Genomic DNA, 113545 nt, shown 5'->3' with positions numbered 1-113545 from the left:
TGATCCGCGCCATCGCCCGCCAGGCGGAGGCCGAGCGGGAGCGGCGGGCGAAGGTTATCAATGCGGAGGGCGAGCAGCAGGCGGCAGCAAAGCTTCTCGAGGCCGCGGAGATCCTGGCCCGCAAGCCGCAGGCCATGCAGCTTCGCTATCTGAGTACGTTGAACGTTCTCGCGAGCGAAAAGAGTTCGACGATCATATTCCCGTTCCCGATGGAAATAGGCAACCTGATCTCGCCTCAGGCGGGAAGACCACGAGAATAACCGTACGAGAAGTTCAATCTGATGCCGTTATTCATACGCACCGCTGGAGCCTCTGTTCTGGCCGCAAGACCGCCGCCTCAGCCCGTTCAGGGCTTATCTCAATCGTAGTGCGACCGGTGGTCCTTTTACCTGACGCCATAACGAGCCGCGCATGGCCGAGCCGTCTCGCTGCAACTCGGGCTGTCAACCCTGCAAATGCGGCTGTTCCGGCAGCAGATCGATCTTTCCGTCGACGATATGGATGCGGCGATCCATGCGCGCCGCCATGTCGAGATCGTGAGTTACCGCCACTACCGTCTTCCCGCGTTCGCGCACCAGATTCTCGAGGGTCGCGAAGACCTGTTCGGAACTGCTGCTATCGAGACTTCCGGTCGGCTCGTCGGCGAGTATAAGCGGTGGATCGTTGGCGAGTGCGCGTGCCACTGCGACGCGCTGACGCTGACCGCCCGAGAGCTGATCGGGCCGCTTGTCGAGATGCTCGCCCAGCCCCAGGGATGTGAGCAACTCGCCGGCCCGCTCGCGCATCTTAGTCCGTGCCAATCGGCCGAGCCTCCGCATCGGAATCTCGACATTCTCCCGCGCGGTGAATTCCGGCAGCAGAAAGTGAAATTGGAACACGAAGCCGATCATCGAAAGCCGCGTCGCCGCCCGCTCCCGCTCTGTCATCGGCCCGGTGTCGCGGCCGCCGATACTGAGCTTTCCATCGGTTGGCCTGTCGAGCAGCCCGAGAAGGTAAAGCAACGACGACTTGCCGGATCCGGACGGGCCGGTGACGGCGACGAACTCCGTCTCGCCTATGGAAAGCGTCACGTCCTTGACGAGCGTGACAGGTACCGTCTCCGGCAAAATGCGCGTCAGTTTCTCCGTCTCGACGAGAGCCCTCATGTCGCCCCTCTGATGATCTCGACGGGGTTCAAGTGCGCCGCACGGCGCGCCGGCAGATATCCCGCCACCGCCGCCGAGCCGAGCGCAAAAGCCGAGGCCATGACATAGTGGAGCGCGCTCCAGGCAATCGGCAGCCGCGTTATCTCCTGTCCGGTTGCTGCGATTTCGAACCGGATAAGGGACAGCGCATAGATCATCGAAAGGCCGAACGCACAGCCGATTGCCGAACCCGCGGCCCCGATCGCCATGCCCTCAAGCAGGAACATCCGCCGCATATCCGACTCAGGGAAGCCAAGCGATTTCATGATGGCGATGTCGCGTGCCTTCTCATGCGTGATGGTGGAGATGATGTTGTAGATGCCGAAACCCGCAACCAGCATGATCGCGCCGACCACCGTATACATGATGACGTTGCGCACCACGAGCGCTTCGAGGATGGATTCGTTTGCCTCCTGCCAGGCAACGGCCTTGTAGCCAAGCTCCGCCTCGGCACGACGCGCGACGTCGGGCGCGTGGTTCGGATCGTCGAGCTTGATGCGGATCTCGTTGATGGCGTTCGGCCGGGCAGACAGGATCTGGGCATTCTTCAGGAGAAGATAGGCTTCCCCTTCATCCCGCGCCGTGGTGCCGGTGTGGAACAGGCCGACGATCTTGAAGTCGCGGGTCAGGCCTTCGGAGGAGACTGCCGTGATCGTGTCGCCAAGCCCGGCGCCGAGCCGGCCCGCCATTGTGTCGCCTATGACAACGTTGTTGCCGCCTGCGGTCAATGCCGCAAAGCTGCCTTTCACGAAGTCCTCGACGATCGGTGACACGCCTGGTTCGCGTTCGGGGTCGATGCCGATGATCGCAGCCCCGACCTCGCGGCTGGAATAGCGGATCACGCCCTGCGCCTTGAGGCTCTCCGCAAAGCGGCCGGGGACCCAACTCTCAAGCCTGGCCGTCGCGGCGGTCGGGTTGATGATGCCACGGCGGTCGTCGCGTGGTCTCAGCCCCGAAATGGCAACGCTCGTAAAGACGTCCTCCGCTGGCTGGCGGCGGGGCGTTCGATGTTCGTCGGTGATGTCGACATGCGGCATCGTGTCGACGAGCCGCCTGATAAAGTCGTCTTGTCCGCCTTGCATCAGCGCTGCCATCGCGATGGAGAATCCGACGCCGACCGCAACCCCGAGCACGGCAACGATCGTCTGGCGGCCGCGGCCGACGATATGCGTAACGGCGATGTCGAGGATAAGCGGCATATGGGCTTACTCCTCTGGCGCGGCAATCGCCACCCGCGCGCCATCGGCCAGGTTGGTCGGATAGGGCGAGATGATCCGGGCCTTCTCGTCAAGACCGGAAAGTACCTCGATGCCATTGATACCACGAATACCCGTCTGGATTTGGCGCAGTCGCGCCATGCCACCTTCGACGACGAAGAGCTTGTTCCCTTCAATCGACACGGACGGGACCAGAAGCGTATTTTTGGACACGCGAATGACGATATTGACGTCCGTCGACATGCCGATGTGAAGCGGCGTGTCATCCGGCAGGCGAAAACGGACGCGGTAGGTCTTCGTCAGGGGATCGCCCTTCGGCGTGATGCTGTCAACCACCGCCTCGAGATTTTGTCCGGGGAATGCATCGGCCCTGAGAAGCGCGCGCTGCCCCACCGCCACCCGCGGAATGTCCTCCTCGTTGACCTCCGCGACCACGAGCAGCGGTCGTGGCTCGCCAACCCAGAACAGCACGCTGCCGAGTTCGGCCACCTCGCCGACCTCACCATCCTGCCTCAAGACCACGCCGGGGCTGGGTGCACGCAATATATGGGATTCGAGTCGAGCCTTTTGGGCGACAAGCAACGCCTGGACCTGAGACAGTTCGCTGCGGGCGCGGTCGACCTCCTGTTGGCTCGCCGCATATTTTTCCGCAAGCGCGGTCTGGCGCTGAAACTCCTGCTGCGCGAGAACCTGCCGCGCCTCGAGCTCGCCGAGAGTAGCCCTCGCTTCACTGTCATCGAGTCGGGCCAGCACGTCGCCTTTGGCGACCCTCGATCCTTCGCAATTGCATTGCTCGATGATCCTCTCGCGAACCACCGGCGCTACTTTGGCCCAGATGCGCGGCTCAACGACACCGCTCGCATAGACGATCTCCGCTGCGTCGCCGCGCATGGGCGTGGCGATGGAAATAGCTGCCGGCCGCAAGACATACCAGGCGACGGCGCCAGCCGCTGCGACAACCATCGCAATGCCGGCGATCCAGCGCAAATGCCTCACGAAACGCTCCATTCGGTTTTGCATTGCCAAAAGCCTATCATTAGACCGACCGTCGGTCTGGCTTTCTATCACTATTTCGTATCGAAGGAGGCCTTGCTGGAGGCTTTGGCGGCACGCCTTGCCCGCGACAGTATCGGCGAACTGCGGCCCCTGCTCGAAGACCCGTCGCTCGACGCAATCGGCGGGATCAATGCGATTTTTCCGGGGCGCGACAGTTGAACATCGAGCTTGCTCCGCGACTCAGAAAGACGTTCTCGGTGCTCTTCCGGCCAGAGAATATCGCGCTCTTCCATCGTGTCGACCAGGCGGGCCGCGAACTTGCCATGCCGATGTTCACCGGTCTTCTCAAGAAAGGGAGCGAAGAGGGGTGCTCGACGTGCCTGATCCGGAGGCTTTCGCCGAAATGCTGCTACAGCTCAGGCTGATCTTCCGGGACGTGATGTATCAGGCCACACGCATGGCCGAACGAGGAAATGTCGACGAAGCCGTATGGATGCTCGAGGAGCGGCTGCGGCTCTACGTGATTGCCTTCGAACGACTCCTAGAATTGCCCGACGGGACAATTGATTCCGCGCAGCCCGGCTTTGCCCGAGTCTTTCTGGAGGCGGCTCCTTAGGTCGTCGCTGCAAAGAGGCCGGTGTTATCGGATGCCGCTTCCCGATGTGCGGCTCGCTTCGAGAGTGGAAAATATAAAGTGACGATCCGCCTCGACGGACACAGTTCCGATCGGCAACGAATGGACGGAGACCTTAGGATCCGAACGCCTGACCGGCGCTCTGCTGGACCGCATCACTACCACTTCGACATGTCAGAGATGAACGGCGACAGCTATCGCCTCGCGCAAGACCGCGCCCGAAAGGTCGGCTGACATTTGTCGCAAAAGCGCAGCAAGCGGATGGGGATCCCGCTCGGCCCAAAGCCCACAGCGGGTTCATCCATGCGCCGAGTAGCTGGCTTTTACGTCGCCGCGCGGCTGGTTTTTATGCCGCCGCCGTCATATTTCCGTGTTGTCGGCACGATTGTTGCGGCGATCGGACGACCGCCGCAACGATTATGGTTACAGGAGAAAATCGCCTGACCCCAGGTGGACGAGGCCCTGCAGTTGAATCTCGAAGTCATGAACACCATCGCCGTTCAGGTCGCCCTGGATAACGGTCGTATCGTTCGAGGATCCGGCGTGGTCTTCATAGTGCCAGGCGAGCGCGCCGGCCTTTTTGTCGAAGAGGGCATTTTCCTGCGCCTGGAAATGGAAGGTTCCATTGCCTGCCGCAGAGCCATTCGCATCGATCGCCGAGAGGTCGATCTTATCGACGCCGTGCTGGAAGTCGGTGATGAAGTCGCGGGTCGAGCCGGACCCGGCATGCGCCGCTGTCTTGAAGATAAACGTATCCGCGTCGGCACCACCGGTCATCATGTCCTTTCCGGCGCCACCGATGAGGACGTCCTTTCCGGCGCCACCGTCCAGCTTGTCCGCACCCGCCCCGCCATTGAGAACGTTGCTGCCGCTATTGCCTCTCAGCACGTCGTTGTAGCTGGAGCCAGTCACGTTTTCGATGCTGACGAACTTGTCACCAGTGGCATGCCCGCCCGATGCGGCCCCGGTCGCCAGGTTGACGTTGACCGCGCTGGAGCCCGCATAGCTGGCCGTGTCACTGCCAGTACCGCCGTCGAGCACGTCCGCGCCGGCGCCGCCCTTCAACACGTCATTACCGCCGAGACCCTTGAAGGTTTCGTTGCCGCCGTTGGCCTGGCCGCTATGTGGCATGGTGTCGTTGCCGTCGGTGCCGGTATAGACCTTCGTCCCCGTGGTTGGAGTCGACGGTTGCGTCGGCGTGGTTGGCGTTCCCGATGTCGGAGGTGTGGTTGGCTCCCCCGAAGTCGGCGGCGTGGTTGGCTCACCCGAAGTCGGCGGCGTGGTTGGCGTCGACGGTGCCGCGCTGGAGCCCGATTCGTAGGCGCCCATATCGACAGTTCCAACGACGCGATGGTCGCCGTCCAGATCGGTCGCGCTGACGCCGTACTTGCTGGTTCCGTGGTCGATCGCCGCTGAGCCGGAGGCGAGGTGGAAGTCGCCGTTCGCTGCGGCTACGAATTTCGGGTCAACGCCGAGCTGGTTGCCGTTCGCCGTGCTTGGCATCGCGTTGCCGCCGTCGGTCTTGACAGAGGCCTGGCCGGCGGTGCCGTTGTAGGTGGTGTTGTTGGCCCAGACGACGTTGCTGTTGACGTAGCCGTTGGTCGACGTGTTATCGATCGCCGTGTTGTTCTTGTTCACCGATGGGTCGGCTACGGCGATGTTGTTAACCCAGGTGTTGTTGCTCGATGCCGAGTTACTGAGCTCACCGCGCCAGGTGCCGGTGTTCAGCGGGTCCTGATTGTTGTGGTATGCGGTGTTGTTCGACACAGTGACGGAGTCGCTCCAGGTGACCTGGATGCCTTTGCCGCCGTTCCCGTAGACGAGGTTGTTGTCGACCAGGGTCTTGTATGTGTAGTTCGGATGGCCGTCCGCCTGTGTGCTCTGGAAATCGTCGATGATGATGCCGTTGCCATCGGTGTGCTCACCCGACTTCGTAACGTTGTCGTGGGAGATGTTGTTGCGCACGATGTTCCGGTAGCCGTCCGTCGAGGTGTCGCCGGTGATGTTCCGGTTCTCGTAGATCGAGATGCCCGAGAACCAGCCCGACGACGCGTTGTGGTAGGTCTCGTTCCCCTCGATCCTGATGTAGTCCGACCAGTTGAACTGAATGCCCGACTCGCCTGCGTCGTGAACCTTGTTGTTGAGAACCGAGACGTGATGGACGTTGTTTGCTTCGATACCGTCGCCGGGGCCGCCCTTGATGTCGAAGCCGTCGATCGTCACGTAATTGGCATTGACGCTGATTGCGTTCCACGAGCCTGCGGGCGGCCGGATCAGCGCCCCACCGGGCACTTCCGAGCGCAGCGTGATGTCGCCTGCCGCCGAGCCGCTCTTACTGATGTTGATACTCTCGTTGTATGTCCCCGCCTTCACCACGACCTCATCGCCGGGCTTCAGGTTAGCCGACATCGCCTCGCTGATAGTGCGGAAGGGAGACGAGGTACTGCCGTTACCGCCGCTAGTGCCGGTCGTCGCTACGTAGTATGTCGTCATGATCTTGTTCCTCAACCTTAGCGTTGTGTGTGCCGGTTACTATTTGTAGTTAACCAGTCGTTACGGCGGCAGGTTATAGGGCGACATTCTGGAGGGTGCAACAGCAACGTGTCCGTAAGTGCTTGAGAAGCATAGCCTTATTGCTGCCACAATATACGAATCGATCCGAAGTTACATTTTGAAATACTTGGTGAAATTCGAGTGCCCAAATTGGGACAATATTTATGTCTCGCTCACCGCGAATAATTCTTTCCGCAACCATAGCGATATGCGCGCACTGAAAACATTAGAAAAATATGATGGACGTGCCCGGATTCCTCTTGCCAGAGGCGGAATCGACATTTTTTGCTAAATTTAACAATTTTTGGCAGCGTCGGCTTACCAATTGGCCCTAATCGAGAGGGCAATGGGAGGGCATGATCGTAGCCGATTCGAGTAAATCCATTGCACGGCATTTCAAGCGCCACCGCTTTTTGCACCGAGATCATCGGGCATGCGGTGTGACTATACTTTCGGTTTCCGCTGAGCCTGCGGCATGCCGAGAATCTGCTTGCCAAGCGTGGTATCGATGTCTCGTCTCGGCCGCGAATTTGCCCCGACGCCTATTTCAGAAATGACTTCTGGCTTGGTGCTTGGCGGAGCCGCGGTATTCCAAATCGCAGAATTGTAAGGTGGTGGTGCGGATTTCTACGCTTCTTTCGTACCTTACCAGCTATAGCATAGCGGGCAGCGAGAAATATCATATTCTAGAGTGCCGATCATTGCGTCAACCAGACTCTTAGAGGCAGATTGCGAGTAGTCCAAGAACCACTGCTGACCGGGTTAGGGCCTGCAATGTCGGCCACTGAGGTAGTGCGCGACGCGGACCTAACAGGACGGGTGGCGGTAGTGACTGGCGGTTCGTCGGGCCTCGGGCTTGAGACGGCCCGCGCGCTTGCATCGTCCGGGGCAAGCGTACATGTTCCCGCTGTCGACCCTGTCGCTGCCCGCGCGGCGTTGAGCGGAATCGACAAGGTCGATGTGCGGCCCATTGATCTTGCGGACGAGGCATCAGTTAAAGCTTTCGCGAACACTTTCCTCGACCGCCGGGCTCGGCTCGACATTCTCGTTCTCAACGCGGGCATAATGGCTAAGCCGCTTTTCCGTGACACGCATGGCCATGAGGGTCATTTCTCAACCAATTTCCTGGGACACTATCAGCTTACGGCGCTGCTGTGGCCAGCATTGCTGGCCGCCCGCACATCGCGAGTGATCATCATGTCGTCCCGCGCCCACCAGATGTCTGATGTCGATTTCGAGGATATCGACTTCGTTCGCCGTCCCTACGATAAGTGGATGGCTTACGGCCAATCCAAGACAGCGAACGCCCTCTACGCGGTGGCGCTTGACAGGCGTGGCCGCGCGAATGGAGTTCGCGCATTTTCTGTTCATCCGGGGATGATCGTCACACCAGGAATCCGGCATCTATCCCTATCCGAGTTCGACGCTGTCGGCGCGCTCGAGCCAGACGGGTCTCCGGTGATCAATCCGGCGGCGGACAAGAAAACACCCGGGCAAGGAGCAGCTACAACGGTCTGGTGCGCAACCTCCCCACTTTTGAATTCTCTGGGAGGAGTATACTGCGAGAACTGTGACATCGCTTCCGTCGAAACCGAAAGCCCCTTCGGGGTGCGCCCTTACGCGATTGATCCGGAGAGGGCCGAAAGGTTGTGGCGTTGGAGCGCCATGATGACGGGCTTGGATATTGAAATAACCTGAAGCACTCCTGGTGCCTTTCGGCGACGGCACGACACGGACTTAGCTCTCCAGGAGAAGATGGTCGGCCTGCAACTGCTGCTATACGTTCTTGAGTCAGGATTCTATTGCGTTGTTATTCTCCGACCCGACAGGATCGGCTATGATTCATCGAGTTATTGGCTGCGAGCTGACACCGCTTATCTATCAGGTCCGATCAGGATGGAAGGGCATGCATTACCAAACGCAGCGGCGGGGCCGGATGTTGCGACATCATTCGGCGATTTGGGGCTGTACCCGGGACGTCACCTACTAGTCAGAAACCAAAAGCCGGTACCAATCGGATCGCGAGCGCTCGACATCCTCATCGCGCTGACGGAACGGCCTGGCGAGCTCCTGACGAAAGACGAACTGATCGCGCGCGCCTGGCCGAACACGATAGTCGAGGAATCGAACCTCAGAGCGCAGATCGCGGTGCTTCGCAAGGCGCTTGGCGAGGATCAATCCGCGGCGAGCTATATCGCCGCCGTTCCTTCGCGGGGCTATCGGTTCGTTGCGCCACTTTCCCGCTCGGAACTCCCGCAAGGGGCTGCCGCGGATGCAGCGTCGAATAATCTTCCAAGGCAACTGACGCGACCGATCGGAAGGGAGGAGGCAATCGAAATCCTTGAAGGACGGGTTCAAAGGTCTCGTCTGGTCTCCATTGTCGGTCCTGGCGGCATCGGAAAGACAACGGTCGGCATCCGTGTGGCGGAAGAGCGATCTTCATCGTATGAGCATGGCGTGTGCTTTCTGGATCTGGCACCGCTCCGGGATCCTTCGGCGCTTCCGTCCGTCCTGGCATCACAGCTTAGGCTCCCGGAGATCACGGGCGATACTGTTTCCCTGTTGACCGCGCACCTTCGTGACAAGCGTATGCTTCTGGTGTTCGACAGTTGCGAACTCGTTCTCGACGCCGTTGCAGGATTGGTGGAGATCCTGCTCCGGGAGGCTCCGGGTATCGGCATTCTGGCTACCAGCCGAGAGGCATTGCGGGTGGAGGGTGAAAGCGTCTACAGGCTTCCCGCCCTCGATATGCCCCCGCTTGGTTCGGGCCTAACGGCGGCCGATGCTTTGGCGTTTCCCGCCATCCGCCTTTTTGTAGACCGGGCAACTTCGTCCGGAGGTGAGTTCACGTTCGATGACTACGAAGCTCCGATCGTCACCCACATATGCCGTCAGCTCGACGGAATTGCCCTGGCAATCGAGCTCGCTGCCGGTCGGGTCGAGGCGTTTGGCACCCGAGGAATAGCGGAGCTTTTGAACGACCGGCTACGATTGCTGACGGGTGGCAGGCGCACCGCTCTTCCACGTCACCAGACGCTGGCTGCCATGATCGACTGGAGCTACGGTGCGCTTTCGCGCGAGGAGCAGGCGGTGTTGCGAGGGCTCGCCGTGTTCGCTGGTGAATTCGGGCGCGAGGCAGCGACAGCCGTTGCTTTCGATGCGCTCGCAAACGAATGCGATGTACCGGGGCAACTTGCGCAACTTGTGGCGAAGTCCCTTTTAGCTGTCGATACGCACGGCAAGGCGGCACGATACCGATTGCTCGATACGACACGTGCCTTCGCTATAAGCAAATTGCAGGAAGAAGGGGAGGTAAGCCTCGTCGTCCAGCGCCTAGCAAGATATCTGTGCGAGACCCTCGAGTATTCGGCGGAGGAAGTGGAAACACTGTCAAGCGACGATTGGCTGCTCAAGTACGGGTCACAAATCAACAACGTCCGCTACGTCCTCGACTGGGCGTTCTCTGACAACGGCGACGCCGATATAGGGGTTGCTGTAACTGTTTCGGCCATCCCGCTCTGGTATCAATTGTCGCTGGTCGATGAGTGCCTGACGTGTGTGCGCCGCGCACTGCTTGCCATCGATCCAGGGGAAAAGCGGGATGGACGCGCCCGTCAGGTCATGCAGCTTTATAGGGCGCTCGGTCTCTCGCAGGCCTTCAAGGTCGGGTTTGCGCCACAGGCTCCTGCCGCGTTCGCAAAGGCACTGGAGATAGCCGAAGAGCTAGGCGACGTCGACGCGAAGGCAGAAGCCCTATGGGGCTTGTGGATCGCGCAGGTGGGTATGGGCGAGTATCGGGCATCGCGCGACAATGCCGATCGCTTCGTGAGGCTTGCTCGCAACAGCCTCGACAGGTTCATCGGCGACCGCATGCTGAGCATGACGCTCTTCTGCATGGGAGATTTCCGGGGTGCCCGTCGCCACGCCGATCTCATGCTGGAGCACGACGTCTCAACCGAGCTTCCCCCTGGCGGGTTCGTGCGGTTCAGATTTGGTCAGTCCGTTTCGGCGCGAATTCAGCCCGCTCAGCTCCTGTGGATGCAAGGCTTCCCGGATCAGGCCATGCGCGCCGCCGATGCCGCGGTCGAGGCGGCACGCACCTCCGGCCACACAATTTCGCTCTGCGAAGCATTGGCCCGGTGGTCATGCCCAATCCTGGTTCATGTCGGGGACCTCGCGGCGGCTGATTGCGCGATCACGGAACTGCTTGATTTGGCCAAACTGAACAGCCTTGGTCCGTGGGAGGTATTCGGCCGCTGCTGGAAAGCGGCCCTGCTGATCCAGCAGGGCCATCCCGAAAGAGGCGTTCCGCTTCTCCGCAGCGGACTGTTGGAACTGCGACAGGTCAAGCTTTTCAACCTCTACAACGTCAGATTTGTCTGCTTCCTGGCCGAGGGTCTCGCCTTGCTCGGCGAGCACGCCGAAGCGCGTGCCCTAGTGGAGGCAGCCATTGCCGTAAGCGAGGATAAGGACGAACTCTGGTACATTACGGAGCTCTATCGTCTGAAAGGTGAAATCCTTGCGCAATGCGGACATGGCGACGAAGCCGAGCAATGCTATCTCCATTCCTTGGAACTGGCACGGCATCAGGACGCACTTTCCTTGGAATTGAGAGCGGCCCTAAGCCTTTCTCAATTGGCCGTGGGGCGCGGCGACAGAGCTGGAGCGCGCGAGCTTCTGGCCACGGTCTATGAACGTTTCAGCGAAGGTCTCGATACCGCAGACCTGCGCGCGGCGAAGGCGATACTGGCCGAACTGTCCTGATCCAGAGTTCCGCGGACGCCCGCTTGACCGTCACACAAGAATTCACTGCGATTCACTGGCTGGTGACCGTCGTGTTCTGCCATCGTGTGGCCATCGCCGGATGGTCGGCAGCGCATGAAGGGCAGACCGATGATGACCACGACGCCGACAGAAATGGATGCACTCGTCCTTACCGAGACGAATACTGATCTTGTCCGTACCCGCATGGTCTGCCCGGCTCCTGCGGCGGGGGAGGTTCTCGTCCGCGTCAAGGCGAGCAGCGTCAACCCGCTCGATCTCAAGATCAAGAGCGGACAGGCCCCGCACGCCCGCCATCCGTTGCCCGCAATCCTCGGAATGGACTTGGCCGGAGTCGTCGAGGCAGTCGGCCCGGGCGTAACGTCCTTCAGACCTCAGGACGAGGTCTTCGGCTTGACCGGCGGCGTTGGCGGCCTCCAGGGCTCACTGGCGACCTTCGTTTCTGTCGATGCCGACCTGCTGGCGCCTAAGCCAACCAACCTCACCATGCGCGAGGCCGCCGCACTGCCGCTGGTGTTCATTACGGCCTGGGAAGGGCTGGTGGATCGCGCTACCGTCCAGGCACGGCAAAAGGTGCTCGTACTCGGTGCTGGCGGGGTCGGGCATGTAGCAATCCAAATCGCACGTGCCTTCGGAGCTCAGGTCTTCGCCGTGGACAAGGCGTCGAAGCAGAAGCAGATCGAAGAGCTGTGCGCGACGGCGGTCGATCGCCATCAGACTACCGTCGAGGAATACGTGAAAGACCACACGGGCGGACACGGCTTCGATGTGGTCTATGATACCGTCGGCGGCGCAGGGATAGATGCGGCGTTCAACGCCGTGCGCAGGTTCGGCCACGTCGTCAGTTGCCTTGGATGGGGCACGCATTCGCTCGGGCCGCTCTCCTTCCGCGCTGCAAGCTACTCAGGCGTGTTCACGCTCCTGCCGATCCTGACCGGAGAAGGCCGCGCCCACCACGGCGCTATACTGCGCGAGGCAAAACGCCTTGCCGAAGCCGGAAAGATCACCCCTCTCCTCGACCCACGCCGATTCAGCTTCGAGAGCGTTTCGGCCGCCTATGCGGCAGTTGAAAATCGCACTGCCAGCGGAAAGATCGTCATCGACGTCGCCGACTAGGTGGACCGTCTCACTACAGCCAAGGAGAAGACAATGCCATTCGTGAACGTAAAGCTCGTCGACGGCGTCTTCACGCCAGAGGAAAAGCACGCCATGGCCAAGGCGCTGACCGATGTCATGGTCAAGTTCGAAGGCTCTGAAGCCTTCCGCGAGGTCGTCTGGGTCTTGATCGAGGAACTACACACGGATGGCTGGCACATCGGTGGCAGACCGTTCGAGGGGCCGAAGTCCTTGATGACCACGCTTTCGAAATCGAAGGACATCGTTGAGACCATCGACGGCAATCCGACCACGCGCAAAGAATGGGCCGCGGCCGCGCCAGTCATTGGCTGACCGTGCCGCGATCGCAGCCGAGCGAATACCGAAGGCGACCCGCGAAACCTCCGACCGTGAAGAGCCATCCGGCCGACAAAGGGACAGGACCATGACTTCGAAGGAATATTTGCCGATACCCGCCGTCACGAGACGGGAAGTCTTGATCGGGACGGCCACCACAGCAGTTGCCGCCCTGCCGATGCAGGCGCTGGCGGCGACGATGTCTTCAAATCCAACCAGAGCAGATTTCGAAACCGGGAGTGAGATCATGAGCAGCATCACGACGAAAGACGGCGCGCAGATTTTCTACAAGGACTGGGGTTCCGGTCAGCCGATCGTATTCCACCACGGCTGGCCTCTCAGTGCCGACGACTGGGACAACCAGATGCTGTTTTTCTTAAGCAAGGGGTTCCGCGTCATCGCCCACGACCGTAGAGGCCATGGCCGCTCGAGCCAGACATCAGGTGGCAACGACATGGATACGTACGCAGCCGACGTCGCGGCCCTGGCCGAGGCTCTCGACCTCCGCGACGCTGTTCACATCAGCCATTCGACCGGCGGCGGCGAAGTCACCAGGTATGTGGCCAAACATGGGAAGGGCCGGGTCGCGAAAGCGGTTCTCATTTCCGCAATCCCCCCGGTCATGGTCAAGTCCGACAAGAATCCGGGCGGGCTTCCGATCGAGGTGTTCGACGGCTACCGGGCGGCGTTGGCCGCCAACCGCGCGCAGCTCTACCTCGATATCGCAAGCGGGCCGTTCTATGGCTTCAACCGCCCCGGGGCGAGCGTTTCGGAAGGTACGATCCGCAACTGGTGGCGACAGGGCATGATGGGCGGTGCGAATGCACACTACGAATGCATCAAGGTATTCTCGGAGACCGACTTCACGGAGGACCTCAAGGTCATCGATGTCCCCGTGCTCGTGATGCACGGCAGCGACGATCAGGTGGTTCCGATCGCCGACTCTGCGGAGCTGTCGGTGAAGTTGCTCAAGAACGGGAAGCTAAAGGTCTACGATGGCTACCCCCATGGGATGTTCACGAGGAACGCCGACGTGATCAACGCCGATCTCTTGGCCTTCATCAAGGCTTGACGGCCGGACAGGCCGCAAGGCCCGCCTCAACCTCTCCAACTCCAGTTCGAAAGCCGTCGGCTCGCTCGAGTCCGGCTGCGGAAAGGTATGTCATGAAATCCGAACACATGCTCTCGCGCCGTGGATTTTGCCTCTGCTGCATCAGTGCGGCGGGATTTGCCGCCACGGGAGGATGGTTGAGCCCCCGCGCGGCTTATGCGGAGGCGCGCGGCCTGGTAAGCCTCATAAAGGACAGCGCCGCGAAGTCCGCCATCTCCACCCACAAGCTGAGGAATGGCATCACCATCCTCGAAGGGTCGGGTGGCAACATCGCGGTGTTGGGCGGCAAGGACGGCCTCGTCATGGTGGACGCCGGAATCAGTGTCTCGCGGAAACAGATGACCAAGGCGCTATCCGACATCTCGCCGGACCCCGTGTCCCACTTGATCAACACCCATTGGCATTTCGACCACGCGGATGGAAACCCCTGGATCGGCTCCGACGGCGCAAAGATCATCGCGCACGAGAACACCCGCAAGTACCTTTTGCAGGTCCAACGGGTAGAGGACTGGGATTACAATTTTCTACCGCTGGCGCGGAGCGGCGTCCCCGAGCATGTGTTCTCGAAGGAGCATACGCTCAAACTCAACGGTAACACACTCGATCTGAAATATTACGGTCCGGCCCACACGGACGGCGACATCTACGTGATGTTCGGCGAGGCGGATGTCCTGCATGCGGGCGATACATACTGGAACGGCATTTATCCGTTCATCGATCACTCGACAGGCGGAAGCATCGACGGAATGATCGCGGCCTCTGAAGCAAACCTTGCCGCGTCCACAGACGAGACCATCATCATTCCGGGACATGGAAACCCGGTGAGCAACCGCGCCGAGTTGCGTGACTTCCGCGACATGCTCGTCGCCATCCGCGAGAACGTGGCCAAACTCAAACGCCAGGGACGCTCCCTCGACGAGGTGGTCGAGGCAAAGCCCACGGCTGCGTTCGACGAGAAGTGGGGCCAGTTCGTGATCGATCCCGCCTTCTTCACGAGGCTCGTCTACGCCGGCCTCTAGGGTGGACCGATCTCACGAAACCCTTTCGGCGCGCTCCTCCCACCGCCTCCCTTGCGCGCCTCCGGGACGCCGCGCATTGGCGTCCCGGATCTATCGCAACAGCAATCTCGAAGGAACGAACATGTCTGATACGAAAAGCGCGCTGTTCATCGATATCCCGGTCGAACTGCGAGAAGTGAAGTCAGTCCACAGCATCGGAGGGCTGGAGTTCGAGGGCGACTTGCCCGCGGCTCTATTCCATCTCCAGTTGATCACGACGGACATCGCGAATTGGAAAGCGGCTTCCGAAGTGATCGTGGTGTTCCACACCAACGCCGGCCACGTCACGCTTGGCGATGAGGCCTACAATGCGTCGCGGAACATCGCCACCGGCAACCCCTACAAAAAGCTGGTCGCGGACCTCATCGACATCGGCGTCAAGGTCGAGCTTTGCGGAGCGACTGCGAAGGTAAACGGATGGGGCAACGCCGATCTTCTGCCCCGCATCAAGATCAATCTCGACGCCATGGCGCGGACGATCCAGCTCGTCCAGCAAGGATTCGTCAAGATCACCGAGTGACCTTCTGGTTCCCAGTCCTGCCAAGAATCGAACGCCCAACGAGAGTGCCATGCTTCAACTGCAATTTGGGTTCCATTCAACGGCCTCGGATGTCTTGAAGGGCATTGATCTCCATTGAGAGACAATGATCGTGACCGGAGGCGCAAGCGGCATCGGCACCGAGACGACGGCAGCTCTTGCCGCCGCCGGTGCGTCCGTTGTCATCGCCGCGCGTCGTCCGGAAGTGTGAATCAGCACCGAAGGTTGACCCTCTGCCGCTTTTACGTAAGGCATCGATTTACAAATACGAAATGGAAATCGAGAGCGGGTCACGATCAGCACCGATGATGACTCCGCCCGGATCGAGATTTGCCCGCAAATTCATGCACGTGCTGCCTTTTAGCAGAGAGTCAACCTTCGGTGCTGATTCACAGACAGGCTAAACCTTTCTGCACGCAGGGGTAAAACTGGACGGACAGAACCCAGCTCAATGCGAAGGCATCCGCCTTTCCAGACTCGAGCTGGCCAGACGGCAGCCTTGACCGGCCTTGGAGCAACCCATGCTGCCGAGAGTTCAACTAACGCGTGTTTTGGTAGTGCATGATCTCCGCCGTCTTCACTCCCGTGCCGTCTCAGGCAGCCATGAGTGATAAAGCGGGTGATTGACGGAAATTGGCATGGCGGTCGGCTTGCTGGTGCGGTGTGAGTGATAGGCGGCTGTTACGAGTTCGAGCGAGCGGCGGGCATCCTCAAGCGTTACTGGCGGTTTAGTATCATCCATGATTGCCTTGTGGAAAAGCTGGAATTGGCGGGTATAACCGTCCTCCTCGTCCTTATATTCGGCGAGTGCATCATCCACGCGGGCCTGATGCTCTTCTGTGCCCGCGACGAAGCTCCATGGATCACGGCCCATCGTGTAAGGATCCAGGACGCTTTCCGCCACCAGATCGGAAAAGCAGAAGCGCAGGCGCGAGATTTCCTTGCGGGAACCGAGCGTCATGGACAGAGCCGCTAGCGAACCATTTTCCATCTTCACCGAAAGCGTCGCTGTGTCCTCGACCTCAATTGGGTTCACCAGCGTCGTACCATGGCTGAACACTTCGGCGCAGGCGCCATGGACGTAGTTCAGCATGTCATGGGCGTGGATGGCATGACCGAGTAGCCCGCCGCCTAGTTCGCTCTTCCATTTGCCGCGCCACGGAACGGCATAGTAGTCCGGCCCGCGCCACCAGTGGGTCTCGATGGTAGTGAGAAACGGGCGCCCGGTCAGGCCGCGTTCGATAAGATATTTCAACTTCTGCAATCCGGTACCGTAGCGGTACTGGAAGATCGGCATCAGAAAACGGTCGGTGCTGCCCACGATCTTGATCATTGCATCGACATCGGCGATCGAGCCATAAAGTGGCTTCTCACAGATGATATGCTTGCCGGCCTCAATGCCGCGCTTGGAGAGTTCGAAATGTGAATCCGGCGGCGTGCAGATGTCGATGATGTCGAGATCATCGCGTGCAAACAGAGTGTCCACATCCTGAGTATATTCGGCGATCTTGTATTCTTCGCAAAGCGCGCGCCCGCGGTCCCCGTCAAGCGAGCAAAGGACCGCGACCTCGAACAGCTCAGGGTTCCAGCCAAAGCCGGACAGATGCCTCGCGGCAATGCCGGCCCCAATGACGCCGACGCGTAATCTCTTGGTCATCTCAATATTCTCCCTGGACGCCAATACGGGCGGCATTGGTCTGTGCCTCAAGCGAAAGGCGACAGACTTCAAAGACATGGGCCTGCGACATCGCGGTTTCGGTGCGATTGGCGACGTCATCGACAAAGGCGCGGAAATATATGAGCTCCTCGTCGCTGCAATCGATGTAGCGGTTTTCCGTACCATTGATGAGGAAGAGGTGATCCTTGCCCGGTCGGCCGGAAATGTCGATATACTTGCGCAGCTCGATATAGCCCTCGGTACCGAGGATGATCAGCCGTCCGTCGCCCCACGTACCGAGCCCTTCCGGGGTGAGCCAATCGACTCGGACATAGCCGGTTGCCTTGTCGGAACGCAAAAGAATGTCGCCAAAATCCTGGAAGGCCGGCTTTCCCGGCATCGTGAAATTGCCGATGCTGCTGGCAACGATCTCGCCCGCTTTCGAGCCGGTGTAGAACAGAAACTGGTCGATCTGGTGGGAAGCGATATCCACGATGATGCCGCCGAAGCGTTTGGGGTCGAAAAACCAATCCGGTCGTGAGGCAAGCTGAAGCTTATGGGGGCCGGTGCCGATAGTCTGGATGACCCGGCCAACCGCGCCCTCCTGCACCAGTTTGCCCGCCTTCACCGCCGAGCGAACGCTGTGACGTTCGGTGAAGCATATGGAAAAGATCTTTCCGGTTTCCTCTACCGTCTTGCGGACCTCTGCGAGCTGCTCAAAGCTTGTAACTCCTGGCTTGTCCAGCATCACATCCTTCCCGGCCTTCATTGCACGGACGGCCAGGCCCGCGCGGTCCGCCGGTACGGCGGAGATGCAGACGACGTCGATCTTCGGATCATCAAAGATCCGGTCGCGGTCGATCTTCGGTACGTCGGGATAATTCTTCTCCATCGCCTCGAGAACAGCGGGGGCAGTGGTTTCGGGGCAATAGCCGACAAATTCAGCGCCCGTCGCCAAAAGCCCCTTCACATGATCGAAAATATGGCCGTGGTCGAGACCGACGGCTGCAAACCTCAACATTGCTCGCTCCTTATTGCTAGCCGGCCAGAACCGGCCGTCGTCATGCTTGTCTCACCGGCGATCATGCCTCCTGGACATGCTTCGGCAGCGTCTTGCGCCCAGCCTGGTCGAAGAAATGCGCCTTCTCGAGATGGAAGAACACGTCCACGCTGTCGGTGACCGCCGGCTGCCCTTCAAGCAGAATCGTCAGCGGCTGCCCATCGCCGAGGCTGGCGTACACAACACTCTGCCCGCCGAGGCTCTCCACCAGATCCACCGCAGCGGTGCCAAGTTTGATCCTGCTGGTGCCGGCAACTATCGAGAGGTGCTCGGGTCGGATGCCAAAGGTAACCGGCAACCTTTCGAAATTCAGATGAGGTAACGAGACCTCGTTAATCCTGATGCCGTTCGAGGAAGCCGCGGCCGGTAGGAAATTCATCTTTGGTGAGCCAATAAAACCAGCAACGAACCGATTGCCGGGCGCGTTGTAGAGATCGAGCGGAGAGCCAACCTGCTCAATGCGCCCGTTGTTGAGCACCACGATCTTGTGCGCCATGGTCATCGCCTCGACCTGATCGTGGGTCACGTAGATCGTCGTATTGCCGAGCCGCTTGTGCAGCTTGGCAATCTCGACGCGCATTTGGACACGCAGCTCGGCGTCCAGGTTGGAGAGCGGCTCATCGAACAGGAAGAGTTTCGGCTCGCGCACGATCGCCCTGCCAATTGCCACGCGCTGGCGTTGACCACCGGAAAGCTGTCGTGGTTTGCGAGCGAGGAGCGGCTCGATCTGAAGGATTTCCGCCGCCTCCTGGACACGTCGCTTGATCTCCTCCTTCGACATCTTCGCGGTCTCCAGCCCGAAGGCGAGGTTCTTATGGACCGTCATGTGCGGATAGAGCGCATAGGACTGGAAAACCATGGCGATACCGCGCTCGTAAGGCGCGATATGATTGACCGTTCGGCCGTCGATCATGAGGTCGCCGCCAGTGATCTCCTCGAGTCCGGCGACCATTCTCAAAAGAGTCGATTTGCCAGAGCCTGACGGGCCAACAAAGACAACGAACTCTCCGGGGTCGATTTGAAGATCGACGCCGTGAACCACCTGTAGTTCGCCATAGGATTTAGTAACGTTTCGCAACTCAACGGTGGATGACATGGATCGCCTCCCGGCTGTGCTGGAGTTCAATTTTCGCGCGTGAAAGAAGTCCCATCATCGCTTCATCCCCGTGGTTGCGATCCCCTCGATAAGCAGCCGCTGGAACAGCAGGAAGAAGCCGAAGACCGGCATCAGGGACAGCACGGACATGGCGAACAGTCCGCCGAAATTCGACACGCCGCTCGAATCCACGAAGGTCCTGAGTCCGAGCATTGCCGTGTATTGCGGCATGTCGCTCAGATAGATGAGCGGTCCCAAAAAATCGTCCCAGGTCCAGATAAAGGTGAAGATCGAGGCGGTGGCCAGCACCGGCAGCGACAGCGGCATGATCACCCTCCAGTAAACCCGCCAAGGCGAGCAGCCGTCGATCATCGCAGCCTCATCGAGCTCCTTAGGAAGGCCGCGAAAGAACTGCACCATCAGGAAGATGAAGAAGGCATCGACGGCGAGGAACTTCGGAACAACCAGCGGCAGAAAGGTGTTGACCCAGCCAAGCTCGCGAAACAGCACATATTGCGGGATCAGGGTGACGTGATAGGGGAGCATCAGCGTCATCAGCATCAGCGCGAAGCAGATCCGGCGCCCCCGAAATTCCAGCCGCGAGAACGCGAAGGCGGCAAGCGAACAGCTAAATACATTGCCAACGACGCAAAGTATCGCGATCAAGAACGAATTGCTGAAGAACCGGCCAAAGCTCACCGGCAGCCCGTTCCAGCCTTCGACATAAGAGGTAAGGCTAAAGCTCGACGGAGTGAGGCTCGTCGAGGTGAAGATTTCGTTTTCAGGTCTGAATGAGGCCGACAGCATCCACAACAGCGGATAGATCATAGCGATCGAGGCGCCGATGAGCAGCGCGTGAGTGACCATGCCGGCAACACGCGAACGCATCGTGGCTTCGGAGAGCGAGAGCTTATTCATCGTAGTGCACCCAATAGCGGCTGGTGAGGAAGGCGAAGGCCGTAAACAGCGCGATGATGACCAGCAGCACCCAAGCGAGTGCCGAGGCATAGCCCATGCGGAAATAGCCGAAGGCTTCCTGATAGAGATAAAGCGTATAGAACAGCAGCGAATTGACCGGATTGCCCGATCCGTTCGAGATGATAAAGGCAGGTGTAAATGTCTTGAACGCATCGATCGTCTGGATGATGGCGTTGAAGAAGATCACGGGAGTTAGCAGAGGTACGGTAATGCGCCTGAACTGCCGCCAGCGCCCGGCGCCGTCGACCCGCGCCGCCTCGTAAACATCGGCCGGTATCTGCCGAAGGCCGGCGAGGAAGACGATCATCGGCGAACCGAACTGCCAGACCGCCAGGACAATTAGCGTCCACAGCGAGTAGTTGGGGTTCGAGATCCAACTCGGACCTTCGATGCCGAACTGAGCGAGGAGGTGGTTTACCAGCCCGTTGCCAGCGAAAAGCTGTCGCCAGAGAACGGCAATCGCAACGCTCGCGCCGAGAAGCGAGGGCAGGTAAAACAGCGCCCGGTAAAGCGGCAGACCGCGGATGCCGCGATTGAGCAGCATGGCCACGGCGAGCGCAAAAGCGAGTTTCAGCGGCACGGAGAACAGGACATAGACAAAGGTTATCCTGATGGAAATCATGAACTTGGGGTCTGCGGTAAACATGCGCAAGTAGTTGGCAGGGCCCACCCAATCGGGCGCGGTCAGAAGGTCGAAATCCGTAAAGGACAGGTAAAGCGACCACAGGATCGGGCCGAGCGACAGGCAAAGAAAGCCTATCGCCCAGGGCAACAAGAAGAGGTAGGCCGCGCGCTGCGTAGAGGAATAGCGCTTAGGCCCTTTTGCCCGCACCATTCCCCCGCGTGACGCGGCCGCTTCGGGCGACTTGATAACCGTCATGATCAGCGCCGGCTCAAAAGTTCGGTCGCCTGCTCGACAAGCATCGGCCCGGCGTTCTCCGGCTTTTCCATTCCGAAGGCGACTTGCTGACTGATATTGGCAAGCACCGATTGACTAACCTCGCCGGCGGCCGTCGGCGGAGAAGGGGGGATCGGGCCAAGGATATCGCCGAGCCCCGACACGTATTCCAACCCCGCACGTTCGAGCGGCGACAGTGTTGGGGCAAGGGCTTCGCGCACGGGCTCCGAACAGGGAATGCCACGTTCGGTGCCGAGAAGCTTTGCAGCTTCTAGGTCGTTTGCAAAGAAGCTGAGAAACTGGGCGGCTTGGCTTTTCGCGGCCGACGAGTTCGCAATCGAGAAAAACATTGACGGTTTGCGGTACTGGCCGCCCGTTGCGCCAGTAGGGATTAACGGGTAGGGAGCGAGCGCCAGCGGATCCTGCATCAGGGACTGATAGGCAACCAGAAGATTTGAATTGTCTGGTTGAAGCGCGGCCTTACCCGACACAATCATGGTCGATTCCATCGGGCCTGTTGCCAGCGCATTATCTTCGGCCGTAACGCAAACGCCGGCCTCACGCAGCTTCGACCACAAGATAAACCATTCCGTGGCATCGTCGGCACCGAAGGCAAGTTGACCATCGGCGGTGTAAAGCGCCTTCTTGCGTTGGCGCAGCCAGTTTTCGAGCATCTGCTCATTACCCGAAGCGTCCATGATGACGCGGATCCCATTTGGCAGGCCCGACTGCTTGAAGACGTCGGCATATTCAAAGAGCTGGTCATAGGTGAAACCACCCACGGGCAGTTTAATGCCGGCTCTATCGAAAGCTGCGGTGTTGACGATGGTCGCGACGGAGTTTGCTCCGAGGCTGATACCATAGAGCTTTCCGCTAACTTTGCCCCCCTCAATTTGATCTTTATCGAAGCCGGCGAGGTTCAATTCCTTGCCGATAAATTCGTCAAGCGGCGCGATTGCGTTACGGGCGGCATATTCGGCGATATAACGGTAGTCCATTTGCACGACGTCGGGCGCGTTGCCACCGGCGATCTGTGTTGCGAGTTTCGTCCAGTAGTCGTTCCAGGCGAGAAACTCGTTTTGGACCGTGATGCCATTTTGATTGGCAAAAAGCTCGCTTGCCTTTCCGGTCTTATCCGCGCGAGCTTGCCCGCCCCAGAAGATTAGACGAAGCCTTTCTGCGGCGGCGTAAGCGCTGGTACCGTTAAGGGTGGCGGCAAGGGCTCCCAGGCCCGCGATCTCCAAGAAGCTGCGACGACCGATAAGATTATTCATATGCTCCTCCTTTAAGGCCGAACTCTCCTCAGTCGGCGTTTAAAGAGTATCAATCCCCAAGACATATGAAAATTACGATTTATCCGGAGTAATATAGATTTTCTCTATATCTCCGATTCATCTAGCGCCATTGCCGCGAGCTTCGAGGCACCGAGAGCCCGGATTTCCTCTAGGAGGTCGGCAAGCCGAGGGTCGTGTTCGGTACTATGGGTGGCGTAGATGCCGACCCTTGCCGACCGCTCCGGCTGATCATCCCGCAACGTGACCTGATGGAGCCCTTTCTCCGCCAGTTCTTTCGCGACAACGGAGGTGAACCGAAGGACCCCCTCGCTCTTCAAAATATACTCTACGCAGACCGACATGGAATTTGATGAGAAGCTATTTGGCTCCATGCGAAAATGAGGACTGCTTATCGTGTCTCGATCCCGCAGGAACAATCGCTCGTAGCGTTCTTCGGGCGAACCAACGACCACCATGGGGTAGGCTCGGATGTCCTCAAAGCCTTTAGGCTCATTGAGCAACGGATGCCCTTTTCGCACGAAATAACCCTGCCTGGCGTTGCCGAACGGCACGAAACGGGTGTTGAACTCCGCGGCCATGCCAGGTGTCTCATGTCCGAGGAACATTGAAATTTCGCCAGCGAGGAGCTGATCCATGCAACGCAGCTGATTACCCACGCTCACATGCACAGGCGCATCGGGATAACTACGGCGGCGCTCAAATACCCAGTCGCGGAGGAAGAGGATCCACCAAGTATAACCGACGCCGATACTGATTGTTAGTTCGGACTGTATGCGCTGCCGATCGATCTGGTCGATTGTGTTGTCATAGAGCTTGCGCATCACGCGCGCATTTTGGAAGAGGGTCACGCCGTAAGGTGTAAGGACCGCGCCGCGTGCCGTGCGCTTGAAGAGCGTAACACCAAGACTCTCTTCAAGCTTCCTGATATTGAAAGTAAGAGTTGGTTGCGTCACGCTTAGCAATTGCGCCGCGCGACTGAATGAGCCAGATTCTGCTATTGCTAAAAACTGCTGCAATATCTTGTCCATTAAGCCTCCGCCGCTGGAGCTCGCAATAACGCTCCTCCTCGTCCCACCCATAATTCCACGAATGATTTAGCTAGTGCCCGTCCATAAACGCCTGTTTTTCTCCGATTTTGAAAGGGTGTTTGCCGGCTACCATCGTTTCTTGGGACGAGTGATGGCAGAAGACCGCGCAGATTATGGCCCGAAGAGCGATCTGGTGGCAATGGGGTCATGGGATATCGGCCGACGCTCGCTGAGCTGCTTTGAACGCTAACGGATCAGGAGCGTAAGGTCGGCCCGAAGCGGGCAGGAGGACGAGATTGTAAGCGACCACCGAGGACCAGACACGTGCGGCCTCGTTCCATTTGCCTGTCTGGCGTGTGGGGTGCGGGTGGCTTTGAGGTGACCTTAAGCCATGACTGTGGCGTGCTATGTCCTACCGCTTATGCAATAGGCAGGTGGCATTCGTAGATGCTTATGATTGTAAGCCTGCGTTTTCCACGGCGCTGGCTCGTTTAGGCGGATACAGCAGCAGAGCAGCTGTTGGTCGACTTCTCTTCAAGATCGCTGAGATCAGAATACTCGCCGTGGCATGGTCGCTACGCTCGATTCTGTTCATTCAATAGCCTCGGGATCGGTATCGGGACCTCTTCCGAAAGAGGATTTGAGGTACAAAAACTGTCCTCTCTGATCTCCATGGTCGATAGGCCTCTGATGCGACCACGTTGTTGCTGTCAGAAGCTCCCTAGCAATTCACTTTGGGACGACTACTCGTGTGATGACAGGCACCTCAAATATCTTGACAAAGGAAATCATATTTACGAATTGATGTGCGTCACTAAATTTTTTGAGGGTTTTTTATGCTTTTCAGACGGAACGAGCTCGCGATCACAGTTGCATTGGTTTTCACTCAGCCACTCGCCGCAACCGCCGATCCGATCACCATCATCGATCATGAAAAGCGCACCGTCACACTGCCAAAACCGGTCGAGCGGATCGCCTCGATCCCAATTCCGATGGCCTCGACCATCATCGCCATGGACGGCGGAACGTCAAAGCTGGTCGGCATGAACCCAACCGCCAAGTCGGCGATCGTCGAGGGCGTGCTCGGCAAGATCTTCCCCGAGGCGAAGGACATTCCCTCCGACATTACCGCGCCGAACTTCATTCCGAACGTCGAGGAACTGGCGGCCACCAATCCCGAACTGGTAATCCAGTGGGCCGATCGCGGCCCGGACCTGGTCGACCCGATCGTCAATGCCGGCCTGACCGCGCTTTTGATCTCCTACGGCTCGGAAGAGAAGACCAAGCAGTACCAGGCGATGGTGGCGACCGCGATGGGCAAGCCCGAGCGCGCGCAGATGATCAACGGCTGGCGCGACCAGGTGGCCGCCGAAATGGCCGCCAAGTCGAAGGACATTCCGGCCGAGAAGAAGCCGCGCATCCTCTATCTTGGCCGCGCGCTGGAAAGCCTGACCGCCTCCGGCGACAAGGGGAACTACGCCGCCTTCTACGTCAATCTGGCCGGCGCCATCTCCGTCTCGGCCAATCTCGAGGGCCAGGGCACGACGATCAGCCCCGAACAGGTCGCCGAATGGAACCCCGACGTCATTCTCCTCAACAGTTTCGAGGCCAAGCTCGGCCTTGAGCGGATCTATGACGACCCGATCCTGTCGCTGACCAAGGCCGCCCAGGACAAGCGCGTCTACAAGATGCCGCTCGGCGGCTATCGCTGGGACCCGCCGAACCAGGAGAGCCCGCTGACCTGGATGTGGCTTGCCAATCTCATGCATCCCGACATCTTTCAGTACGACCTGCGCGGCGAGATGAAAAAGGCCTACAAGACGCTCTACGACTACGACCTGACCGACGAGGACATCGACGGCATCCTGTGGGTCGGCATGCAGGGCGATGCCACCGACTACGCCCAGTTCAAGGCGAAGTAAGATGGCGATGGCGGCGATGGAAAGCGGGCGCCGAAGCCTGATCGGCCTCAGGATCGGCGCGTTCGGGCTGATGGCGCTGGCGCTGATCGCCGCCATGCTGTTTTCAATAGGTGCCGGGCGCTTTTCCGTCGACGTGCCACGGATCGGCGAGATCCTGCTGGCGGCGGTCCTCAACCCGGATGCCGCGCCGACCCAGATGGACGAGCGCATCGTGCTGCTGGTGCGTCTGCCGCGCGTGCTTCTGGCGGCGCTGTCGGGTGCAGCGCTCGCCGTCGGCGGCGCGGCGCTGCAGGGCGTGTTCCGCAATCCGCTGGTCTCGCCGCAGGTGCTCGGCATCAGCCAGGGTGCCGCCTTCGGCGGTGCGCTCGCCATCCTGTTCGGCTATTCCGGCTTCGTCCTGCTCGGCATGGCCTTCCTGCTCGGCCTGTCGGCGCTGTTCCTGGTCGGGCTCCTCGCCCGCATCAACGGCCGCACTGAGGTGATCACGGTGATCCTCGCCGGCATGATCGTGGGCGCGTTGTTCGCGGCCCTGGTGTCCGTCGTGCAGTTCGTCGCCGACCCCAACACCTCTCTTCCCGCCATCGTCTACTGGCTGATGGGCTCGTTTTCGACCGCCACCTGGCCACGCCTGTGGCTCGCCGTGCCGGGCATGGGCCTTGGCCTCCTCGCCGTCTGGCTGTTGCGCTACCGGCTCAACCTGCTGGCGCTCGAGGAGCAGGAGGCGCGGTCGCTCGGCGTCAATCCGGATCGCGAGCGCTGGTATATCTTCGTCGCCATTTCGCTGATGACCGGAACCTCGGTGGCGGTAGCCGGCATCATCGGCTGGATCGGGCTCGTCGTGCCGCATGCCGCGCGCATCCTGGTCGGCGAGGACCACCGCGCGCTGATCCCGGCCTCGGCCCTGCTCGGCGCCGCCTATCTGACGCTGATCGACACCATGGCGCGCACCCTGACGGCGGCCGAAATCCCGCTCGGCGTGCTGACGGCGCTGGTCGGCGCGCCGGTGTTCGGTTACCTGCTGCGCCGCCATTTCAAGGAGACCAACCGCACATGATCGGTCTTGAAGACGCCTCCGTCTCCTTCGGCGCCCGCACGCTGTTTTCCGGCATCAGCTTCACCGTGCCGGTCGACCGTTCGATGGCGGTGCTCGGCCCCAATGGTCGCGGCAAGACCACGCTTCTGCGCGCCCTGCTCGGTTTCCAGCCGCTGGCCAAGGGTCGTCGAAGCGCGCCGAAAATCTCCGGCTATGTGCCGCAGCACGGTGCCTCGCAGGCCAAGCTGTCCGGGCTCGACGTCGTCGTCATGGGTCGGGCGGCCAGGCTTGGCCTGTTCGGCCAGCCCTCGGCGGACGACCGCGCGGCGGCCGAGGAGGCGCTGGTCGAGGTCGGCGCCTGCCATCTCGCCGAGCTTCGCTACGACCGCATGTCCGGCGGCCAGAGGCAGATGGTGCTGATCGCCCGCGCCATCGCCACCGGTTCGCCGGCTCTGATCTTCGACGAGCCGACCTCGGCGCTCGATCTCGGCAACCAGTCACGCACGCTGGAACTCCTCAATTCGCTCCGGCTTCGCCGCGACAAGGCGATCCTGTTCACCACCCACGACCCAAACCATGCGCTGGCGGCGGCCGACGACGTGCTGCTGATGATGCCGGGCGGGCGCGAAATCCACGGCACCGTCGCCGATATGATCGAGCCCGACAAACTCTCCGAGCTCTACGGCGTGGCGATGCGCTGGGTGGAGGTAACCGGACCGACGGGCGAGACGCGCCGGGCAATCCTGCCGGCTTTCGCCGGAATGGAGGCAGCATGAGCGCGATCTATCTGAAATCGACCTATGAGGCCCCGTCCGAGGCCGTGAAGGCGGCCGCGGCAGAGGGTCTGGTGACGATCGTCGAGCAGCCGGCGCTGACCGCCGACATGCTTCTGGCCCACAAGGGCCTGATCACCGGCAACCAGTTCGACCAGAACGCCATGCTGCTGATGCGCGAGGCGCTCGCCGCATTCCTCGATGCCGACGGCCGCTGGTTCTTCAATGGCCACATGGTGCGGCCGCTGGTCGACGGCATGAGCCAGTACCGGCCGATCGAGGCGCCGAAGCGCGCCGATTTCGACCTTTCCTCGGTCAACGCCCATCCGCTGTTTTCCGGCATCGAGCTTGCGAAGATCGAGACCAACAAGGGTGTAGCGGGCTTTTACGGCCGGGGCTGCAATCCGCCGCCCGAAGGTGCGGTGGCGGTCAACGGTCTCGGCGCGGCGCAGGTGCCGGTCGACTGGATCTGGGCGCGACCAAGGGGCGGCCGGATCTTTTCCCATGCCGGCAACGATCTCGGCTCGATGGGGCTCGAATGGAACCTGTCGGGCGAGCTGACGCGGCGGATGATCGACTGGACGCTTGGCGGCCCCTGCCTTGACCCCTGGCCCTCGGCACCCTCGTCGCCGGCGGCCGAGCTGCCGCTTGCCGCGCCCGAAACCTATGGCGGCATGCGCATGTCGAGCCGAACGGGACGGCGCGTCGTCGCGCCATCGTCCGGCACCTATTACAACATCCGCAGCCTTGAAGGACCGCGCTACACCGAGATCTTCGACATCATCTGCGCGCCCGAGCAACTCGCCGACATCCTGCGTCCCGACGACATTCTCTGGGTTCCGTGCCGCACACCGGCGCAGCGCATGATCGCCCAGAAATCCGTGCTCGCGCGCCATCTGGCCGCCGGCGGCACGGTGGTGGCGCTCGGCGAGAGCCGTTCCGATCTTTGGCTGCCGCATGTCGACTTCACCGGCACGCCGACGAATTGGTGGTGGTGGCTCGATCCGGCCGCCGATCTCGGCGTGCGCGTCAGCGAGGCCGCGGCCAGCCATCCGCTGATGGCCGGCATCGGCGACAGGCAGGCGACCTGGCACCTGCATGGCTGGTTTGTCCCGCCGGACGGCGCCACGGTGCTGGCCCGCGACGGTGAAGGCCGGGCGATCCTCTACGAGGACAAGGTCTCGACCAAGGGAACGATGATCCTCTCCTCGCTCGACCCGATGTTCCATCACGGCTCGCATTTCATGCCGGCCACGACCCTTTTCCTCGACAGCTTCGTTCCCAACCTGAAGGCCTTCGCAGATGTCTAATGCCATTACCGTGCTCGACAACGGCCACCCGATCAGCTTCACCTTCGACGGCATCAACGCCTATCACGGCGGCGGTTTTCCCGGCGGCGTGGCGCATGCGCTGAAGGCGATGCAGGCGGCGTTTCCGCTACTGTCCGACACGCCGCTGGAACGGCGCGAAGTGACAATTGTCACCGCGTTTTCCGGTCCCGGCGGACGCGACGCGCTGGAAATGGTGACCCGGGCGCTGACCGAGGGACGGCTGACCGTCGACAAGTCGATCGGCGGCAAGGACATCATCACCGATCCGCCCGGACCTTACGTGTTCCGCTTCAGCTATCGCGGTCGCACCGCTGAAGCCGTAATCAAGCCAGGGCACGTGAAGGAAGAGTTCGTCACGCTGGGCGCTAAGAAGGACAAGACGCCCGACGAGGTCGCCCGCCACGAGGAGTTGAAGGCGGAAATGGCTTATCGTCTGCTGCCTATCCCTGCACACGAGGTGTATGGCGTCAGGACCTTTTGATCCGGACCGGACTGAGGATCCAACGTATCGTGTGTGAATAACTGCGGTCAGAGTCTGTAAGCTTTTCCTGCATGCTGTTCCACGTTGTCCGCGAGCAGCGGGCTTCCGTCAGGGCGTTGATCAATCGGTCGAAGGGCATAGCTACTCGACCACGGCCTTGGCGCAGTTGGGGCTTCCTCGTACTGAGCATTCTATGAAGGCGACTCTTCTGAGGCATGCAATCTGAGACTGAGGCAGGTTTCGAGAAACACGTTAGCATACAGGCGCTTTGCTTGCCTCAGATCCACTTCGGGGACCCTCGAACTCCGCGAGGAGTTTATTGTCCGCGCAAGTCCGTAGTGACTGGCCCCGCGCTGCTGCGAGAAAGTCCGCCTATCATGCCTCTTGAAAGTTGGTATCACTTTGCCTACTTTGATATCAAAGAAGTCATTTCTATGAGCGTGATATCAATGCCTGCGGTTACCGTTCGAAATCTTTCTGACGAAACACATCGGGCTCTCCGGCTACGAGCGGCTCATCATGGCCGAAGCACCGAGGCCGAGATCCGTGACATTCTTGAGACCGCTGTTCGTCCACCTGAACGTATTAAGCTCGGCTCCTTACTGGCGGCTATTGGTCGCGACGCTGAGCTTTCCGACAGCGACGTTGAAGCCCTGCAGAAAAGTCGCGACAAGACGCCTGCTGAACCGATGACCTTCGAATGATCCTGCTGGACACCAATGTCATATCCGAGCCGTGGAAACCGGCTCCTCATGAGGCGGTGGTGGCCTGGTTGGACGCCCAAGCCATCGAAACGCTGTTTCTTTCCGCAATAACGGTCGCTGAACTTCGCTTCGGGATCGCTGCTATGCCTACCGGGAAACGGCAAACTATCCTGCGCGACCGTCTTGAGGGCGAAGTGCTGTCTCACTTTTCCGAGCGCGTCCTGCCCTTCGATTTCGCGAGTTCACAGTTTTACTCGGAACTGATGGCTCGCGCACGTGTGTCCGGGAAAGCAATCGGCGCGGCTGTTGGCTACATTGCCGCCACAGCAGCTTCGAACGGCCTCGCAATCGCAACTCGTGACACAAGCCCGTTCGAAGCTGCCGGGCTGGAAGTGATCAATCCCTGGTCCCGATAACGACAGAGTGGATCAAGGTGTCGTAGGTTTGTATCGGTTCAAGACGATAAGCTGGCACCCTATCCTCTCGATCATTATACTGTTTTGAAAAAACGGTATAACACCGAAGTCGAGTTTTTGAAGTCCATCGACCCCATATCGGGCGATGCTCGCCGAGATGGGGCAGCGCTCGCTCGACGCCGCTTGGCTTCGTTATCCAGCACCATGCGAATGGCTCGCTTGTCTTTAAGCCTGCAATGTTGCCCCTCTGTGGAGTGCGCGCCTGAGGACGGACAATGATCACGCCGCTGTCTTGCCAATCGTCCGGATGTGTTGATCCTCGGATTGCGGCGGGTCCAGATAATGAAGCGCCGAATAAAGGCTGCGTTTGTTGTAGATCATCCTTGATGAAGTATGGAAGGTGTTCGTCAGCGGCCGTTTCCCGACAAGACGTTCTGGATGAAGTCGGCGGCCTGAGCGTCACCATCGAACGCGCCTTACTCCCTTCTGTCGCGCCAATCTTATAATTAAATATGCGTTAATGATCATGTGTGAATATTGATAGCGTGAGTGGAACGGCAGCAGTGAAACCTGTGGAGGATTGCGGGTGAGTATTCTTGATCGTGGTGGAAATGCTGTCGCGGTGCTTGCCGCTCTGTCGAATTCTCAAGCCATGATCGAGTTTGACTTGTCGGGCAAGATCCTGACGGCCAACGAAAACTTTTGCAGGGCGCTTGGCTACGAGTTGAGGGAGATCGTCGGAAAACATCACAGCATGTTTGTCGAGCCAGCCTATGCATCCTCGGCAGAATACAAGGCTTTCTGGGCAAAGCTGTCGGCCGGGAAATTCGATCAACAGCAATACAAGCGGATTGGAAAAGGCGGGCGCGAGGTCTGGATCGAGGCCTCCTACAATCCCGTGTTCCGACGTGGAAAGCCAGTCAAAGTCATCAAGATTGCAACAGACATCACGACGCAGAAGCTGAAGTCTGCCGAGGATGCGGGCAAGATCGACGCGTTGTCGCGCGCACAGGCGATCATCGAATTCACGCCCGCGGGCGAAGTGCTGACCGCGAACGACAATTTCCTCGGCGCCCTTGGGTATTCGCTTGCCGAGATCCAGGGCAAGCATCATTCGATGTTCTGTGAGAAAGACTACACAAGGTCGGACGCTTACAAGGAATTCTGGCGCAAGCTTTCAAGTGGCCAGTTCGTCGCCGACGAATTCATGCGTGTCGGCAAGGGTGGCCGGAAGGTTTTCATCCAGGCTTCCTACAACCCGATCTTCGACCTGAACGGCAGGGTGTTCAAGGTCGTGAAGTTTGCGACCGATGTCACGGGGCGCGTCGAGAATGTCGAACAACTTGCCCGTTGCCTGACCAATTTTGCCGACGGGGACCTGTCGCAGACGATCGAAAAGCCCTTCATTCCTTCGCTGGAACGGCTGCGGACCGACTTCAACAGCGCCTCGGAGAAGCTGAAGGGCGCAATGGCGGCGGTGGCTGAAAACGCCAAGGCGATTTCAGCCGGCTCCAAGGAAATTCGCACCGCAGCCGACGATCTGGCAAAGCGCACCGAGCAGCAAGCTGCATCCGTCGAAGAGACGGCGGCGGCCCTCGAGGAGATCACAACGACGGTCAAAGATTCGAGCCGGCGTGCCGAGGAGGCCGGGCGGCTGGTGGCGCGCGCCAGAGACCACGCTGAGCATTCCGGCCAGGTCGTGCGTGACGCGATTGGAGCCATGGACCAGATCGAAACCTCGTCGCGCGAAATTTCCAATATCATCGGTGTCATCGATGAAATTGCCTTCCAGACAAACCTTTTGGCACTCAATGCCGGCGTAGAGGCGGCACGGGCAGGGGAGGCCGGCAAGGGTTTTGCCGTTGTTGCCCAAGAGGTTCGGGAACTGGCTCAGCGGTCCGCGAAAGCTGCCAAAGAGATCAAGAGCTTGATTACGGCCTCCGGTTCCCAGGTCGCAAACGGCGTCGGCCTTGTCACGAATGCCGGATCCGCGCTTCAGGAAATCGCCAGTCAGGTTCACGAAATCAACACCAACGTGGCTGCGATCGTGGAGGCGGCGCGCGAACAATCGACTGCGCTTAGCGAGATCAACCAGGCCATCAACACCGTCGATCAGGGAACGCAGCAGAATGCCGCGATGGTCGAGGAGCAGACCGCGGCCAGCCATGGCCTCGCACGAGAGGCTGCAGCCCTCTTCGAGCTTCTTGGACAGTTCCGTTTTGACGGTACCCCGAGATCGAGGCCTTCGTCCACGCAGGGCGATCGCCACCCTGTTCCACCGACGGCTTTGAAAGTCGTTCGTCGCTCGTCCCCCACATCCACCAAACACGGCTCGGCAGCCGTCGCGCTGACATCTGATTGGGAAGAATTCTGATCATCGCAGGAAATTGGATCGGTATGAAAGCTCCTGGCAAGACGCCTACGAACGTCCCGGTGCGGTATTCGGCCATGAGATAATGCAATTTTACACCCCGTCAGCGGCAAGTTCGTCCGCTTCTACGATCCATGAAGGGTCCCACTCACTCGGCACTGCGAGGAGTAAGGTCACATGTCACTTGCAGAAGACGAGAGGCTGAACCTTCTTTACGAAGCAAGCATTCTCGATACGCCGCCGACGACTGAATTCGACGCTATCGTACGTCTTGCCTGCAGCATGTTCGATATGCCGATGGCGTTGGTTTCGTTTGTCGATGAGCACCGGCAATGGTTCAAGGCCCGGCAGGGCTTTCCTTTGAAAGAGGCGCCGCGCGAGCATTCCTTTTGCGGCTACGTCGTGGAAACAGGTTCTTCGCTCGTCGTTGAAGATGCCAGCAGAGACTCCCGTTTTTGCGGAAACACTTTCGTCAGAGACTATTCCGTCCAGTTCTATGCGGGGGTTCCGCTTTCGGAAGGGGAGACGTGTTACGGCGGCTTTTGTGTCCTCGACACCAAGATCCGCCGCTTCAGCGATCGGGATCTCGAACAACTCCATAGTTTGGCGAGCGTCGTCATGGGCCTTGTCCGGGAGCATCGCCAGCAAAGCCTGCTGAAGGAGCAGCAACGTGAACTGGAGTTGAAGCAGGCGCGGTTTGAACAAACCGAGCGCTCTGCCAAGGTCGGTGGTTTCGAGATGGACCTTGGCACCGGTGCGATCGTCTGGTCTGATCAGATATACCGCACCGTGGGATTGCCGATCGGCAAACGCATGACTTCGGAGGAGGTGATCGGCTGCTATGCTCCCGAAGAACGTGACAGCGTCAGGCGCAGGATCCGCGACGTTCTGAATGGGACAGGCGCCGGTATTGACAGAGAATATCGCATTGTCACGCCAGAAGGCGAGGAACGATGGATTCGCGTCGTGAGCGATATCGAACACCTGCATGGTGAGCCAAGACGTCTGTTCGGCATCGTTCAGGATGTTTCCGAAAAAGTGCGCTATGAGCAACGTCTGCTCCGGGCGGCAAACGCCGATCCCCTTACCGGCCTTGCAAACCGGGCGGCCTACAATGCGCATATGCAGAGACTCGCAGCGGCGGACGCTTCTTCGATCGGTTTGTTGTTGATCGACGTCGATCGTTTGAAGCAAATCAACGACACCCTCGGTCATGCAACCGGTGACCTGCTGTTGAAAGGCGTGGCGTCACGTCTGGACGAGCGCCTCGGGGAGCGTGGAAAGGTATTTCGCCTCGGCGGTGATGAATTCTGCGTTATCCTGGAAGCACCCGCAAACGCGCGGGGCATGCGTTCACTGGCGCGACATCTGATCGAATATATAGGCCGCCCGCTGGAGGTCGGTGGGTCGACGATAAATCCGGTGATAACCTTGGGCGGTGCGATTTCAGAAGATGAAATGGATGCGGCGACACTGTCGCAAAACGCGGACTTTGCGCTCTACCACGCCAAGGAAACACGGCGCGGCAGCTACGTCCACTATCACCCCAGCCTGCGTTCGACGATCGCCCACCGCATTCAGATCGTCCGGGAGGTGGAACAGGCACTCACGGAACATCGGATGGTGCCGCACTATCAACCGCTCGTTGCTTGTGCTGACGGTCAGGTATGGGCGTTTGAAGCGCTTGTGAGAATGCAGCGCCCGGACGGCTCAGTCGTGTCGGCGGCGCAATTTCATGAGGCATTCACGGACTCGAGCGTGTCTCATCACATCACGACGCAAATGCTGGAGCATGTTGCGACCGATATCCGTAACTGGATGGACCGCGGGCTGGATTTCGGGCGGGTCGGGCTGAATGTCAGCGCCTCGGACTTCATGAGGGGCGATCTGGAAATGAGGATTGTTGCCGCGTTTGCGTCGCGAGGCATCCCGCTGGACAAACTGGTACTTGAAGTGACCGAAACTGTGTTCCTGCAGGGCTTGGAAGACACCGTTGCAACAACGCTGCAGCGTTTGCGGAAAAAAGGTCTGGCTGTAGCGCTCGATGACTTTGGGACGGGCTATGCGTCATTGACGCATTTGCGAAGCCTGCCCGTCGATATCATCAAGATCGACAAAAGCTTTATCGACACCATGCTTGACGATGAATCGAGCCTCGCAATCGTTGAACTGGTGCTCAATCTGGCCCAGAAGCTTAAAATGAAGGTCACCGCGGAAGGTGTGGAGACCCACCGGCAGGCAATATGCTTGCTGGAAATGGGCTGTACCACCCTTCAAGGTTATTTGTTCAGCAAGCCGATGGGCCGCGAAGACGTCGGCAGATACCTATCTGCATTGAAACCACATCTCATCGGGAACTCCGAACGGACGCAGGAGGGCCTTTGCCTTCTCGGATAGAAGGTCAACCGTGGCTGTCGCGAGCGCATGCTTAAGTCGACCCGTGCATATCCGGTGGACATGCGGCGAACGCTCCGAGGATGAGAGCAGGTCGCAACGGCTGCTCATTGTCGGCACGACATCTGGGAATGGCGACTTGGGGTAGGGCAGATTGCGCGCTGGAGCAGCCTTACGGTGCGATTTTGACTACGACACGCCCCCTGATTTTGCCCTCCACGATATCCTGAGCGAGGCTCGTAAGCTCGGAGAAGGGCTCGATCCTCGCCAATGTCCCGATCCTTTCTGTTTTCAGGTGTTGGGCCAGGGTCTGCCATGCACGGATCCGTTTGGGCATCGGTGCCATAACGGAATCAATGCCAAGCAGTGCCACGCCGCGCAGGATATGCGGGAGAACCGTTGCCGGCAGGTCTGCGCCTGCCGCAAGGCCGCAGGCAGCAACCGCCCCGCCGTAGACGGTCTGTGAAAGTGCGTTTGCGAGCGTCGTCGAGCCAACGGAATCAACCACGCCGGCCCAGCGCTCCTTTTGTAGAGGGCCGCCCTTTTCTGAAAGCGATGCCCGGTCAACGAAAGCGCTCGCGCCGAGCGATCCGAGATAGTCCCGCGTTTCCGGGCGGCCGGTCGATGCGGTTACTTTGTAACCCTTGTCCGCAAGCAGGCTGATCGCGACCGAGCCGACACCGCCCGCCGCGCCGGTCACGAGAATTTCGCGATCATCCTCGGCGATCGTGCCCCAATCCTCAAGTGCATTGACACAAAGCGCCGCCGTGTAGCCGGCAGTTCCAATTGCCATTGCCTGCGAAAGGCTGAAGGTTTCGGGCAACGCGATCAACCATTCCGCTTTCAGGCGCTGAAATCGCGAATATCCTCCCCATTCCGTTTCAGACAGACCCCAGCCGTTGACAATGACCTTGTCGCCGGGCGCCCATTTGTCCGATCGGGATTCAACCACGATTCCGGCAAGGTCGATACCTCCGACCATGGGAGTACGCCGGGCTATCCGTCCTTTGCCGGTTAGGGCCAGACCATCCTTGTAATTGACGGTCGAATAATGAACCTCGACGAGAACATCATGATCCGGCAGATCGGACAGTGAAAGCTGGCTGAAGCCGGCCTGCGGCTTGCCATCGGCCATGTCGATGACCATTGCCTGGAATGTATCGGACATGCGTCCCCCTTCTTACACTTGAAATCGGCCGTTCGCCTTGTCAGGTCTGCGACGCGGCCTTCATCCTGTCGCGTGCGTCCATCGCGGTTGCGTAGCTGTTGCGAATGTAGGCCAGCAGGTCCGCCAATGCCCTTGTCGCCGTCTCGGTGTCGCGCTTGGCGACGGCCTCCATGATCTGCCGGTGAAAGCCAGCGACCTTGCGGCGCTCGCGAACCCGGAACACGATCATGTTGGTGATGGGGATGAAGGACTCGATCACCGTGTACATCATCAGCTTCAGCGGGCCATTGCAGGTGGAGTCCACCAGCGCGCGATGAAAGCGCACGTCGGATGCACAGAAGTCCTCGTCACTGATCGTCTCGTCGCGCTGGATCTCGATCTCCGCCGCCATTCGCTCCAGATCGACAGCGCCGTGATTTTCGCAGGCGAGCTTGCAGCAGATCGTCTCCGTCTCAAGGCGGGCCGTAATGATCTCGTCGATATCGAAGGCGCCGATGCCGACAAGAAGGGTTGCTGCTGCGGTGATCGCCTTGGAAAGCCCTTCCGGATCCGGGCGCTTGACGAAGTTCCCGCCGAGCGGGCCGCGCCTTGAATGGATGAGGTTTTGCGCTGCCAGACGTTTCAGCGCCTCGCGCACGGTCGGCCGCGATATGCCGAAGCTTCTCGCGAGATCCTCTTCCGTGGGAAGCCGCTCGTCGATCTTCAGGCGGCCATCCATGATCGCGGACTTTATGTTCTCCGCAACCTGCTTGGCGATGCCAGCCCTCACGACCTCATCAAATTTCAACGTCATCGATTGTTGTCCTTGCCTCGATTTCATAGATGCCATGGTCGTTTCGAAAACGCCACTGAAAATTGAATATAGGTTTGACAAATATCGGATAGACGATAACCTGCCCTCGATCCAGATAACCAAGGGGAACGAAATTGGGCGGATCGACTGGTCGGGCGGAGATCGCCCGAGATGCCTGTGCGTCTGTCGGCCGGCATGCAGAATTGCTGCGCCGTCTGAACGGGAGGATCGGTAGTAAGGCCGTTCTCGCTGGCGACGACGTCGGCGACGGCTATCGTGGTGACGCAACCGACGAGCGCGGTGAGCGCCCGATCATTGTTTTCCGGCCCGCCGCTACGGCGGAAGTGTCCGCTATACTTGCAGAATGCAATCGTCTGGGTCAGCCCGTCGTCGTCCAAGGCGGCAGGACGGGCCTTGCTGGCGGGGCGAGGCCTCATGTCGGCGAAGTGTCGCTTTCGCTTGAGCGAATGGTGAACCTGTCGCCGGTGGATGAGAATGCCGCCACCATCATCGCAGAGGCCGGTGTTACGCTTCAGTCGGTACAGGAGGCTGCGGCAGGTTACGGGCTGTTTTTCGGCGTCGATATCGGCGCGCGCGGCACGTCCACGGTTGGCGGTAATGTTGCCACCAATGCGGGCGGTATTCGTGTCCTGCGCTATGGTATGTACCGGTCCCAGGTTCTGGGGCTTGAGGTTGTGCTGGCCGATGGCTCCGTGCTGACCAGCTTGAAGGGATTGCCCAAGGACAATTCAGGCTTCGATCTCAATCAACTCTTCGTCGGAAGCGAAGGTGTGCTTGGCGTGGTCACGCGGGCCTGTTTGCGGCTGCATCCTGAGCCGCGGTCGCAAGCGAATGCCTTTTGCGGATTGCCGTCGTTAGGTGCCGCTATTGCCCTTTTGAAGCATTTACGTTCTGCGCTCGGCCCGTGGCTGTCGGCCTTCGAAGTGATTTTTCCGAGTGTTTATGAGGGGGTTCTGTCGCTGACCGGTGCTCAGCCTCCTGTTGCGGCAGGTGCCGGGATGTACGCCCTTGTGGAGATGCAGGGGCAGGACGAGGCCGGCGATCAGGAGCGTTTTTCCGAAGCGCTTATGGCTTGCTACGAAAGCGGAACCGTGATGGACGTGGCTGTTTCGGGATCGCTGCGCGAGTATCACGCAATCTGGAAACTTCGCGAGGCTGCCAGCGACTTCATCTTCTCGATGGACCACGTCTCCGGCTTCGATGTCAGCCTGCCTTTGTCCAAGGTACAGGCGTTCCTTGATGCTTCCAGCGACGAGATCGCGGCCGCCGATCCGAATGCCGAGATCTATGTTTTCGGCCATCTCGGCGATGGCAATTTGCATTTTCTTGTCCGCACGCATCATCATGAGCGGATCGCCGACATAACTCTTTCTGCCGTGATCCGTGCCGATGGCGCGATTTCCGCCGAGCACGGAATTGGCCTTGAGAAGAAGAAGTGGTTGCCTCTGGCGCGAAGTGCCGCCGAGATGAATGCCATGCGCCGCCTGAAGGCCGCCTTCGACCCCAACAGTATTCTCAATCCCGGCCGGGTCTTCGACATGCCCGCGCCGGGCGTGCCGGAGCGTGCATAGATGCAGAACCTGCCCGCCCGAGCACTGCCCAGTGAAAAAGGCCCGAGCCTTGATGACCGCTATACGGTCGATCATGGAAAAATCCTCGTGTCTGGCACACAGGCGCTCGTGCGTCTTCCGATGATCCAGCGACAGCGCGATCTGGCAAGAGGCCTCAACACTGCCGGTTACGTCTCCGGTTATCGCGGTTCGCCGCTCGCAAGCTTCGACCGCGAGATGGCGCGCGCCAAGACCTATCTCGACCAGAACCATATCCGCTTTCAGCCCGGCCTCAATGAGGACATGGCGGCGACGGCTGTATGGGGAACGCAGCAAACGGCGATGTTCTCTGGCGTCCGCTATGACGGTGTCTTCTCGATGTGGTACGGCAAGGGGCCGGGCGTCGATCGCACCATGGATGTGATCCGGCATGCCAATGCAGTCGGCACCAACCCGAATGGTGGCGTGCTGCTGCTCGTCGGCGACGATCATGGCGCCGTCTCATCGACCTTGCCGCATCAGAGCGAGCACAACCTGATATCGGCCATGGTGCCCTTGCTGTCGCCCGCCGGCATCGCCGAATATATCGACTACGGTTTACTGGGATTTGCGCTTAGCCGCTATTCGGGTGCGTGGATCGGCTTCAAGTGCCAGACAGAGATTGTCGAATGCACGGCAACTGTCGATCTCGATCCGGCTCATCCCGCGATCGTCTATCCGGATGCGCAAGGCAATCTGTCGCTTCGCTGGCCAGACGGGCCGCATGCGATGGAGCGCCGGCTGGAAGACAAGCTTTTTGCGGTCCATAGATTTGCCCGTCACAACGGGCTCGACCGCAGCATCTGGCAGGGGCAGCGCACCAAGGCGCGTCTCGGCATCGTCTCGACCGGCAAGTCCTGGCTCGATCTGATGGGCGCGCTTTCGCGCCTCGGCATAGACGAGCGGCGTGCAGGCGAGCTGGGCATCCGGCTCTACAAGGTGGGCCTTGTCTGGCCAATCGAGCCGGAGGGGATCGTACGGTTTGCCGCCGACGTCGAAACGCTGCTGGTCATCGAAGAAAAGCGTCCGGTCATGGAAGACCAGATCAAAGCTCTGCTCTTCAACATGCCATCCTATGACAGGCCGAGAGTGTTCGGCAAACTCGGGCCGGCGGGCACGCCGCTTCTGTCCGCCGTCGGCGAGATCGATGCGGTGGCCGTCGGGAGGGCCATCCTTGCGGTGCTCGGGCCGCAGGCCGATGATCTCGATAGCCGGTCGCGGGAGATGGAGGCAATTGCTGCAGCCAGCGTGACGGAAAGTCCGGCACTCAGGCGCGATCCGTATTTTTGCTCCGGCTGTCCGCACAGTGTCTCGACCAGACTGCCCGAAGGAAGCCGTGCCTCGACCGGTATCGGATGCCACATGATGGTCATCGGGCTTGAGGATCGGAACACCTCGACCTTTACCCAGATGGGAGGTGAGGGCGGTGCATGGATCGGGCTTTCTCAGTTCACCGATGAAAAGCATATCTTCGTCAATATGGGCGACGGCACCTATTTTCATTCGGGCCTGCTTGCGATCCGTGCAGCGATCGCCGCGAAGGTCAACGCCACATACAAGATCCTCTATAACGATGCGGTCGCCATGACCGGTGGTCAAAAGCACGACGGTGAGGTCTCTGTTCCCGGTATCGTCGGCCAGATGCTGGCCGAAGGGGCTGCAAGAGTGGCCGTCGTCGCCGAGCGGCCGGAGGTCTGGCAGGGCCGCCTGCCACGCAATGTCACGGTCAACCATCGCGACGAACTCGATCAGGTGCAGCGTGAACTGCGCGAGATCAACGGGGTGACGGTGCTGGTCTACGATCAGGTCTGTGCGGCAGAGAAGCGCCGGCGTCGCAAGCGCGGGGCGCTGGCGGTCTCGGACAAGCGAGCCTTCATCAACGAACTGGTCTGCGAAGGATGCGGCGATTGCTCGGCCGTTTCCAACTGCATCTCGATCGAGCCGCAGGAAACGGAGTTTGGCCGTAAGCGCAAGATCAACCAGTCGAGTTGCAATACCGACCTTTCCTGCATCAAGGGCTTCTGTCCGAGCTTCGTGACAGTGGAGGGCGGAAAGATCAGAAAGCCGGCTGCGAAAGCTCAGCAAGCGACATTCGATGATATGCCGCTACCTGTTCTGACGGATATCGGAGTGCAGCCGTATAACATGCTGTTGGCCGGTATCGGCGGGACGGGGGTGATTACCGTCAGCGCTGTCCTCTCCATGGCGGCGCATCTCGATGGCCTTTTTGTGCAGACGCTGGATCAGACGGGGCTTGCGCAGAAGAACGGGGCTGTCATTTCGCATCTTCGCGTGGCGCGGATGGCTGGTGCTTTGTCGTCGGTCCGGATCGGCGTTGGCGAAAGCGATCTTGTGCTCGGCTTCGACGTCGTGGTGTCGGCCGGTCGCAATGCGCTATCGACCTTTGGAGTTGGCCGCACGCGCGCCGTTCTCGACAATCACTTCGCGCCGACGGCTTCTTTCGTCCAGAACACGGCGATCGATTTCCAGCAGGAAGCGACGCTGAAAACGCTACGCCGCGCAGCCGGCGAGGATGCTGTTCACCTCGTCTCGGCGACCAAGCTTGGCGCGGCGCTGATGGGCGATGCGATTGCAGCCAACATGTTCCTGCTTGGTCATGCTTGGCAGCGCGGCCTGGTGCCGATCAGCCTTGCCTCCATCGATCAGGCGATTGCCCTCAATGGAACCGGCGTTACGATGAACCGTGCCGCCTTCGGCTGGGGCCGTCGCTCGGCGGTCTCCCCCGATATCGTCGCCAGCGCCGCCGGAGCTGATCTAGCCGAGGTCAAGCCCGTCGAGACACTCGACACGATCGTTAAGAGCCGTGAGGCTTTTCTCGCCGCGTATCAGAGCACCGCCTATGCGCGCCGGTACCGGGCACTGGTCGATGCTGCGCGGCAGGTCGAAAACAGGCTCATGGCCGGCGAGGAGTTTGCAATGGCCGTCGCCAAAAACGCCTTCAGGCTGATGGCCTACAAGGACGAATACGAGGTGGCGCGTCTGCACCGCGACCGGAGCTTCAAGGCTGCGATCGAAGCGCAGTTCGAAGGCGACTTCAGCATCAAGCATCATCTGGCGCCACCAATCCTGTCAAGGCGGATCGACAAACGCACCGGAAACCCCGCGAAGATCGCCATCCCCCAGAAAATGATCGGACCGGCCTTCGCGCTTCTGGAAAAGCTGCGCTTCCTGCGCGGCACGGCGCTCGATCCCTTCGGCTATACCGAAGAGCGCCGGATGGAGCGGCGTCTGATCGCTGATTATCAGGCGATGATCGAGGGTCTCACGAGACAGCTTTCCCTCGAAACGCACGGCCATGCCGTAGCACTTGCCCGGCTGCCGGAAGAGATCAAGGGGTTCGGCCCCGTCAAGATGGCGTCGATCGGGCGCTTCGAAAAGAAGATGGCTGCCTTGCTTGCAGCGCCGGCAAATGACGAGAAACGAACAACGACGCCGGACCAGGACGCGGCTAAGAGGAAAAGCATATGAGCACTTCCGAGACCTTCGAGACGATCCTTTACGAGAAGGACGGCCAGGATAAATTCGCGACGATCACCATCAATCGTCCGGAAAAGCTCAATGCGATGAACAAGACGACGGTGCGCGAAATCGACCGCGCCGTCGCCATGGCTGTCGCCGACAAGGAGGTCAACGCGCTCATCATCACGGGGGCGGGCCGCGCATTCTCGTCCGGCTATGATCTTCAGGGTGCCGATTACGATGTCGATATCGAGGACTGGCATGCGGATATGTCGGAGAACGCCCAGGCGCTCCTCAACATCTGGAAGGCACCGATCCCGGTCATCGCTTCCGTGAACGGTTATGCGCTTGCGGGTGCGCTTGAGCTGATGATGGCCTGCGATCTGGCCATTGCCGGCGACAATGCGAAGTTTGGTGAGCCGGAGGTGCGGCACAATTCCGGCCCGCCGGCACTGTTCATGCCCTGGCTCTTGGCCACCCGTGACGTGCGCTGGCTGATGTATACAGGTGATGTGGTCGATGCCGAGGAAGCCTTGCGCATGCACCTCATCAACAAGATCGTGCCCGCGGATCAACTGAGGGAAAAGACTGAGAACCTGGCACGCAAGCTGGCCCGCATGCCCGTGCCGGCAATCAAGTTCGCCAAGTCCTCCATCAACAACCAGCAGATGGCCGCTGGCCTGATGACATCCTTCGAATTCAACGTCCACGCCATCGCCGCCCTGCATGTCAGTCGCGACGGGCAGGCGTGGATGCGCAATCTGCAGAAGATGTCGCTGAAGGAATATCTCGAGTTCCGCGATGCCCCGTTCAAGGGGCTAGACTGACCCCGTTTTACGATATCGGCCCGGCGGCACTCATTCAGTACTACCGCCACTGCCGATCAAGGAAGGAGGCTCCAGGATGCAGACGACCACAGCGCCGGATGAGGTGCAGGACAGCATACCGGTCATCGATATCGCACCATTCGTCGCAGGCGCGGAAGCGGGCGGGAAGGTCGTCACTGCCATCGAGGATGCCTGTCGCCGAACCGGCTTCTTCCTCGTTACGGGGCACGGCGTCAGCCCTGAAGTGACAACCCGTCTCTATAACCTCGCTCGCGATTTCTTCGATGAGCCGCAGGAGTGGAAGATCGGGCAGGGAAGGGGGACCTCGATAGAGGGTGGTGTTGCCTTCTCGCCGCTCGCCGACGAGGCGCTTGCAGCGACGCTCGGCATCAAGACCCCGGGCGATTACAAGGAAAGCCTGAACTTTGGCCCGCGCCTGCCCGGCGATCTATGGCCAACCAGGCCGGAAGGGCTGGAACAGGCCTTTGCCGACTATTTCACAGAGATGGAAAAGCTTGCAGGCCATTTACGCCGGGCATTCTGCGAAGCGATGGGCCTCGCCCCGGACTATTTCGAGCCGGCGTTTGAAAACCACCTCTCGGCGCTACGGGTGATCAATTATCCGGAGCAGAAGGAGAGCCCGCTTCCCGGGCAACTCCGCGCCGGCGTTCACACCGATTACGGCTTCATGACTATCCTGCGTTCGGAAGCTTCTCCGGGCGGACTGCAGGTGAAAAACCGGGCCGGTGACTGGCTGGATGCGCCGAATGTCGAGGGCGCCTACGTCATCAATATCGGCGATGCCTTCATGCGCTGGTCCAACGATGAATGGCTGTCCACGCCGCACAGGGTCGCCAATCCGCCTGGTGCTTTCAAGGGGACGACGCGTCGCCAGTCCATCCCGTTCTTCCTCAACCCGTCCAGGGACACCGTGATTGAATGCCTCGCGCCTTTTGCAGCAAAGGGCGCCGCCAAATACGAGCCGATCACCTACGGAGACTACATTTTACTGAAGACCAGCCAGGCCTTCGGCAAAACCTGACGGCAAGAAGCGGAATACCGCCTGCCCGCAATGCATGATCAAGTCAGAACCAGTTTGAGGGAACGTCAATGATGAAGATGAACAGGCGGCAGGTTCTTGCCGGAATGGGTGGAGTAACAGCGGCGGCCATGGTTGGCCTGCCGGCATGGGCGCAATCCAAGACACTTGTCGTGCCGACGCTCGGCGGCGCATGGGAACAGTTCTGGCGCCAGACGCTGGCACCGGCCTTCACTGAAAAAAGCGGCGCGCAGGTGACGCTGGATGCGGGCAACGGGCGTGTCTGGAGCGCCAACCTGCGGGCGGCAGGGCCGCAGAAGCCGCCATATTCGATCCTGATGACCAATGAGGCGTTCGCATCGAGCCTGCGCAAGGAAGGCTTCTTCGAAAAGCTCGATCTGGCGAAATTGCCAAACTATGCCGACCTCTATCCGCTTGCCAAGAAGACCGACGGCTGGGGTGCCGTGGCCATGGTGTCGCCGATCGGCCTCGCCTATCGCACGGACATGGTCCAGACGCCGCCGAAAGGCTGGAAGGACCTCTGGGACAACCCGGAGTTCAAGGGGCGCATTGGCCTCTACAATTTTGCCAATACGGCCGGCAAGATGGAACTGATGCTGGCATCCAAGATCTTCGGCAAGGATCAATACGATATCGATGCCGGCTTCAAGGCGCTGGAAAAGCTTGGCCCAGTCATCCAGGCCGATTTCAACCTTTCCACCGGCATCGCATCCGGCGAATTCGTCGTCGCTCCCTTCGATTTCGGCGAGGTGGCGCGTCTGCGCAGCCAGGGCCTTCCGATTGACGTCATCGTCCCGGAAGAGGGGCTTTTGATGTTCGATCAGACCCTCAACATTCTTGCAAACGGCCCCGAGAAGGATCTGGCCTACCAATATGCCAACTTCCTTCTGTCCCCTGAAGGCCAGGTGCCGCTGATGAAGCAGTTCTTCGTCTCGCCAACCAATGCCAAGGTTGTCGTCCCTGACGATCTGAAGAAGGACGTGCCGATTTCCGGCGAAGTGATGGAGAAGATCCTCACCTGGGACTGGGACTTCATGAACGAGAAGCAGGCAGGCTTTGCCGAGACCTGGGCCAAGATCATGAAATGATCTCTGCCTTCTCTATGAGGTAGCAACAACCGGATCGCCTTGCTGGGGCGGTCCGGCATTCTCCCCTGACGCAGTGAGATTTGCGGATACGCCGCACAGACAATCTGGAAGATCGATCATGACCGAGGTGAGCATCGAAGGGCTGACCAAGCATTATGGCGCCTCGCGCGCCGTCAACGGCATTTCCGTCAAGATAGAGCAGGGCGAGTTCATCTCGCTGCTCGGGCCATCGGGATGCGGCAAGACGACAACGCTGAAGATGATTGCCGGTTTCGAGGACGTCACATTCGGCGCCATTCGCTTCGACGGGCAGGATGTCTCGCATGTGCCGGCGGAAAAGCGCGATATCGGCATGGTGTTCCAGAACTATGCGCTCTTCCCGCATATGACCGTGGCGCAGAACCTCGCCTTCGGGCTGGAAATGCGCAGGATTTCGCGGCCAGAAATCACGATCCGCACCGCCAGGGTTCTGGATATGGTGCAGCTATCCGGATATGCCGACCGCTATCCGCGCCAATTGTCCGGCGGGCAGCAGCAGCGCGTGGCGCTTGCTCGCGCGCTGGTCATCGAACCGCGTATCCTGTTGCTTGATGAGCCGCTTGCCAATCTCGATGCCAAGCTTCGTGACGAAATGCGTGTCTTCATACGCGACCTGCAGAAGCGCGTGGGCATTACCACGGTCTATGTGACCCACGATCAGGCCGAAGCAATGACGATGTCGGACAGGATCGTCGTGATGTTCGGCGGGCAGATTGCGCAGTATGGCGCCCCGTCTGATGTTTATGATCGCCCGGCAAGCCTGGAAGTCGCGCAGTTCGTCGGGCAGGTGAATACGTTGCCCGGTCGCCTGAAGGGCCGGAACGATGACGGAACGTCGGTCGTGGAAACCGTGCTTGGAACGGCGAAGGTCAAAGGTACCCTGCCGTCAAGCGACGGCTCCATCCCCGTCTTGCTGCGGCCGGAGGCCATCGAACTTGCGGCCGCGGGGGATGAGGGCGCGGGTATTATCGCAACTGTTTTGCAGAGCTATTATTCCGGCAGTCTGATCGACTATCGGCTGGTGCTCGAAAGCGGCGAAACGCTGAACGTCCAGACCTTTCCGCGAAGCCGCTTCCAGCCGGGTGATCGCGTGAGGGTGAAGGTCGACAGCGAGCGTTTCTGGGTGGCGGGAACGATCGCATGACAGGCCGCGCCAGATCCACCTATCCGCTTCTCCTCATCGCGCCCTCGGCATTGCTCCTCGGGCTGTTTCTTGTTCTGCCCTATCTCAATATTGTGGTGATGAGCCTGCGCAACCCGGCCAACGGCTCGCCCTATGCGCCCGGATTTACGATCGGCAATTACCTGAGGCTGGCGACCGATACGTTCTACATGCAGCAGGTGGCAAACACGCTCTTGATCGGTCTGGTCACGACTCTTGTTTGCCTCATTCTCGGTTTTCCGGTTGCCTGGCAGCTGTCGCGCGAGAAGATGCGGTTTCGCGGCCTTGCCTATGGGCTGGTGCTGTCGCCGCTTCTCGTCGGCATTGTCATCCGCAGTTATGGGTGGACGATTCTTCTTGGGAATAACGGCATCATCAACAAGACGCTGATGAATTTGGGTTTGATCGATCGTCCGATCGGGCTGATGTACAACGCCCTCGGTATCGTCATTGCGCTCGTCCACGTCTTCCTGCCCTTCATGATCCTGCCGTTGATGAGCGCGCTGCAGGGGATCGATCCGTCGTTGAAGTCGGCCGCACGCTCGCTTGGTGCGGGAAAGCTGACGGTCTTCAGGCGCGTAATCCTGCCGCTGGCCATGCCGGGTATCCAGGCAGGCTGCATTTTGGTGTTCGTGCTTTCATTAAGCGCCTACGTGACCCCCGCCCTGATCGGTGGCCTGAGGGTGAAGACGATGGCAGTCAGCGTCGTTGACGCGCTGATCGACACATTCCAGTGGCCGTTCGGCTCCGCCATGGCACTGATGCTTTCCCTCACCGGAGCGGTGGTCGTCGTGATCTTCGCGCGGCTTACCCGGATGAAATGGAAGATGAGCTGATGTCCAAGCATATGTTGAATGGCTATTGCCTCATCATCTATGGCTTTCTGCTGCTCCCCATTCTCGTGGTCGTCGGTGCCTCCTTCAACGCGGGGGCATTTTTGACCTTTCCGCCGCAGGGCCTCTCATTTCGGTGGTATGTCGTCTTCTTCCATAACGATGTCTTCTGGCGTGCCATCCGAACCTCGCTTTGGGTCGCGGCCGTCTCGACCCTGATTTCCGGTATCATCGGTACGATGGCTGCAATGTTCTACGTGCAGCATGCGGGGCGATGGAAGGAGAGTGTCCGGCTTGCGATGCTTTTGCCGCTGCTCTTGCCGGAAGTTCTGACAGCGATCTCGCTTCTGTTCTTTGTCTATGCGATCGGCATCGGCACGACGACGATGGCTGGCATGCTGATCGGGCATGTGCTCATGACGCTGCCCTTCGTCTTCATCAACGTGTCTGCGGCCATGGAAGCCTATGAACCGTCGTGGAGCCTTGCCGCCCGCAGTCTTGGTGCCGGACCGTTCACACGCTTCAGACGCATCATGCTGCCGTTGATCAAGCCCGGCGTCATCGGCGGCTGCCTGTTCGCGTTCATCATCTCGTTCGACCTCTTCACTATATCGTTCATGTTGAAGAATGTCGGAACGGCCACGCTTCCGATCCAGATCTACGATTATCTCAGAACGAACTTCACCCCTGAGGCAGCGGCAGTATCGACCTTGTCCATAGTGATGACGGTTGTCGTGGTCGTGGTCTCCGAAAAACTGTTCGGCCTGCGGATACACCGTTTTTGAACGGTCTTTCGGTCATGCGAAATGGCATTGACGCAGGGCCGACGTTATCTGGAATGAGAATGTTCGCCCATGCTTCGTCCGCATTGGCAATTGCAGGCACAGGCCACGACCAGATGAGTTCCTTGCGCGGACCTCGGCAGTCACCGGTCACACCGTCATCGTGGCGCTGATTATGTCAACCGCACGCGTCCTATCGCGACGGAGCCGATTTCAATTTCTGCCTAGCGTAGCTTCTCAACGGCGACGGCGAGACACGTCTTGAACGCGGCAAGGTCCGTATAGAGCGCATCCGGCGCCGCGTCTCCGATGATGAGGACGCCACCGCGCCGCTCAATCCCGGCATGCAGCATGAGATTGTCGGCCAGGCCAAAATCCTCGACCGCAATCCCGTTCGGGTCTCGCAGTCGACCTTCAGCATCATACGCGACGGCCCCGCCGTAGAGATCGCTCACTCGTCCGCCGTGATCGCGGGCCACATTCGTGTAGGCGAATACAGGCTTGCCGCTTGCGCACATAAAGCCGAGTTCGAAGGCCGTCCCCGTATCGGCGGCGATGCCACGAAAAGGCGTCAGATTGGCGATGATCGCGTCAGCCTCGATCATCATCTTCTCGTCCACCGCGTTTATCGCCGCGGCCCGCTCGCGCTTCGAGTTCGTGTGGGGGATTTCCAGATCACCTGGGGAAAGCGGGAGAAGTCCCGCCTCACGGGCAAGTGCTGCTTTCCGGTCGAGCATTTCACGGGCGTTGGGAAGGAAGACCTCGGGACCGGCCAGATAAACTTTTCTTGTCATAAACTGCACCTAAACGGAATGGGCTCGACAACCAAAATACCTTCCTCGCTGTACAGCGAAGAAGGATCACAATCCAGTGGGTGAAAACGCCCACCGAGCAAGGCCGCGCATTAGCGTGCATTCAGATCGCGCAACGGCGCCGCGGTCCCATGATGCGGAGTAGACAGCGCGTTCGTGACGTTAAGATTGCGCTGACGTCTTCAGGTCAACGCGTTGTGAAACTGAACACCTCTGGCGCCTTGCAGCGGTTCAGGGCATCCTATGAGGGCTGAGAATTGTGTTTATGGCAGTTGGAGGAATGCCGATGCGCTGCTTTACCGTGCTTGGACCCTCGCAGACCGGAAAATCAACAGTCGTGGAAAAGCTCGGCTCCCTGGAGGGGGCGCCGAGAAAATCCAGGTCCCCTTATGGATTGAACCTCACAGAATTCACCTTTGGAAACGAGGCGTGGTGTGCGCTGGATGCGCCAGGACCGAACGAAGCGCTGGCTCATGCACAGCACGCGCTTCTTGCCAGCGATGCCTGCATCCTGTGCGTTTCGTCGGCCGCCGAGGAGGCTGTGCTCGCCGCGCCCTATCTGCGGATAGTCGAAGCCTCGGGGACGCCGTGCATCCTCTTCGTCAACCGAATGGACGAACCGAGAGGGCGGCTGAGGGACGTGATCGCCGCGCTTCAAGACTACGCCAACCACACGCTTCTGCTTCGCCAGATCCCGATCCGCGAGGGGGACAGGATCGTAGGCAGTTGCGATCTGATTTCGGAACGGGCGTGGCGCTACCGGGAAGGGCAGACTTCGGCGCTGATCGCAATCCCCGAAAGCGCCGCCGACCGCGAGCACGAAGCGCGCAGCGAACTCCTGGAACACCTGTCCGAATTCGATGACTGGCTTCTCGAGGAACTGATCGAAGATCGCGAGCCGCCCAGCGACGCGCTCTATGCCATTTCGTCGCGGGTTCTCAGGGAAAACAGGATTATTCCAGTCCTGATCGGTGCCGCAAGTCACGGCAACGGCATGATGAGGCTGATGAAGGCGCTGCGCCACGAGGCGCCGCCGGTAGGAGTTCTTCGACAGCGCCTGGCCCGTGCGGGCAATGTCGATGAAAACAAGCTGACCGCCGTGAGCTTCCATGCTTATCATCGCCAGAATATCGGCAAGACGGTGCTGGTGCGTGCGTTTGGTGAGGGACTGCGGCAAGGCGCATTACTAGGTGGCTCCAGCCTCGGCGCCGTGCAGGATCCCGCAAACGGACGGTCGAACTCGGCGATCGTGCCTGCATCGGGGGATGTCTTCGCAACGGTCAAGTCCGACCACTTGCCCGTCCCGTCGCTGTTGACATCAGACGCGACGGTCGCCCCACCCGAATGGACCGAGCCACCTACGCCGATGCTTGAACGGATCCTGGTCCCGGGCAGCGAACGCGATGAAAACAAGCTCTCCGAAACGCTGGCAAAACTCTCCGAGACGGATCGCGGTCTTGTCGTTTTGCAGGAGGAAGGCACTGGCGCCCAGCTCGTCCGCGCCCAGGGCCCGGTCCATCTGCGCGATCTCTGCCGAACCCTGTCGGACGTCTTCCACATCGACGTAACCGATCGAACGCCCAGCCCGATCTACCGCGAGACGATCGCAAAGCCGTCCGAGGTTCACTACCGGCATCGCAAACAGACCGGCGGTGCCGGGCAATTCGCGGATGTGAAGCTGAGCATTCGCCCCAACGAGCGCGGCCGGGGCTTCACCTTCAGCGAAACCGTCAAGGGTGGCGTCGTTCCGCGCAACTACATCCCTGCCGTCGAAGCAGGCGCGCGCGAAGCGATGGAGAAAGGGCCGCTCGGCTTCCAGGTCATCGACGTCGGCGTAACGCTGTTCGATGGTCAGCACCATGCCGTCGACAGTTCGGAACACGCCTTCAGGACTGCATCGAAAATGGGAGTGCGACAGGCGCTTGCGGAAGCGTCGGCCGTTTTGATGCAACCAGTGTTTCGCATTGAAATTCGCATTCCGTCGACCTATTCCGGCAGCCTTGTCCAGATCGTTTCCACTCTCAAGGGTCAGGTTCTCGGCTTCGACCGGGATGAAACCGCCAAGGGATGGGACATCTTCCGGGCACTTATTCCGGGCGGCGCACTTGACGATCTGGCGCGCGCGCTGCGCTCGGCGACGCAGGGCATCGGTTACTTTTCCAAGACCTTCGATCACTTCGAGGAGCTATACGGCAAGGAAGCGGACGCCATCGTGAGGGCACACGAGGAACCAGGCGTCGCACACTGAAACGTTCGCGCCACTTCATGCTCGTTCGCAGAATGGGGCTCATGTCGTTTGGCGGTTACCGGGTTCTTCCTCACTTTGTGTGGAGCGGTGGCAGCATTCGTGCCCTCAGCAGTTCGGGACCTGCCCGACCGTACATTGCGCGCTTGAGGGTCTTGAGGCGGTTGATCTGGCCTTCGGCCTGCCCGTTGCTCCAGGGCACCTCGATGGTGTTGCTGACGGCGCCGATGTCGCCTCAACTCGTAGATTTCGCGGAAGCAGCGACTCGCTTCTTCAGATCGCTGGTTCGAGGCCTCTCAAGAGCGAACATCTGACCTTACGGCAGCTGAGAGCCGGACACGGCGACGTAGAGCGAATAGAGCGAGCGCGTTGCCGCGATGAACAGCCGATTGCGTTTGGGTCCGCCGAAGGTGAGGTTCGCAACGGTTTGCGGTACACGGATCTTGCCGATCAGTCTGCCCGTCGGGTCGAAGCAATGCACGCCATCGCCGGCGCTCGACCAGAGGTTACCGTTCGCGTCTGTACGGATGCCGTCGGGAATGCCTGTGTCGACGAGACAGAAGACGCGGCCGTTTGCGAGCCGTCTGCCGTCCTCCACGTAAAACGCCCGGATGTGGCGTGGCAGGCTTTCGTCATGGCTTGCTGCCGAATCCGCAACGTAGAGGATCGTTTCGTCTGGCGAGAAGGCAAGGCCGTTCGGCTGGATGAAATCCGTGGCGACAGCCGCAAGTTCCCCGGTCGTGGGATCGAGCCGGTAGACGTTGCGGCTCGCCTGCTCCGGCTCGGCCTGATAGCCTTCGTAATCCGACATGATGCCGTAGGTGGGATCGGTGAACCAGATGGTGCCGTCCGATTTCACCACCACGTCGTTCGGCGAATTGAGCGGCGCACCCTCAAAACGGTCGGCGAGCACGGTGATCGATCCATCGATCTCGGTGCGCGTGACGCGGCGTCCGCCATGCTCGCAGGAGATGAGCCGGCCCTGCCGGTCGCGCGTGTGGCCGTTTGCGAAGTTGGAGGGTTGCCGATAGACGGAGACGCCGCCTTCGGGCGTCCATCGCAGCACCCGCTGGTTTGGAATGTCGCTCCAGAGTAGCTGGTTGGCGTCGTTGAACCAGACGGGACCCTCCGCCCAGCGGCAGCCGGAATAGAGTTCGTCAAGGCCGGCGCTCGTCACGATCAACTGCCGGAAGCGCGGATCATGGATTTCGTAGATGCTGGCCTCGGCCATTGCGGTCTTCCCTTTATCGCATGCCGGCCCGACGGCCGCCGGCGAGCATGATGACGCTGATGATGATGAGACCGGTCATGATGAGGCGGACCCCCGCACCGACCCCGTAGGTGTTAAGCATGGAAACAACAAGGAACATGAAGAGCGATGCGCCCCAGATGCCCGGCACGTTGGAATCGCCGCCGGCGACCGCCGTGCCGCCGATCACGACGACGGCGATCGACATCAAGAGATATTCCGAGCCCATGTTGAGCGCCGCGCCGCCGGAGAAGCACGCGAGCAGATAGCCCGCGACCGATGCGAGCACGGCGCAGAAGAGATAGGTGACGAAGCGCGTCCCATCGACCGGTATCCCGGCCATGCGCGCGGCCGGCATGCTCTGGCCGATCGCTGAAATCCAGCGTCCATAAATCGTCTTCTCGAGCAGGAACCAGGCAAAGAGCGAGACCAGGAGAGCAACGATCGCGACGTTGGGTACGCCGAGCGTGTTCGACGTGGTGAATTCCGCCAGCACGCTCGGAGGCTTGATGCGCAAGCCCCGGTTCGTCCAGATCGCGGCGGACTGCACGATGAAGCTCGTCGAAAGTGTCGCGATGATTGGCGGAATGCGCAGCGCCTTGATGAGCGCATAGTTGCAGAGGCCGACGACGAGGCCGACGACGACGGCGACGAGAAGCCCGGGCAGGATCATGCCGTTTTCAACATTCATCAGCTTCAGCGCCACGGTGCCGGCAAGCGTCATTGTAGCCGGAACCGAGAGGTCGATATTGCCGGGGCCGAGCGTGATGACGAACATCTGTCCGATGCCGACGATGACGGAGAAGGCGGCGAAGGTGAGTGCTGCCTGCGACAGACCAAGTGTGCTGGCGCCGAGCGTCACCATGATCGTCAGGAACCAGACGATGAAAGCGGCAAGCCACGACCAGATCCAGGGCTTGGCGAACAGGCGGAGCAGCGGGGTCATCGGCGCTTCTCCTGCTTCTCCAGGCGGTTCAGCATCAGGCGGAGCGCCAGCACGATAATCAGGATCGCGCCCTGAGCCCCGATCTGCCAGTCGGGCGAAATGCGTAGGAAGGACAGGAACGAGCCGGCAAGTGTCAGCGTCAGCGCGCCGATGACGGCGCCGATCGGCGAGACGCGGCCACCGATGAACTCGCCGCCGCCAAGGATCACGCCGGCAATCGACAAAAGCGTATAACGCAGCGCGATATTGGCATCGGCCGAAGTGGTCAGGCCGACGAGGGCGATGCCGGCGAGCACAGCAAAGAGTCCGGCAAGACCATAGGCGCCAGCGCGCGCCGCCACGATCGACCAGCCGGCGCGCTCGACCGATCGCTGATTGCCGCCGATGCCGCGGATCAGGACGCCGAGCGAGGAGCGAATGACGAGAAGATGGGCGACGGCGGCGATGGCGATGCTCGCGACGATCGCCATCGGCGCCAGAGGCGGCCTGACGGTCATCAGCCAGCGCACCCAGTCCGGCGCCTGCCCGCCAGGTGCCGGCAGCAGCAGCACGGCGAGGCCGCCCCAGACGAAACTCATGCCGAGTGTCACGACGATGGACGGCAGGTTGCGCAAATGGATAACGACGCCGAGCGCGGCATAGGTTGCGATTGCGCCGGCAAGGATCAGGACGCCGATCACCGGGGCATCGCGCAGAAAGGTTGCCGTTACGCAGGCGACGAAGCTGACGAAGGCGCCCATGGAGAGATCGAGATCGTTCACCGCCATGACAAGCATCTGGGCGATCGTGGCGAGCGCGATGGGTACGGCCAGGTTGAACAGCAGGTTGAGCCCGACATAGCTCACGGCGCGCGGCTGCATCCAGAAAACGGCGGCGAGCAGCAGCGTCAGCGACAAGGCGGGAATGGCAAGACGCATGGCGTCGGACGAGAGCCGGGACGTCATGCGGCGACCCCTTCGAAGGAGGCCGCGATGATATTCGTCTCGTTGACGGTATCGCCGGCGAGTTCGGCCTTGATGCGGCCTTCGCGGAAGACATAAACGCGGTCGCAGAGGCGGATCTCGTCCATTTCGGTCGAATACCAGATGAAGGTGCGGCCGCGCGCGGCTTCCTCACGGATGATGGCGTAGACTTCCTGCTTCGTCCCGACGTCGACGCCGCGCATCGGATCGTCCATCAGGACAACGGGCGCGCGTGTCGCGAGTGCGCGTGCAAAGAGCACCTTCTGCTGGTTGCCGCCGGAAAGCGACAATATGCGGTTTGCCATATCAGGCGTGCGGATCTCGATCCGCCGCTTCCAGTCGGCGCCTTTCCTCTCCTCTTCAGCTGCGAGGATGAGGCCGCGCCGCGACAGGTCACCGAGCGAGGCGATGGAAAAATTGCGCAGGATGCTCCACAGTTCGAAAACGCCGTTGAGGCGGCGGTCGCCGGCGACGAAGGTGACGAGCGGATCGCGCTCGGGAAGCCATTGGCCGGATCGGGCGGCATGGAGAGCGAGCAACAGCTCGGTCTGCCCGTGGCCAGCCAGTCCCGCCAGTCCGATGATCTCGCCCTGACGCGCCGCAAAGGCAAGGCCCGCCGCCTGATGGGACAGAATGACCGGTGCAGTGGATTGTTCGCGCGCCGAGCGCTGGCCGGCCTCCTCCTTCGCAACGGTGCCCATGGCTTCCACCAGGCCGTGGTGATCGAACCCGTTCGCCGGACGTTCGGTGACGACGCGGCCGTCCTTCATGACAACGATGCGGTCGGAGGTTTCGAGGATCTCGTGCAGAATGTGCGAGATGAAGATGACAGAGCCGCCGCCAGCGACGAAGCGGCGGACATGACCGAGCATCTGGCGTGCAAGGCTTGCATCGAGCGACGAGGTCGGTTCGTCGAGGATCACCAGCCGCGGCGCAATGCCGGCGTCGGAAAACGCCATGGCGATCTCCACCATCTGCCGTTCGGCGATCGAAAGATCTCCGACGACCCGGCCGCTGGCGATACCGTGGCCGGGAAAGACCATGTCGAGGCTCTTCTCGATAATTTTCGCGGCACGCTTGCGCCAGCCGAAGCCGCCGAGATCGCGGTGCATGATGCGCGTATTCTCGATGATGGAGAGGTTGGGGCAGAGCGAAAGTTCCTGGAAGACGCAGCGCACGCCGCGAGCGCGCGCCGCGTTGATGCCGTAACGTTCCAGCCGCTCGCCGTCGCTCGCAATGCTTCCCTCGTGGGGCGTGAGACCGCCGTTGATAACGCTGACGATCGTGGATTTGCCGGCGCCATTATGGCCGACAAGCCCGACGCATTCGCCCGGCATGACGCGAAGCGTCACGCCGTCGAGCGCCCTGACCGCACCGAAGCTCACCTTCGCGCCATCGACGGCGATCACCGCCTGCAAAACCTCATTCATGCTGCCTGCCACATCTGCTTTGCAAAGGATGGCGCGCAGCCATTTGCGGCCGCGCGCCAGTCACCGGGAAATTTACTTTGCCGACTCGATGACCTTGATAGCGTCGGCCTGCGTGTATTCCACGTTGGCGACGCCGCCGGCCTGGGTGTTGGCGAGGTTTGTTTCGAGATTGTCCTGGTCGATGCGCAGGAAGGGCACGACGAGGTCCTTCTTGACTTGTTTGCCGTCGAGGATCTGCTGGGCGACCCAGAAGGCGAGCGTAGAGACACCGGGCGCAATGGACACGGACATGGTCTCATAGCCCTTCGCGTCCTTCTGCTCCTTCCACCATTTCAGTTCGTCTTCGCGGTTGCCCATAATGATGACCGGCATCTTCCGATTGGTCGCGGCAATCGCCTGCGCGGCGCCGTAACCGTCGCCGCCCTGGGTCACGACCCCGACAATGTCGGGCAAGCTCGGAAGAATGCCGGCAACAGCCTTCTGCGCCACGTCCTGCGCCCAGTCGCCGTGAACGGAGCCGACAATCTTGAACTGCGGGAACTGCTTGACGCCCTCGTGGATGCCGGCCGAGATCTCATCATCGACGAAGACGCCGGCAAGACCCCGGATCTCGAGCAGGTTGCCGCCCTGGGGGAGCTTTTTGGAGAGGTACTCCACCTCGCTGCGGCCCATTTCCTTGAAGTTGACCGCGATGCGCCAGGCGCAGGGTTCGGTCACGATGCCGTCGAAGGAGACGACGGTGATACCTGCGTCGCAGGCTTCCTTGACCGCGCCGTTCAATGCTGTCGGCGAAGCGGCATTCAGCACGATCGCGTCATAGCCCTGCAGGATCATGTTCTGGATCTGTGCGGCCTGTTCTGTCGCCTGGTTCTCAGCGGTCGTGAACGGGTCGGCTGCCGCGACGACGCCTGATTTCACGGCTTCGCCCGTCACCTTGCCCCAGCTCGTCAGCATGGCCTGGCGCCACGAATTGCCGGCATAGTTGTTGGAAAGGGCGATTTTCTTGGCCGAAGTATCGGCAAAAGCGGAAACGGGCATCGCGCCGCAAGCAATAGCGGCCGACGCCAGAAGCATCTTACGGATTGTCATGTCTTCCTCCCTCATGATCGCCGGTTGGCGGATCGCTTCACTCCTGCCTGTCCCACTTGGGGTCGAGTGAAAATTGTTCTTGCACTGAGCTTCCTCCTCTCAGTAAGGGCAGGATGCGGGAGATCTCGGGGCCTGTACAGGGGCAAGGCGGCAAGTCGTTTGCGGGTTTTGCGCAACAAGCTGCGGGTTTACGCAAGACGGCGGCGCTTCCGCGGCGCTTACTGGGAAAGGATCGCGGCGGGTTGAGGAGCCCGCTGCCGTCACGGGGAGGAATTGACGATGCTGCATCTCGCACCCGCAGCCATGTTCGACCACTATCTCGGCATTTCCCGGCTGCTCGCGGGCCAGCTCGATTTCCGCTCGGCCATCCGCTCCGTCGCCGCCGAAGTTGCCCATATTATCCCCCACGACCATCTCGATGTCTGCGTGCTGCTCGAAGGCGGCAACTACCACACGGCTTACGAGACAGGCATCGAGACTGCCTGGGGTGAACTTGCCGGTGCGCCTGTCGTCAACAGCCCCATCCGCTCGCTGCTTTGGGGCGAAGTGGATTTTCTGCTGGCGGACGACGCCATGACGGACCCGCGTTTCCACTTCGAGGGCGCGTTCAAACGGCCGATCGTCGAACAATCGCTGAGGAGCCGCTTGCATGTGCCGATGAAGGTGCAGGGCACGATCATCGCCGCACTCTCCTGTTCCTCGCAAAAGGCCGGCATTTACACGATGGAGGATATCGAACGCGCCCGTATCATCGCCGACCTGTTGACGCCCTATTTCTTCGCGCTCCGGGCAGCCGAGCACGCGCAACGCTCGGCCATCGTGGAGGCAGAGGCCCGCGCCCGCGAGGAGGGGTTGCGGCAAGGCGCGCTGAAGTTGACCGAAGCGCTGGAGCAGGAACGCCAGCGGATCGGCATGGACCTCCACGACCAGACGCTGGCCGACCTGACGCGGCTCGCCCGCCGGATCGAACGGCTGTCGCGCAACGGTGAGGTCGCGCCCGAGGCGCTGGAGCCGGTCTCCCGTTCCTTGCAGCATTGCATGCAGGATCTGCGACAGATCATCGAGCAGGCAAAACCCTCCGTGCTCCAGCTCTTCGGCCTCGCACAGGCGATCGAACATCATCTCGACCGATCGACCCGCGATGCCGGATCGGCCATCGAATGGGGTCTCGTCGACGAGACGCACGGCGCACTGGAGCAGCTGGAGCCGACCGTCAGCGTCGCGCTGTTCCGCATCGCCCAGGAGGCGATCAACAATGCGGTGCGCCATGCCGCCCCGCTCACCATCATGGTGCGGCTCGAGGCCGACGACGAGCGTCTGTCGATCGAAATCTCCGACGACGGCACCGGGCTCGCCAAGGCGCGGGGACGGATCGGCGGCGGCATCGACAATATGAAGACCCGTGCGCGGCTGATCTCGGCGCGCTTCACGACCGGGTCCGGCCACAACAATCGCGGAACTGCGGTGCGGGTCGTGCTGCCGCTTGGCCCGCACGACCCGGCGAGCAAGCCAAACTGAGGAGAACGGGGTGATGAAGGTTCTGATCGTCGAGGACGACCCACTGCACCGGTCCTATCTGCACGAGGCTGTCAACGCGGCCCTGCCGGAATGCGACACGGTGATCGAGGCGGAGAACGGTACCGTCGGCGAGAAACTCGCCCGCGACCACAAGTCGGCGCATATCGTCATGGACCTGCAGATGGCCAACCGCAATGGCATCGAGGCGGCGCGCACGATCTGGAAGGAGCGGCCGGAGACCCGCATCCTGTTCTGGTCGAACTATTCGGACGAAGCCTATGTGCGCGGCGTCTCGCGCATCGTCCCGGATGGCGCCGCCTATGGCTACGTCCTGAAATCCGCCTCAGACGAACGGCTAAAGCTTGCATTGCGCTCGATCTTCATCGAGAGCCAGTGCGTCATCGACCGCGAGGTGCGCGGTCTGCAGCAGAAGAGCCTCGGCCAGACGAACGGTTTTACCGATTCCGAATACGAGATCCTTGTCGATATCGCGCTGGGCCTCACGGACCGGGCCATCGCTAAACGTCGGAACCTCTCGCTGCGCAGCGTACAGAACCGCCTGCAGCAACTCTACGACAAGCTCGACGTCTACCAGAGCGCCGGCGACGACCACGAGGAAGGCCGTTTCAATCTCCGCGCCCGCGCCGTGACCGTCGCTTTCCTGCGCAAACTCCTGAACTACAGCGCTCTGGAGCGGGCTGAGGCGGAACTGCAGGAGTGGCTTGATGGAAAGTAGTTTGCGTGGCGTTGTCACGTTTGTCGGCGAAAGTCAAAGATAACGCGGCAACGCAGTGGCCTTTTCATCGATAAAGCTATCCCACAAAAATCGTCAAGACCTAGTGGTCCGAATTCGAAATGCCGCTCGGTTGGGCAAGCGGCAGCATGCCGCGATAGATGCCCGGGTCCGAGCCTTCGATCGGGATTGCCCCGACGCTTCGACGGTAGAATTCCATTGGACCGGCACCCCCGATCACCCCGTAGGCATAGCCCTGCGCGTACATATCGAGGAGCGTGGTCAACAGCAGAGCGTGGCCAACACCTTTGCCGCGAGCGGCCGTGTCGACTCCGGTCGGCCCGAAGAAGCCCTTGGCGGTTGCGTCGTGGCAGGCAAAGCCGATGAGTTCGTCGTTCCGGATTGCAATGAAGCAAGTGGGCGGCTGGCGCATGGTGGCAACCGTCGCTTCCGCGACCCAGCCAGATCCGAAGCGCGGCTCGATCCAGGCCGTCAGAGCGCTCAACTCCGGCGCAAGGACACGCCGGATGGTGATGCCCTGTTCGGCGATGCGTTTATTGAGCGCAGAATCGGCCTTCAGTTCGTAGAGTTTTACGAGCATGTCCATGGTTTAGTCCTTTGTCAGCCTTTGATGGCGCCTGCCGTCAGGCCGGCTACGATACGCCTCTGGAAGATCAATACGACGATGATCAGCGGCAGCGTCACGGTAACGGATGCGGCCATGATCTGACCGAACGGATATTCGTACCGGGTGTTACCTGCGATCAGGCCGATCGCGACCGGCACGGTTCGGTTCTCGTCCGTCAGGGTGAAGGTCAGCGCGAAGAGAAACTCGTTCCACGCCAGAATGAAGGCAAGAATGCCGGTGCTGGCGAGCGAAGGTCCCATGAGCGGCAGCAGGATCTTCGTCAGAATTCTAAAATGCGAGCAGCCGTCGATGATCGCGGCCTCCTCCAGCTCCCGCGGAAATTCGCGAATGAAGGTGGTCAGGATCCAGGTCGTGAACGGCACGGTCGACAGAAGATAGGTGAGGACGAGCGCGCTTGGCCGGTTGAACAGACCCATCCAGTTGATCAGCTCGAACATGCCGGAGAGAACGACGACCTGCGGGAAGATCGAGATCATCAGCACGATCATGAGGATACTGCGCCGTTGCGGAAAGTCGATGCGCCCCAGCGCATAAGCGGCGCTGAGCCCGATGACGAGCGACAGGAACGTGGTTGAGACCGCGACATAGGCCGAGTTCAGAAGCGAGCCCATGAAAACAGGATTGTCGAGCAACTGGCGATAGTAGGTGAAGTCGAACGCCGGCATCAGCGCCGATTGATAGAGCGCCGAACCCTGCTTGGTCGAGGAAACGAAGGCCCAGTAATAGGGAAACAGCGTGTAGAACAGGACGAGCAGAAGAGCCAGGATCTGGAGGCTTCGCACGGCGCGCCGCCGCATCCTGAAATAGGAGGCAGGCTTGCGGACGGTCTTCGGGATGATCGCATCGGCCATGTCGCTCAGGTCCCCGCGGCTCTGTCGAGGCGAAGGACCCCGATGATGATGATGGCGACAAGCGCGACGAGCAGGAAGACCCAGGTCGATGCCGCCGAGCCGATGCCGAGCTCCTGGAAGCTGATCAGCCGGTCGCGCGCGTAGATGGAGACGGTCATGACGCTCTCGTTGCTCGCCGCCATCACATAGGCAAGGTCGAACATCCTGAGCGCATCGAGAACGCGGAAGAGGACCGCTACGCCGATTGCCGGGCGCAGCATCGGCAGGGTGATCGACCAGAAACGCTTCCATGCCGGAATGCCATCCACCTCCGCTGCCTCGAATATCTCCGAGGATATCAGTTGAAGGCCCGCCAGGATGAGCAGAACCATGAACGGGGTCGTCATCCACACGTCGACGAAGATCACGACACCCATCAGCAGCGATCCGCTCGCCGTCCAAGGAATGCCATGATCGATGAGGCCAAGCCCGATGAGGAGCTTATTGATGACGCCGAACTGGTCGTTGAGCATCCATTCCCAGATCTTCGTCGAGACGACGACCGGGATCGCCCAGGGCACGAGTATGGCGGCGCGCGCCAGCCCGCGGCCCGGAATGGCTTCATTGACGAGAAGGGCTATCGCCAGGCCGAGAACTGTCTCGATCGCGACGGAAATGACCGTGAAGATCAGCGTATTCTTGACCGCAATCCACCAGCTGCGGTCGTTGATGACCTCAAGGAAGTTGTCGATCCCCGTCATTGAATAGACGGAGGGATCGTCAAGATAGGCATCGGTGAAGGCGAAGAAGAAGGTGCGACCGAGCGGCCAGAGGGCGACGACCAGCATGACCATGATGACCGGCAGCAGAAACAGCCAGGCCGCACGATGGTCGCGGCGGGCGAGCCGGGCACTCATTGCCGCGCTCCTGCGATCACGCCGGCCTGGCGGTTGAGAATGAGGCGTTTTCCATCGGCCGCGAAGGCAAACATCGAGGCATCCCGGAAATTCAGGCCGACCTCCTTGCCGATCAGCTCCTTCGGTGGTTCGACATTGACGCGGACGACCCAGATGGCGTCCCCGTTGATGCGGCAATAGGCAAAATGCTCATGGCCAAGATCCTCGATACGTTCGAGCACACAGGTCATTCGTCCGTCCCCAGCCGCCACCAACTGGATCGCTTCCGACCGTATGCCGATCTCGGAGACGGCCTGGCCCTCGGTGTCCGCGTCGATGACGAGGCCGCCCGGTCCGCTCACTTTGGCTGATGTTGTCTGCACAGGCAGGAAGTTCATGCGGGGACTACCGATGAAGCCTGCGACAAACCGGTTGTCAGGGGTATGGTAGAGTTCCTTCGGCGTGCCGACCTGCTCAATGCGTCCGTGATTGAGAACGACGATCCGGTCGGCGAGCGTCATCGCCTCCGATTGATCATGGGTCACATAGATCATCGTCGTTTTCAGATCGTCGTGGAGCTTGGCGATCTCCATGCGCATCTCCATTCGCAGATCCGAGTCGAGATTGGAAAGCGGCTCATCGAAGAGGAAGATTTCGGGCTGGCGCACCAGGGCGCGGCCGATCGCCACGCGCTGGCGCTGTCCGCCGGACAGCTCGCGGGGCCGGCGTTCGAGCAGATGATCGACCTTCAGCATCCGTGCGACCGACCGCACTTTCTCGCTGATAGCGGCCCTGTTCATGCCGAGGGTCTCAAGCGCGAAGCCGATATTGCGCGCAACGTTCATATGCGGATAGAGCGCGTAAGATTGGAAGACGAAGGCGACGCCTCTCTGGGAGGCAGGCACATCAGTCACGTCGTCTCCGCCGATCCTCACCACGCCCTTGGATGCGGAGATCAGGCCGGCGACGATGCGCAAAAGCGTTGACTTGCCGCAACCGGAGGGACCGACGAAAACGACAAACTCGCCGTCGATGATCTGCAGGTCGACATTCTGGATAACAGTGTGCGTACCAAAATTCTTCGAAACGGATTCGAGCGAAACCGATGCCATTGTTCACCTGAGGTTATGAGACGGCAGAGGGCTCGCCACCTTATTCGATGGCGAGGCAGTGACGTATTCCGGCAGCGGATCGTCCCGCCACCAGACATCCGGAGAGGGTCAGCGGCTTTCCTTCAGTTTCTCGAGCCGAGCGGCCAGCGATGTCAGGCTGGACTTGACCTCGGCACCGCCGGAAAGCATGTCATGAACCGAACGGTAGAAAGCCTGTGAAACGCGGTTGTAGCTGGTGCCGGTGTAGCCAGACGGGCGCACGGCGCTGTCGGCAAAGGCCTGCTGATTATCCTTGAGGAAGGGTATCTTTTCAAGAACTTCCGGATCGCTATAGAGCGCCTGGATCGACGGGTTGAGAGCCGCCTTCAGCGCACGCATCTTCTGCATGTCTGGGCCGGTGATGAAGTTCACAAAGTCGGCCGCAACCTCAGGCTTGGCGCTGTATTTGTTGACGCCGTAATACATTGGGCCAAGGCATCCGCTCGACTTTTCGCCTTCCTTGCCGACCGGTAGAGGCATCACGCCGACCTTGTCGACGATATTACTCCCCTTTTCATGCGAGGTGCCCCAGACATAGGGCCAATTGCGGTGGAAGACCGCGTTGCCGGATTCGAAGACGGCACGCGACTGCTCCTCATCATAATTGAGGACGCCCTCGGGACTGATCGAACCGATCCAGCCCTTCGCTTTTTCGAGCGCTGCGGCAGCCTGCGGGTTGTCGATGGTCACCTTTCCGTCGTCAGAAATGATGGTGCCGCCGCCGTTGGAAGCAACAAGTTCGATCGCGTCGCAGGTCAGGCCTTCATAGCTTTTGGCCTGCCAGGCATAACCCCACATGTCGGCCGAGCCTGCAGCCCTCTCCTTGTCCTGAATTTCCTTGGCGGTGGCAGCCAGCTCGTCCCAGGTCTTCGGCGCCGCCTTGCCATATTTTTCGAGCAGGTCTTTGCGGTAGAACATGAGCCCGACGTCCATATAGGCAGGCATGGCAATAAGATTGCCGTCGAGCTTGGCCGCATTGAGTGTCGAGGCGAAATGCTTGTCCTGGTCTGCCTGCGGGATCATTGTCTTGAGGTCGAGCAGGTTGCTCTTGAACATGCCGAGCCAGATCACATCGAGGAAGAGGACGTCGATATCCTTGGATTTGGCGGCGAGCAGCTGCTGATAGATCGGAATCGCATCGTCCAGAAGCGCCGGCATTTTGTTGATCTTGGCCTCATTGCCCGTCTTTTCCTTCCAGGCATTGGCAACGTTTGTGCAGAGCTCGAATTCCGTCGGTGCGCAAAACACGGAAATGGTTTCGGCATGTGCGCTGCCACCCCACAGGGCTGCAGATATCGCCAATGCGGCAAGGCTTTTCTTCAACATCGATTGTTCCCTTCGTTGATAACGCTTCGGCATTTACGCGGAGCTCTCTGTCCCCTTGCTTCCAATAGGACTGGTTATGACCAGTCATGTCAACTGGACTTTGCCGACGGTTGCGTCGAAGATACAAAACGGCAAGAGTGGTCCGCACAGCACAGGATCGGATTTCAAAGATGCAGCAAGCTCCGGCATCATTCATCGCGCCACAGGGCGGCATCGACCGGAACGATCCCCGCCCCTTGCACAAACAGGTCTACGAAGCTCTTCTGGCGTCCATCCGCGATGGCAAGCTGCCGCTGCGCGGCAAGCTGCCGTCAGAGCGGGAACTCGTCGATCTCTACAATGTCAGCCGGATCACCGTGCGCCATGCCGTACGCGAGTTGATCCAACAGGGCGTGATACACAGCCAGCCGGGAAAGGGACTCTACGTCGCCGAGCGTGGTGGCGGCTTCGAACTGCAGGTTCTGAAAAGCTTCACAAGCATCGCGATAGCGAACGGGCGAAGTCCTGGCCATAAGCTGATTGAAGCCCGTATCGTGCAAGCGCCGCTTGAGGTGAGCCGTCCGCTTTTTCTGGCACCCGGCGCCGAGGTGGTTCTTTTGTCAAGGCTTCGCCTTCTCGACAACATACCAGCCGTCGTCCAGACCGATTGGATTCCGGCGGCTCGCGTTCCGGGCCTGCTTGATCTCGACTGGGCCGTTGCCAACCGGTCGCTCTATGCCGAACTTCGCGAGCGCTATCGCATTCATCCGAAACGCGGGCAGACAACGCTGAGCGCGCGCCTTGCGGCAGATGAGGAGGCTGCGATGCTCGAGCTGCCTTCGCCAGCTGCGGTTCTCACCGTGGATCAGATCGCTTTCGACGATCGCAATCGCCCGGTCAACCTGACGGCCCTGGTCCATCATCCTGCACGTTATCCGCTGACGCTGCTTCAGTCGGAATCGGGCGATTTCACGCAGTATTGAGCAACTCTGTCCTGCTCCGAGGATTGCCGCGCGGGTTAATTGCGCGCATTCAGTTGCCCGACACGTCAGCCAGAACTGGGGTAGATCCGATTAGCGAGCTCTTGAGCTTTTCAGCCATAAAAGTTGCTTATTGGCGATGCTGCTTTTACCGGTCAATGGCGTTCAACAGCTTCGCCTGGAGACTTGCCCGCATACCCCGCATTCGTTGAACAGAATGCTTAGTGTTTGCCGATCGATGGGCTGAACACCATCAGGCTCAGAACTTCAAAAAGCACCTGCGCCGCGGCATGCGCTGTGTTGGTCGTAGCGTCATATTGCGGGGCAACTTCGACGACGTCACCACCCACCAGGTTTACCCCTTTCAGTCCTCGTATCAGTTCAAGGACTTCACGCGTGGTCAATCCACCGATCTCGGGCGTTCCAGTGCCGGGTGCAAAGCTCGGATCGAGACTGTCGACATCGAAGGAAAGATAGGTCGGGCCGTTGCCGACGATGGATTTTGCCTTGGCGACGACCGCCGCGATCCCCATTCCGCTGATCTCCTCGGCGTGGATCACGGTCATTCCCGACTTATAGGAGAATTCCCATAAATATTCCGCCGAACCACGAATGCCGATCTGGATCGTCCTCGTCGGATCGAGCACGCCGTCCAACACGGCATTGCGGAACGGCCCGCCGTGATGAAACTTCGTCTGGTCGAACGCACCGCTTGTGTCGCAATGGGCATCGATATGGATCAGGCCAACCGGCTGCTGCCGGCCGACGGCCTTCAAAATTGGATGGGTGATGGAATGATCGCCTCCGACGGAAAGCGGTGCGACGCCGGCATCGACGATTTGGCCGATGCGCTTTTCGATGTCGTCGTGGCTGAGCTCCAGCCGGTAACGGCTCTGGAACGATACATCGCCGATGTCGGCGACCAGGAGATCAAAAACCGGGGCCGTGCCGAGAACGTGATTGTATGGGCCAATCCTTTCGATGCCGCGAAGGGCGCGCGGTCCAAAACGGGAGCCTGGACGATTGGTGACGCCAAGATCCATCGGGATTCCGGTGATTGCAACCTGGAGATTGCCGAAGTCGGGCTCTTCGGCAGCCACCTGCATATGGGGTGCGCTGAGGAAGGTTGGCACTCCAGAATATGGCGCCAGTCGCGTGCCATTTTTGGAGATGATCCTCTCTGCCACTTTCCGAAACTTCTCATCGAATATCTCGCCGCCAGTGGTGTCCGCAAACTCCGTGCGCAGCTGCTCAAGCCGCATTTTGTCCCACACCATCGGCATGCGTCTCCGCTTCAGTTTCGTTTCGCCCAACAAAGAGGTTGAGAAAGCCATTGGTATCGTTGTAGCAATCGGGATCAAAGAGAAATCGATATGACCGCCGCAAAATTCAATTCGCTCGTTTCCCGCCTTTCTGCCCCGCCCATTCCGTCCGTCGTTGCATGGGGCCGTGAATACAAAGGGTTGAAGGGGCCACTCATCGATCTGTCGCAAGCCGTGCCCGGCTATCCCGCGCATCCGGAGATGCTGCGGCTTCTCGGCGAGACGGCCGGACAACAGGCGATGACGGGATACGGGCCGATCGAGGGCGAGCCTTTATTGCGCAAGACCTACGCTGCCCATGTTGCCGAGCTTTACGGCGCCGCCATTACCGCCGGCAATATCCACATTACCGCCGGCTGCAATCAGGCGTTCATGTGTGCCGCGATCGCGCTCGCCGGCGCGGGCGATACAGTAGCGCTCACCAATCCCTTCTATTTCAATCATGACACGACACTGTCGATGCTGGGAATCGGGCGGCGATTGGTCGACTGCGATCCCGCCAATGGGTTCTTTCCCGATCCGCGTTCGGCCGAGGCGGCACTTGCTGCCGGCGCGAAGATGCTGGCGGTCGTCACGCCCAACAATCCGACGGGGGCAGTGTATCCGCCGGAGCTGCTTCATGAGCTTTTTGTTCTCTGCCGGAAATATGGCGCCTGGCTGGTCGTCGATGAGACCTATCGCGATTTCCTCTGCGCCGACTACGGACGGCCGCACTCTCTGCTGTCCGAGCCGGGTTGGGAGGACACGCTCGTTCTTCTTTACAGTTTCTCGAAATCCTTCTGCATTCCTGGCCACAGGCTAGGTGCGATCACGGCAGGACCCAAACTCGTCGCCGAAATCGCGAAAGTGATGGACAACATGCAGATCTGTGCACCGCGTTCGGCTCAGATCGCCGTTGCATCGGCCATCCCGTTGCTCGCCGACTGGCGGGCCGGCAACCGTGCCGAGATCGCTCGCCGGGCGGATGCGCTGAGGCTGGTCGTGTCCAAGCTGCCAGGCTGGGAGATTGGCGCGATCGGCGCCTATTTCGCCTTTGTTCGCCATCCTCTTACCGATCGATCGTCTTCCGAGGTGGCCGAAAAACTCGCCAGGGAATCCGGCATCGTTTGTTTACCCGGCGCCTATTTCGGGGAGGGGCAGGAGCGTTACCTCAGGCTTGCCTTTGCCAATGCGGATGTCGCATCGATAGGCCTACTGTCCGACCGGCTCATCTAGACCGCTGCACTCAGCCTCTGCCGGAAGATGATGATAACTGCCGCGCCAATAGAGAAGCGGCCCTATGCTCTCTCGGATTTGGATCGCGCAGATATGCCCGATCAAAATCGCATGGGAATGATGGTGGAAAGCGGCTTCAAGCCTGCAATCCAGCACTGCAAGAGCCTTTTCAAGGACGGCCGCGCCGGTCCTCAGGCGATACCATCCCGCATTGCCATAGCGTTCGGCGCCCTTGCGTCCATCAAGGCCGGCAAAGGATTGCGCGACAGTCTGCTGATCGGCGGCGAGCACGTTGACACAGAAGCAGCCGTGCCGTTGCAGCACTGGCCAGGAGGAAGACGCACGGCTGACGCTGACGATGACGGAGGGCCGCTCCGCCGAAAATGAAGAGACCGACGTCGCGGTGAAGCCGGTGCGGTCTTCTCCGTCGCCGACGGTGATCACGCTGACGGCACCTGCCAGATGACGCATCGAAAGCTTGAAGTCCGCTTCGCTGATCAAGGCTTCGGCACTCATCGGCCTGCTGCTTGCGTTTTGGCAAAGCGGTTCGCTGGCATTGAGAGGCCGAGGTTCTCGCGCAAGGTTCTGCCCTCGTATTCCTCGCGAAACAGTCCGCGGCGTCGAAGCTCGGGCAGGACGAGCCGCACGAAGTCGTCAAGGCTGGACGGCAAGGTCGGAAACATCAGGATGAAGCCGTCGGCGGCACGCGTCTCGAACCATTCCTCCATGAAGTCGGCAATCTGGGATGGCGTGCCTGTCATGCCATTTCCGGTATGCTTCTCGGCATAGTGCCGGATAAGTTCACCGACGGTGCGGCCACTTGTTACGAAGTCGACCAGTTCGTCGAACAGAGCGCGTGATCCCTTTGGTGCTGCCGGCAGCCGCTCCATGGGGAAAGGCTGGTCGAGGGCCACGTCATGCAGATCGGCCTCGAGGAATTCGGAGAGCATAAGCCGGCCAACATCCGGATGCATCTTGTCGATCAGATAGTCCACCTTCGCCTTTGCCTCGGCTTCGGTCTCACCGACGTTGATAACGATGCCCGGCATGATCTTCAGGTCGTCCGCATTGCGGCCATAGGTCGGCATCCGACGCTTGACGTTTTCGTAGAAGGCCCGGTTGCGCTCGATATTCGACGCGAGGCTGAAGACGATCTCGGCCGTGCGTGCCGCCATGTCCATTCCGGGTTCCGAACCGCCCGCCTGGGCGATGACGGGGCGACCCTGAGGCGTTCGCGCGATGTTGAGGGGGCCGCGGACCTGGAAGTGCTTGCCTTTATGATTGAGCGTATGGTGTTTGCTCTTATCATAGTAGACACCGGTTTCACGGTCGAGAAGCAACGCGCCTTCCTCGAAGCTGTCCCAAAGACCGAACACGACATCGACGAATTCGTTGCCGCGCTCATAGCGCAACGCATGCGGGTCGAGCCCCTCGCGGTTGAAGTTGTAGCCGGTTTCGTCGTGGTCGGAGGTGACGACGTTCCAGCAGGCGCGTCCCCTACTCAGATGGTCGATTGAGGAGAACAGACGCGCGACATTGTACGGTTCGTAATAACTCGTCGAGGCCGTCGCCACGAGGCCGAGATTATCGGTTGTGACCGCCAGAGCCGAAAGCAGCGAGAGGGGTTCGAAACGGTTCATCTTGGTCGGAATGCGGGCAAGCGCATTCGCATCACCAACGGCGGCGGCGGGAGAATCCGGAATGAACATGAAATCGAATTTGGCGGCCTCGGATCGTTTGGCGACATCGAGCAGATGAGCGAAGTCGTTGGCGCCGTTGACGGCGCTTGCTGGATGCAGCCAGGAGGCGGGATGAAAGCCGAACGTGTAGACGAAAGTTCCGAGTTTCATCTTGTCGGTTCGCGCCATCGAGCTCTCCATCGATATCGGTCGTGCCACCGCGGGAAACCGACTGCGCAAATTATCATCAGGCACAATTTTTCATCAATATTGCGTAGCTGAGTTCTGTTTTAGTTTTTCTAAAGTGTTGATCTGGGCGCGGACGCCAAAGCCTGCTGACGGGAGACGGCCACGAGCCAATCGCGGAATTCGCGCCCATGGGGCTTCTGCAACGCCGCGCGATCCCAGGCGAGATAATAGCTGTCGCGCAGTGCTACGCGTATATCGACGGGAATGACGAGCGTCTGTGCCTCAAGCTCGTCGGCAATCATAGACATCTGCGCGAGGACCACGCCGCGCTTGTTGACGGCTGCGTCAATCGCACTGCTCGACAGGGTGAAGGAAAGACCTGCTGTGCTCTCCTCGAACGTGGTGCCCGTCATATCAGCAAATTCGCGCCAGCTTGGATAGGGTGTGAAATGCCGCTCCCATTCGACATGCAGGAGTGGATATTCGAGAAGCCGTGCGACCGAGGACACGTTGCCCTTGATCAGCGCCGGCGAGCAGGCTGGCACGACCCAATCGCGAAACAGTTCGGCATAGTGTTCATGCTGCAGCACATCCGATCCATAGCTGATGCGGAAATCGACGTCGTCGAAGCCCATGCGCGGTTCCTTGTCGCGGCCGACAATCCGGATATGAGCATTCGGATGAAGGGCCTGCCAGTCGAAGATCCGGCGCCCTATCCATTTGTTGACGACGGACGACAAGGCGCTGAGAACCAGAGCATTCTCATTGCGCGCCCGTTCCAAAACCTGTTCTGCGAGCGCGAATTGCTCAAAACCCTTCGATATTTCCTGGTGATAGAGCCGCCCCCATTGGGTGAGCTCGACAGTGCGCCCGTTGCGCTCTAGCAAGGTGACACCGAGAAAGCTCTCGATCTTGCGGATCTGCTGACTTATCGCGCCGGGGGAAACCTTCAGCTCGAGGGCCGCAGCGCTTACGCCGCCACAGCGGCCGACAGCTTCGAACGCCTGCAGGCCCTTGAGCGGCACTGCCCGGATAACCTGTTTTTCCGTCAAAAGGAACCTCTCTGCGGCGGTTGATCTGGGATGCTTCTTTCCGTTGGATGGAAATCGCCGGCGAATTGGAAACGGTCGCCGGGATGGATGATTTCGACGTGAGTGACCGTGCGGCTGCTCTGCCACGTCTGGCGGATCAGGGTCAGGCAGGCCTTGCCACGCTCGGTCTCAAGCAGTCGTGCCGTGGCGGCGTCGGCCGAAACGGCGCGAATGACATGCCTTGCCTTCGACCAGGGCACCATGTCCAGCAACCACTTGCCGGGCGGAACCGACGCAAAGCTCTCGGTTCTGGCAGACGGGACCATGGCGAGCATGATGATGCGCCGCTCCAGCGCATTTGGCTTGCCGTCCACTGTGTGCAGGCAGTGAAGCCGCAGGATGTCCGCTCCTGTTGTCTCGCCGAGCTGTGCGGCGGTGGCAGCATCCAGTGTCTCGATCCTTCGCCGCAGGATCCTGTGGCTGTGGTCATGCCCCGCCAATTCGGCTTCCGTCGAAATGTCCTGGATATCCATCACGGTGCGGTCGATCTGCCGGGAGGCGACGAAGGAGCCAACCTTGCGGCGGCGTGTGATCATGCCGCGTTGCGCCAGGGCCGAAAGAGCCTTGTTCACGGTCATTCGGGAACATTGATACTCTTCTACCAACTCGTGTTCGAAGGGGATGCGGTGACCAGGTTGCCAGACGCCGCCCATGATCCTGGTTTCGATGTCTTCGAAAATTCTCTGATGAATTGAAACCAAAACTCACCTCGATCCAGCGATGACATTCAATTTCCACCAAAGCCGCCGCCGCTACCGGCACTATGCGGCTAACAGCACTATGCGGCACAAATCTTGCCTGCGTCGAGTTTAGCGTTTGACAGTGTAGGCCGGCCTGTATCTATTTGTATAGACAAAAGCGGATCAGAGAAATCCGCTCGGCGGGACAACGATTGGGGAACTTGGACCTTCCACCGGAAGGGTAAAAACTGGAGAGAAAAACATGAGGAAGAATTCGCTTCTGAAGGGGCTGGTCGGCGCTGCGTTTCTGTTCGGCGCAACGATTTCCGCCCATGCGGCCGACACGCTTGCCGCCGTGAAGGCCGCTGGCACCATGAAGGTCGGTACCGAGACGGCCTTCGCACCGTTCGATTTTATCGACGCTGGCGAACATGTGGGCTTGAACGTCGATCTTTTTAACGAGATCGGCAAGGAGCTTGGGGTGAAAATCGAATGGGTCACGCTCCCCTGGGATGGCGTCTTCCCGGCACTCGAGGCTGGCAAGTTCGACGTCGTCGCAGGCCCAGCGACGATCACCAAGAAGCGCATGGAGCGCTATCGTTTCACGCCCCCGCTTGCTGAGGCGACCATCGCGATCCTGAAGAAGGCGGGCGACCAGACGATCAGCAAGCCGGAGGATATCGCTGGCAAGAAGATTGGCGTCGGCAAGGCGACCGCCCAGCTCGATCAGCTCAAGGAGTTTTCCGAAGCCCTGCCGACAAAGGTCGATATCCGCGAATACCCGGCCTTCACTGAATCCTATGCGGATCTCGCGGCCGGCCGCATCGCCGGTGTTGCCAACTCACTGCCGAACATTGCTTTCGTCGCGAAGCAGCGCGAAGGCACGTTCGAAGTCGTGCTGCCGCCCTTTGGCAAGAAATCCTATTTCGGCTTTATCGGCCTCAAAGATGCAGATCATGCGCCGCTGATGGATGCGATCGACGCCGCCATGCTGAAGATCAAAGCTGACGGCCGGATGGCGACGCTGCAGAAGAAGTGGTTCGGCGCGAGCTTCGACACACCGGATTCCGTTAAGGACCCGGCATTCTGATCAGCCATCGGAAATCGGCCATGCCTGCGGGGATGCCGGGGCATGGCCGAGGAAAACGACCGGATCTTCCTCACCGCCAAGCGAGCGAAATCTGAACAATGTCCGTTAAACTCTTCGAGTTGCTTTTGCAGGCATCGATCTACACGGTCACCATCAGCGTTGTGTCGATCCTCATCGGCTTTGCGATTGCGATCCTTCTTTCGGGAATGCTGCTGTCGGGGCGAGGGCTTTTCGTGCGACCTGCCCAGATTTTCATCAGCTTCTTCCGCGGCGTGCCGCTGCTGGTGCAACTGCTGCTGATCTACAATCTTCTTCCGGTCATCGGCATCAATGTGCCAAGCATTGTGGCCGCGATCATCGGCCTCTCGCTCTGCACGGCAGCCTACCAGGCGGAGAACCTGCGCGGTGGCTTTGCCAGCGTGCCTCGAGGCTTGGTGGAGTCGGCGGAAATGGTCGGTCTGACGCCGCGCCAGATCTTCCGACGCGTCAAGGTTCCGATCGCCCTGCGCCTCACGTTTCCAGCTCTCGTCAACGAGGCGATCCTCATTCTCAAGGCCTCGTCGTTGGTCTCAGTCGTTGGCATCGTCGAATTGACGCGCATGGCGCAGGACCTTGCCGGCAGCACCTTCCTGCCGCTGCAGCTTTTCGCATCCGCCGGTCTCATCTATCTGGTGATCAACTGGTTGGTGACCCTTGCCGGCAGCCTGATCGAAAATAGACTCCCGGGGGCGCCGCGGTGACCTTCGACATCAATGTCCTCATCGGGCAGTGGCCCGCCATTGTCAGCGGTGCCGGCGTGACGATCATGATCTGGATCCTTGGCACCATCGCTGCGGCCGTCCTCGGCTTCCTGATGGCAGTCGCGAGGCAATATGGCGGCATGCTGATCGACAAGGCGCTAGGCGCCGTCGTCGCGGTACTGCGCGGCACGCCGTTTCTCATCCAGATATTCCTGGTCTATTACGGCGGCCCCTTTGTCGGCCTCGATCTCGATCCCTTGCCCGCCGGATTGATCGGCATATCGATCTATGGGGCGGCCTATTTCAGCGAGATCTTCCGCTCCGGCTTCCAGGCTGTGCCGAGGGGACATATCGAGGCCGGCGAATGTGTCGGCCTGACTCAGGGGCAGATCGTCAGGCGCATTCTATTGCCGGAAATGACGATGCTGGTGCTGCCGCCATCCGTGAATATGGTGGTCATCCTGATGAAGGAGACGGCGGTCTTGTCGATTATCACCGTGCCTGAGCTTACGGCGACGCTGAGCGCAATCGGCTCGCAGCAATATGCCTTCGTCGAAGCACTCTCCGCATTGGCGCTTTTCTATTGGGTGCTCGTCGAAGTCACCGGCTGGCTCGGCAACCTTGCTGAAACGAAACTATCCAGATTCAGGTTTTTCAACGCATGAGCGTCCCAGCAATAGCAGTCAGGAATCTCGTCAAGACTTTTGGAGAGACCACGGTCCTTCATGGCATCGATCTGGCTATCGAGCCCGGGCAGGTTTCCTGCCTCATCGGTCCATCCGGCTCCGGCAAGAGTACGCTTTTACGCTGCATGGCTTTTCTTGAGGAGGCAACACGCGGGACGATCTCCATCAACGGCGAGGTGCTTGGCTTTACCGAGGATTCTCAAGGGCGGCGCGAGCGCATTTCGGCTGCCGCCAACCGTGCGATCCGCGCCCAAATCGGCATGGTGTTCCAGCAGTTCAATCTCTGGCCGCATATGACGGCGCTTGGAAATGTCAGCGAGGCGCTGAAAACTGTTCACAAGATGAGCCGCAAGGATGCAGAGGAGCAGGCAATGGCCCAGCTCGTCAAGGTTGGCCTCGAGGGCCGGGCCGGGCATTATCCCTCGCAGCTATCAGGCGGGCAGCAGCAGCGCGTGGCGATCGCCCGTGCTCTGGCACTGAAGCCCAAGATCATGCTGTTTGATGAGCCGACCTCGTCGCTTGACCCGGAGTTGACGGGCGAAGTCTTGAACGTCATGCGCGATCTGGCCGCCGAGGGCATGACCATGGTTGTCGTCTCGCACGAGATAGGTTTTGCTGCGACCGTCGGCCAGCAGATCATCTTTCTCGACCACGGCAAGGTCCTCTTCAGCGGATCGTCCCAGGAGGTATTCAAAAAGCCGAGAAATCCCCGTCTCGAACAATTCCTCGATACCTATCTCGACCGTGGTGCGTCGATGTTGTTGTAGTATCCATGTCCTTCCGGATCGTCAGGCGGGCTGAGTTGAACATCTGGGATCTTCCCCCAACCTGACCTGCGTGCATACGGGGAATGCACGAAGGCAAACGGCTTATGGGTTCCGCGGCCGCCGCTTGAGCGGCATCCGAATATGACATACGTAAGAGACGAAGTTGGCCCAAGCAAACTGAGGCTACTGCTGGAGTTATCGAAAGGCGGCGCTCATGGATCTTTGACTGCAGCAGAATTCGGCATATCTGAATACTCGACCGAAAGGATACGCAGCAATGAACATTTCGCTTGCGAGAATACCGTATGACGAAGAAATCGAAGTGCAGGCGTTCGTTAGTCTATTCGATATGTCCTCTCCTGCGTTTGTCGAAGCATACAACTTCGCCTGCGTGAATATCGGCGAAGGCGGCGCGATATCAGAAGCCAAATTCGTTACCGATCCGGATTGTTTATGACGTCTGGGAGTGATGTCTGCCGACGAGGAACTAAGACAAGATGAGAGCGACCGTCGGTTCTGGAAAACTGGAAATCGTTCACCGATATCCTCTTTTATCTTATTTAATGGACGATACTTCTACATGCTATTTTTCGACGTCTGCTGTCCGTCCAGCGAGCCGGAGAAAAATCTGGTTCCGTCTCGCGTAGCAGCTTCGGACGACCGATTATTTTGAGAAGGAAATGGTTTGAAGAATACTAATAAGAGAATTCCCCGGGAAGAGTGGATCGAGGCAAAGGCTTTCATTGACCTCGCCAGGATAACGCCCCAGCCGTTTAAGGACAGCGTCGATTTCACCTGTATGACAGTCGGCGATGGCTGCGCCATTTCACTGCCCCAGGCTCCCGCCATCGGGCTTAACCGCATAGTTGGCTTGGACGACGTCAGCGGGCTCAATGCTGCATTCGATTGGATGAAGACCAAAACGGGGCGGCGCAACGTCCAGATCAGCGAGGCTTCCGCCTCAAATGATCTGCGTCAATGGGTAGCAGACAAAGGGCTGATTGAAACCGGCGCGTGGGTAAAACTGGTAAGGTCCGCGCCATCCGCTCCGCTTGCAATCGAAGGACCTGTGCGTGCCCGCTTGGCCGCTGTCGATGACGCGCCCATTTTCGGCAAGATAATGTGCACTGGCTTTGGTTTTCCGGCTGAGCTCGAGCCGCTTTGGTCGTGCCTCGTCGGCAAGGAATGCTGGAGCTGTTTCATCGCGGAGTGGGAGGGCACGCCGATTGGAACCGGGGCGATCTTCATCCAAGGCGGATACGCCTGGCTGGGTGGCGGAACGACGCTTCCTGATTACCGTGGGCGCGGCGCACAAAAGGCATTGATCAATGCACGATTGAACGAAGGGCTTGCGAAGGGTGTCTCACTCTTTGCGGTGGAGACCGTACAGCCCCAGGAAGGGCAGCCAAATTCGTCATTCGCAAACTTGACCAGAGCCGGCTTCGGCCTTTCTTATGTCCGTAAGAATTATCTCCTGCCAGACGCTGTCTGAATACCCGCCTGTGCAATATCTGCACCGGTATAATTCCTTGTTATGAGATCCAAGCGAAAGCTCTCGGCACAGCAAGTGACAAACAAGTCCATCGTCCCTCGGGGATTGGCTCGCAGTGACGTCGAAGCGGCCGTTGACTACTATGTGCTCGACGTTGGAACCGAGGTTGCCCTTGGCTTTATCGACGCTTCAAAGGCAGCTTATGACCTGACCGCAAGGCACCCGGAATCGGGATCGCTACGATATGGATACGAGTTGGGATTGCCCGACCTGCGCAGCATGTCCAGGAGTTCTTCCCCCCTAGGCGGCTCACTGAGCCGCCGCCCGCGGTTCTAGACCTTGGCAAAGGAAAAGGCGTTGATGGGCAGGTCGGTCTGACCATCAAGGGCAAGATCCGCCAGGATTTCGCCGACGACGCTGGTAAACTTGAAGCCGTGACCGGAGCAGGGGGAGGCGACGACGATATTCTTCTCGCCCGGCATATGGTCGAGAAGGAAATCCTCGCTCGGCAGCATTGTATAACGGCAGGTCGTCTCTTTCATACGAAGACCCGCTGCACCCGGAACGCGCTTCTTGATAAAACCGTCGAGCAAGGCCCTGTCGGCATCGTTCACAGGCGGGTTCGGCTTGTTAGGATCGATCGGTTCGCGGAAATGTGCGTGTTTGCCGATCTTCACGCCATCGACGCCGATGGCCGGGAAACCGAAATAGGAGCCTTCGGCACCTTCATCTCGCAAGAAGCAGGGCATGCGCTGCGGCTGCGTGGCAAAGCCATCCTGCGGCTGATACCAGGCGACGACCTGGCGGATCGGCACCGCGGCCTTTTCGAGCTGTGGCACGAGTTCGGCAATCCAGGATCCGGTCGCCACCACGATTTTTCCCGCGCGATAGCGTCCGCTCTCGGACGTAATCGTCACGCCGGCATCATCGGGCTCGATCGCCGTCACCTTCTCGCCGAAATGCAGAACCGCGCCGTCCTCGGCAGCCAGTCTCAGATAACCCATGACAGCCGCTTCCGGGCGAAGATAGCCGCCCTGCGGGTCAAGCAGGCCAATCTCATGGTCGTCAAGCTGGAAGGCGGGAAAACGGCGCGCCATCTCCGCCTTGTCGAGCACCTCGTGGGCAAGTCCGTGCAGCTCACAGGAGGAGCGCGTACCGGAGACGATTTTGCCGTCGGGCGCGCCGATCTGCAGCACGCCTGTTATCGTCAGGATATCGGTACGCAAGCGCGCCTCCAGCGACCGCCAGTTCTGATAGGCGCGCTTGAGCAGCGGAACATAGGACGGATCCTCGAAATAGCCGAGCCGGATCAGGCGGCTGTCACCATGCGAGGAACTCAGCGCGTGGGCGGGAAAATGGGCATCGAAGCCAATCGCCTTGACACCGCGGGCTGCCAGAAAGGCGAGCGCAGCACTTCCCATGGCACCGAGGCCGATAACGGCGACGTCGAAGCTGGCGGTCATGAAGTCTCCTCAGGGAATTGCTGGTGCCGCGGCCTTACGGACGAGCCCGCGTAAGGCCTCGATGTCGCGCGACGGTGGCCGATCATCGGCATAGGCAGGCACGATCGTGCGAACGGCCTTGTAGATAGCATCAGTACCCGTCGCCCTCGACGCGGTGCCTACAAGGAATTCGTGCGCCTGCGCAGCCGCCATCAATTCGATCGCCAGGATATATTCGGCATTGTCGATCAGCGCGAGAAGCTTGTTGGCGGCGGCTGTCGGATGCGCCAGGAAATCCTCCTGGAGGCCCGATGTGATACCGCCATCGGTAGAAGCCGGCGCTGCGAGCCGCCGGTTCTCATTGACGAGAGCGGCGGCCGTATATTGCGCGATCATGAAACCGGAATTGCTGCCGGCATCGCTTGCCAGGAAGGGCGGCAGTCCGCTCACCAGCGGATTGACGAGGCGGTCCGTGCGCCGTTCGCTCATGGCGGAAATCTGCGCAAGCGCCATCGCCAGACTATCGGCGGCCTGCGCGAGGGCGGGTGCGACGGCATGGGCTTCCGAGGAGACGATCGGCTCTTCCGGCGTGCCCGACACGGCGGGATTGTCGGTGACCGAGGCAAGCTCCTGATCGACGATAAGGGCGGAGGCATCAAAGACATCGCGGGCAGCGCCGTGGGCATGCGGGATGGAACGTAGGCTGAGCGCATCCTGTGTTCGTCGACCGAGCGCAGCTGCCACCAGCCCGCTGCCGGCAAGCCGGGCACGCAGCGAGGCGCCGACATGGGCGATGCCCCTGGAGGGGCGTAGCGCCAGAACGGCTTCGTCGAAGGCCGCCATCTGGCAGCCGGCAGCTTCAAGCGTCAGGGCCGCGACCGCATCGGCCCAATCGAGCAGCCGCTCGGTGCGGGCGAGCGCAACGCTTGCAAGTCCCGTCGCGCAGGCGGTGCCGTTGACAAGGCTGAGACCCTCCTTGGCGCCGAGCACCAGCGGTTCGAGGCCGGTAGCGGCAAGCGCATCCCGGCCGCTCATGCGGCTGCCATTAACGCTTGCGCTGCCTTCGCCGATCAGTACCAGCGCGTTGTGGGCATTGTGGGTGAGGTAACCTGCAGATCCCTTGGAGGGAACGTCCGGAATGCAATTCCTCTCGAGGAAAGCGGCGAGATGGCGGACGATGTCAGGGCGCACACCGGAATGCCCATGGGCAAAATTGGCGATCTGCGCAGCGATGATCGCGCGCACTTCGCGCGGCGCCAGCAGCGGGCCGACGCCGCAGGCATGGCTGAGGATGATGTTGCGCGACAGCCTGATTTGCGAGGCTCTGTCGACCACCGTATCTGACAGCGCGCCGACGCCGGTATTGATGCCATAGGCGCGCACGCCGGTCTCAACGATCCGCTCGACGATGCGGCTTGCATTCCTAATGCGATCCCAGGCCGCTTGCGACAGGGTGAGAGCCTCACCCTCGGCCACGCGTGCAATATCGCGCCAGCCTGCAACCCGATCGATGGTAATGGTCATTGGGCGCTACCGAAATGGCCGATGAATTGGCGGAAGGCCGGCGACGCGCCGCCGCCGAACATTTCGTCCGGCGTGCCGCTGCTTTCGACCAGCCCTTCGCGCATGAAGACGACGCGGTTGGAGACGTTGCGGGCAAAGCTCATTTCGTGGGTGACGACGAGCATGGTCATACCCTCCTCGGCGAGTGCGCGCATGACGCGCAGCACTTCGCCGACGAGTTCAGGATCTAGCGCCGAGGTCGGCTCGTCGAAAAGCATGACCTTCGGCTTCATGGCGAGCGAACGGGCAATCGCCGCCCGCTGCTGCTGGCCGCCGGAGAGATGCGCGGGATAGGCGTGGCGCTTGTCGGCGATCCCGACTTTTTCGAGCAGCGCCTCGGCTTCGGCAATGCATTCAGCCCGCGGCCGCTTCAGCACATGGACCGGTCCTTCGATGACATTCTGCAGGATCGTCATATGGGACCAGAGATTGAACGACTGGAAGACCATGCCGAGTTCGGAGCGGATATGGTCAACCTGCTTCTGACTGGCGGGTCTCGTCTTGCCGTTCTTGTGGGTCATTTCGATATGTTCGCCGTCGACCCAGATCTCACCGTCGCTTGCGATCTCGAGCAGGTTGATGCAGCGCAGGAAGGTGGATTTGCCGGAGCCGGAGGCGCCGAGCAGCGAAATCACGTCACCATCCTCAGCGTCGAGCGAAATGCCGCGCAGCACCTCATGGGTGCCGAAGCTCTTTCTGATATTGCGGACCGAAAGTCGGGTTACGCCGGGCATGGAGGCTCCAATCACGTTCAGTCGGTTTCATGCCTTCAGCGCCGGCGGAATGGCGCGGCGATGTCGGGATAGCCAATATTCCAGCAGGGACATGGCCTGCAGGATGATGAAGTTCAAAACGAGGTAGATGATGGCGGCGCAGAGAAAGACCTCCATCGTCCGGTAGGTCTGCGAAATCAGCCGCTGTGCCACACCGGTCACTTCCCAGACCGTAACCAGACTGGCGAGTGCCGTCGATTTCATCATCAGCACGATCTCGGTCGAATAGGCCGGCAGCGCATGGCGGAAAGCGATCGGCGCCAGGATACGGCGCACCATCAGGAAGCCGGACATGCCGATGGCGCGGGCCGCCTCGATTTCCTTTGGCGAGACGGCGCGAATGCCGCCGCGGAAGATTTCGGCGGAGTAACCGGCAGTGCAGAGAGCGAGCGAGAGAACCGCGCAGACCATAGGCTCCCGCAGGAACGGCCACAGGAAGGAATACCGGATGACACCGAATTGGCCGAGCCCGTAAAAGACCAGGAACATCTGGATCAGCAGGGGCGAGCCGCGGAAGATGAAGATATAGCCCTTGGCAAAACCCGAAAGGATGGGATTGCCGCTCACGCGCATGGAGACGATGACGAGTGCAAGCAATCCGCCGAAGAAGATCGACAGGAAGAACAGGATCAGCGTCGTCGGCACGGCTTTCAAGAGCGTGACCATGGTGCTGAAGAGGAAGGCGATATCCATCTATCCCTCCCTATGCCTGGCCCATGGCCGAAGCCGGCATGCTGCGATTGGCATTGCGCTCAGCGCCCTTAAAAACGCGGTCCGATAGGCTAGTGAGGATCAGGTAGAGCGCGCCGCCGACAATGTAGAACAGGAAATATTGCCGTGTCGAGCCGGCGGCTACCTGGCTCGAGCGCATCAGCTCGGCAAGGCCGGTAACCGAAATCAGCGCCGAATCCTTCAGGCTCAATTGCCAGACGTTGCCGAGACCGGGAATGGCAAGGCGCAGGACCTGCGGAATGATAATGCGGCGGAACCGTAGGCCGCGATGCATGCCGATTGCCGAGGCAGCCTCAAGCTCGCCCTTGGAAATGGCAAGATAGGCACCACGATAGACTTCCGCCTGATAAGCGCCGGAGATGATGCCGACGGCAAGCGCACCAGCGGCGAAGGACGGCAGGCCGAGGAAACCCTCATAACCCATCGACTGGCCGATCGCTGTCACCGCCGAAGAGCCGCCGAAATAGATCAGATAGATGATCAGCAGCTCCGGCACACCGCGGAAAACGGTGGTGTAGATGTGGCCGGTCGTGACGAGCACGACCTTGCTGGATAGCTTTGCGGCCGCGATAATCGCGCCGAGGACGGCGCCGATCGCCAGCGCTGTGGCTGTCACGCAGAGCGTCAGCAAGGCACCAAGGAGGAGAAAAGCTCCCCACCCGGTTGAGCCGAAACCAATCAGTTCGAGTGTCGCCATGGGCCTTCCCAGCGCTGTCTTCGTCGTGATGACGGGCGGTCAGAATAGCACGTGGTCTCCGATCGCAAAGCGGAGACCACGGAACGCGGCTTTTGATCGGAAGCTTAGTTCTGCGGGCTGACGTCGACCTTGAACCATTTCATCGAGAGGTTCTTGACCGTGCCATCGGCAAGTGCTGACTTGATGGCTTCGCTGAACTTGTCGCGCAGGTCGGTATCGGCCTTGCGGATGCCGAGGCCTTCGCCTTCACCCCAGATCGAGCCGGCGATTTCCGGGCCGGTGAAGGTCAGTGCGCCACCCGCGGCTTCGAAGGCGTTGTTGAAGTAGACCGCATCGTCGAATCCGAGATCGATACGGCCGTTCTGCAGGTCGAGGTCGCGGTCAGCACCCGTCTTGTATTCGCGGATTTCGGCGATGCTGCCAAAATTATCGTAGACGAACTTGGCGTAGACGGTTGCCGCCTGAATGCCGATCGTCTTGCCCTTGAAGGCTTCCTTCAGCGCTTCGATTTCCTTCACGCCGGTCTGGCCGGGTGTCATCTTGATGGTTGCGCCGGTGCCGGAAGTGTTGGCAAGCGGGCTGTCCTTAGCAGTGGCAAAGGCTGCCGGTGTTGCGGCATAGGGAACCGTGAAATCGATGACCTGCTTGCGCTCTTCCGTGATCGACAGTGCATCCATGATGACGTCGAACTTGCCGGCATTCAGCGCCGGGATCATGCCGTCCCAGTCGGATGCGACCAATGTGCATTCGATCTTGGCGCGTTCGCACAGAACCTTGGCGAGCTCCGGTTCGAAGCCGCCGAGCGAGCCGTCGGCATTGGTGAGGTTCCAGGGAGCGTAGGCGCCTTCGAGCGTGATGGTCGCCTTCGTCCAGTCCTTGGCAGAGGCAGGAGCCGCAAAGGCGGCTGCCGTCATCGCGCAGGAAAGAAGAATCGTGCTGAGCTTCATTGATGTGATCTCCTCTGAGATTGGACAGACCTTGCGGTATGAATGCCGATCTTCGCCGGCTTGCCCGTCCTGGTCCTTTGTTTCATTTTTGGATCGGCAGGTTGTATAGGGTACCATATGAGATATTTTGTGATATGCAAGTGGAAAGTCGATTTAGAGGGCAGATTCCATTCGTGCAAAGGGAATAGGCAATGAAGCGTTCCGACGAGATGAAACGCGAACTGGCGGAAAATGACGGCGGCCCGCTTTATGCCGGCGTCAAGCAGGTCATTCTCGACCGGATCCGCAGCGGCGAATGGCCGCCGCGGCACCGCGTGCCCTCCGAAAACGAGCTGGTGGTGGAGCTCGGCGTCAGCAAGATGACCGCCAATCGGGCGCTCCGGGAACTGGCGAACGAAGGCGAACTCCTCCGCATCCAGGGCGTCGGTTCCTTCGTTGCGGAACGCAAGGGCTATTCTGCGCTCTTCGAGGTGCGCAATATCGCCGACGAGATCGCCGAGCGCGGCCATGTTCACGAGGCTGATGTTATCGTTCTGGCTGAGGAGACGGCCTCTCCGGAGGTTGCCGATGCGCTGGGGTTCGACATCGGCGCGCCGGTTTTCCACTCGCTGATCGTCCACAACGAGAATGGCGTGCCTGTCCAGATCGAGGACCGTTTCGTCAATCCGGGGGCGGTCCCCGACTATCTGGCACAGGACTTTTCGACGCTGACGCCCAATGCCTATCTGACGGCGGCGGCACCGCTCAGCGCATCGGAGCATATCGTCGAGGCGGTGGTGCCGCGCGCCTGGGAATGCAAGCTGCTGACAATCCTGCAGAATGAGCCATGCCTTGCCATCCGCCGACGCACCTGGTCGGCCCGCCAAGTTGTCTCGACGGCGCGTCTCGTCTATCCCGGACATCGCTACAGGCTGGAAACGCGCAGCGGCAAGATCTTCGAGGAATAGGCCGGTTGTATATGGAACTTGCCTCAAAAAGCGATTTCCCTAGTCAGTTCCATGATCTTACGCCTTCTCGATCGAGATGGCGTAGCAGAGCGCCTGGCCCGAAAGATCGAGCCGGCCACCATCGCTCTCTTCAAGCAGCATTGCATCGCCGGCGTCGAGTTCGATGCTCTGAGCACCTGTTCGCGCCGCCAGAATTCCATTGGCGCAAAAGAGCAGGAAAATCCTTTTCGCAAACGCCAGGCTTTTCTCACCATCGATGAAATGCCGCGCGACTGCGTGCCTCACGGCACCCCGCCTGCTCATCACGTTCAGGTCGGTGATTGTGCCATCCGGCAGCGTTGCCGAGACGGTGATATCGGCGGCAAAGGCGAGGGGTTCACTCTCCCGCGTCAGGAGCACCGGCTCACGGCCCTCGATGAAGAGCCGCATACCGTTACCTTTCAGGATCGACAGCGTGCGGTCGATCCCGGGAAAGACGGAGAAAGGCCCGTCGGACGCGACGGTCGCCATGCTGACCCGCCAGTCGAAATCGGCAAGCCCCGCACCATCAGGCGAAATGGCGATCTCCACCGTTTCGCCGCCGCCGTTCTTCCACGGCATGCGCTTGTGATCGGCAGCGCGCAGGACCTTCATGGCTCAGTTTCCAAGAATGCCGGGCAGGCGAAGGCCCTTGTCCTTGGCGCAATCGATGGCGATGTCATAGCCGGCATCGGCATGGCGCATGACACCGGTCGCCGGATCGTTCCAGAGAACATTTCCGAGGCGGCGGGCCGCATCATCGGTGCCGTCGGCGCAAATGACCATGCCGGAATGCTGCGAGAATCCCATGCCGACGCCGCCGCCATGATGCAGCGAGACCCAGGTGGCGCCGGAGGCGGTGTTGAGCAGGGCGTTCAGGAGCGGCCAGTCGGACACGGCATCCGAGCCGTCCTTCATGGCTTCCGTTTCGCGGTTCGGCGAAGCGACGGAACCGGAATCGAGGTGGTCGCGGCCGATGACGACGGGGGCCTTCAGCTCGCCGTTCCTGACCATTTCGTTGAAGGCAAGGCCGAGACGATGACGATCGCCGAGACCGACCCAGCAGATGCGGGCCGGCAGGCCCTGGAAAGCAATGCGTTCCCTGGCCATGTCGAGCCAGTTGTGCAGGTGCTTGTTGTCGGGAAGCAGTTCCTTCACCTTGGCATCGGTCTTGTAGATGTCTTCCGGATCGCCGGAAAGTGCGGCCCAGCGGAACGGCCCGATGCCGCGGCAGAAGAGCGGGCGGATATAGGCCGGTACGAAGCCCGGGAAGGCGAATGCGTTTTCCAGACCCTCGTCCTTGGCGACCTGGCGAATATTGTTGCCATAGTCGAGCGTGGGAACGCCGGCATCCCAGAAGGCGACCATGGCTTCGACATGCGCTTTCATCGAGGCGCGGGCGGCCGCTTCAACGGCCTTCGGATCGCTTTCGCGCTTGGCCCTGGCTTCGGCAACGGTCCAGCCGACCGGCAGGTAGCCGTTGCGTGGATCATGCGCCGAGGTCTGGTCGGTGACGATATCGGGGCGCGGGCCGCCCGCCTTCATGCGGGCCACCAGTTCCGGGAAGATTTCGGCGGCATTGCCGACGAGGCCGACAGATTTTGCTTCGCCGGCTTTGGTCCAGCGCTCGATCTTTTCCAGCGCCTCGTCCAGCGTGTGGGCCTTTTCATCGACATAGCGGGTGCGCAGGCGGAAATCGATGCGGGTTTCGTCGCATTCGACGGCAAGGCAGCAGGCGCCGGCCATGACGGCGGCCAGTGGCTGGGCGCCACCCATGCCGCCGAGACCGCCGGTCAGGATCCACTTACCCCTAAGATTACCATTGTAGTGCTGGCGTCCGGCCTCGACGAAGGTTTCGTAAGTGCCCTGCACGATGCCCTGCGTACCGATATAGATCCACGAACCGGCCGTCATCTGGCCGTACATGGCAAGGCCCTTCTTGTCGAGTTCGTTGAAATGGTCCCAGGTCGCCCAGTGCGGCACGAGATTGGAATTGGCGATCAGCACGCGCGGCGCATCCTTGTGGGTGCGGAAGACGCCGACCGGCTTACCGGACTGCACGAGCAGCGTCTCGTCTTCGTTCAGCGTCTTCAGTGTCGCAGCGATGCGGTCGAAATCGTCCCAGGTGCGCGCGGCGCGGCCGATGCCGCCATAGACGACGAGCTCATGCGGGTTTTCGGCCACATCCGGGTCGAGATTGTTCATAAGCATACGCAGCGGCGCTTCGGTCATCCAGCTTTTGGCGTTCAGCTCATTACCGCGGGGAGCGCGGATTTCGCGGATATTGTGGCGCGGGTTTACGGTCATGATGATGTTCCCTTTTAGTGTTTCAGACCGAGCGCGATCTCCTCGATCCGCGTCAGAATGGATTTGAGGTGAATGCGCAGCTTGTCGGCTTCTTCGCCGTCATAGGCGAAGGGCGGCGCCTCGGTTGCGAGATGCGTGGATTGTGCGAGTTCCATCTGGATGGCATGCACGCCGGTTTCCGGCTTGCCGTAATGGCGCGTCGTCCAGCCGCCTTTGAAGCGACCGTTCAGGATGCTGTCGTAACCTGCGGCAGCCGATGCAATGGCGATGGTCGCCTGCTCGATCGCCGGATCGCAGGTCTTGCCCATATCCGTGCCGATATTGAAATCCGGCAGCTTGCCCTCGAAGAGGAAGGGGATGTGCGAACGGATGGAGTGGCAGTCATAGAGGACGACAATGCCGTGGATGGTTTTCACCCGCTCGATCTCGGCCAGAAGTGCGGCGTGGTAGGGCGCATGAAAATCACGCAGCCGCTGGGCGATATCGGCCTCGGTGGGGGCGGCGCCGTCCTTCCAGATCGCCTTGCCGTCGAAATCGGTCTCGGGAATCAGCCCGGTCGTATTCTGGCCGGGATAGAGGCTCGTGCCGGACGGATCTCTGTTGGCGTCGATCACATAGCGATGGAACGTGGCGCGCACCGTGGTCGGACTGTCGAGCAGGCCGTCATAAAGCTGATGGATATGCCAGTCGGTATCGGCAAGCAGCCGGCCGTTGTCGTTCAGCCGCTCCCAGATATCGGCGGGAACATCGGTACCCGTATGAGGGAAACCGAGGATGACGGGCGAGGTGCCTTGCTTGACTTCGAAAACGGACATGTCAGACCTCCAGAGCGGGCAGGATGCCGCTTGAAACGGATGCGTTGAGGCTACCGCTGGCAATAAGCGTGGCAGCCGCCTTCAGGTCGTTCGCCATATAGCGATCCTCCTCCAGCGAGGGCACGGCAGCACGGATGGCGGAAATCGCCCTCTTGAGTTCGGGGCTGGTCGCGAGTGGTGCGCGAAGCTCCACCCCTTGCGCGGCGCTCAGTGCCTCGATGCCGATGATCGCAAAGAGATTTTCGGTCATCGGCAGGAGGCGGCGCGCGCCATGGCAGGCCATGGAGACATGGTCTTCCTGATTGGCCGAGGTTGGTGTCGAGTCGACGGAGGCCGGATGCGACATCTGCTTGTTCTCGCTCATCAGCGCGGCAGACGTGACCTCGGCGATCATCAGGCCGGAATTCAGACCCGGCTTCTTCGCAAGAAAGGCCGGCAGACCATAGGAGAGGGCGGGATCGACGAGCAGCGCGATGCGGCGCTGGGCGATTGCGCCGATCTCGCAGATCGCAAGCGCGATCTGGTCGGCAGCGAAGGCAACGGGCTCGGCGTGGAAATTGCCGCCTGACACGACGGAATTGTCCGACAGGACCAGCGGATTGTCGGTCACGGCATTGGCTTCGATCTCCAGCGTGCGGGCAACCGAGCGCAACAGATCCAGGCAGGCGCCATCGACCTGCGGCTGGCAGCGGATGCAATAGGGGTCCTGAACGCGCTCGTCACCCTCGATATGGCTCTGGCGGATCGGCGAGTTGTCAAGCAGGGCGCGTAGGGCTGTTGCCGTATCGATCTGGCCGCGATGGCCGCGCAGCGTATGGATATCGGGATGGAACGGGGCGGATGAGCCCATGGCCGCATCTGTGGACATGGCGCCGGTGATCAGCGCCGATTGTGCCGCCCGGTGGGCGCGGAACAGGCCGGCCAGCGCCAACGCCGTCGAGGTCTGCGTGCCGTTGATGAGCGCCAGCCCTTCCTTGGCGGCGAGCACGACGGGTTGCAGCCCGGCTTTGACAAGCGCCGTTGCGCCATGCAGCCGTTCACCGCCAAAGAAGGCTTCGCCATGGCCCATCATCACGGCTGTCATATGGGCAAGCGGTGCAAGATCGCCAGAGGCGCCGACAGAGCCCTTTTCCGGGATGACCGGGATGACGCCGCGCGCCATCATCGCCTCGATCAGCCGCACCAGTTCCAGCCGTACGCCGGAGGCGCCGCGGCCGAGCGAAACGAGCTTCAGCGCCATGATGAGACGCACGACATTTTCCGGCAGGGGATCGCCGACGCCGCAGCAATGAGAGAGGATGAGATTGCGCTGCAGCGTTGCCACATCAGCGCTGTCGATCTTGATCGAGGCGAGTTTGCCGAAGCCGGTATTGATGCCGTAGACCGGCGCATTGCCGGCGGCGATCTCGGCGATGCGGTTGGCCGCCTTGATGATGCCGGCGTCGAAGGACGGGTCGAGCTTGGCCGGAACGCCCGTCCAGTAGATGGTTGCGAGGTCCTGAAGCGAAACGGAACCTGGATGGAGGGTGATGGTCATCGGTCGATCCTCTGGCCCTTGAAAGTATGAGCGTGAAGCGGGTTGAAGCCGATGCGGTAGACGAGCTCGGCAGGGCTCTCGATGTCCCAGATCGCCAGATCAGCGGACTTGCCGGCTTCGATCGTGCCGGTCTCAGTAAGCAGGCCGAGGGCGCGGGCACCTTCGCGGGTCGCGCCGGCGATGCATTCTTCCACCGTCAGTTTGAACAGCGTCGCCGACATGTTCATGGTGAGCAGCAGAGAGGTGAGCGGTGACGTGCCGGGGTTGCAGTCAGTGGCAACAGCGATAGGCACGCCGGCCTGCCGCAGGGCCTGGACCGGCGGCTTCTGCTTTTCGTTGATCGCGTAGAAGGCGCCTGGGAGCAGAACGGCAACCGTGCCGGCTGCCGCCATTGCCCGCGCGCCATCCTCATCCAGATATTCCAGATGATCGGCCGAAAGGGCGCCGTAGGAGGCTGCGAGTTTCGCGCCGCCAAGATTGGAGAGCTGCTCGGCATGAAGCTTGACGGGAATCCCGAGCGCACGGGCCTTGTCGAAGACCCGTGCGATATCATCGACCGAGAATGCGATGCCTTCGCAGAAACCGTCGACAGCATCGACAAGGCCTTCAGCGCGTGCTCGCTCGAGACCCGGCAGGACGACATCGGAAATGTAATCCTGGTTCCGTCCCTTGTATTCGACGGACGTTGCGTGGGCGCCGAGATAGGAGGTGATGACCCGCACCGGCCGGTGGTCTGCGAGTGCGCGGGCGGCGCGCAGCATCTTCAGTTCTGCCTCGATATTGAGCCCGTATCCGGACTTGATCTCGATGGTGGTCAAACCCTCGGAGATCAGCGTGTCGAGCCGCGGGAGCGCAGCCTCGACGAGCCCTTCGACGGACAGTGCGTTGGTCGCCTTCACGGAGGAGACGATGCCGCCTCCGGCACGTGCAATCTCTTCATAGGTCGCGCCTTCGAGCCGCATTTCGAATTCCCGGGCGCGGTTGCCGCCATAGACGATATGGGTGTGACAATCGATGAGGCCGGGCGTGACCCAGCGACCTTCGAGATCGGTAATCTCGGCCGTCTCGATCAGCCAGGACGGCAGCTCGCCTTCCGGCCCGGCAAAAAGGATGCGCCCGCCTTCGTAAACGACGGCGCCTTTTTCGATAATGCCAAGGCCCGGCAGATTCTCCCGCAACGTCGCCAGGCGTGCATTGCGCCAAAGCGAGCGGGCACTGGAATTGCGGCCCGATCCGGAAAATTTGTTCCCACTCATCAGCTTTACGCCTTTCTTTATGGCAGAATATGTATATACATAATCGAAAGGGTGACAAGTAGAAATTTATGGCCTTTCGCATAAAGACAAGCGGACGGATCAACGACGAAACGGGAGAGCGATCATGACGAGACTTCATGCAGCGACGGCTTTGCTGGCCGAGGGCTGGCGCAAGAATGTGCGCCTGACGCTCGCAGACGGCCGGATTGCCGCGATCGAGACCGATGTCGCGCCTGATGCCAGTGACGATCGCCATGCCGTCCTTCTGCCGGCGATGCCGAACCTCCACAGCCATGCCTTTCAGCGGGCGATGGCGGGGCTTGCCGAAGTCCGCGGCCCGGCCAATGACAGCTTCTGGAGCTGGCGCACCGTCATGTACAGGTTCGCCCTGTCGATGACGCCCGATCACGTCGAGGCGGTGGCCGCCAAGCTCTATATGGAAATGCTGGAAGCCGGCTTTTGCCGCGTCGGCGAGTTCCACTATCTGCATCACGATAAGGACGGCAGCCCCTATGCCAATATCGCCGAGATGGCGGAGCGGATCGGTGCGGCGAGTGCTGAAACCGGCATTGGATTGACGCTGCTTCCGGTGCTCTACGCCCATTCCGGTTTCGGCGGGGCAGATCCCATCGAGGGACAGCGCCGCTTTATCAATTCCACCGAAAGTTTTGCGCGGCTGATGGATGGATGCCGGCAGGTCACGGGCAGGCTTTCCGGCGCAGAGATCGGTGTTGCGCCGCACAGCCTGCGAGCCGTCACGCCGGACGAATTGTCCGTCGCAATCGCGCTCGCCGGCAATGGCCCGATCCACATTCATGTCGCCGAACAGGTCAAGGAAGTCGAGGATTGCCTTGCCTGGTCCGGCGCAAGGCCTGTCCAATGGCTGCTTGACCACACGCCGGTCGATCAGCGCTGGTGCCTGATCCACGCAACCCATATGACCGAGAACGAAACGCGCCGTATGGCTAAGAGCGGTGCCATTGCCGGCCTCTGCCCGATTACCGAAGCCAATCTCGGCGATGGGACATTTTCGGCGCCCCTGTTCCTGACGGAGGGTGGGCGCTTCGGCATCGGCTCGGATTCCAACATCCTGATTTCCGTTGCAGAAGAACTTCGCCAGCTCGAATATTCCGAGCGTCTGGCGCTGCGTGCGCGCAATGTCATCGCATCGACGGGTGGCTCCACCGGCCAGGCCCTCTTTGAGCAGGCACTTGCAGGCGGCGGTGAGGCGCTGAAAGCGCCATCGGGCCTTGTCGCCGGGAACTATGCCGACATCGTTTCGCTCGATACCCGCGCCGTTTCCTACCTTTCCGAGGATCGGCTGCTCGATCACTGGATCTTTGCCGGTGGTGTGGCGGTCGACAGCGTCTGGGCGCTCGGCCGAAAGCAGGTCGAAAACGGACGCCATCTGCGACGCGACCTGATCGATCGCCGCTTCGTTGCCGCCATGAACGAGCTGTTGGCGGCATGACGATCTTTCCTCGGCGCTTCCCAGGCGGTACAGCGGGAGAGGAGCCGGAGCGCGACGGATGAATGAACCCAAGGAAACGACCTTACACCAGCGTATCCTCAGCGATATCGAGGGCCGTATCGTCTCGGGCGAATGGCCGCCGGGCTACCGCATTCCGTTCGAAGTGGAATTGACGAAGCAATACGACTGTTCCCGTATGACGGTGAACAAGGCCCTGACCCAGCTGGTGAAGGCGGGTCTCATCGAACGCCGCAAGAAATCCGGCAGTTTCGTCATGCAGCCGCAGGCCCAGGCTGCAGTGCTTGAGATCCACGATATCAAGGCGGAGGTCCAGTCCCTCAATCTCGCCTATTCCTACAAGGTCGCAAAGCGCGTTCGCAGAAAAGCGCAGGCGCAGGACCGCCAGATGCTGGACCTGCAGCAAAATTCGAGCCTCATTGAGGTCATCTGTACGCATTACGCCGGATCGAAGCCATTTTGCCTGGAAAAGAGGTTGATCAACCTTCAAACCGTGCCAGAAGCAGCGGATGAGGAGTTCGAGCATACGGCGCCCGGCCCGTGGCTTCTGAGCCAGGTTCCCTGGAGTGCCGCCGAGCATAAGATCTTCGCCATTGGTATTGATGAAGACGAAGGAGCCATGCTTTCCATCCCCGAGGCAACGGCCTGTCTCGTCGTCGAACGACGCACCTGGAACAAGTCCGGGCCGGTGACGCATGTGCGCTTCGTCTATCCCGGAAATCGACATGCGCTCTACGCGCGCTTTACCCCAGAAACAGTGAAATAGATTTGATTTTCAATTGAAAAAGCGTCCGGTCACCTCGTATGACCGAACGCCTGTTGTTGCCGCCGCAATGGGTCGACGGTTTCCAATAGAAGGCGATTTTCCTGACGTCAACATCTCTAGAACAGGGGTATTGCGAAAGTCGATGCCTACAAGCAAATGATGGATGATCACGGTCCGGCTGTTTCGATATGTTTGAAGATTATCTCTGCTTCTTGCTGAATTGCGTTCAGCAAGAGCCAAGCCGCGATTGGTCCGGTCGACAGAAGCAAGAATCGAAAAAAGCGGCTGTGCCAGCGCAAGGCGTTTAAGCTTCTTGGGCTTCCGGAATGAGCGGCGGCACCTGGATGACGACAGGTTTATTCGCCCCGGATTCGATGAGCTCGAACACTTTCGTCAGCATGCCCGGTACATCCTGGCGCACCATCTCGATGCCATTGCCGAGCAGGGTGACGAAAGGGTCCCAGTCGAAGCAGCCGAGGACCAGGGTGCGGTCGTCGAGGTGACCGGAGCGGCGGATCCAGCGCATGACGCCTTCGAGGGAGATCGTCGAGTTGACGAACATGCCTTTCGGCAGGGCATCGCCGCCAAGGGCACGCTCGTCCAGCGCCTTTTCGGCTTTTTCCGGCGCGTAACCACAGGCGAGGATATTCTCCTCGTGAACGGCAACGCCGAGATCCGCATGTGCCTCTCGGAATCCGCGGATACGTTCGGCCGTGTTGTGATCGCTGCCGCGGCCACCGATGAAGAGCAGAGGTTCCATCTTGCCCAGCCGCTGCTCGCTGTTTTTCAAAATACGGCGCGTCAGCTCCCGCGCGCCGGCAAAATTGTCCGAGATGACCGAGGGGGCGAGCGTCCCGGGCAGGTCGAGATTGAGGCTGCGCACACCGGCCGCCGCACACATTTCAGTGATCCGGTCGGGATCGGTCGCGCCTGTCGCGATCAGGCATTCGACCTGATAGGAGAGCATGGTGCGCGCCGCCTCGACCTCCAGCTGAGGATCGCGCCGCGTGCAGGTGATGATCGGGAAGAGGCCGCGCGCACGCGCCATGTCTTCGAAGGTTTCGACGATCGAGCCGAAATAGCGATTATCGTATTTCGGCACGATCATGCCGATGATGTGGGATTTTTCACGCCGCAGCAGGCTCGCCTGCATGTTCAGCGCATAACCCTGCTCCTCGGCGATCCGCATGATCTTTTCGGCGAGCTGAACACTGATCCTGCGCTTCTTCCAGTTGCCGTTGAGCACGGCGCTGACGGCGCTCGCCGATGTGCCGGCAAGCTCCGCCAGGTCGTAAATCGTCGTGCGCTTCGTCTGCTTCACCTGATTCAAAATGTCCCTCTCCGTTTGGGCTAACTTGACATCAAACGATAGAAGTGGCAATTCTTGCTTCATCGATTGAGCAAGCTTGCGCAATCGATGATACAAGCCGGCAGTGAAAAGTTGGCGCAGGGAGGTATTTCTAAGAAGCTGCGGAGAGACTGTGCTTTTGCAGGGCGCTTTGCTCGTCGTTTTCATGGCAGCGAAGGCGGCGGCGAGCGGGCGAACCGTGGTGACTTCCAGCAATGCCTGGGCCTGTCTTTTAATCACACCAAGGAGGAGAAAATGAATTATCGCAATTTGCTTATGGCCTCAGTGACCGTTTTCATGGGTCTTGCCGGTGCCGCCTCGGCTCAGGAAGCTGCGACCGTCGCTTTCCTGATGCCCGACCAGGCATCCACCCGCTATGAGCAGCACGACTTTCCCGGCTTCAAGGCCGAGATGGAAAAGCTGTGCCCGAAGTGCACCGTGATCTATCAGAACGCCAACGCTGATGCCTCTCTGCAGCAGCAGCAGTTCAACTCGGTGATCGCCCAGGGCGCCAAGGTCGTCGTTCTCGACCCCGTCGATTCGGCCGCTGCCGCCGGTCTCGTCGAGATCGCCCAATCCCAGGACGTGAAGGTCATCGCCTATGACCGCCCGATCCCGGACAAGCCGGCCGATTATTACGTTTCTTTCGACAATGAAGGCATCGGCTATGCGATTGCCAAGTCGCTCGTCGAGCATCTGAAGGCTTCGGGCGTTGCCGATGGCGCGGGTGTGCTCGAAATCAACGGCTCGCCGACCGATGCGGCCGCCGGCCTGATCCGCGACGGTATCCATCGCGGCCTCAAGGAATCGGCCTATAAGACGCTTGCCGAATATGACACGCCGGAATGGGCGCCGCCGAAGGCACAGGAATGGGCTGCCGGCCAGATCACCCGCTTCGGCGCCGACATCAAGGGTGTCGTCGCTGCCAATGACGGCACTGCCGGTGGTGCGATTGCCGCCTTCAAGGCCGCCGGCGTGAAGCCGGTTCCGCCGGTCACCGGCAATGATGCGACGATCGCGGCCCTTCAGCTCATTATTTCCGGCGACCAGTACAACACGATTTCGAAACCATCCGAAATCGTCGCGGCAGCCGCCGCTAATGTTGCTGTGCAAATGATCAAGGGCGAAAAGCCGGAAGCCAAGACGACGCTCTACAATACGCCGTCGCAGCTCTTCATCCCCGCCGTCGTGACCGCCGAGAACATCAAGGCCGAAATCTTCGACAAGAAGATCCAGACGCCTGAGCAGATCTGCACCGGCGAATATGCCGAAGGCTGCAAGAAGCTTGGCATCACCAACTAAACGCGCTTGAGTGAGCTCCGGCCGCGCCTGTTGCGGCCGGATGCCCCCATGGCAAGAAGGACTGCCCCCATGAGCAGGGACGTGAAGGATATGCCGGAGAAGAGTCAGACGATCCTCCGGTTGAGCAATATTTCCAAGAATTTCGGCGCGGTGTCGGCGCTGACCGATATCGAGCTCGAAGTGAAAGCTGGCGAAGTCGTGGCGCTGGTCGGCGATAACGGTGCCGGCAAGTCGACGCTGATCAAGGTTCTGGCCGGCGTGCATCAACCTTCTTCAGGAACGATCGAATTTTGCGGCCAGAACGTCACGCTGGATAGTCCGGGCAGAGCGTTGGAACTCGGCATTGCCACCGTCTTCCAGGATTTGGCACTCTGCGAAAACCTTGATGTCGTGGCCAACCTCTTCCTCGGCCATGAAATCTCTCCCTGGGGCCTCGATGAGGTCGCCATGGAAGTGCGCGCCTGGACGCTGCTGAGGGAACTTGCCGCCCGCATCCCCTCGGTGCGCGAGCCGATCGCCTCGCTCTCGGGCGGCCAGCGCCAGACAGTCGCCATCGCCCGCTCACTGCTGCTCGATCCGAAGATCATCATGCTCGACGAACCGACCGCAGCTCTCGGCGTCGCCCAGACTGCCGAAGTATTGAACCTCATCGAGCGGGTACGCGAACGCGGCCTCGGGGTCATCATCATCAGCCATAATATGGAAGACGTGCGTGCCGTTGCCGACCGCATCGTCGTGCTGCGCCTCGGGCGCAACAACGGCGTCTTCACGCCCGATTCGTCCAATCAGGAACTCGTCGCGGCCATTACCGGCGCCACCGAAAACGCGGTCTCCCGGCGGATCGAGCGCAAGACGGGCGCTGCCCACGAAACCAGCGGGAGGCCCGCATGAGCCAGAAGATGTCAGAGACTATCCGCCAGCCGGCCGCCCTCGACCGCAGTGATGAGCGCGTACGCCATGACGACAACATTATGGGCATGACCAAGGCCTTCTTCGACCGCGTACGCTCGGGCGATCTCGGCATGCTGCCGGTTTTCGTCGGTTTGATCGTCATTTCGACGGTCTTTTCGCTGCTCAATCCGGTATTTCTCGCGCCGAACAATCTCGTCAACCTGCTGTTTGATTGTGCCACCGTCGGGGTGATCTCGCTCGGCATCGTCTGCGTGCTGATGCTCGGCGAAATCGACCTCTCGGTCGGCTCTATGAGCGGGCTTTCCTCCGCCATTCTCGGCGTACTCTGGGTTAATATGGGCTGGCCGATTCCGCTCGCGATCCTGGTTGCGATTGCTGCCGGCATCGTCGTCGGCTCGCTCTATGCGGTGCTTTATAACAGGCTCGGCATGCCGAGTTTCGTCGCCACGCTTGCCGGCCTGCTCGCGCTGCTCGGCATGCAGCTCTATATCCTTGGACCGACAGGCAGCATCAATCTGCCCTATGCCTCGCCACTCGTCCGCTTCGGACAGATCCTGGTCATGCCCGACTGGCTGTCCTATCTGCTGGCCCTGTTGCCGGGTATCACCCTTGTCGTCAACGAATTGCGCAAGCGCCGCCAGCGCCAAGCTTCGAATCTCTCTTCGCCACCGGTCGGTGCGCTCGCGATCAAGGCAATCGTGCTGACAGCAGCTCTCGAATTTGCCGTCTATTATCTCAATCTCGGCCGAGGCGTGCCGTGGATGTTCGGCCTCTTCGTCGCCATCGCCGTGATCCTGAATTATGCGCTGACCCGCACCAAATGGGGCCGCTCGATGTTTGCCGTCGGCGGCAATCGCGAAGCGGCGCGCCGCGCCGGCATTAATGTGCGCCGCATCTATTTGAGCGCCTTCGTCCTCTGCTCGACGCTTGCCACGATCGGCGGCATTCTATCGGCCTCGCGGCTTGCCTCCTCCAGCCAGCAGGCCGGCACGGGTGATGTGAACCTCAACGCAATCGCGGCAGCGGTCATTGGCGGCACCAGCCTCTTCGGCGGCCGTGGCAGCGCCTATTCGGCCCTGCTCGGCATCATCGTCATCCAGGCGATTTCCAACGGGCTGACGCTTCTCAATCTGAGCTCGTCGCTTCGTTACATGATCACAGGCGCGGTTTTGGCGATCGCCGTCATCGTCGATTCGCTTGCCCGCCGGTCCCGCGTCAGCCACGGCCGCGCCTGATTAGACATTCTCAAGGAGTATTCGCATGACTGATCTCATGAAAGGCAAGGTTGCCGCCATCACCGGTGCAGCGTCGGGTATCGGCCTGGAATGCGCCCGTACGCTTCATGCCGAAGGCGCAACTGTCGTGCTCGTCGATCGTGCCAAGGACAAGCTTGAGGCGCTTTGCAAGGAGATCGGCGAGGGTGCCCTGCCGCTCGTCGTCGATCTTCTCGACGGTCCACAGGTCTCCGGCATGCTGCCGCGCATTCTGGAATTGGCCGGCCGTCTCGATATTTTCCACGCCAATGCCGGTGCCTATATCGGCGGCCCGGTCGCTGAAGGCGATCCGGATGCCTGGGACCGGATGCTCAACCTTAACATCAATGCGGCCTTCCGCTCGGTCCATGCGGTGCTGCCGCACATGATCGCGCAGAAGTCCGGCGACATTCTCTTCACGAGTTCGATCGCTGGCGTCGTGCCCGTCGTCTGGGAGCCGATCTATACGGCGTCGAAATTTGCCGTTCAGGCTTTCGTGCACTCCACCCGCCGCCAGGTCGCCCAGCATGGCGTGCGTGTCGGCGCGGTGCTGCCGGGTCCGGTCGTCACAGCCCTGCTCGACGATTGGCCGAAGGCCAAAATGGAAGAGGCGCTTGCCAATGGCAGCCTGATGCAGCCAAAGGAGGTGGCCGATGCCGTGCTGTTCATGTTGTCGCGGCCGCGCAATGTGACGGTCCGCGATCTGGTCATCCTGCCGAACAGCGTCGACCTCTGAGGTTGACAGGTTCGGTTCCGGATTGCTCCAGAGCAATTCCAGCAAAAGTGTGTAGCGGTCTTGCGTCCGGAATTGCGTGAAAACAAAGAGAGCATTTCCGTTATCGGAAGAAAACGGAAATGCTCTAGAAACCTGATATTGCCGATTTGAATCGAGAGATCATGAGCGACACTTCACACACGTCAGGAGCGGGTGCCAAACATGTCATCGGCGTCGATGTCGGCACCGGCAGCGCCCGTGCGGGCCTGTTCGACCTCAATGGCCGGATGCTTGCCTCCGCCAAGCGGGATATCACGCTCTTTCATGAGGCCGGCTCGATCGTCGAGCAGTCGAGCACCGAGATCTGGGCGGCCGTCTGTGCTGCCGTCCGCGAGGTCGTTGCCGCAAGCGGCATCGATCCGGCATCCGTGGCGGGTCTCGGTTTTGACGCGACCTGCTCGCTTGTCGTGCTGGGCGAGGGGGGCAGGCCGCTTCCCGTCGGTCCGTCCGAAGATCCGGACCGCAACATCATCGTCTGGATGGACCATCGTGCCGTTCCTCAGGCGGAGCGTATCAACGCGCTCGGCCATGACGTACTGCGTTATGTCGGCGGCCGCATCTCGCCTGAGATGGAAACGCCGAAGATTCTGTGGCTCAAGGAAAATCGCCCACAGATCTTCGATACCACCTGGCAGTTTTTCGATCTCGCGGACTTTCTCACCTGGCGGGCGACAGGCGATCTGTCGCGCTCCACATGCACGGTCACCTGCAAATGGACCTATCTTGCCCATGAGAAGCGGTGGGATGCGTCCTATTTCCACCAGATCGGTCTCGGCGTGCTGGCCGACGAGGGCTTCGCCCGCATCGGCCAGGCGATCGTCGAGCCAGGTTCTGCAGTCGGCCAGGGCCTGACTGCAGCTGCAGCCGAGGAACTTGGCCTTACTGCGGGAACGGCGGTTGCTGCCGGCCTGATCGATGCCCATGCGGGCGGGATCGGAACCGTTGGTATTGGCGCCGGCCCACAGGCCAATCTCGGCTATGTCTTCGGCACCTCCTCCTGCACCATGACCTCGACATCAGAGCCTGCCTTCGTGCCCGGCGTCTGGGGTCCCTATTATTCGGCCATGGTGCCGGGCATGTGGTTGAACGAAGGCGGCCAGAGCGCAGCAGGTGCGGCGATCGACCACCTGCTTTCCTTCCATCCGGCTGCCGCCGAGGCGCGGGAACTGTCGAAGCGTAATGGTGTTCCCCTGCCGGTGCTGCTGGCGGATAGGGCGGCGCAAAAGGCGGGTCAGCCCTCGGATGCCGTCAAGCTTGTCGCTGGTCTGCATGTCGTTCCGGAATTCCTTGGTAATCGCGCCCCCTTTGCCGATCCGCATGCCCGTGCCGTCATCGCCGGCCTTGATATGGAAAGAGATATCGACAGCCTTGTTTCGCTTTATGTCGCCGGTCTCTGCGGCATCGGCTATGGCCTGAGGCAGATCATCGACACGCAGGCCGATGCCGGCGTGAGCGTCGAAAACATCGTCATCAGCGGCGGCGCCGGCCAGCATGATTTCGTTCGGCAGCTCCTTGCCGACGCCAGCGGCAAGCCTGTTATCGCGACAACGGCCGAGGAGCCCGTTCTGCTGGGCGCTGCTATCCTCGGCGCTGTTGCCGGCGGTCTGTTTACGGATATGCGTGCGGCGATGACGAAACTCTCGGCAGCCGAGGTCACCTATCAACCGACGCAAGATGTGGTCGCCGATCTTCATGCCAAGCGCTACGAGGGCTTCAAGCAACTTCAGGCGCTGACGCGCACCTTGCGGCAATTCTGACACGGTGACTGCCGCCGGCCGCCGATGGTTCACGGCCAGGCGGCAAAGGATGGCGCGACACCTTTTTCCGATTGAGCAGCGATCCTGCGACGGTAGGCGCCCGGCGGTTCGCCGGTGCGGCTTTTGAAGAACCGGTTGAAATAGCCGGGATCGCGAAAGCCGAGCCCGAAGCCGATCTGTTCGACCGATTGTTCCGATTGCCCGAGCCGCAGCTTGGCTTCGGCAATCAGTCGTCCATGGATCAGTTCCATCGGGCTTCGCCCGGTTCCGGCGATGCAGGCCCGGTGGAGAGTGTCGTAGGTAATGCCCAAGGCGTGGGCGATATCGGTAATCGCCGGCTGCTCGCGATAGCGCAGTTCGACGATCTGCCTGAAGCGTTGCAGCGTGGTTGCGCCGGTGCCTGACGTCGTCATCGGAGCCAACGCGCCGGAGGCTCGCCACATCAGCAGCAACAGCACTGAGAAGTAGGCGCCGACAACGGCCGCCCCTCCCGGAAGATGGTGCAGCCCCTCTTCGCTCATCATCTCGAAGGCGCGGCCGATATCGCCAGCATGGTCAGCAAGATTTTCGCTTCGAGCCACGACAACCCGCTCGATCATGTCGTGCAGCTGTACGGCAGCCGGGCTATCGCCCACCATTCTCCAGACAAAGTCTTCGGCAGCCGACAGCATCGCCCCCTCGCTGCCGGCAGCCAGAACGAATGTTCCCGAGACCCGTCGCGGCAGCCAGAGCGCGGCGGGTGCGGGAAGCTCGAGCTCCTCCTGGCCGTTGATGGACAACGTCGCCCGGCCGCGCGAGACGAAGAAGGCTTGATAGAAGGGGCGGCTGCCGCTGGCGCCGAGGCTCCAGGTCTGACTGCCGAGGCCGGCGGCAATCATTGAAGCCGTGACCGAAAGCGCCGGCGCATCGAGCAGTTTTTCAGCCATGACGAACCTCAGCATTAGATCCGGTCGCGCAGTGCTATTCTTGCGCCGGAAATCATGGAAAAGTGCAACAAACTGCCAGAAAAATCCATTCAATTTCCCGGGCGATTGGTTCCTATTGAATGCTGAGGAGAGCCTGACATTCAGGCGATAGGGGCGAGGAACTTCCAATGAAAAACGTCGATCTCTTGGCGTGAACGCTGGATTCGCATGAGTCCCGGCGATTGCCGGAAACCAGCAGACATCATCGCGCCGATCCCCTTTGCGAGGGCAAGCGGGCGCATATCTGAAAGGGAACGAGATGGTTGACCTGATGCTTCTCATTGGCGGCCGTGCCATGCCGGCTTCGAACGGCGCAACTTTCGAACGGTTGAACCCGATTACCGGGCAGCCGGCAACTACGGCTGCAGCGGCAACACAGGAAGATGCACATGCAGTTGCTGCGGCTGCAGCCGCAGCCTTTCCGGCCTGGTCGGCGCTTGCCCCGACCGAACGCCGCAAGCGCCTTTCGAAAGCCGCCGACATCATGGATTCCCGTACCGGCGAATTCATCGCCGCCATGGCGGAGGAGACCGGCGCCACTGCCGGCTGGGCGGGCTTCAACGTTTATCTCGCCGCCAATATGCTGCGCGAAGCCGCCGCCATGTGCACCCAGATCACGGGCGAGGTCATCCCATCGGACAAGCCCGGCCTGTTGGCTATGGGCGTGCGGCAGCCGGCTGGCGTCGTTCTCGGCATTGCGCCCTGGAATGCCCCCGTCATTCTCGGCGTACGCGCTGTCGCTCTGCCGCTCGCCTGCGGCAATACCGTCATCCTCAAGGCCTCGGAGCTTTGTCCAAAGACGCATCACCTGATCGGCGAGACATTGCAGGAGGCGGGTCTTGGCGAGGGTGTCGTCAATGTGCTCACCAATGCACCTGCCGACGCCGCGACGATCGTTGAAAAGATCATCGCCCATCCGGCGGTGCGCCGCGTCAATTTCACTGGATCAACCCGCGTCGGTCGGATTATCGCCGAGGTCTGCGCCCGCCACCTGAAGCCCGCCCTGCTGGAACTCGGCGGCAAGGCGCCCCTCGTCGTTCTCGACGACGCCGATATCGGCGAAGCTGTGAAAGCTGCCGCATTCGGTGCCTTCATGAACCAGGGCCAGATCTGCATGTCGACCGAAAGGATCGTGGTCGACGAGGCGGTGGCCGACAGCTTTGCCGATCAGTTCGCCCGCAAGGCCTCGACGCTCGTTGCCGGTGATCCGCGTCAGAGCAATTCGCCGCTCGGCTCGATGATCGGTCTTGAAGCGGTCAATCGGGTCAATGGCCTGATCGAGGATGCCGTCTCCAAGGGTGCCCGCCTGCTTGCCGGTGGGCGGGCGGTCGGGACGCTCATGGATGCGACTGTGCTCGACCACGTCACGCCGTCAATGCGGATCTACAGCGAGGAAAGTTTTGGCCCGGTTGCCTGCATGGTGCGCGTGCGCGGGCTTGATGAGGCGGTCCGTGTCGCCAACGATACCGAATATGGCCTGTCCGCTGCCGTCTTTGGCCGGGACGCTACCCGCGCGATGGAGGTCGCCCGGCGGATCGAAAGCGGCATCTGCCATGTCAACGGCCCGACAGTGCACGATGAAGCGCAGATGCCCTTTGGCGGCGTTAAGGCGTCTGGCTATGGCCGCTTCGGCGGCAAGGCCGGCATCAACGAATTCACCGATTTGCGGTGGATCACGGTGGCGTCGCAGCCCGGACATTATCCGATCTGAGGATCGGATTTTTCGGGGAGCGGCTTGGAGGGCATAACATAAGGGTTCGCCTCACAGGCGGTGGCATACGGTCACGACCTCGGTACGCGGTATGTAGCGATATTCGACAATCATATCGCTGCAATCGAGACGCCGGCGCTCGACATAGTGCGCGCGAACGATGGGCCTCGAACGGTGCTTGACGACAGGCGACCGCTCATAACCTTGAATCATGTCGGCCGACATGGCCGGGACGGTGGCAGCCGCCATCATGGCCAGGGATAAGAGCGATATCATAAAGGCGCGCATGCCGTCTTCCTCCGTTAAGAAGGAGCAGACGCGGCCTGCGCGTCCGCTCGAAAGCTTCAGTGCTTGGTCAGTTTTGCCTCTTCCGCAGCGGCGAGGAAATCTGCCCTTGCCGTTTCCATGCTGACGCGTCCTTCGACGGCGCCCTTGCAGGCATTGCTTGCCTTGACGAATTTTGCTCCCGTTCTCTGCGGCCACATGTCGTGAAGACAAATGAGTGCGTCGAATGGACCCCTGACGGATCGCGATCCCGCGTGAGCGAACTCGATTTCGATTGGTTCACTCCATTGTTTATTGGACATTTTTTTCTTCTCCTGTCCCGGGCGCCACAACGTCGCAGATGAGAAATTTGTTCCCGCCCCTCGTTAACGGCGGCTTTTGCCGACCCCGCAGCAAGTTGCAGTTGCTCCGAAATGCCATGTTTTTTTGGCAGAAATCGCCAGGCGGAGGCCGCCCGCTTTCAGCGCGGTACCGTCAGGATCGTTTCTTGAACGTATGCTCCGGCGCCGGAAACCGCCTGGCGCGCACGTCTGCGGCGTAGTCTGCCGCTGCGGCAGAAACGCGTTTTCCCAGTTCGTCGTAACGTTTGACGAAGCGTGGCGTAAAATCGTTGAAGAGCCCGAGCATATCGTCGGAAACCAGGATTTGGCCGTCGCAGGCGGATGAGGCTCCGATGCCGATCGTCGGCACAGGGGTGGCCGCAGTCACTTCGCGTGCCAGGGGTTCGACCGTTCCTTCGACGACGAAGGCAAACGCCCCGGATCCGCCGATGGCATGGGCGTCGCGCCGGATTTTCGCGGCTTCGTGTTCGCTGTGGCCTACCGAACGATAGCCGCCTGCGGTATGGACCAGTTGTGGCATCAGGCCGATATGGCCAAGGACAGGAATGCCGCGCGCCGTCAGAAAGCCGATCGTCGCAACCATTTCTTCGCCGCCCTCCAGCTTGACGGCATCGCAGCCCGTTTCCTGCAGGATACGAACCGCATTGCGAAACGCGACTTCCTTCGATTCCTGATAGGTTCCGAAAGGCATGTCGACGACGACGCAGGCCTTGCTGACGCCGCGCATGACCGCCTTGCCGTGAGCGATCATCATGTCGAGCGTGACGCCGGTCGTGGTCTCCATGCCATAGAGCACCATCCCGAGAGAGTCGCCGACCAGAAGCAGATCGCAATGGTCGTCGAGGAGGCGGGCGACCGGCGTCGTATAGGCCGTGAGGCAGACGATCGGTGCCGTTCCCTTCATCGCGGTGATGCGCGACGGGGTAAGGCGTTTCTGAAATCCGGGCGTACTCATCGCTCCGCTCCAATTCTTGTCAAGCCTTGCCCGCCGATCACTCGATTGTCCAGAAGCCGCGTCGTTCCGATCCGCACGAAGAGCACAACGACGACTGGATCCTTGATGTCGGCGACCGGCTGCAAGTTCAATGCATCCCTGACAGCAACAATCTCTGGATTGGCCAAGGGTTCCTGACCGAGAAACGCCGTCAGACGATCTTCGAGTTCCCCAGGGTCTCTGATGCCATCAGCAATCAGCCGCTCGGCCTCATCAAGCGTTTTCGGGACAATGACCGCAGCCTTTCGCTCCGCCTCGCTGAGATAGACATTGCGCGACGACAGGGCGAGGCCGTCCTTGTCCCTTATTGTCGGAATCGCGATGATCTCCACCGGCAATGCCAGGTCGGCGACCATGCGCTTGATGACAACGACCTGCTGATAGTCCTTTTCGCCGAAATAGGCCCTATGCGGCTGTACGATGTTGAACAGCTTGCAGACGACGGTCGCCACGCCGGCAAAATGCCCGGGGCGCACAGCGCCCTCCAACTGGTTACCGATCTGAGGCACATCGACCGTCGTCAGCATCGGTTGCGGATACATATCGTCGACAGAAGGTGCGAAAAGCATATTGACCCCGGCCTGCTTTAGCATCTGCGCGTCACGTTCGAGATCACGCGGATATTTGCTGAGATCTTCCGACGGCCCAAACTGCAGCGGGTTGACGAAAATCGATGCCACCAGAATGTCGTTGTGGACCCGCGCGCGCGAAACCAGTTCCATGTGGCCGGCGTGCAGGTAGCCCATGGTGGGCACAAAGCCGACAGTCCGGTCATGTCGTCGCAACGCCTCAAGTGCTGAGCGCAACTCGCTGATTTTGGAAAATATTCGCACCGCTTCCTCCACTTTGCGATCATGCAGACTGCAATTGTCGTCCCAGGTCAACGGCGCGGCTATGCAATTGGTGTCGGTTCATCCTCTGCGCCGCGGGTAAACATAGGTCCGCTTATCGGCCATCTCTTTGACGGCTTCAAGCGCTCTTGTGCCGGTTTGCGCCAGGTCAATGCGCGGCGCGGTCGATGCGACATCATCGTTTGAAATCGAAATTGGCCAGACAAGGTAGCGTCCAGTGCAACAGCATTTCTTCCTGCCGCTTCTCACATATCCTGACGATACCTCGGAATTCATGATCGCCAATGGTGTGGCGCTCGCTCGGCACATGAAGGCGAGCCTGACTGCGTGTACCGTCGAGATCGCAATCCCCCATGTTTCTCCTGCGCTCGGCTCGCTGATCTTGGATACGGTCAAGCTCACCCAGGAGGCCGAGGCGTTGAGCCGGCAGCGCGGCTCATTTCTAGCCAGGAAGACGCTCGAAGAAGCAAAGGCTGCGTCCGTCGAGGTCCGGATGCGAAATATGACGGCCGGAGAACCATTCGTCGCAGACATGCTTGCGGAAGCTGCCCGCGCCTATGACCTCGTTCTGCTCGAGGCGGCTGGCCTGTATCGCCCCGTCGTCGAGGCGGTCCTGTTCGAATCAGGCCGGCCGCTGGTGCTCTATCCTCGTCAGAGCTTCGGCGGCAGAATAGACCATGTGGCTATCGCCTGGGACGGCAGCGCGGCTGCTGCGAGCGCGGTGCACAACGCTGCGCCGTTTATCGAGCATGCCTCCAAAGTCCACCTGGTTTGCGTCACCGACGAAAAGATCGTCAACGACGAGGCCGGCGACCATCTGATTGAAAACTTCCGCAGGAGCGGTGTCGCCGCAGAGATGGTCCGCGTCCACGCCGCCGATAGACCGATCGGCGATGTGTTGCAGACGCAGGCCTTCGAACTGCGGGCGGATCTTCTCGTCATGGGCGGGTTCGGCCATTCGCGGCTGCGCGAATTCGTCCTTGGCGGCGCCACGAAATCGGTGCTGACCAACGTCCTCCTGCCCGTCCTGCTATCTCACTAAGGGTACACGCATGTTCAAGGATCGCCTGCGGAGCGCCAAGCTCCGGGACCGTATCGTAGACGCCGAAGACGCCGCCGCGCTGATACGCGACGGCATGACGGTGGGGATGAGTGGTTTCACGCGGGCGGGAGAGGCGAAGGCCGTTCCTCTGGCACTGGCCGAGCGCGCGCGTCGCGAGCCGTTAAAGATCACGCTGATGACCGGTGCCTCGCTCGGCAACAATCTCGACAAGACGCTTGCCGAGGCCCATGCAGTCGCGCGCAGGATGCCGTTTCAGTCGGACACCGTCATGCGCAAGGCGATCAACTCCGGCGAGGTCATGTTCATCGATCAGCATCTGTCGGAGACTGTCGAGTTTCTGCGCAGTGGTCAGCTTCCTCCCGTCGACATTGCAGTCGTCGAGGCGACTGCCATTACCGAGGAAGGTGGTATCGTGCCGACGACATCGGTCGGCAATTCGGCCAGTTTCGCCATCCTGGCGCCGAAGGTAATCGTCGAAATCAACCTGTTACAGCCGGAAGCCCTCGAAGGGTTGCACGACATCTACATCCCGACGAAAAGGCCGACCCGCGAAGCGATCCCGGTCGTCGCTCCCGACAGCCGGATCGGCTCGCCGTTTATCCCCATCCCTCCGGAGAAGATCGCGGCGATCGTCGTAACGCAAAGCAGCGACAGTCCTTCTGCCGTTGAGCCGGCTGACGCGGAGACGAATGCGATCGCCGGACACCTCACAGAGTTCCTTATGAACGAGGTACGGCGTGGACGTCTCACGGAGAAGCTGCTGCCCCTGCAGGCCGGTATAGGGACGATCGCGAACGCGGTACTACAGGGATTCGCCGAGACACCCTTCCACGACCTCACCATGTATTCCGAGGTGTTGCAGGATTCGACATTTGATCTCATGGATGCCGGAAAGCTGAACTTCGCCTCCGGGTCGTCCATGACATTGTCGACGGAGAAGCATCGTCGGGTTCTGGCCGATATCGAACGATATAAGACCCGGCTGCTGCTAAGGCCGCAGGAGATCAGCAATCATCCCGAGGTCATCCGGCGTCTCGGCATCATCGCCATCAACACGGCATTGGAGCTCGACATCTACGGCAACGTGAATTCTACCCATGTCGGTGGCACACACATGATGAACGGCATAGGCGGATCCGGCGATTTTGCGCGCAACGCCTACATGTCGATCTTCGTCACGAAGTCGCTTGCGAAACAGGGCGCAATCTCACGCGTCGTTCCAATGGTGAGCCATGTCGACCACACCGAACACGACGTCGACATCCTCGTCACCGAGATCGGGCTTGCAGACTTGCGCGGCCTTGCCCCGCGGGAGAGGGCACGTGTCATCATCGACAACTGCGTTCATCCCAAATACAGGGACGTTCTGGCGGATTACTACAGGCGCGCCGTCCTCCGCGGCGGCCATACGCCACATCTGATCGAGGAAGCGTTAGCGTGGCACGACAATCTTCGTCTGACCGGACGAATGTTGCCGGAAACGGGCGACGCCTAGATCGTCGCCTCAGGCACCGTAACAGAACATTGCTGTGCAGTGTCCTACCTGTGCTTGCGAAGCCAACGAGGCTGATGCATCAGAATATTGATTTTAGACATCAATAGGCACATCATAAGTGTCAATTGTCAGAGTCTGTGCAAGATAAGCGATGTTTCAATCGTGATCACTGCAGCTCAGATGCGGGCCGCCCGGGCTCTTCTTGGTATCGACCAGCGCCAGCTGGCCGAACTGGCGGGAATTTCTGTTCCGACAATTCAGCGCATGGAGGCGAGCCTTGATGTGGTGCGGGGCAATGTCGACTCCCTGATGCGTCTGCTGGCTGCGTTGGAAAGCGCCGGTGTCGAGGTAATCAACGAGGGGGCCGTCAGCACGAATGGTGGGCGGGGCGTAAGGCTGAGGGCGAAACTCAAGCCATCGGAGAGCGGAGCGGCGGAACCATCGAGATCCTTTCCAGCGGTGAGGGATGAAACATGACATCGGTTTCCGTCCTGTTGTCATGTGTGGCCGCGCTGCTTGGAACGGCTGTGCTCGCGGTGCCGATCGGCCGGTCGGCCTCGTCCACATTTGTCGTCTATGGCGCAAGCCTGGTTTTCTGCGCTGTCGCTTTCGTTTTTACGCTCGCTTATCTTGCCTCGGCTCTCCCGGCGGCCGAGGCGCCGACGATTGTCCTTCCTTTAGGTCTGCCATGGCTTGGGAGCCATTTCCGGATCGATGCGCTTGCAGCCTTCTTCTTGATGGTCGTCAATCTCGGTGGTGTGCTTTCGGCTCTCTACGCCCTTGGGTACGGCCGTCACGAACACGCGCCTGGTCGCGTGCTGCCGTTCTTTCCGGCCTTTCTTGCCGGTATGAACCTGGTGGTTCTGGCTGATGATGCCTTTACCTTCCTCATTTCCTGGGAGTTCATGTCGCTTGCTTCCTGGGCGCTGGTGATGGCCCACCATCGCGATGCCGATAATCGGAAGGCCGGCTACGTCTATATCGTCATGGCAAGCTTCGGCACGCTTGCCCTGCTGCTCGCTTTCGGCCTGCTTGCAGGATCTGCCGGCGATTATGGCTTCGCAGCCATACGGGGATCCGCGCATACGCCGTTTACGGTCGGCCTTGTGCTTATCCTGCTGCTGCTCGGCGCCGGTTCCAAGGCTGGTCTCGTGCCGTTGCATGCCTGGTTGCCACTGGCCCATCCCGCAGCCCCAAGCCATGTCTCCGCCTTGATGAGCGGCGTCATGACCAAGGTCGCGGTCTATGGTTTCATCCGGGTGGTCTTCGACCTGCTCGGCATGCCGACCTGGTGGTCGGGTATCGTCGTGCTGATCATCGGCAGCGGGAGCGCCGTGCTCGGCATCCTGCAGGCGCTGATGGAGAGCGACATGAAGCGGTTGCTCGCCTACAGCACCATCGAAAATATCGGGATGATCTTCGTCAGCCTCGGGCTGGCGCTTGCCTTCAAGGCGAATGGTATGGGGCTGGCGGCAGCATTGGCACTGACTGCCGCGCTGTTCCATGTCCTCAACCATTCCTTTTTCAAGAGCCTGCTCTTCTTCGGCGCCGGCGCGTTGCTGACGGCGACGGGCGAAAGGAACATGGACAAGCTCGGTGGCCTCATCCATCGCATGCCGGTCACCAGCGTCGTCTTTCTCGTCGGCTGCGTCGCGATCTCGGCCTTGCCGCCATTCAACGGCTTCGTTTCCGAGTGGCTGGCGTTCCAGGCCATCCTGCAAAGCCCCGCCGTACCACAATGGGGCTTGAAGATTCTGGTGCCGGCGGTGGGCGGAATGCTAGCCTTATCAGCAGCGCTCGCGGCTGCCTGTTTCGTCAAGGCATTCGGCGTGACCTTTCTCGGTCGCCCTCGTACCGCTGTGGCCGAGCAGGCGGTGGAGGTCGATCGCTTCTCGCTCACGGCGATGTCTGTACTCGCCACCCTGTGTCTTCTGGCAGGCATCCTGCCGGGGACCGTCATCGACGGGCTTGCACCTGTGACATTGTCGCTGATCGGAGACCGGATGCCCGTACAGACCGATATTCCGTGGTTGTCGATCGTGCCGGTCGTGGAAAGCCGCAGCTCCTATAATGGTCTTCTAGTCTTCCTGTTCACGCTGTTCTCGGCGTCGCTGACAGCCTATCTCATACACCGCTTCGCCTCGCGGGGGCTGCGCCGGGCACCTGCATGGGATTGCGGCTTTCCGGAGACCAGCCCGTCAACGCAATATACCGCAAGCAGTTTCGCCCAGCCCGTACGGCGGGTTTTCGGAACGCTGGTTTTTCGAGCCCGTGAGAAGGTAGACATGCCGGCGCCCGGTGATCTCCGTCCGGCGCGTTTTGCCGTCGAGACCCATGATCTCATCTGGGAGGCGCTCTATCTGCCGATCATCGGCGCCGTCGGCTTTGCTGCCGAAAAGCTCAACCATCTGCAATTCCTGACGATCCGTCGCTATCTGAGCCTGGTTTTCCTGGCGCTCGTTTTCCTGTTGCTGATGCTGGCGCTATGGTCGTGATCTCCGCTCTTCTCATCCAGATCTTCCAGATGGCGCTCGTCGTGGCGCTTGCGCCGCTGCTGACCGGTTTCATCCGTCTGATCAAAGCGCGATTGCTGCGCCGGCGCGGGCCATCCATCATCCAGCCGTATCGCGACATCCTGCGGCTCCTGCGCAAGGATGTGGTGCTTGCCGAGAACGCATCATGGCTGTTCAGGGTAACGCCCTATCTGATCTTCGCCGTCACCTGGGTCGCAGCCGCCATCATCCCGACGTTTGCGACCGGCCTCATCTTCAGCTGGACGGCGGATCTGATCGCCATCATCGCGCTGCTCGGCAGTGCACGTTTCTTTCTGGCGCTCGCCGGTATGGACGTCGGCACCAGCTTCGGCGGTATCGGTTCGAGCCGAGAAGCGATGATTGCAACGCTGGCGGAGCCATCGATGCTACTGATCATCTTCACGCTTGCCCTGATCGCAGGCTCGACCCAGCTTTCGACCATCGCCGCCTTCATGACCTCCCCGCAGGTGGGCCTGCGCGTCTCACTGGCGATCGCCCTGATCGCCCTCGTGATGGTCGCGATTGCCGAAAACGCCCGTATTCCGGTCGATAATCCGGCTACCCATTTGGAGTTGACCATGGTGCACGAAGCCATGGTGCTCGAATATTCCGGACGGCACCTCGCGATGATCGAGCTGGCTGCGTCCCTGAAGCTCCTGCTCTATATGACCCTGATCGCCTGCATGTTCGTGCCGTGGAAACTCGCCGTGGTGGGAGAGGGGCCCGTTGCCTATCTGGTGGGCATAGTTGCCTATCTCGCTAAGCTTGCGGTCGGCGGCGCTCTCCTTGCCCTGTTCGAGACCGCGACCGCCAAGATGCGGGTCTTCCGGGTGCCCGAATTCCTGGGCGCAGCACTCATGCTCGGCCTGCTCGCAACCCTCTTGCGGTTTGTTTCGAGGAGCCTGTGATGAACGGTCCGGTCTTCGACATTGCCCATATGCTCGCCGGCGGTCTGGTCCTGGTCAGCATGATGATGCTCTATCAGGACCGTCTTTACGCACTGCTCAACGTCTTTGCGCTGCACTCGTTGATATTGACCCTGTCGGTCGCCTGGCAGGCTTTCGTCCAGGATGCCCCGCATCTCTATGTCACGGCGGCGATCGCTCTCGTGTTCAAGGCCATCGTCATCCCCGTGGTGCTCCATCGCATGATCCGCCAGCTCGGCATCCATCGCGAGATAGAGACCGTTGTCGGCATCGGCCCCACGATGCTTGCCGGCATCGGCCTTGTCGCTTTGGCGACGGTGGTGATGCTTCGGGTGACGCCGGAGGCTGATCCATTGGCACGGGAGGACCTCGCCTTCGCATTGTCGGTCCTGCTGTTGGGGCTCTTGATCATGGTCACGCGCCGCAACGCGGTGAGTCAGGTCGTGGGCTTCATGTCGCTCGAGAATGGGCTGGTGCTTGCCGCGACCGGCGCCAAGGGCATGCCGCTGGTCGTCGAGATCAGTGTCGCCTTCTCGATCCTGATCGCCTTTATCGTGATCGGCGTCTTTCTGTTTCGCATTCGTGAACGCTTCGATACGGTCGATGTCCGCGCGCTTGATGATTTCAAGGGGAGACGGCGGAAATGAACGCGTTCTCCTCCGTCCTGGCCTTCGACACATTGACCGCCGTCCTTGTGATACCGATTGCTGCGGCCGCGCTCCTGGCGCTCTTGCCCGGCTATCGGATGACGGCCCGGCTGAATGTGCTCGCAAGCCTGCTGACCTTGCTTGCTGCTCTTTCCCTGTTCGTGACCGTGCGGCCGGTGCCGGGACAATATCTGCTTGTCGACGATCTCAATATCGTCTTCATAGTCCTCAACAGCTTCGTGGGCTTTACCACCAGTATATTCGGTGCCAGCTACATCGCGCATGAATTGGAGATCGGCCGGCTGACGCCGGCGAACCTTCGTTTCTATCATGCCATGTATCAGATCATGATGTTCGGCATGAATCTCGCATTCGTGTCGAACAATATCGGGCTGATGTGGGTTGCTGTCGAGCTTGCGACGCTCACCACGGTATTGATGGTTGGCATCTACCGCACGCACGAAGCGCTGGAAGCAGCCTGGAAATACTTCATTCTGGGAAGCGTCGGCATCGCGTTTGCGCTCTTTGGCACCATCCTCATCTACCTGGCGGCGCAGCCGGTCGTCGGGGAAGGCTATGATGCGATGGTCTGGACGATTTTGATCGATCACGCCCCTGCCTTCGATCCGGCGCTTCTCAATGTCGCTTTCGTCTTTCTGCTGCTTGGCTATGGCACCAAGGTCGGTCTCGCGCCCCTGCATGCCTGGCTGCCGGACGCGCATGCCGAGGGACCGACACCGATCTCGGCGGTTTTGTCCGGCTTGCTCCTGAATGTCGCGCTCTATGCGGTCCTGCGCTTCAAGATGCTGCTGTCGGCCAATCCCGAGGCTCTCGCGCCTGGACCGCTGATGATGACGATGGGGCTGGCCTCGCTGATCTTCGCGGCCTTCATGCTCTACCGCCGCCGCGATATCAAACGTTTGTTTGCCTATTCTTCGATCGAGCATATGGGCATCATCGTCTTTGCCTTCGGCCTCGGAGGACCGATCGCCAATTTCGCCGGTCTCTTGCATATGGTCATGCATTCGCTGACAAAATCGGCGATCTTCTTCGCCGTCGGCCATATTGCTCAGGTCAAGGGAACGCAAAGGCTCTCCGCTATCCGCGGCTTGACGGAAACGCATCCGCGGCTCGGCTGGGGTCTGCTGATCGGCGTCATCGCTATCGCTGGCCTGCCTCCGGCGGGAATATTCATGAGCGAGTTCCTGATCGTCAGTTCGGCTTTTGCCAGGCAGCCGCTGCTTGCCATTCCACTCGTCTTCGGGCTGCTGGTCGCTTTCGGCGCATTGCTGTTGCGTCTGACGGGCGCGGTGTTCGGGAAGCCGCGGGGCAGCATGGCTCATGTCCAAGCATCCTATGTGCCGATGTATGCTCATCTCGTGCTGGTGCTTATCGCCGGGGTCTATCTGCCGTCAGAGCTGGTGGCGTGGTTCCAGCATATTGCCAACCTTCTTCGATGATGAGGGGGAGATGTCGACGCTCAGTGATATCCTCGAGAAAGGCCGTTCCGTTCCGCACCATGTTCCGTGGCCGCGTGCTGTCGCCGATGCGGATCTATGGACATCGGCGACACGGGCGCTGTCCGAAGGACGTCTGATCCTGCTCGGCCTCTGGGGCGAGGAAAGCTCGGTTCATATGGCCTTGCTCGATGAGACGGTCAGCGCGATCGGCGTCCTCAGCCTGGAAGGGCTGGAGGGCTCCGGCTATCCTTCCGTCGCGCGATTGCATCGACCGGCATTGCGGCTGGAGCGGGCAATCCGTGACCTGATCGGCCTCAAACCGCAGGGTTTGCCGGACAGCCGGCCGTGGCTCGATCACGGCCGGTGGGATCGGCGCTACCCGCTTGGAGAGCGCGAAGTCGTGTTGCCGGAGGTTAGTCCCTACGCTTTTTTGCGGGCCGAAGGCGAGGGCCTGCACCAGATTCCGGTCGGCCCGGTGCATGCCGGCATCATCGAGCCGGGACATTTCCGCTTTACAGCCAACGGCGAGACGGTTGTCCGCCTCGAGGAACGGCTCGGCTATGTCCACAAGGGGATCGAGGCGTTGATGGCAGGCGCGGATCCGATCCGCGCAGCGAAGCTCGCCGGAAGAGTGTCCGGCGACAGCACGGTCGCCTACGCCTATGCCTTTTCGCAGGCTGTCGAGGCCGCACTCGGGCTCGTCATTCCGCTCCGGGCGAGCTGGCTGCGCGCTCTGATGGCGGAATTGGAACGGCTCGCCAACCATCTTGGCGATATCGGCGCCATATGCAACGACGCAGCGTTTCCATTGATGCTGGCGCATTGCGGGATGCTGCGCGAGCGTGTGTTGCGCGCAGCCGATGCCGCCTTCGGTCATCGCCTCATGCGCGACCGCATCGTGCCCGGCGGTATCACCAGCGATCTGAATGGCGACGGAGCAGCCGTCTTGCGAGATCTGCTTGCAGACATTCGCCGTCGATTTCCGGCCCTGGTCGAGCTCTACGACAACACTACCTCGCTACAGGACAGGACGGTCGGCACAGGCAGGCTGCGCGCCGAGCTCGCACGCGAATACGGTGCGGGCGGTTATGTCGGGCGGGCCTCCGGACGCGGTTTTGACGCCCGGCAGGCCACTCGCTACCCGCCTTATGATAGTCTAGCCTTCGATGTTCCGGTGCTGAACGACGGTGATGTCAACGCTCGAGTCTGGATCCGTATTCGCGAGGTCGAACGAAGCCTGTCGCTCATCGAGCAGATCCTCGACCGGCTTCCGGTGGGACCGATCCTCGAGGCGATCCCTTCCGTCAGTGAACGTCGGGAAGGTATGGCGCTCATCGAGGGTTTTCGCGGGGACATACTCGTCTGGCTGCGACTTGCACCCGGGGGCAGGATCGAACGCTGCCATCTGCGCGATCCATCCTGGTTTCAGTGGCCGCTGCTGGAGGCGGCGATCGAAGGCAATATCGTTGCGGACTTCCCGCTCTGCAACAAGTCGTTCAATTGTTCCTACTCCGGTCATGATCTCTAAAGGCAGGGTGGCATGCGAAAACTCCTCCTCGAAAGTCTCATCCGGCGGCCGCTGACGGAGCCAAGACCGCCGGTTTCCGACGCCGCGATGGCAGAGCTCGCCACCGCCATCGAAAGGAGCGCGCGCCGAAGCCTTGGACGCAGCCTGTCGATCCGCGCCGTCGATGCCGGGTCCTGCAATGGCTGCGAGCTGGAAATGCATGCCCTGAGCAATGTCTTCTACGATATCGAGCGCTTCGGTCTTCGTTTCGTCGCCTCGCCGCGGCATGCCGATGTGCTGCTGGTTACCGGGCCGGTGACCAGGAACATGGCACAGGCGCTCGAACGGACCTACATTGCCACGCCCGATCCCAAATGGGTCGTTACCCTCGGCGACTGCGGCCGTGATGGAGGGTGTTTTGCGGGCAGCTATGCCGTCCTCGGCGGGGTTTCAAAGATCGTGCCCGTCGATCTGCATATTCCAGGATGTCCCCCATCGCCGATGGATATCCTCAAGGGTCTGCTTGCGCTGCTTGACGATGTGAACGGGGAGGGCCGCGTTTCGTGACGGGCAGTTTCGA

General features: G+C 60.4%; 104 protein-coding genes and 4 pseudogenes (2 of these 108 only partly in view). 61 read left to right on the top strand and 47 right to left on the bottom strand.

Features of this window, described 5'->3' with window-relative positions; all coding sequences use genetic code 11:
* Positions 1 to 260, top strand: partial view of a slipin family protein gene (locus tag ACK9YZ_RS29405; RefSeq protein WP_216760172.1) — the final stretch only. The gene continues 514 nt to the left of window position 1, outside the view; only the last 260 of its 774 coding nucleotides appear in the window; its start codon lies off the left edge, out of view; it ends in the stop codon at positions 258 to 260.
* Positions 261 to 443: 183 nt separating this feature from the next.
* On the opposite strand, the gene ACK9YZ_RS29400 is transcribed toward ACK9YZ_RS29405, so the two are convergent.
* Genes ACK9YZ_RS29400 through ACK9YZ_RS29390 form a run of 3 tightly spaced genes read right to left on the bottom strand, consistent with a single transcriptional unit; the run spans position 444 to position 3409 of the window.
* Positions 444 to 1145: an ABC transporter ATP-binding protein gene (locus ACK9YZ_RS29400; protein WP_416067090.1), complete on the bottom strand. Its 702-nt coding sequence runs from the start codon at positions 1143 to 1145 to the stop codon at positions 444 to 446.
* Entirely contained in the window at positions 1142 to 2383 is a 1242-nt protein-coding gene (locus ACK9YZ_RS29395) for an ABC transporter permease (RefSeq protein WP_416067089.1), read from the bottom strand. The genes ACK9YZ_RS29400 and ACK9YZ_RS29395 overlap by 4 nt, the downstream gene beginning before the upstream one ends.
* 6 nt (positions 2384 to 2389) lie before the next feature.
* Positions 2390 to 3409 (bottom strand): efflux RND transporter periplasmic adaptor subunit, encoded by a 1020-nt coding sequence (locus ACK9YZ_RS29390; RefSeq protein ID WP_416067088.1) that lies wholly within the window; start codon positions 3407 to 3409, stop codon positions 2390 to 2392.
* A gap of 81 nt (positions 3410 to 3490) precedes the next feature.
* On the opposite strand from ACK9YZ_RS29390, the gene ACK9YZ_RS29385 reads away from it, so the two are divergent.
* The 3 genes and pseudogenes from ACK9YZ_RS29385 to ACK9YZ_RS29375 form a co-directional block, all read left to right on the top strand.
* Positions 3491 to 3616 carry a hypothetical protein gene (locus ACK9YZ_RS29385; RefSeq protein ID WP_301925089.1) on the top strand — a complete coding sequence of 42 codons (126 nt, stop codon included), beginning with the start codon at positions 3491 to 3493 and terminating at the stop codon, positions 3614 to 3616.
* Positions 3617 to 3764: 148 nt separating this feature from the next.
* On the top strand, positions 3765 to 4013 hold the full coding sequence (locus tag ACK9YZ_RS29380; RefSeq protein ID WP_416067087.1) for a hypothetical protein: 249 nt from the start codon (positions 3765 to 3767) through the stop codon (positions 4011 to 4013).
* A gap of 115 nt (positions 4014 to 4128) precedes the next feature.
* Positions 4129 to 4265 (top strand): annotated as a pseudogene (locus ACK9YZ_RS29375) (ATP-binding protein); the annotation flags it as partial.
* A 189-nt stretch (positions 4266 to 4454) separates the two neighbouring features.
* On the opposite strand, the gene ACK9YZ_RS29370 reads toward ACK9YZ_RS29375, so the two are convergent.
* Positions 4455 to 6524 carry a right-handed parallel beta-helix repeat-containing protein gene (locus ACK9YZ_RS29370; protein ID WP_416067086.1) on the bottom strand — a complete coding sequence of 690 codons (2070 nt, stop codon included), beginning with the start codon at positions 6522 to 6524 and terminating at the stop codon, positions 4455 to 4457.
* A gap of 416 nt (positions 6525 to 6940) precedes the next feature.
* Here ACK9YZ_RS29370 and ACK9YZ_RS29365 point away from each other — a divergent pair.
* The 9 genes and pseudogenes from ACK9YZ_RS29365 to ACK9YZ_RS29325 form a co-directional block, all read left to right on the top strand.
* A pseudogene (locus ACK9YZ_RS29365) lies at positions 6941 to 7100 on the top strand (IS6 family transposase); the annotation flags it as partial.
* 258 nt (positions 7101 to 7358) lie between these two features.
* The gene (locus ACK9YZ_RS29360) at positions 7359 to 8282 is read left to right on the top strand and encodes an SDR family NAD(P)-dependent oxidoreductase (protein ID WP_416067085.1); all 924 of its coding nucleotides are present in this window, start codon (positions 7359 to 7361) and stop codon (positions 8280 to 8282) included.
* Positions 8283 to 8339: 57 nt separating this feature from the next.
* A complete protein-coding gene (locus ACK9YZ_RS29355; protein ID WP_416067084.1) occupies positions 8340 to 11348 on the top strand; it encodes an ATP-binding protein in 3009 nt (1002 codons plus the stop codon).
* A gap of 129 nt (positions 11349 to 11477) precedes the next feature.
* The gene (locus ACK9YZ_RS29350; RefSeq protein ID WP_416068453.1) at positions 11478 to 12482 is read left to right on the top strand and encodes a zinc-dependent alcohol dehydrogenase family protein; all 1005 of its coding nucleotides are present in this window, start codon (positions 11478 to 11480) and stop codon (positions 12480 to 12482) included.
* Positions 12483 to 12515: 33 nt separating this feature from the next.
* Positions 12516 to 12815, top strand: a complete 300-nt coding sequence (locus tag ACK9YZ_RS29345) for a tautomerase family protein (protein ID WP_416067083.1) — start codon at positions 12516 to 12518, stop codon at positions 12813 to 12815.
* A gap of 250 nt (positions 12816 to 13065) precedes the next feature.
* Positions 13066 to 13890 (top strand): alpha/beta fold hydrolase, encoded by an 825-nt coding sequence (locus ACK9YZ_RS29340; RefSeq protein WP_416068452.1) that lies wholly within the window; start codon positions 13066 to 13068, stop codon positions 13888 to 13890.
* Between the two features lie 92 nt (positions 13891 to 13982).
* Entirely contained in the window at positions 13983 to 14948 is a 966-nt protein-coding gene (locus ACK9YZ_RS29335) for an MBL fold metallo-hydrolase (protein WP_416067082.1), read from the top strand.
* 121 nt (positions 14949 to 15069) lie between these two features.
* Positions 15070 to 15507 carry a DsrE family protein gene (locus ACK9YZ_RS29330; RefSeq protein WP_216760182.1) on the top strand — a complete coding sequence of 146 codons (438 nt, stop codon included), beginning with the start codon at positions 15070 to 15072 and terminating at the stop codon, positions 15505 to 15507.
* Positions 15508 to 15631: 124 nt separating this feature from the next.
* On the top strand, positions 15632 to 15736 hold the full coding sequence (locus ACK9YZ_RS29325) for an SDR family NAD(P)-dependent oxidoreductase (RefSeq protein ID WP_416067081.1): 105 nt from the start codon (positions 15632 to 15634) through the stop codon (positions 15734 to 15736).
* Positions 15737 to 16102: 366 nt separating this feature from the next.
* Here ACK9YZ_RS29325 and ACK9YZ_RS29320 read toward each other — a convergent pair whose 3' ends face one another.
* From ACK9YZ_RS29320 to ACK9YZ_RS29290, 7 genes are all read right to left on the bottom strand, one after another.
* Positions 16103 to 17182: a Gfo/Idh/MocA family protein gene (locus ACK9YZ_RS29320; RefSeq protein ID WP_416067080.1), complete on the bottom strand. Its 1080-nt coding sequence runs from the start codon at positions 17180 to 17182 to the stop codon at positions 16103 to 16105.
* Between the two features lies 1 nt (position 17183).
* On the bottom strand, positions 17184 to 18203 hold the full coding sequence (locus tag ACK9YZ_RS29315) for a Gfo/Idh/MocA family protein (protein WP_216760184.1): 1020 nt from the start codon (positions 18201 to 18203) through the stop codon (positions 17184 to 17186).
* A gap of 61 nt (positions 18204 to 18264) precedes the next feature.
* Positions 18265 to 19338, bottom strand: coding sequence for an ABC transporter ATP-binding protein (locus ACK9YZ_RS29310; protein ID WP_416067079.1), 1074 nt, complete (start codon positions 19336 to 19338; stop codon positions 18265 to 18267).
* 54 nt (positions 19339 to 19392) lie between these two features.
* A complete protein-coding gene (locus ACK9YZ_RS29305; RefSeq protein WP_416067078.1) occupies positions 19393 to 20256 on the bottom strand; it encodes a carbohydrate ABC transporter permease in 864 nt (287 codons plus the stop codon).
* Positions 20249 to 21151 (bottom strand): carbohydrate ABC transporter permease, encoded by a 903-nt coding sequence (locus ACK9YZ_RS29300; protein ID WP_416068451.1) that lies wholly within the window; start codon positions 21149 to 21151, stop codon positions 20249 to 20251. Before ACK9YZ_RS29300 ends, ACK9YZ_RS29305 begins: the two co-directional genes overlap by 8 nt.
* A gap of 47 nt (positions 21152 to 21198) precedes the next feature.
* Complete coding sequence (locus ACK9YZ_RS29295; RefSeq protein WP_416067077.1) at positions 21199 to 22488, bottom strand: ABC transporter substrate-binding protein; 1290 nt, start codon at positions 22486 to 22488, stop codon at positions 21199 to 21201.
* A gap of 104 nt (positions 22489 to 22592) precedes the next feature.
* Complete coding sequence (locus ACK9YZ_RS29290; protein WP_416067076.1) at positions 22593 to 23537, bottom strand: LysR family transcriptional regulator; 945 nt, start codon at positions 23535 to 23537, stop codon at positions 22593 to 22595.
* Between the two features lie 836 nt (positions 23538 to 24373).
* Between ACK9YZ_RS29290 and ACK9YZ_RS29285 the strand changes: the two genes are divergently transcribed.
* From ACK9YZ_RS29285 to ACK9YZ_RS29245, 9 genes are all read left to right on the top strand, one after another.
* On the top strand, positions 24374 to 25459 hold the full coding sequence (locus ACK9YZ_RS29285; RefSeq protein ID WP_416067075.1) for an ABC transporter substrate-binding protein: 1086 nt from the start codon (positions 24374 to 24376) through the stop codon (positions 25457 to 25459).
* Between the two features lies 1 nt (position 25460).
* Positions 25461 to 26513 (top strand): FecCD family ABC transporter permease, encoded by a 1053-nt coding sequence (locus ACK9YZ_RS29280; RefSeq protein WP_416067074.1) that lies wholly within the window; start codon positions 25461 to 25463, stop codon positions 26511 to 26513.
* Positions 26510 to 27268, top strand: coding sequence for an ABC transporter ATP-binding protein (locus tag ACK9YZ_RS29275; protein WP_416067073.1), 759 nt, complete (start codon positions 26510 to 26512; stop codon positions 27266 to 27268). The genes ACK9YZ_RS29280 and ACK9YZ_RS29275 overlap by 4 nt, the downstream gene beginning before the upstream one ends.
* Positions 27265 to 28575 (top strand): hypothetical protein, encoded by a 1311-nt coding sequence (locus ACK9YZ_RS29270; protein ID WP_416067072.1) that lies wholly within the window; start codon positions 27265 to 27267, stop codon positions 28573 to 28575. The genes ACK9YZ_RS29275 and ACK9YZ_RS29270 overlap by 4 nt, the downstream gene beginning before the upstream one ends.
* Positions 28568 to 29077, top strand: coding sequence for a hypothetical protein (locus tag ACK9YZ_RS29265; protein ID WP_416067071.1), 510 nt, complete (start codon positions 28568 to 28570; stop codon positions 29075 to 29077). The genes ACK9YZ_RS29270 and ACK9YZ_RS29265 overlap by 8 nt, the downstream gene beginning before the upstream one ends.
* A 449-nt stretch (positions 29078 to 29526) precedes the next feature.
* Positions 29527 to 29781: a FitA-like ribbon-helix-helix domain-containing protein gene (locus tag ACK9YZ_RS29260; protein ID WP_416068450.1), complete on the top strand. Its 255-nt coding sequence runs from the start codon at positions 29527 to 29529 to the stop codon at positions 29779 to 29781.
* On the top strand, positions 29778 to 30197 hold the full coding sequence (locus tag ACK9YZ_RS29255) for a type II toxin-antitoxin system VapC family toxin (protein WP_416067070.1): 420 nt from the start codon (positions 29778 to 29780) through the stop codon (positions 30195 to 30197). Before ACK9YZ_RS29260 ends, ACK9YZ_RS29255 begins: the two co-directional genes overlap by 4 nt.
* Before the next feature lie 586 nt (positions 30198 to 30783).
* A complete protein-coding gene (locus ACK9YZ_RS29250; protein ID WP_416067069.1) occupies positions 30784 to 32571 on the top strand; it encodes a methyl-accepting chemotaxis protein in 1788 nt (595 codons plus the stop codon).
* 174 nt (positions 32572 to 32745) lie between these two features.
* Positions 32746 to 34965: an EAL domain-containing protein gene (locus tag ACK9YZ_RS29245; protein ID WP_416067068.1), complete on the top strand. Its 2220-nt coding sequence runs from the start codon at positions 32746 to 32748 to the stop codon at positions 34963 to 34965.
* A gap of 169 nt (positions 34966 to 35134) precedes the next feature.
* On the opposite strand, the gene ACK9YZ_RS29240 is transcribed toward ACK9YZ_RS29245, so the two are convergent.
* Together ACK9YZ_RS29240 and ACK9YZ_RS29235 are read right to left on the bottom strand one after the other, a co-directional pair.
* Positions 35135 to 36130 (bottom strand): MDR family oxidoreductase, encoded by a 996-nt coding sequence (locus ACK9YZ_RS29240; protein WP_416067067.1) that lies wholly within the window; start codon positions 36128 to 36130, stop codon positions 35135 to 35137.
* 40 nt (positions 36131 to 36170) lie between these two features.
* Entirely contained in the window at positions 36171 to 36923 is a 753-nt protein-coding gene (locus ACK9YZ_RS29235; RefSeq protein WP_216760199.1) for a FadR/GntR family transcriptional regulator, read from the bottom strand.
* A gap of 134 nt (positions 36924 to 37057) precedes the next feature.
* Between ACK9YZ_RS29235 and ACK9YZ_RS29230 the strand changes: the two genes are divergently transcribed.
* The 8 genes from ACK9YZ_RS29230 to ACK9YZ_RS29195 all read left to right on the top strand — a co-directional run bounded on the left by ACK9YZ_RS29230 (position 37058) and on the right by ACK9YZ_RS29195 (position 47807).
* The gene (locus ACK9YZ_RS29230; RefSeq protein WP_416067066.1) at positions 37058 to 38515 is read left to right on the top strand and encodes an FAD-binding oxidoreductase; all 1458 of its coding nucleotides are present in this window, start codon (positions 37058 to 37060) and stop codon (positions 38513 to 38515) included.
* Positions 38516 to 42022: an indolepyruvate ferredoxin oxidoreductase family protein gene (locus ACK9YZ_RS29225; RefSeq protein ID WP_416067065.1), complete on the top strand. Its 3507-nt coding sequence runs from the start codon at positions 38516 to 38518 to the stop codon at positions 42020 to 42022.
* A complete protein-coding gene (locus ACK9YZ_RS29220) occupies positions 42019 to 42840 on the top strand; it encodes an enoyl-CoA hydratase/isomerase family protein (protein ID WP_416067064.1) in 822 nt (273 codons plus the stop codon). Before ACK9YZ_RS29225 ends, ACK9YZ_RS29220 begins: the two co-directional genes overlap by 4 nt.
* Before the next feature lie 76 nt (positions 42841 to 42916).
* Complete coding sequence (locus ACK9YZ_RS29215) at positions 42917 to 43882, top strand: isopenicillin N synthase family dioxygenase (protein WP_416067063.1); 966 nt, start codon at positions 42917 to 42919, stop codon at positions 43880 to 43882.
* 68 nt (positions 43883 to 43950) lie between these two features.
* Positions 43951 to 44988 carry an ABC transporter substrate-binding protein gene (locus ACK9YZ_RS29210; protein WP_416067062.1) on the top strand — a complete coding sequence of 346 codons (1038 nt, stop codon included), beginning with the start codon at positions 43951 to 43953 and terminating at the stop codon, positions 44986 to 44988.
* Positions 44989 to 45106: 118 nt separating this feature from the next.
* Positions 45107 to 46171 carry an ABC transporter ATP-binding protein gene (locus ACK9YZ_RS29205; RefSeq protein ID WP_416067061.1) on the top strand — a complete coding sequence of 355 codons (1065 nt, stop codon included), beginning with the start codon at positions 45107 to 45109 and terminating at the stop codon, positions 46169 to 46171.
* Complete coding sequence (locus ACK9YZ_RS29200; protein ID WP_416067060.1) at positions 46168 to 47025, top strand: ABC transporter permease; 858 nt, start codon at positions 46168 to 46170, stop codon at positions 47023 to 47025. The genes ACK9YZ_RS29205 and ACK9YZ_RS29200 overlap by 4 nt, the downstream gene beginning before the upstream one ends.
* Positions 47025 to 47807 (top strand): ABC transporter permease, encoded by a 783-nt coding sequence (locus ACK9YZ_RS29195; protein WP_416067059.1) that lies wholly within the window; start codon positions 47025 to 47027, stop codon positions 47805 to 47807. Before ACK9YZ_RS29200 ends, ACK9YZ_RS29195 begins: the two co-directional genes overlap by 1 nt.
* A gap of 221 nt (positions 47808 to 48028) precedes the next feature.
* Here the strand turns inward: ACK9YZ_RS29195 and ACK9YZ_RS29190 are convergent, their stop codons facing one another.
* Complete coding sequence (locus ACK9YZ_RS29190) at positions 48029 to 48598, bottom strand: nucleoside 2-deoxyribosyltransferase (RefSeq protein WP_416067058.1); 570 nt, start codon at positions 48596 to 48598, stop codon at positions 48029 to 48031.
* A 304-nt stretch (positions 48599 to 48902) separates the two neighbouring features.
* Between ACK9YZ_RS29190 and ACK9YZ_RS29185 the strand changes: the two genes are divergently transcribed.
* Positions 48903 to 50864: an elongation factor G gene (locus ACK9YZ_RS29185; protein WP_416067057.1), complete on the top strand. Its 1962-nt coding sequence runs from the start codon at positions 48903 to 48905 to the stop codon at positions 50862 to 50864.
* Between the two features lie 70 nt (positions 50865 to 50934).
* On the opposite strand, the pseudogene ACK9YZ_RS29180 reads toward ACK9YZ_RS29185, so the two are convergent.
* From ACK9YZ_RS29180 to ACK9YZ_RS29155, 6 genes and pseudogenes are all read right to left on the bottom strand, one after another.
* A pseudogene (locus ACK9YZ_RS29180) lies at positions 50935 to 51093 on the bottom strand (ISL3 family transposase); the annotation flags it as partial.
* A gap of 84 nt (positions 51094 to 51177) precedes the next feature.
* Positions 51178 to 52092, bottom strand: a complete 915-nt coding sequence (locus tag ACK9YZ_RS29175) for an SMP-30/gluconolactonase/LRE family protein (protein WP_416067056.1) — start codon at positions 52090 to 52092, stop codon at positions 51178 to 51180.
* Positions 52093 to 52105: 13 nt separating this feature from the next.
* The gene (locus ACK9YZ_RS29170; protein WP_216760210.1) at positions 52106 to 53056 is read right to left on the bottom strand and encodes an ABC transporter permease; all 951 of its coding nucleotides are present in this window, start codon (positions 53054 to 53056) and stop codon (positions 52106 to 52108) included.
* Positions 53053 to 54000: an ABC transporter permease gene (locus ACK9YZ_RS29165; protein ID WP_416067055.1), complete on the bottom strand. Its 948-nt coding sequence runs from the start codon at positions 53998 to 54000 to the stop codon at positions 53053 to 53055. The genes ACK9YZ_RS29170 and ACK9YZ_RS29165 overlap by 4 nt, the downstream gene beginning before the upstream one ends.
* Entirely contained in the window at positions 53997 to 55448 is a 1452-nt protein-coding gene (locus tag ACK9YZ_RS29160; protein ID WP_416067054.1) for a sugar ABC transporter ATP-binding protein, read from the bottom strand. Before ACK9YZ_RS29160 ends, ACK9YZ_RS29165 begins: the two co-directional genes overlap by 4 nt.
* A gap of 72 nt (positions 55449 to 55520) precedes the next feature.
* Positions 55521 to 56537, bottom strand: a complete 1017-nt coding sequence (locus tag ACK9YZ_RS29155; RefSeq protein WP_216760213.1) for an ABC transporter substrate-binding protein — start codon at positions 56535 to 56537, stop codon at positions 55521 to 55523.
* A gap of 279 nt (positions 56538 to 56816) precedes the next feature.
* Here ACK9YZ_RS29155 and ACK9YZ_RS29150 point away from each other — a divergent pair, with 279 nt between their 5' ends.
* A complete protein-coding gene (locus ACK9YZ_RS29150; protein WP_416067053.1) occupies positions 56817 to 58055 on the top strand; it encodes an ATP-binding protein in 1239 nt (412 codons plus the stop codon).
* A gap of 13 nt (positions 58056 to 58068) precedes the next feature.
* Positions 58069 to 58791 carry a response regulator gene (locus ACK9YZ_RS29145; protein ID WP_416068449.1) on the top strand — a complete coding sequence of 241 codons (723 nt, stop codon included), beginning with the start codon at positions 58069 to 58071 and terminating at the stop codon, positions 58789 to 58791.
* 100 nt (positions 58792 to 58891) lie between these two features.
* Here the strand turns inward: ACK9YZ_RS29145 and ACK9YZ_RS29140 are convergent, their stop codons facing one another.
* The 5 genes from ACK9YZ_RS29140 to ACK9YZ_RS29120 form a co-directional block, all read right to left on the bottom strand.
* On the bottom strand, positions 58892 to 59395 hold the full coding sequence (locus ACK9YZ_RS29140; RefSeq protein ID WP_416067052.1) for a GNAT family N-acetyltransferase: 504 nt from the start codon (positions 59393 to 59395) through the stop codon (positions 58892 to 58894).
* Between the two features lie 14 nt (positions 59396 to 59409).
* Positions 59410 to 60288 (bottom strand): carbohydrate ABC transporter permease, encoded by an 879-nt coding sequence (locus ACK9YZ_RS29135; protein ID WP_216760216.1) that lies wholly within the window; start codon positions 60286 to 60288, stop codon positions 59410 to 59412.
* A 5-nt stretch (positions 60289 to 60293) separates the two neighbouring features.
* Positions 60294 to 61184 carry a carbohydrate ABC transporter permease gene (locus tag ACK9YZ_RS29130; protein ID WP_416067051.1) on the bottom strand — a complete coding sequence of 297 codons (891 nt, stop codon included), beginning with the start codon at positions 61182 to 61184 and terminating at the stop codon, positions 60294 to 60296.
* Positions 61181 to 62275 (bottom strand): ABC transporter ATP-binding protein, encoded by a 1095-nt coding sequence (locus ACK9YZ_RS29125; RefSeq protein WP_416067050.1) that lies wholly within the window; start codon positions 62273 to 62275, stop codon positions 61181 to 61183. The genes ACK9YZ_RS29130 and ACK9YZ_RS29125 overlap by 4 nt, the downstream gene beginning before the upstream one ends.
* A gap of 108 nt (positions 62276 to 62383) precedes the next feature.
* Entirely contained in the window at positions 62384 to 63640 is a 1257-nt protein-coding gene (locus tag ACK9YZ_RS29120) for an ABC transporter substrate-binding protein (RefSeq protein WP_416067049.1), read from the bottom strand.
* A 170-nt stretch (positions 63641 to 63810) separates the two neighbouring features.
* Between ACK9YZ_RS29120 and ACK9YZ_RS29115 the strand changes: the two genes are divergently transcribed.
* A complete protein-coding gene (locus ACK9YZ_RS29115) occupies positions 63811 to 64602 on the top strand; it encodes a GntR family transcriptional regulator (RefSeq protein WP_416067048.1) in 792 nt (263 codons plus the stop codon).
* A gap of 218 nt (positions 64603 to 64820) precedes the next feature.
* Here ACK9YZ_RS29115 and speB read toward each other — a convergent pair whose 3' ends face one another.
* Positions 64821 to 65876, bottom strand: a complete 1056-nt coding sequence (speB, locus tag ACK9YZ_RS29110) for an agmatinase (RefSeq protein ID WP_416067047.1) — start codon at positions 65874 to 65876, stop codon at positions 64821 to 64823.
* 96 nt (positions 65877 to 65972) lie between these two features.
* Here speB and ACK9YZ_RS29105 point away from each other — a divergent pair, with 96 nt between their 5' ends.
* Entirely contained in the window at positions 65973 to 67136 is a 1164-nt protein-coding gene (locus tag ACK9YZ_RS29105; RefSeq protein WP_416067046.1) for an aminotransferase, read from the top strand.
* On the opposite strand, the gene ACK9YZ_RS29100 is transcribed toward ACK9YZ_RS29105, so the two are convergent.
* The 4 genes from ACK9YZ_RS29100 to hutC (ACK9YZ_RS29085) all read right to left on the bottom strand — a co-directional run bounded on the left by ACK9YZ_RS29100 (position 67113) and on the right by hutC (ACK9YZ_RS29085) (position 70796).
* Complete coding sequence (locus tag ACK9YZ_RS29100) at positions 67113 to 67652, bottom strand: flavin reductase family protein (protein WP_416067045.1); 540 nt, start codon at positions 67650 to 67652, stop codon at positions 67113 to 67115. The two genes, ACK9YZ_RS29105 and ACK9YZ_RS29100, sit on opposite strands and share 24 nt — an antisense overlap.
* Entirely contained in the window at positions 67649 to 69004 is a 1356-nt protein-coding gene (locus ACK9YZ_RS29095) for an LLM class flavin-dependent oxidoreductase (RefSeq protein WP_416067044.1), read from the bottom strand. The genes ACK9YZ_RS29100 and ACK9YZ_RS29095 overlap by 4 nt, the downstream gene beginning before the upstream one ends.
* A gap of 110 nt (positions 69005 to 69114) precedes the next feature.
* Complete coding sequence (locus ACK9YZ_RS29090; RefSeq protein ID WP_416067043.1) at positions 69115 to 70056, bottom strand: LysR family transcriptional regulator; 942 nt, start codon at positions 70054 to 70056, stop codon at positions 69115 to 69117.
* A complete protein-coding gene (gene hutC / locus ACK9YZ_RS29085; protein WP_416067042.1) occupies positions 70053 to 70796 on the bottom strand; it encodes a histidine utilization repressor in 744 nt (247 codons plus the stop codon). The genes ACK9YZ_RS29090 and hutC (ACK9YZ_RS29085) overlap by 4 nt, the downstream gene beginning before the upstream one ends.
* A 241-nt stretch (positions 70797 to 71037) precedes the next feature.
* Between hutC (ACK9YZ_RS29085) and ACK9YZ_RS29080 the strand changes: the two genes are divergently transcribed.
* The 7 genes and pseudogenes from ACK9YZ_RS29080 to ACK9YZ_RS29050 form a co-directional block, all read left to right on the top strand.
* The gene (locus ACK9YZ_RS29080; protein ID WP_216760227.1) at positions 71038 to 71865 is read left to right on the top strand and encodes a transporter substrate-binding domain-containing protein; all 828 of its coding nucleotides are present in this window, start codon (positions 71038 to 71040) and stop codon (positions 71863 to 71865) included.
* Between the two features lie 98 nt (positions 71866 to 71963).
* The gene (locus ACK9YZ_RS29075; RefSeq protein WP_416067041.1) at positions 71964 to 72605 is read left to right on the top strand and encodes an amino acid ABC transporter permease; all 642 of its coding nucleotides are present in this window, start codon (positions 71964 to 71966) and stop codon (positions 72603 to 72605) included.
* On the top strand, positions 72602 to 73270 hold the full coding sequence (locus ACK9YZ_RS29070; protein WP_183800017.1) for an amino acid ABC transporter permease: 669 nt from the start codon (positions 72602 to 72604) through the stop codon (positions 73268 to 73270). The genes ACK9YZ_RS29075 and ACK9YZ_RS29070 overlap by 4 nt, the downstream gene beginning before the upstream one ends.
* Positions 73267 to 74058 carry an amino acid ABC transporter ATP-binding protein gene (locus tag ACK9YZ_RS29065; protein ID WP_416067040.1) on the top strand — a complete coding sequence of 264 codons (792 nt, stop codon included), beginning with the start codon at positions 73267 to 73269 and terminating at the stop codon, positions 74056 to 74058. The genes ACK9YZ_RS29070 and ACK9YZ_RS29065 overlap by 4 nt, the downstream gene beginning before the upstream one ends.
* A gap of 277 nt (positions 74059 to 74335) precedes the next feature.
* Entirely contained in the window at positions 74336 to 74515 is a 180-nt protein-coding gene (locus tag ACK9YZ_RS29060; protein ID WP_416067039.1) for a hypothetical protein, read from the top strand.
* Positions 74516 to 74743: 228 nt separating this feature from the next.
* On the top strand, positions 74744 to 75550 hold the full coding sequence (locus ACK9YZ_RS29055) for a GNAT family N-acetyltransferase (RefSeq protein ID WP_416067038.1): 807 nt from the start codon (positions 74744 to 74746) through the stop codon (positions 75548 to 75550).
* Positions 75551 to 75592: 42 nt separating this feature from the next.
* A pseudogene (locus ACK9YZ_RS29050) lies at positions 75593 to 75850 on the top strand (type II toxin-antitoxin system RelE/ParE family toxin); the annotation flags it as partial.
* Positions 75851 to 75882: 32 nt separating this feature from the next.
* Here ACK9YZ_RS29050 and solA read toward each other — a convergent pair.
* From solA to ACK9YZ_RS29020, 6 genes are all read right to left on the bottom strand, one after another.
* Positions 75883 to 77013: an N-methyl-L-tryptophan oxidase gene (gene solA / locus ACK9YZ_RS29045; protein WP_416067037.1), complete on the bottom strand. Its 1131-nt coding sequence runs from the start codon at positions 77011 to 77013 to the stop codon at positions 75883 to 75885.
* A 9-nt stretch (positions 77014 to 77022) separates the two neighbouring features.
* The gene (locus ACK9YZ_RS29040; protein ID WP_416067036.1) at positions 77023 to 78516 is read right to left on the bottom strand and encodes an HAL/PAL/TAL family ammonia-lyase; all 1494 of its coding nucleotides are present in this window, start codon (positions 78514 to 78516) and stop codon (positions 77023 to 77025) included.
* Positions 78513 to 79289, bottom strand: a complete 777-nt coding sequence (locus ACK9YZ_RS29035) for an ABC transporter ATP-binding protein (protein ID WP_416067035.1) — start codon at positions 79287 to 79289, stop codon at positions 78513 to 78515. The genes ACK9YZ_RS29040 and ACK9YZ_RS29035 overlap by 4 nt, the downstream gene beginning before the upstream one ends.
* Positions 79290 to 79316: 27 nt before the next feature.
* Positions 79317 to 80021, bottom strand: a complete 705-nt coding sequence (locus tag ACK9YZ_RS29030) for an ABC transporter permease (protein ID WP_216760235.1) — start codon at positions 80019 to 80021, stop codon at positions 79317 to 79319.
* A gap of 10 nt (positions 80022 to 80031) precedes the next feature.
* The gene (locus ACK9YZ_RS29025) at positions 80032 to 80757 is read right to left on the bottom strand and encodes an ABC transporter permease (protein ID WP_416067034.1); all 726 of its coding nucleotides are present in this window, start codon (positions 80755 to 80757) and stop codon (positions 80032 to 80034) included.
* Positions 80758 to 80861: 104 nt separating this feature from the next.
* Positions 80862 to 81704: a transporter substrate-binding domain-containing protein gene (locus ACK9YZ_RS29020; protein ID WP_416067033.1), complete on the bottom strand. Its 843-nt coding sequence runs from the start codon at positions 81702 to 81704 to the stop codon at positions 80862 to 80864.
* 191 nt (positions 81705 to 81895) lie between these two features.
* On the opposite strand from ACK9YZ_RS29020, the gene hutC (ACK9YZ_RS29015) reads away from it, so the two are divergent.
* A complete protein-coding gene (gene hutC, locus ACK9YZ_RS29015) occupies positions 81896 to 82651 on the top strand; it encodes a histidine utilization repressor (RefSeq protein ID WP_416067032.1) in 756 nt (251 codons plus the stop codon).
* Between the two features lie 57 nt (positions 82652 to 82708).
* On the opposite strand, the gene ACK9YZ_RS29010 is transcribed toward hutC (ACK9YZ_RS29015), so the two are convergent.
* From ACK9YZ_RS29010 to hutI, 5 genes are read right to left on the bottom strand one after another with little or no spacing between them, the layout of a single operon-like run.
* A complete protein-coding gene (locus ACK9YZ_RS29010) occupies positions 82709 to 83284 on the bottom strand; it encodes a HutD family protein (RefSeq protein ID WP_216760239.1) in 576 nt (191 codons plus the stop codon).
* 3 nt (positions 83285 to 83287) lie between these two features.
* Positions 83288 to 84976: a urocanate hydratase gene (gene hutU / locus ACK9YZ_RS29005; protein ID WP_416067031.1), complete on the bottom strand. Its 1689-nt coding sequence runs from the start codon at positions 84974 to 84976 to the stop codon at positions 83288 to 83290.
* A 14-nt stretch (positions 84977 to 84990) separates the two neighbouring features.
* Positions 84991 to 85791 (bottom strand): N-formylglutamate deformylase, encoded by an 801-nt coding sequence (gene hutG / locus ACK9YZ_RS29000; protein WP_416067030.1) that lies wholly within the window; start codon positions 85789 to 85791, stop codon positions 84991 to 84993.
* A 1-nt stretch (position 85792) separates the two neighbouring features.
* A complete protein-coding gene (gene hutH, locus ACK9YZ_RS28995; protein ID WP_416067029.1) occupies positions 85793 to 87328 on the bottom strand; it encodes a histidine ammonia-lyase in 1536 nt (511 codons plus the stop codon).
* Positions 87325 to 88584, bottom strand: coding sequence for an imidazolonepropionase (hutI, locus tag ACK9YZ_RS28990; RefSeq protein WP_216760243.1), 1260 nt, complete (start codon positions 88582 to 88584; stop codon positions 87325 to 87327). Before hutI ends, hutH begins: the two co-directional genes overlap by 4 nt.
* A gap of 124 nt (positions 88585 to 88708) precedes the next feature.
* On the opposite strand from hutI, the gene ACK9YZ_RS28985 reads away from it, so the two are divergent.
* The gene (locus tag ACK9YZ_RS28985) at positions 88709 to 90055 is read left to right on the top strand and encodes a formimidoylglutamate deiminase (protein WP_416067028.1); all 1347 of its coding nucleotides are present in this window, start codon (positions 88709 to 88711) and stop codon (positions 90053 to 90055) included.
* 58 nt (positions 90056 to 90113) lie between these two features.
* Positions 90114 to 90839, top strand: a complete 726-nt coding sequence (hutC, locus tag ACK9YZ_RS28980) for a histidine utilization repressor (RefSeq protein ID WP_416067027.1) — start codon at positions 90114 to 90116, stop codon at positions 90837 to 90839.
* Between the two features lie 304 nt (positions 90840 to 91143).
* Here hutC (ACK9YZ_RS28980) and ACK9YZ_RS28975 read toward each other — a convergent pair whose 3' ends face one another.
* Positions 91144 to 92169 (bottom strand): substrate-binding domain-containing protein, encoded by a 1026-nt coding sequence (locus ACK9YZ_RS28975; RefSeq protein ID WP_216760246.1) that lies wholly within the window; start codon positions 92167 to 92169, stop codon positions 91144 to 91146.
* 273 nt (positions 92170 to 92442) lie between these two features.
* Here ACK9YZ_RS28975 and ACK9YZ_RS28970 point away from each other — a divergent pair, with 273 nt between their 5' ends.
* From ACK9YZ_RS28970 to ACK9YZ_RS28950, 5 genes are all read left to right on the top strand, one after another.
* Positions 92443 to 93489: a sugar ABC transporter substrate-binding protein gene (locus tag ACK9YZ_RS28970; RefSeq protein WP_416067026.1), complete on the top strand. Its 1047-nt coding sequence runs from the start codon at positions 92443 to 92445 to the stop codon at positions 93487 to 93489.
* 69 nt (positions 93490 to 93558) lie between these two features.
* Complete coding sequence (locus ACK9YZ_RS28965) at positions 93559 to 94380, top strand: ATP-binding cassette domain-containing protein (RefSeq protein WP_416067025.1); 822 nt, start codon at positions 93559 to 93561, stop codon at positions 94378 to 94380.
* Positions 94377 to 95636, top strand: a complete 1260-nt coding sequence (locus ACK9YZ_RS28960) for a sugar ABC transporter permease (protein WP_416067024.1) — start codon at positions 94377 to 94379, stop codon at positions 95634 to 95636. The genes ACK9YZ_RS28965 and ACK9YZ_RS28960 overlap by 4 nt, the downstream gene beginning before the upstream one ends.
* A 25-nt stretch (positions 95637 to 95661) precedes the next feature.
* Positions 95662 to 96390, top strand: coding sequence for an SDR family oxidoreductase (locus ACK9YZ_RS28955; protein ID WP_216760249.1), 729 nt, complete (start codon positions 95662 to 95664; stop codon positions 96388 to 96390).
* Positions 96391 to 96551: 161 nt separating this feature from the next.
* Positions 96552 to 98186 carry an FGGY-family carbohydrate kinase gene (locus ACK9YZ_RS28950; protein WP_216760250.1) on the top strand — a complete coding sequence of 545 codons (1635 nt, stop codon included), beginning with the start codon at positions 96552 to 96554 and terminating at the stop codon, positions 98184 to 98186.
* Between the two features lie 29 nt (positions 98187 to 98215).
* Here ACK9YZ_RS28950 and ACK9YZ_RS28945 read toward each other — a convergent pair whose 3' ends face one another.
* On the bottom strand, positions 98216 to 99112 hold the full coding sequence (locus ACK9YZ_RS28945; RefSeq protein ID WP_416067023.1) for an AraC family transcriptional regulator: 897 nt from the start codon (positions 99110 to 99112) through the stop codon (positions 98216 to 98218).
* Positions 99113 to 99410: 298 nt separating this feature from the next.
* On the opposite strand from ACK9YZ_RS28945, the gene ACK9YZ_RS28940 reads away from it, so the two are divergent.
* Positions 99411 to 100862 carry an aldehyde dehydrogenase gene (locus ACK9YZ_RS28940; protein ID WP_416067022.1) on the top strand — a complete coding sequence of 484 codons (1452 nt, stop codon included), beginning with the start codon at positions 99411 to 99413 and terminating at the stop codon, positions 100860 to 100862.
* A 51-nt stretch (positions 100863 to 100913) separates the two neighbouring features.
* Here the strand turns inward: ACK9YZ_RS28940 and ACK9YZ_RS28935 are convergent, their stop codons facing one another.
* The 4 genes from ACK9YZ_RS28935 to panC form a co-directional block, all read right to left on the bottom strand.
* On the bottom strand, positions 100914 to 101150 hold the full coding sequence (locus ACK9YZ_RS28935) for a hypothetical protein (protein ID WP_216760253.1): 237 nt from the start codon (positions 101148 to 101150) through the stop codon (positions 100914 to 100916).
* A 56-nt stretch (positions 101151 to 101206) separates the two neighbouring features.
* Entirely contained in the window at positions 101207 to 101449 is a 243-nt protein-coding gene (locus ACK9YZ_RS28930) for a DUF982 domain-containing protein (protein WP_416067021.1), read from the bottom strand.
* Between the two features lie 172 nt (positions 101450 to 101621).
* On the bottom strand, positions 101622 to 102443 hold the full coding sequence (gene panB / locus ACK9YZ_RS28925) for a 3-methyl-2-oxobutanoate hydroxymethyltransferase (RefSeq protein WP_216760255.1): 822 nt from the start codon (positions 102441 to 102443) through the stop codon (positions 101622 to 101624).
* Positions 102440 to 103315, bottom strand: coding sequence for a pantoate--beta-alanine ligase (gene panC / locus ACK9YZ_RS28920; RefSeq protein WP_416067020.1), 876 nt, complete (start codon positions 103313 to 103315; stop codon positions 102440 to 102442). Before panC ends, panB begins: the two co-directional genes overlap by 4 nt.
* Positions 103316 to 103550: 235 nt before the next feature.
* Between panC and ACK9YZ_RS28915 the strand changes: the two genes are divergently transcribed.
* From ACK9YZ_RS28915 to ACK9YZ_RS28870, 10 genes are all read left to right on the top strand, one after another.
* Complete coding sequence (locus tag ACK9YZ_RS28915) at positions 103551 to 104375, top strand: universal stress protein (protein ID WP_416067019.1); 825 nt, start codon at positions 103551 to 103553, stop codon at positions 104373 to 104375.
* Between the two features lie 10 nt (positions 104376 to 104385).
* A complete protein-coding gene (locus ACK9YZ_RS28910) occupies positions 104386 to 105891 on the top strand; it encodes an acetyl-CoA hydrolase/transferase family protein (protein WP_416067018.1) in 1506 nt (501 codons plus the stop codon).
* A gap of 162 nt (positions 105892 to 106053) precedes the next feature.
* A complete protein-coding gene (locus tag ACK9YZ_RS28905) occupies positions 106054 to 106368 on the top strand; it encodes a helix-turn-helix domain-containing protein (RefSeq protein ID WP_416067017.1) in 315 nt (104 codons plus the stop codon).
* Positions 106365 to 108386 carry a hydrogenase 4 subunit B gene (hyfB, locus tag ACK9YZ_RS28900; protein ID WP_416067016.1) on the top strand — a complete coding sequence of 674 codons (2022 nt, stop codon included), beginning with the start codon at positions 106365 to 106367 and terminating at the stop codon, positions 108384 to 108386. Before ACK9YZ_RS28905 ends, hyfB begins: the two co-directional genes overlap by 4 nt.
* Complete coding sequence (locus ACK9YZ_RS28895; RefSeq protein WP_416067015.1) at positions 108377 to 109333, top strand: respiratory chain complex I subunit 1 family protein; 957 nt, start codon at positions 108377 to 108379, stop codon at positions 109331 to 109333. The genes hyfB and ACK9YZ_RS28895 overlap by 10 nt, the downstream gene beginning before the upstream one ends.
* Positions 109333 to 109998 (top strand): hydrogenase-4 component E, encoded by a 666-nt coding sequence (locus tag ACK9YZ_RS28890; protein WP_183799952.1) that lies wholly within the window; start codon positions 109333 to 109335, stop codon positions 109996 to 109998. The genes ACK9YZ_RS28895 and ACK9YZ_RS28890 overlap by 1 nt, the downstream gene beginning before the upstream one ends.
* On the top strand, positions 109995 to 111458 hold the full coding sequence (locus ACK9YZ_RS28885) for a hydrogenase 4 subunit F (protein WP_416067014.1): 1464 nt from the start codon (positions 109995 to 109997) through the stop codon (positions 111456 to 111458). Before ACK9YZ_RS28890 ends, ACK9YZ_RS28885 begins: the two co-directional genes overlap by 4 nt.
* Positions 111459 to 111468: 10 nt before the next feature.
* Complete coding sequence (locus tag ACK9YZ_RS28880; protein ID WP_416067013.1) at positions 111469 to 112986, top strand: nickel-dependent hydrogenase large subunit; 1518 nt, start codon at positions 111469 to 111471, stop codon at positions 112984 to 112986.
* A 12-nt stretch (positions 112987 to 112998) separates the two neighbouring features.
* Complete coding sequence (locus ACK9YZ_RS28875; RefSeq protein ID WP_416067012.1) at positions 112999 to 113532, top strand: NADH-quinone oxidoreductase subunit B family protein; 534 nt, start codon at positions 112999 to 113001, stop codon at positions 113530 to 113532.
* A gap of 12 nt (positions 113533 to 113544) precedes the next feature.
* On the top strand, position 113545 holds a 1-nt sliver of the coding sequence (locus ACK9YZ_RS28870; RefSeq protein ID WP_416067011.1) for a DUF4365 domain-containing protein. The gene runs 1043 nt beyond the window's last position; only 1 of the gene's 1044 nt is visible here; the start codon is cut by the window's right edge — 1 of its three bases falls inside, at position 113545; the stop codon falls past the right edge of the window.

This window comes from Rhizobium sp. ZK1, assembly GCF_047782645.1.
Classification (GTDB): Bacteria; Pseudomonadota; Alphaproteobacteria; order Rhizobiales; family Rhizobiaceae; genus Rhizobium.
This window is presented reverse-complemented; position numbering and strand designations above follow the sequence as displayed.

Excerpts from the sequence above, each read along its gene's own strand:
- ACK9YZ_RS29400 (WP_416067090.1), bottom strand. The coding sequence starts at position 1,145 with ATGAGGGCTCTCGTCGAGACGGAGAAACTGACGCGCATTTTGCCGGAG.
- ACK9YZ_RS29395 (WP_416067089.1), bottom strand. The coding sequence starts at position 2,383 with ATGCCGCTTATCCTCGACATCGCCGTTACGCATATCGTCGGCCGCGGC.
- ACK9YZ_RS29390 (WP_416067088.1), bottom strand. The coding sequence starts at position 3,409 with ATGGAGCGTTTCGTGAGGCATTTGCGCTGGATCGCCGGCATTGCGATG.
- ACK9YZ_RS29370 (WP_416067086.1), bottom strand. The coding sequence starts at position 6,524 with ATGACGACATACTACGTAGCGACGACCGGCACTAGCGGCGGTAACGGC.
- ACK9YZ_RS29360 (WP_416067085.1), top strand. The coding sequence starts at position 7,359 with ATGTCGGCCACTGAGGTAGTGCGCGACGCGGACCTAACAGGACGGGTG.
- ACK9YZ_RS29355 (WP_416067084.1), top strand. The coding sequence starts at position 8,340 with ATGGTCGGCCTGCAACTGCTGCTATACGTTCTTGAGTCAGGATTCTAT.
- ACK9YZ_RS29350 (WP_416068453.1), top strand. The coding sequence starts at position 11,478 with ATGATGACCACGACGCCGACAGAAATGGATGCACTCGTCCTTACCGAG.
- ACK9YZ_RS29345 (WP_416067083.1), top strand. The coding sequence starts at position 12,516 with ATGCCATTCGTGAACGTAAAGCTCGTCGACGGCGTCTTCACGCCAGAG.
- ACK9YZ_RS29340 (WP_416068452.1), top strand. The coding sequence starts at position 13,066 with ATGAGCAGCATCACGACGAAAGACGGCGCGCAGATTTTCTACAAGGAC.
- ACK9YZ_RS29335 (WP_416067082.1), top strand. The coding sequence starts at position 13,983 with ATGAAATCCGAACACATGCTCTCGCGCCGTGGATTTTGCCTCTGCTGC.
- ACK9YZ_RS29330 (WP_216760182.1), top strand. The coding sequence starts at position 15,070 with ATGTCTGATACGAAAAGCGCGCTGTTCATCGATATCCCGGTCGAACTG.
- ACK9YZ_RS29325 (WP_416067081.1), top strand. The coding sequence starts at position 15,632 with ATGATCGTGACCGGAGGCGCAAGCGGCATCGGCACCGAGACGACGGCA.
- ACK9YZ_RS29320 (WP_416067080.1), bottom strand. The coding sequence starts at position 17,182 with ATGACCAAGAGATTACGCGTCGGCGTCATTGGGGCCGGCATTGCCGCG.
- ACK9YZ_RS29315 (WP_216760184.1), bottom strand. The coding sequence starts at position 18,203 with ATGTTGAGGTTTGCAGCCGTCGGTCTCGACCACGGCCATATTTTCGAT.
- ACK9YZ_RS29310 (WP_416067079.1), bottom strand. The coding sequence starts at position 19,338 with ATGTCATCCACCGTTGAGTTGCGAAACGTTACTAAATCCTATGGCGAA.
- ACK9YZ_RS29305 (WP_416067078.1), bottom strand. The coding sequence starts at position 20,256 with ATGAATAAGCTCTCGCTCTCCGAAGCCACGATGCGTTCGCGTGTTGCC.
- ACK9YZ_RS29300 (WP_416068451.1), bottom strand. The coding sequence starts at position 21,151 with ATGGTGCGGGCAAAAGGGCCTAAGCGCTATTCCTCTACGCAGCGCGCG.
- ACK9YZ_RS29295 (WP_416067077.1), bottom strand. The coding sequence starts at position 22,488 with ATGAATAATCTTATCGGTCGTCGCAGCTTCTTGGAGATCGCGGGCCTG.
- ACK9YZ_RS29290 (WP_416067076.1), bottom strand. The coding sequence starts at position 23,537 with ATGGACAAGATATTGCAGCAGTTTTTAGCAATAGCAGAATCTGGCTCA.
- ACK9YZ_RS29285 (WP_416067075.1), top strand. The coding sequence starts at position 24,374 with ATGCTTTTCAGACGGAACGAGCTCGCGATCACAGTTGCATTGGTTTTC.
- ACK9YZ_RS29280 (WP_416067074.1), top strand. The coding sequence starts at position 25,461 with ATGGCGATGGCGGCGATGGAAAGCGGGCGCCGAAGCCTGATCGGCCTC.
- ACK9YZ_RS29275 (WP_416067073.1), top strand. The coding sequence starts at position 26,510 with ATGATCGGTCTTGAAGACGCCTCCGTCTCCTTCGGCGCCCGCACGCTG.
- ACK9YZ_RS29270 (WP_416067072.1), top strand. The coding sequence starts at position 27,265 with ATGAGCGCGATCTATCTGAAATCGACCTATGAGGCCCCGTCCGAGGCC.
- ACK9YZ_RS29265 (WP_416067071.1), top strand. The coding sequence starts at position 28,568 with ATGTCTAATGCCATTACCGTGCTCGACAACGGCCACCCGATCAGCTTC.
- ACK9YZ_RS29260 (WP_416068450.1), top strand. The coding sequence starts at position 29,527 with ATGCCTGCGGTTACCGTTCGAAATCTTTCTGACGAAACACATCGGGCT.
- ACK9YZ_RS29255 (WP_416067070.1), top strand. The coding sequence starts at position 29,778 with ATGATCCTGCTGGACACCAATGTCATATCCGAGCCGTGGAAACCGGCT.
- ACK9YZ_RS29245 (WP_416067068.1), top strand. The coding sequence starts at position 32,746 with ATGTCACTTGCAGAAGACGAGAGGCTGAACCTTCTTTACGAAGCAAGC.
- ACK9YZ_RS29240 (WP_416067067.1), bottom strand. The coding sequence starts at position 36,130 with ATGTCCGATACATTCCAGGCAATGGTCATCGACATGGCCGATGGCAAG.
- ACK9YZ_RS29235 (WP_216760199.1), bottom strand. The coding sequence starts at position 36,923 with ATGACGTTGAAATTTGATGAGGTCGTGAGGGCTGGCATCGCCAAGCAG.
- ACK9YZ_RS29225 (WP_416067065.1), top strand. The coding sequence starts at position 38,516 with ATGCAGAACCTGCCCGCCCGAGCACTGCCCAGTGAAAAAGGCCCGAGC.
- ACK9YZ_RS29220 (WP_416067064.1), top strand. The coding sequence starts at position 42,019 with ATGAGCACTTCCGAGACCTTCGAGACGATCCTTTACGAGAAGGACGGC.
- ACK9YZ_RS29215 (WP_416067063.1), top strand. The coding sequence starts at position 42,917 with ATGCAGACGACCACAGCGCCGGATGAGGTGCAGGACAGCATACCGGTC.
- ACK9YZ_RS29210 (WP_416067062.1), top strand. The coding sequence starts at position 43,951 with ATGATGAAGATGAACAGGCGGCAGGTTCTTGCCGGAATGGGTGGAGTA.
- ACK9YZ_RS29205 (WP_416067061.1), top strand. The coding sequence starts at position 45,107 with ATGACCGAGGTGAGCATCGAAGGGCTGACCAAGCATTATGGCGCCTCG.
- ACK9YZ_RS29200 (WP_416067060.1), top strand. The coding sequence starts at position 46,168 with ATGACAGGCCGCGCCAGATCCACCTATCCGCTTCTCCTCATCGCGCCC.
- ACK9YZ_RS29195 (WP_416067059.1), top strand. The coding sequence starts at position 47,025 with ATGTCCAAGCATATGTTGAATGGCTATTGCCTCATCATCTATGGCTTT.
- ACK9YZ_RS29190 (WP_416067058.1), bottom strand. The coding sequence starts at position 48,598 with ATGACAAGAAAAGTTTATCTGGCCGGTCCCGAGGTCTTCCTTCCCAAC.
- ACK9YZ_RS29185 (WP_416067057.1), top strand. The coding sequence starts at position 48,903 with ATGCGCTGCTTTACCGTGCTTGGACCCTCGCAGACCGGAAAATCAACA.
- ACK9YZ_RS29175 (WP_416067056.1), bottom strand. The coding sequence starts at position 52,092 with ATGGCCGAGGCCAGCATCTACGAAATCCATGATCCGCGCTTCCGGCAG.
- ACK9YZ_RS29170 (WP_216760210.1), bottom strand. The coding sequence starts at position 53,056 with ATGACCCCGCTGCTCCGCCTGTTCGCCAAGCCCTGGATCTGGTCGTGG.
- ACK9YZ_RS29165 (WP_416067055.1), bottom strand. The coding sequence starts at position 54,000 with ATGACGTCCCGGCTCTCGTCCGACGCCATGCGTCTTGCCATTCCCGCC.
- ACK9YZ_RS29160 (WP_416067054.1), bottom strand. The coding sequence starts at position 55,448 with ATGAATGAGGTTTTGCAGGCGGTGATCGCCGTCGATGGCGCGAAGGTG.
- ACK9YZ_RS29155 (WP_216760213.1), bottom strand. The coding sequence starts at position 56,537 with ATGACAATCCGTAAGATGCTTCTGGCGTCGGCCGCTATTGCTTGCGGC.
- ACK9YZ_RS29150 (WP_416067053.1), top strand. The coding sequence starts at position 56,817 with ATGCTGCATCTCGCACCCGCAGCCATGTTCGACCACTATCTCGGCATT.
- ACK9YZ_RS29145 (WP_416068449.1), top strand. The coding sequence starts at position 58,069 with ATGAAGGTTCTGATCGTCGAGGACGACCCACTGCACCGGTCCTATCTG.
- ACK9YZ_RS29140 (WP_416067052.1), bottom strand. The coding sequence starts at position 59,395 with ATGGACATGCTCGTAAAACTCTACGAACTGAAGGCCGATTCTGCGCTC.
- ACK9YZ_RS29135 (WP_216760216.1), bottom strand. The coding sequence starts at position 60,288 with ATGGCCGATGCGATCATCCCGAAGACCGTCCGCAAGCCTGCCTCCTAT.
- ACK9YZ_RS29130 (WP_416067051.1), bottom strand. The coding sequence starts at position 61,184 with ATGAGTGCCCGGCTCGCCCGCCGCGACCATCGTGCGGCCTGGCTGTTT.
- ACK9YZ_RS29125 (WP_416067050.1), bottom strand. The coding sequence starts at position 62,275 with ATGGCATCGGTTTCGCTCGAATCCGTTTCGAAGAATTTTGGTACGCAC.
- ACK9YZ_RS29120 (WP_416067049.1), bottom strand. The coding sequence starts at position 63,640 with ATGTTGAAGAAAAGCCTTGCCGCATTGGCGATATCTGCAGCCCTGTGG.
- ACK9YZ_RS29115 (WP_416067048.1), top strand. The coding sequence starts at position 63,811 with ATGCAGCAAGCTCCGGCATCATTCATCGCGCCACAGGGCGGCATCGAC.
- speB (WP_416067047.1), bottom strand. The coding sequence starts at position 65,876 with ATGGTGTGGGACAAAATGCGGCTTGAGCAGCTGCGCACGGAGTTTGCG.
- ACK9YZ_RS29105 (WP_416067046.1), top strand. The coding sequence starts at position 65,973 with ATGACCGCCGCAAAATTCAATTCGCTCGTTTCCCGCCTTTCTGCCCCG.
- ACK9YZ_RS29100 (WP_416067045.1), bottom strand. The coding sequence starts at position 67,652 with ATGAGTGCCGAAGCCTTGATCAGCGAAGCGGACTTCAAGCTTTCGATG.
- ACK9YZ_RS29095 (WP_416067044.1), bottom strand. The coding sequence starts at position 69,004 with ATGGCGCGAACCGACAAGATGAAACTCGGAACTTTCGTCTACACGTTC.
- ACK9YZ_RS29080 (WP_216760227.1), top strand. The coding sequence starts at position 71,038 with ATGAGGAAGAATTCGCTTCTGAAGGGGCTGGTCGGCGCTGCGTTTCTG.
- ACK9YZ_RS29075 (WP_416067041.1), top strand. The coding sequence starts at position 71,964 with ATGTCCGTTAAACTCTTCGAGTTGCTTTTGCAGGCATCGATCTACACG.
- ACK9YZ_RS29065 (WP_416067040.1), top strand. The coding sequence starts at position 73,267 with ATGAGCGTCCCAGCAATAGCAGTCAGGAATCTCGTCAAGACTTTTGGA.
- ACK9YZ_RS29060 (WP_416067039.1), top strand. The coding sequence starts at position 74,336 with ATGAACATTTCGCTTGCGAGAATACCGTATGACGAAGAAATCGAAGTG.
- solA (WP_416067037.1), bottom strand. The coding sequence starts at position 77,013 with ATGACCGCCAGCTTCGACGTCGCCGTTATCGGCCTCGGTGCCATGGGA.
- ACK9YZ_RS29040 (WP_416067036.1), bottom strand. The coding sequence starts at position 78,516 with ATGACCATTACCATCGATCGGGTTGCAGGCTGGCGCGATATTGCACGC.
- ACK9YZ_RS29035 (WP_416067035.1), bottom strand. The coding sequence starts at position 79,289 with ATGCCCGGCGTAACCCGACTTTCGGTCCGCAATATCAGAAAGAGCTTC.
- ACK9YZ_RS29030 (WP_216760235.1), bottom strand. The coding sequence starts at position 80,021 with ATGGATATCGCCTTCCTCTTCAGCACCATGGTCACGCTCTTGAAAGCC.
- ACK9YZ_RS29025 (WP_416067034.1), bottom strand. The coding sequence starts at position 80,757 with ATGGCGACACTCGAACTGATTGGTTTCGGCTCAACCGGGTGGGGAGCT.
- ACK9YZ_RS29020 (WP_416067033.1), bottom strand. The coding sequence starts at position 81,704 with ATGAAGCTCAGCACGATTCTTCTTTCCTGCGCGATGACGGCAGCCGCC.
- hutC (WP_416067032.1), top strand. The coding sequence starts at position 81,896 with ATGAAGCGTTCCGACGAGATGAAACGCGAACTGGCGGAAAATGACGGC.
- ACK9YZ_RS29010 (WP_216760239.1), bottom strand. The coding sequence starts at position 83,284 with ATGAAGGTCCTGCGCGCTGCCGATCACAAGCGCATGCCGTGGAAGAAC.
- hutU (WP_416067031.1), bottom strand. The coding sequence starts at position 84,976 with ATGACCGTAAACCCGCGCCACAATATCCGCGAAATCCGCGCTCCCCGC.
- hutG (WP_416067030.1), bottom strand. The coding sequence starts at position 85,791 with ATGTCCGTTTTCGAAGTCAAGCAAGGCACCTCGCCCGTCATCCTCGGT.
- hutH (WP_416067029.1), bottom strand. The coding sequence starts at position 87,328 with ATGACCATCACCCTCCATCCAGGTTCCGTTTCGCTTCAGGACCTCGCA.
- hutI (WP_216760243.1), bottom strand. The coding sequence starts at position 88,584 with ATGAGTGGGAACAAATTTTCCGGATCGGGCCGCAATTCCAGTGCCCGC.
- ACK9YZ_RS28985 (WP_416067028.1), top strand. The coding sequence starts at position 88,709 with ATGACGAGACTTCATGCAGCGACGGCTTTGCTGGCCGAGGGCTGGCGC.
- hutC (WP_416067027.1), top strand. The coding sequence starts at position 90,114 with ATGAATGAACCCAAGGAAACGACCTTACACCAGCGTATCCTCAGCGAT.
- ACK9YZ_RS28970 (WP_416067026.1), top strand. The coding sequence starts at position 92,443 with ATGAATTATCGCAATTTGCTTATGGCCTCAGTGACCGTTTTCATGGGT.
- ACK9YZ_RS28965 (WP_416067025.1), top strand. The coding sequence starts at position 93,559 with ATGAGCAGGGACGTGAAGGATATGCCGGAGAAGAGTCAGACGATCCTC.
- ACK9YZ_RS28960 (WP_416067024.1), top strand. The coding sequence starts at position 94,377 with ATGAGCCAGAAGATGTCAGAGACTATCCGCCAGCCGGCCGCCCTCGAC.
- ACK9YZ_RS28955 (WP_216760249.1), top strand. The coding sequence starts at position 95,662 with ATGACTGATCTCATGAAAGGCAAGGTTGCCGCCATCACCGGTGCAGCG.
- ACK9YZ_RS28950 (WP_216760250.1), top strand. The coding sequence starts at position 96,552 with ATGAGCGACACTTCACACACGTCAGGAGCGGGTGCCAAACATGTCATC.
- ACK9YZ_RS28945 (WP_416067023.1), bottom strand. The coding sequence starts at position 99,112 with ATGGCTGAAAAACTGCTCGATGCGCCGGCGCTTTCGGTCACGGCTTCA.
- ACK9YZ_RS28940 (WP_416067022.1), top strand. The coding sequence starts at position 99,411 with ATGGTTGACCTGATGCTTCTCATTGGCGGCCGTGCCATGCCGGCTTCG.
- ACK9YZ_RS28935 (WP_216760253.1), bottom strand. The coding sequence starts at position 101,150 with ATGCGCGCCTTTATGATATCGCTCTTATCCCTGGCCATGATGGCGGCT.
- ACK9YZ_RS28930 (WP_416067021.1), bottom strand. The coding sequence starts at position 101,449 with ATGTCCAATAAACAATGGAGTGAACCAATCGAAATCGAGTTCGCTCAC.
- panB (WP_216760255.1), bottom strand. The coding sequence starts at position 102,443 with ATGAGTACGCCCGGATTTCAGAAACGCCTTACCCCGTCGCGCATCACC.
- ACK9YZ_RS28910 (WP_416067018.1), top strand. The coding sequence starts at position 104,386 with ATGTTCAAGGATCGCCTGCGGAGCGCCAAGCTCCGGGACCGTATCGTA.
- hyfB (WP_416067016.1), top strand. The coding sequence starts at position 106,365 with ATGACATCGGTTTCCGTCCTGTTGTCATGTGTGGCCGCGCTGCTTGGA.
- ACK9YZ_RS28895 (WP_416067015.1), top strand. The coding sequence starts at position 108,377 with ATGGTCGTGATCTCCGCTCTTCTCATCCAGATCTTCCAGATGGCGCTC.
- ACK9YZ_RS28890 (WP_183799952.1), top strand. The coding sequence starts at position 109,333 with ATGAACGGTCCGGTCTTCGACATTGCCCATATGCTCGCCGGCGGTCTG.
- ACK9YZ_RS28885 (WP_416067014.1), top strand. The coding sequence starts at position 109,995 with ATGAACGCGTTCTCCTCCGTCCTGGCCTTCGACACATTGACCGCCGTC.
- ACK9YZ_RS28880 (WP_416067013.1), top strand. The coding sequence starts at position 111,469 with ATGTCGACGCTCAGTGATATCCTCGAGAAAGGCCGTTCCGTTCCGCAC.
- ACK9YZ_RS28875 (WP_416067012.1), top strand. The coding sequence starts at position 112,999 with ATGCGAAAACTCCTCCTCGAAAGTCTCATCCGGCGGCCGCTGACGGAG.